The sequence below is a fragment of the Streptomyces afghaniensis genome (genome assembly GCF_044327915.1).
GTDB lineage: Bacteria > Actinomycetota > Actinomycetes > Streptomycetales > Streptomycetaceae > Streptomyces > Streptomyces afghaniensis.
The window spans coordinates 54,265-167,807 of record NZ_JBIRGJ010000011.1 but is presented as its reverse complement, the minus strand read 5'-3'; the positions used below and the strand labels follow the sequence as shown (position 1 = coordinate 167,807).

Here is a 113,543-nt window from a genome sequence, read left to right as displayed (position 1 = left end):
GCCGGGCTCGGGGGCGGCGGCGCGGACTGGCTGACGGCGTACGCGGTGGTCCGGGAGATCGCCGCGGCCGACGGCGCGATAGGCCAGCTGCTCGGCTGTCACTACTTCATGTCGTGGAGCACCCGGTTCTTCACCGAGCCCGCCCTGGCCGCCCGGCTGGAGCAGCGATCCGCGGCTCAGGAGTGGTGCTGGGGCGGTGGTCTGGCACGTCAGGAACCGGCGCTGACGCTGGTCAGGGACGGGCAGGGGTATGTGCTGACCGGTCGGCAGAGCTTCGTCGCCGGCGTCCTGGTCGCCGACCGCCTCGTCGTGCGGGCGGTGCGGGCCGACACCGGCGAGCCGCTCGCCGTCGTGGTCGATCCCGCTCTGCCGGGAGTGGTGATCGACGGCGACGCCGACCCCTTCGGGCAACGGCTCGCGGCCGGCGGAAGCGTGGAGTTCGACGCCGTGCCGGTCGCCGCCGACGACGTCCTGGGCTCGCTGGCCGCGGACGAGGACGTGCTGTCGCCCATGACGGCTCTGGCGTCCCCGGTCGGGCGGCTCCTTTCGGTGCAACTGCGTCTCGGCATGGCGGAGGGAGTGCTCGCCGAGGCCCGTGAGTACAGCAGGACGGGCCGGTCCCTCTGGCACCCGGACTGGCCGGTCGGCTCACCTCAGGACCCGCAGGTGCTGACCGTGTACGGGGAACTCACCGTGCTCACCCGCTCCGCGTCCGCCCTCGCCGACCAGGCGCGGGAAGCAGTGCACGACGGGCTGGTCCGTGGTGAGGACCTCGGCTACGACGAGTATGCGGAGATCTCCGTCCTCGTCTCCATGGCCGAAGCCGCCGCGTCCAGGGCCGCGCAGGAGTCCACCGCCCGTGCCCTCGACATCATCGGTGCCCGCTCCGCGTCCTCACGGCTGGGCTTCGACCGCTTCTGGCGCAATGCCCGGACCCACACCCTGTTCGAACCCGTGGCCCACCGGCTCCGCGATGTCGGGGACTACTTCCTCAACGGTGCGCACCCTCCGTTCGTGCTTCCCGTCTGAACGGACCCCGCATGACGGATCCGCAGGAAAGGACCCCGCACATGACCACCAGCACCGGCTTCGACGTCCGCAGGATCGGCGGCCGTATCGGCGCCGAGATCCTCGGCGTGGATCTCTCCGGCGACCTCGAACCGACCCTCGTCTCCGAGATCGGCTCCGCGCTCCTGGAGCACAAGGCACTCCTCTTCCGCGATCAGCACCTCGACGACGCGGGCCAGCTGCGCTTCGCCTCCCTCTTCGGCGAGCTCACCACCGCCCACCCCACCGTGCCCTCCGTCGAAGGACAGCCCCGGATCCTGCCCGTCGACGCCGACGAGGGCATCCGCTCCAACGTGTGGCACACCGACGTCACGTTCGTCCGTACGCCCCCGAAGGCGTCCACGCTGCGCAGCATCGTCGTCCCGCCCTACGGCGGCCACACCCTCATCGCCGACTCGGCCGCCGCGTACCGGGATCTGCCCGAGCCGCTGCGCGAGCTGGCGGACCGGCTGTGGGCCGTGCACACCAACGCCTATGACTACGCGGCCCCGAAGAGCGAGAAGGCGGCCGAGTACCGCAGGCGGTTCGTCTCGCGCGCGTACCGCACCGTCCATCCGGTCGTCCGGGTCCACCCCGAGACCGGGGAGCGGGGCCTGTTCATCGGCGGTTTCGCCCAGAGCATCGTGGGTCTCGGCCCGTCCGACTCCCGTGACCTGCTGCGCATCTTCCAGTCGTACGTCACCCGCCCGGAGAACATCGTGCGGGTGGCCTGGACGCCGGGCGACGTCGTCCTGTTCGACAACCGCATCACCCAGCACTACGCCCCCGACGACTACGGCGACCTGCCGCGCCTGCTGCACCGGGTGACAATCGCGGGCGACGTCCCCGCCGGCGTCGACGGCACCCTCAGCCACGTCCTCGAAGGCGACGACGCCTCCCACTACACCCCTGCGGTGGCCTGAGCCGCCGGCAGAGGACACGTACCCCTGCCGGCGGCTCCCGGTGCTCCGTCAGGCGTCGGCGCCGAGGCGCGGGAGCCGGCCGCCCGCGGCGGTCTTGCCGGCCTCCGCCGACTCCTCGGAGAGCCGCTCCATGCCGCTGGTGTTCTTCAGCGGCTTCTCCTTGATGAACAGCACGGCGATCAGTGCGAGCGCCGCGAAGGGGGTGGCGACGAGGAAGAGTTCGGCCGTGGCGACGCCGTAGGCGTGTTCCACGATCTCCCGCATCGGCGCCGGCAGGGCGGTCATGTCGGGCACTCCTCCGTGCCCGGCCTGGCCTCCGCCCTCGACGGCACCGCCCGCGTCCTTCAGGCTCTTGGTCATCTCGGAGGCGACCCGGTTGGCCAGGACCGCGCCGAGCACACTGGTCCCGATGGTGCCGCCCATGCTGCGGAAGAAGGACAACACCGAGGTCGCGGCGCCCAGTTCGGCGGCCGGGACGTCGTTCTGCGCGGCGAGCACCAGGTTCTGCATCAGCATGCCGACCCCGATGCCCATGACCGCCATGTAGAAGCTGAGGAGACCGAAGTGGGTGTCCGGCCCGATCGTGGACAGCAGTCCGAGACCGACGGTCATGGTGACGGCGCCCACGACGAGGTACACCTTCCACCGGCCGGTCGCACTGATGATCTGTCCCGCGACAGTGGAGGAGACCAGCAGGCCGAGGATCATGGGCAGGCTCATCAGACCCGCGATCGTCGGGGACTTGCCCAGGGAGACCTGGAAGTACTGCGACAGGAAGACGGTGCCGCCGAACATGGCGACACCGACGAAGAGGCTGGCGACCGTGGTCAGCGCCACGGTCCGGTTACGGAAGATGCCGAGTGGAATGACCGGCTCGGCGACCTTCGCCTCGACGAGTACCGCGAGGACCAGCAGCACCACTCCCCCGCCGGTCAGCGCGGCGGTCTGCCACGAGGCCCAGTCGAACTCGTTCCCGGCGAGCGTGACCCAGATCAGCAGCGCGCAGACACCCGCGACGATGAGGAAGGCGCCCAGGTAGTCGATCTTCGCCTCGCGGCGGACGGTGGGCAGGTGCAGCGTGCGCTGGAGCAGGGCGATGGCGAGCAGGGCGAAGGGCACACCGATGAAGAAGCACCAGCGCCAGCCGAGCCACGAGGTGTCCACCAGGACGCCGCCGATCAGCGGACCGGCGACGGTGCCCACGGCGAACACGGCGCCGAAGATGCCCGCGTACTTGCCCAGCCTGCGCGGCGGGATGATCGCCGCCATGACGACCTGCGCGAGCGCCGTGAGACCGCCGGCGCCGATGCCCTGGGCCACCCGGCTGAAGATGAGCAGCCCCACGTCGTGGGAGAAACCCGCCAGCAAGGAGCCGACGACGAACAGACCCAGGGAGAGCTGCAGCAGCAGTTTCTTGTTGTAGAGGTCCGACAGCTTGCCCCACAGGGGCACGGTCGCCGTCATGGCCAGCAGTTCGGCGGTGACGACCCAGGTGTAGGAGGACTGGCCGGCTCCGAGGTCGGCGATGATCCGGGGCAGCGCGTTGGACACCACGGTGCCGGCCAGGATGGCGACGAACATGCCCGCCATCAGTCCCGACATGGCCTGGAGTATCTGCCGGTTGGACATGGCGGACGGTGACGCCTCCACGGGCGCCGCTGAAGAATTCACATCATCTCTTTCACGAAAAGGGACCGGGACGGAAACGGGTCCCGGAGCGATGAGCCGGCTGCCTACCGGTCCGCCGGACCGGCCGGTCCCGCCGGTGACGGAGCCGGAAGCCCCGCTGCGAGGTGCTCGAACGTCTCCCGGAAGACGTCCACGAAGGCGAGTTCGTCCTGCCGGACGCACCAGTGCTCGACGGCGACCCGGACCGCCGCGATGCCGACAGCGGCGAGCAGACGGGGGTAGAGACCCAGCGCCCGCCTCCGGCGTTCGTCGTCCGGCGACCCGAGCGCCGCGCGGTCCTCCGAGAAGAGCGGCGAGCCGGCGCCGATGCGCTCGGCGAGCGTCTCGGCCAGGGCGAGTTCATCGGCCATGTGGGCGCCGAGACTGCGCGCGAGCAGATGCGGTGAGCGGCGCAGCACCTCGGAGTGCAGGCGCCACAGTTCCTGCTGCTGCTCGATTTCCGCCAGTTCGGACGCCATGGCGTCGCGCAGCGCCTGAAGCGGGGACAGCTCGGCGGGCGCGGCCAGTACGGCTTGCCGGACCCTCGCGCTGGCGTCCGCGCCGATCATGACGAAGACGTCGTCACGGGCGTCGAAGTAGTTGAAGAACGTCCGCGCGGACACCCCGGCTGCCTCGCTGATCGCGTCGACGGTGACGTGCTCCGCCCCGTGCTCCGCCGCGAGCCGCACCGCCGCCGCCACCAGGGCGGCGCGGGTCGCCCGCTTCTTGCGCTCACGCAGCCCGACGCCCGCCGGGTTCCCCTCCGTCATATTTGCATGGTACGCAAAGATGCAGGCTCTGCAAAAAGTGCTCCCGGTCGATACCGACGGCAGACGGAGCCCGGATGGTTACGGCCGGGCAGGCCGGGAACGCGGTGCGCTGAACGAACCCGAAGCGAGGCCGGTGCCGCGATGACCGAGTACGAACGTTCACGCACGATGCCCGCACAGCCCGAGCAGGTCTTCGACCAGGTCGCGAACGTCGGCCAGTTGGATACCTGGCTGCCGACGGCCCTGCACGTCGAGGCCGAGGAGCTGCCCGCGGTCACCGTGCACGAGGACCGCACCGACGAGGACACCTCCGCCCTGCTGCGTGCCCAGCGCGACCAGATGCGGCTCGAATGGGGCACCCGCGACCAGGGCAGCTACACCGGCTGGCTCCAGGTCGCCGGCATCGGCGGCGGAGCCAGTGAGGTGACGGTGCACCTGTCGTTCTTCGACGAGAGCCACGACCCCGGCGAGGCGATGGTCCGCGACGCCCTGGAGACCAGCCTTCAGCGCCTGGAGGAGCAGGTGCGGCTGCGCGTCGACCACGCGGCCGGCTGATCCGGGACCGTACGCCATGGCTCGCGTCAAGCAGTACGCCGTCGCAGCGTCCGGACAGTGGACCGACGAGGAGGAAGGCCGGCGCCGCCTGCCGTCCGGCGAGGTGCACGCCTGGGAGCCGGGGCTGAACCAGACCGTCTGCGGCCTGTCCCTCAGCCGCTCCCGGCTGGTCCGCTTCCCGCACATCAGCTGGGCGGACACCTTCCCGGAGTCCGGCGGTGCGGCGGACCGGGTACAGCGTCTGTGCCCGCGCTGCGCCTCGGTCGCCGGGCGCCGCGGCCAGGACGCCCGCCCCCGGTGGCAGCGCACGAACCCTCGGCCGTGACGCCGTACAGACACAGACGGATCAGAGTCGGAGGCGTGCCCGACCAGGACCTGCGGATCCCGCTGACCCGCGTTCCGGCACGCGTGCGCAGCGGGTTCGTCATGGAAAACGTCCGTGCTCCGGCGACTGCGCACGGGGCCCGGGCAGGCGGCATGGCGAGGACGACGTCCTGAGAACGACCGGGGCCCGCCCGGGACGAGACGGCTGAGCGCAGGCGGTCCGGCGGGACCACGCGGCCACGACGGGCGCGTGGACCCCGGCGGCCCGTACTGGTCCGTACACCGCCCGCGCACTGCCCCACGGGCGGTCCCGGCGTCCCCGGCAACGACCGGCGGTTCGCGGGGTGAGTGCGCGGCCCGACACGCTGCGGGGTGCCGCTGCGCCCGCCCTTGCCGCCCTGGGGGTACTCCCAGGCCCTTGAGGCACTGGGTGAGGCACGACTTCCCGCAGCTCCGGGCGGAGAACGCCCGGGCTGTAGCAAGGCGCGCGGGCCCGCCCCCACACGGTGCCCGCGCGCTGCCCCTCAGGCGCCCGACGGGCCGTGAGCCGCCCGCCGCCCGGCGGCCACGGCCGCTCCCGCCAGCGCTGCGGCGACGGCCGTCCTGCGTAGTGCCGTGCGCCATCGGCAGCCACAGCCGCCGTGCACCCGTCCTCGTCGTGGGCGCCTCCTCGCGTCGCGCTGCCAGCACCACGGCGCAGCCCCTGCGCGCGAACGCCTCGGCCGTGGCCCGTCCGATCCCGCTGGATGCTCCGGTCACCACCACCACGTGATTGCGCAGTCCCACCCCGTACCTCCTGCACGCCTGGCGGCGGAACGAGTACCCGGTACCGCCGCGCCACCGCAGCATCCCACTTTGTCAGGGTTTGCCGTTCCGTGGCCGCGGCACTCGGGGCACGCGTGAGCGTCGAGCCGACAGCACGTCGCGCCGACGCCGCGACATCCGGCCCCGGTGACGGGGCAGAACAGAGGGTGACCGATGACGACGATCGGTGTGGAAGAGGAGTACCTGCTCCTCGACCCGGTTACCGGGCTACCGGTACCCCTGGCCGACAAGGTGCGTGCCGCGGCGGGTCTGGCGCATCTCGTGGCCGACCAGGAGGTGCAGTGCGAGCTGCTGCAGGCGCAGGTCGAGGTGGCCACGCCGGTGTGCGGCACGCTGGAGGAGGCGGGGGGACATCTGCTGCGGCTGCGGCATGCCATCGGGGCGGCGGCCGAATCGCACGGCTGCCGGATCGCGGCCTGCGGAACGCCACCGCTGCGCCATCGTCACCCGGTGGCCGTCACCGACCAGGCCCGCTACCGGGCCATGCTCACGCAGGCGCCCCAGCTGGTGGCGGAGCAGCTGGTCAACGGCATGCACGTGCACGTGGCCGTACCCAGCCGGGAGACCGGCGTGCAGGTCCTGAACCGGATCCGGGTCTGGCTGCCGACCCTGACGGCCATGTCGGCGAACTCCCCGCTCTGGGACGGCCACGACACCGGTTTCGCCAGCTGGCGCACCGTGATCTTCGGCCGCTGGCCGGTCAGCGGCGTGCCCCCGTTCTTCCGTGACGTGGCCGACCACGACCGGCGCGTGACCCAACTGCTGGAGACCGGTGTGATCTCGGACAGCGGGCAGTTGTACTGGCAGGCCCGCCTGTCGGCCCGGTACCCCACCGTCGAGGTGCGCTGCCTGGACGTTCAACTGCGCGCGGACGACGCCGTCATGCTCGCGGGCATGACGCACGCCCTCGTGGACACGGCCATCAGGGAAACGGTCGCCGGGGCGCCGGTGCCCGACTGCCCGCCGGAGCTTCTCCAGATCGCTCTGTGGCATGCCGCCCGGCACGGTCTGAGCGACACCTTGATCTGCCCGGGCGGCCGGCCTCGCCGCGCCGGGGACGTGCTGTACCAGCTCCTGCGGCACGTCGCTCCGGCACTCGACGCGTCCGGCGCTACCCGGCAGGTGACGGCCTTGGTCCACCGGCTTCTCCAGAACGGAACCGGAGCGGACAGACAACGCGCCGCTCTCGCCGAAGGCGGCATACGGGCCGTCACCGACCTGATCGGCACGGAGAGCAGCATGTCCTGACTCGCCGAACTCCCCGAACGCCCCGAACGCCCCGAACGCGCGGCAGAGCCCGGCTCGGGACGAGAGCCCGGCGGCCAGCCGCGCCGGCCCCGCGCCACGCCCCGCCCGCTGTCAGCCAGGAGGCCGGGACGGGAGGGACTCGGGGGCGGTGCGATCGGCCTTGGCCGCGTCGGCGAGGGCCGCGGCAGCGGCCTGTGCTGCCTGCGCCGTGTCGTCGGCGGCCTGGGCGGCCATGTCGTCCGTGGGTTTCTCGCGGGTGGCCGGCGACGGGGGCAGCACCTCGCTGAAAGCGCGGGACACACCCTGGAGTGCCGAGGTGACCTCACTGGGGATCACCCAGAACGTGCTGCCCGCTCCCTGCGCCAGTTGGGGCAGCGTCTGGAGGTACTGCCAGGCGAGCAGCTTCGGGTCGGGGTCGTTGCGGTGCACGGCCTGGAACACCTCGTCGATGGCCCGGGACTGGCCCTCGGCCTGGAGGATCGCGGCGGTGCGGTTTCCCTCCGCGCGCAGGACGGCGGCCTGCTTGTCGCCTTCGGCGGTGAGGATCTGTGACTGGCGTTGCCCTTCGGCCCCGAGGATCGCGGCTCGCTTGTCCCGCTCCGCTCGCATCTGCTTCTGCATCGCGTCCTTGATGGACTGCGGGGGATCGATGGCCTTGATCTCCACCCGGTTGACCCTCAGCCCCCACTTGCCGGTGGCCTCGTCCAGGACGCCGCGGAGCTGGCTGTTGATGGTGTCGCGCGAGGTGAGCGTCTTCTCCAGATCCATGGATCCCACGACGTTGCGCAACGTGGTGACGGTGAGCTGCTCGACCGCCTGAAGGAAATTCGCGATCTCGTAGAAGGCCGCCCGCGGATCGGTGACCTGGAAATAGAGGACGGTGTCGATCTCGACGACCAGGTTGTCCTCGGTGATGACCGGCTGCGGCTTGAAGGAGACGACCTGTTCCCGCAGGTCGATCACCGGATGCACCCGGTCGATGTACGGGATGACGAGACTGAGGCCGGGATTCAGGGTGCGGTGGTAGCGGCCGAGTCGCTCGACGTTGCGAGCACGCGCCTGGGGAACGATTCGGACCGCCCGCACCACGGTGAAAACCGCGAACAGCGCGACGATCAGGCCGGCGATCAAGAACGCGGAAGTTTCCATGATTCTCAGTCCCGTGGGTAGACGATCGCGGTTGCACCACTGATCTCTATGACGTCGACGGTCTTGCCGGCGGGAATCACCAGCGTCTCGTCGAGGGAGCGGGCCGTCCACTCCTCACCGTCGATACGGACCCTGCCGCCCAGGCCCGTCACCTCGGACACGACATAAGCGCCCCTGCCGACCAAGGCGTCCACGCCGAACCGTGCCGCCTGGGGCTGGACCACGTGGCGCAGTGCGACGGGGCGCAGGAACAGCAGGGTGACGGTGGCCACTGCCGTGAAGACCAAGAACTGGAAAGGCAGCGGCAGTCCGACCGCGGCGGAACCCGCCGTGACCAACGAGGCCGCGCTCAGCATCCCGAGCGCAGCGGTCAGGGTGAGGATCTCGGCCACAGCCAGCACGGCCGCGATGATCAACCAGATCAGCCATGGATCCATTGCGCGCCCCCCTCTCACCGGTACGGGCACGGAAGGGTCTTTTGCATCCGTTTTACCCCCATCGCGAAGATCGCTACCCCAGGGACGGGTCACAGACTTGGCTCCTACGTCCGACGGTCGCTGAGCGGCTACGACCACTGACCTTGGAATCAATCAGTTAGGCGCCTCGCCCGGGGCGATCAGCCCCGTCTCGTAGGCGAAGACGACGGCCTGGACGCGGTCGCGCAGGTCCAGCTTCGACAGGATGCGGCCGACGTGGCTCTTGACCGTGGTCGGGCTGAGGAACAGCCGGGAGGCGAGTTCGGCATTACTGAGGCCCGTCGCGAGCAGGCGGAGTACCTCGAGCTCACGCGGGGTCAGGCCGGACAGATCGCGGTGCGGGGCGATGGTCTGCGGTTCGTCGTGCTGGGCGAAGCGCTCGATCAGCCTACGAGTGATCGTGGGCGCGAGGAGAGCGTCGCCCGTCTGCACCAGGCGTAAGGCGGAGACCAGATGTTCGGGGGTGACGTCCTTGAGCAGGAAGCCGCTGGCGCCGGCCGTGAGCGCGGCGTAGACGTAGTGGTCGAGGTCGTACGTGGTGAGGATGACGACCCGCGTTCCGGCCGGGCCGGCGTCGCCGATGATGCGCCTGGTGGCCTCGATGCCATCCATCTCCGGCATCCGGATGTCCATGAGGACGACGTCGGGCCGCGTACGGCGAACCGCTGCGACAGCCTCGGCCCCGTCGGCGGCCTCGGCCGTCACTTCGATGCCGTCCGCGGCCAGGATCATCTTGAAACCGGTGCGCACGAGCGCTTGATCATCGGCGATGACGGCGCGCAGAGGTGGCCGGTCCGCTGTCATACCGCGCTCCGTGGGATGCGGGCCGTCACCCGGTAGCCGTCGGTCGGCATCGGTCCGGCCGTCAACTCGCCCTTGTAGACGGCCAACCGCTCGCGCAGCCCCATGTGGCCACGGCCGTTGCTCTGCAGCGGCGGGGAATCCTTGGCGCCACCGGTGTCCGTGATCTCGATCTCCAGACAGGCGTCGGTGTAGCCGATGGCGACGGACGCCTGCGCGCCGCGCGCATGTTTGATCGTGTTGGTCAGTGCCTCCTGTACGACGCGGTACGCCGCGAGGTCCACCCCCGGTGGCAGAGGATCCGGCGGCAACGACACCCCGACGCTCACGGGCGTACCGGCGGCGCGTACCCGTGCGACGAGCGCGTCGAGCTGTGCGAGCCCCGGCTGGGGCTCCAGGCCGTCGGGCTTCTCGTGGTCCGCGGCGGCCAGCAGGCCCATCACGTGGCGGAGTTCGGCCATGGCGGCCCGACCGCCCGCCTCGACGGCCAGCAGTGCCTCCTTCGACTGCTCGGGCGCCATGTCCATCACTTTGCGGGCCGCGCCGGCCTGGATCACCATCACGCTCACATTGTGGGTCACGACGTCGTGCAGTTCGGCGGCGATGCGGGCACGCTCCTCCTCGACGGCCCGGCGCGTGGCCTCCTCCTGAGCGGCCTGCAGTTCTGTCACCCGGTCCCGGCTGGACGCCAGCCGCAGTTGCAGAAAGCGGACGAGGCTGGCCAGCATCCCTGCCACCAGGAGCACGAATCCCGGGCTGGACCATCCCGGGAGCACGGGTTCCGCGTTGCGGAAAGCGAAACCGGACAGCGCGGCGGCGATCACCAGGACGCCGATCGCCGTTATCCGGTAACGGCTGTGTACGACGGCGCTGTATGCGCCGATGACACAGGCCAGGACGGTGATCCAGGAGGCAGAGCTGCCGATGGCCAGTGCTGCGCCCAGCACCACCACGAACAAGGTCAGCGGATACCGGCGCCGGGCTGCCAACGGCAGCGTCGACAGGACGACCAGGGCCCAGGGCGCGGAGGAGGGTTCTTCCTCTATGGGCACCTGACCAGGGTCGGGCGGCGGGGGCGGGGCCGGGACCCCGGTCCCGACGTCCACCGCAGGGGGGTTGATGTTCACCGGCCCGTCGCCGGGATAGCGCACCGCCACGAACAGGGCGGTGACGGTCAGTACGACCGCCAGCACCACATCGACGCGCACCGCTCGCCGGGACAGCGGAGCGGCCTTCGCCTCCGGGCGCAGCGCGTCGATGAGTTGCCGATGCCGGCTACGCCGGTCTTCCGTCTCCATCCGTGCATTGTGCTGCGCTCTCTGCCCGGCCCGCGTCCGCCTGTCCGGCCAGGGCACTGCCCTGGGGGCCTACTTCTCAGGGATGACTCCGCGGCCGAATCCTCCGCGGGAAGGACCTGATGTTGGTTCAGCGGCCGACGCGCCCCATACGCGGCACCTCTAGGTTCGCAGGACCGGCAACGGCATGTGCCTCTCGCGACCGCAAGGACGGACAACTGATATGCATCAAGTGATCGAACTGGAGGGTGTGGCGAAGCGCTACGACAGCGCCGGCGCGCCGGCGCTCGGACCGCTCACGCTCAGCGTCGCCAAGGGTGAGGTCCTTTCCGTTACGGGCCCTTCCGGCAGCGGCAAGTCCACGCTGCTGAACCTTGTCGCCGGCCTGGACAAGCCGACCGATGGCGCCGTGATCGTGGCCGGGCGACGGATCGACCAGTTGAGCGAGCATGCCCTCGCCGAGTTCCGTCGCGAGCACATCGGCATGGTTTTTCAGTTCTTCAATCTTCTCGACGACCTCACCGTTACCGACAACATTCAGCTCCCGGCCCAGCTGACCGGGACCAGTCGGCGCAAGGCCGCGGCCCGCGCGGGTGAGCTCATGGAGATGTTGGGCATCCTGAAGCATGCCCGTGCCTACCCGGGCCGGTTGTCCGGAGGTGAACGCCAACGGGTCGCAGTAGCCCGGGCGTTGGTCAACCGGCCCGCGCTGCTGCTCGCCGACGAGCCCACTGGTGCGCTCGACACGGCCTCGGGCCACGACGTCCGCGATCTGCTGATGGATCTGCACCGCGCCGGACAGACCATCGTGCTGGTGACACATGACCTGACGCTGGCGGAGGCGTGCGCGAGCCGCACTGTTCACCTGGTCGACGGTCACGTCGCCCTCGACTCTCACGCGCAGGCCGTCCGATGAGCCTGTTCGGTACCGGCGCGCTGGGCCGGGTCGTACGTTCCGGCGTCGGCCGACGGCGGGTGCAGACCGTGGTGATCGCCGTGGCCACGATGATGGCCGTGGCCTCGGCCGTGGTCGCCGGGTCGCTGATGGTCGCCGCGGCCGCGCCCTTCGACAAGGCCTTCAGGAAGCAGCATGGCTCGCACATCACCGCGCAGTTCGATCCGGCCAGGGCGAGTGCGGCGCAGCTGGCGAAGACCGGGAAGCTGCCCGGCGTCGCCGCGAGCGCGGGACCGTACCCGTCCACGGCGGTCCGCCCGGTGGACCGGTCGGGCTTCCAGCTGCCGACGCTGACCCTGGTGGGGCGGTCCGGTCCTGACGGCGCCGTGGACCGGGTGGATCTGAAGGCGGGCCGGTGGGCGCAGAAGCCCGGCGAGATTGTGCTCGACGCGTCGTTCGAGGGGCCCGCCATCGGGATCGGCACCCCCGTGAAGACGTCGAACGCCAAGGACGCCCCGGCCCTTTCGATCGTCGGCTTCGCCGTGTCGGCCAGCAGGACCGCCGACGCCTGGGCGGCCCCCGCGCAGGTCGACGCGCTGGGATCGAAGGGCAACCCGGTCTCGAGTCAGATGCTCTACCGCTTCGACTCCGCGAGCACGAAGCAGCAGATCCTCGCCGACCGGAAGAAGCTCGCCGCCTCGGTGGGGTCCGGAGCGCTCCTCGGGACCCAGTCCTGGCTGGACACCAAGCGCGCCGCTGATCAGGGTGCGGCGGCGACCGTCCCGTTCGTGATGGCTTTCGGCGCGCTCGGCATCGTGATGTCGGTGATCACCGTCAGCAGCGTCATCAGTGGCGCGGTCGGCACCAGCCTGCGCAGGATCGGCATCCTCAAGGCCATCGGCTTCACTCCGCGCGAGGTCGTACGCGCCTATTTGGCCCAGGCGCTGATCCCGGCCGTCGTCGGCATCACCCTGGGTGTCGTCCTGGGCAACCTCCTGGCCGTGCCGCTGTTGTCCGACACCGAGTCGGTGTACGGCGGCGTCTCGCTCTCGGTGGCCTGGTGGGTGGACGTTGCCGTGCCGGCCGCCGCCCTGGTCGTCGTAGGGCTCGCGGCGCTGATTCCCGCGTTGCGGGCCGGCAGGCTGCGCACGGTCGAGGCCATCGCGGTCGGCCGGGCGCCGCGCACGGGGCGCGGCCAGTGGGCGCACCGGGCGATGGGGATGCTGCCGCTGCCGCGGCCGGTGACCTACGGTCTCGCCACCCCCTTCACACATCCGGTACGTACCCTCGCGATGCTGCTCGCGGTGGCGTTCGGCACCGTCGCGGCGACGTTCGCCGTGGGGCTGACCTCGTCACTGAACGCGATCGGCACCTCGCAGGACCCCGAGAACCGTGCCGCGGTCACGGTCACGACGACCAAGGCGACCGAAGTCGCTCCCCCGCCGCCGCCAGCTGTGGGGGGCGACGCGGGAGATCCGCCTCCCGAGGAGAACAGCGCCTCGGGCACGTCCACGAAGCCCAAGGCCGCCGACCCGGCGAAGGTGCGGTCCGCCATCACGTCGCAGCCGGGCACGGAGTCGTACTACGGCAAGGCCCGGACCGAGGTCTCCGTGGCCGGGGTCTCAGGATCGATCCAGGCCAGCCTCTACGAGGGCGATTCGCACCGCGGCAGCTACGAGATGCTCTCCGGGCACTGGATCACCGGCAGGGGACAGGTCGTGGTGCCCTCACGCTTCCTGGAAAGGACCAGCACCGAGCTCGGTGACACGGTGCGGGTGACCCACGAGAAGGAGACCGCGAACCTGCGGATCGTGGGCGAGTCCTTCGACACGTCGGGCAGCCGGCTGGAGATCCACGCGGACATGGCCGACTTCACGAGGGCCGAGCCCAGCACCTTCCTCGTCGAGACGAAGTCCGGCGTCTCCGCCGACGAGTACGCCCAGCAGGTCGCCGCGGTCGTACAGCCGCTGGGGGGCGACGCCACGACCGGCTCCGAGTCGGGGCAGGACGGCGTCATCCTCATCATGGCCGCGATGGCGGTGCTGCTCACCCTCATGCTGATCATTGTGGCCGGTCTCGGCGTACTCAACTCCGTGGTCCTCGACACCCGGGAACGCATCCACGACCTGGGCGTCTGCAAGGCGATCGGTATGTCGCCGCGGCAGACCCTGAGCCTCGTGCTCGCCTCGGTGGCCGTGATCGGCGTGATCGGCGGGCTGCTCGGCGTCCCTGCGGGGTACGCGCTGCACCACGTCGTCATGCCGGTGATGGGGCGTGCCGTGGGCACCAGCCTGCCGTCGCTTGTCCTCGATGTGTACGGGCCTTTCCAACTGCTCCTGCTGGGACTCGGCGGCGTCGTGATCGCGATGCTGGGCGCGCTGATCCCGGCAGGCTGGGCCGCCAAGGCACGTACGGCCACGGCACTGCGCACCGAGTAGCGTCCGGCGGAGCGCGAGCTGCAACGCCGCACCACGGCTCACGAGGGGTAACTGGAACGGCTCCGAGGCAAGTAGGCCGATCATCAACAGCCGGGCACGCCCGAGGGCACGGCGACCGTGACGTCCGCTGCCGCTAGGTTGATACTTTCCGGCAGTAGCGCTCGGACCGACCGCCACCGACCACGACAGGGAACTGACGGCCCGTCAACAAAGTCAGCATTAAGTCAGCTTCCGTACCGCCACAGCCCGCCCCGGACCGCTCCGAACCGCCTAGAAGAAAACTGGCCCGACACATCCTGACCTGCAAAAATGAAGGTCAGAGGTACATCTGCTAGCCTCACCAGGAGGTACCCGTGAAGATGCTGATCAACGTCCCGGAGACCGTGGTCGCGGACGCGCTGCGTGGTCTGGCGGCTGCCCACCCGGAGCTGACCGTGGACGTGGAGAACCGGGTGATCGTGCGGCGGGACGCTCCCGTGGCCGGAAAAGTGGGGCTGGTCTCGGGCGGTGGCTCGGGGCACGAGCCGCTGCACGGGGGTTTCGTAGGGCCCGGCATGCTGTCGGCCGCCTGTCCGGGCGAGGTGTTCACCTCTCCGGTGCCCGACCAGATGTTGCGCGCGGCCGCCGCCGTGGACAGCGGGGCCGGGGTCCTGTTCATCGTGAAGAACTACACCGGTGACGTGCTCAACTTCGACATGGCCGCCGAGCTGGCCGAGGACGAGGGCATTCAGGTCGCGAAGGTGCTGGTCAACGACGACGTGGCGGTGACCGACAGCCTCTACACCGCCGGGCGGCGCGGTACCGGCGCGACCCTGTTCGTGGAGAAGATCGCGGGCGCCGCCGCCGACGAGGGCATGCCACTGGAGCGGGTGGAGGCGATCGCCCGGCAGGTCAACGAGAACTCCCGCAGTTTCGGTGTCGCGCTGAGCGCGTGCAGCACGCCGGCCAAGGGCAGCCCCACCTTCGATCTCCCGCCCGGTGAACTGGAGTTGGGCATCGGCATCCACGGCGAGCCCGGCCGGGAGCGGCGGGCGATGATGACGTCCGGCGAGATCGCCGAGGCCGCCGTCGAGGCGGTGGTGGAGGACCTGAGGCCGCGCAATCCCGTGCTGGTCCTGGTCAACGGCATGGGGGCGACGCCGCTGCTCGAGCTGTACGGCTTCAACGCCGAGGTGCACCGCGTGCTCGCCGCCCGGGGTGTCCCCGTCGCCCGCGTTCTCGTGGGCAACTACGTCACCTCCCTGGACATGGCGGGCGCCTCCCTCACCCTGTGCCAGGTCGACGAGGAGATGCTGCGACTGTGGGACGCGCCGGTGAAGACGCCGGGTCTGCGCTGGGGCATGTGACGCGGGACGGGTAGAGGATCACCACGTACCTACCAGGCAAGGAGACCCAGTGCTCGACGCCGATTTCTTCCGCCGTTGGATGACGGCGACCGCCGCGTCCGTCGACCGTGAGGCGGAACGGCTCACCGCCCTCGACTCCCCCATCGGGGACGCCGACCACGGCAGCAACCTCCAGCGCGGCTTCACGGCCGTGACGGCGGCCCTGGAGAAGGAGGCTCCCGGCACGCCCGGCGGCGTCCTGACGCTGGCCGGGCGCCAGCTGATCTCGACGGTCGGCGGCGCCTCGGGGCCGCTGTACGGGACGCTGTTGCGCCGTACCGGCAAGGCGCTCGGGGACGCCGCAGAGGTCAGCCCGGAGCAGCTGGCCGAGGCGTTGCGGGCCGGGGTGGACGCGGTCAGGACGCTGGGCGGTGCCGCACCGGGCGACAAGACCATGATCGACGCGCTGGTGCCCGCGGTGGACGCGCTGGGCGACTCGTTCACGGCGGCCCGGGCCGCCGCGGAGGAGGGCGCCGTGGCGACGACGCCCTTGCAGGCGCGCAAGGGCCGGGCGAGCTATCTGGGCGAGCGCAGCATCGGGCACCAGGATCCGGGTGCCACCTCGGCGGCGCTGCTCGTCGCCGGACTCGCGGAGGCCGCCGGTGAGTGACGAGCGGCTCGTGGGAATCGTGCTGGTGTCGCACAGCGCCGAGGTGGCCGCGTCGGTCGCCGAGCTGGCGAAGGGGCTCGCGGGCGGTGGCCCGGCGGTGCCCGTCGCCCCGGCCGGCGGTACCGAGGGCGGTGGGCTCGGCACCAGCGCCGAACTGATCGCCGCGGCGGCCGCGTCCGTCGATCAGGGTGCCGGTGTCGCCGTGCTGACCGACCTGGGCAGCGCGGTGCTGACCGTGAAGGCGCTGCTCGCGGAGGGGGACGAACTCCCGGAGCAGACGAGGCTGGTGGACGCTCCGTTCGTGGAGGGAGCCGTCGCCGCGGTCGTCACGGCGGCGGCCGGGGCCGACCTGGCGGCAGTGGAGTCGGCCGCCGCGGAGGCGTACACGTACCGGAAGGTGTGAGACCGGGCCGGGCGCGCCGGAGGGCGGCGTGCCCGGCGACCACCGGCCGCCGGGCGGCCGAGGCGCCCTTGACGCTCCGTCAAGTACTCGGTGTCGGCGGCCGGCACCGGGCGGAACTCGGGCAATGACTCCGCGACTCTCCGTCAAGCACTTGGCGTCGCTGGGTCAATGACCCCACGGCTCTCCGCCGAGCGCCGGGCTCTCGCCCACGAATCGCCTCGCCAGCCGCTCCCCCTTCGTCACGGCCGCCGCGTGGTCCTCGATGGGTGACACGCGGACGTCCTTGAAGACGATGTAGGTGACGCCGGACGGTGTGCCGCCGCCGTGCGGGTCGGCGCGGACACCGAGGGCCTTGGCGGTCGCGTAGGACGCCTCTCCGATGATGTCCTGCGGACCCGTGTCGCCGACGACCGCGTACTGCACACGGTCGCGGTGGACGACCGCCACGACGGAACCGCCGCCCACACCGTGCTCGCGGTAGTCCCAGATGCGGCTCGGGGCGGGCACGACGATGAAGGGGAGGCGTTCGGCGCTCAGGGGGCGGCCGTCCGACTGCGCGTAGGCGGTGCTGCCGGAGTAGTGGGGGTCCGTGCGGCGGTTGCAGCGGGGTCCCGGGCGGCCGTCGCAGTCGATGTCCATGTCGGCCTTCCAGAACACGGCGTCTTTGGTGCCGCAGACCGGGATCTTCGCGGGTCGGCCGCTGTCGCTGCGGTACCGGCCGCGGGAGACCGGAGCGCAGTCCCGTACCTTCGCCAGCAGGTCGGCGGCGCGGACGGGGGCCTCGCGCCACACCACCGGCCGGGGCGGAGCGGCGGAGGGCGTCGTCGGGGCGAGCAGGGCGGCGCTGGCCGCTGCCAGTGTGAGCGACTGGACACGCACGATAGTGGAGCCTCTCGTGGGGAATCTGACGGGCACTCAGCCCAATCTGTCCCCGGTGCGATCACCCGGCCACCGCTGGAGGGCCGGACGGTGCACGGCCCCAACCTCCTACAGGGGCCGGGGGCCTGAGTCCGTGTGAGAACTCAGGCCGGCCCGGCCACCCGCGCCGGCGCGGGATCTGCGACGACAGCGGTCCGCGCGACAGGCCCGAACTCCCTGGTGTCCGCCAGGAATTCGGCCGTGAGGACTTCAGCATACGTAACTCTTCCGGGTGGTCACGAACGACGGGGGTGTCGCCTCACCGCCGCGTCCGCCGACACCACCCCCTCACCCCCCCCTCACCCCCTCTTGATGTGGTCGCGTCAGCTGCGCCATATTGGTCCGGACCATTCCCGAGTGTCGGCCCCGGGAGGCAGTGCCGTGCCAGGCGTTTCCCTTTCCGTCCCGGCTCGTCTGCTCTGCCGCCTCGCGCTCTGCGGGGCCCTCGCGCTGGTCGCCTCCTGTGGTGCGGCCGGCTCGGGCGAAGAGGACGGCGGCGCTCTGCCCGGAGCACCGACCGGAGTCACGGCAGCGGCGGGCAGCGCGTCGAGCGTGCATGTCATGTGGAACGCGGCCGCACGGGCCGAGGCCTACGAGGTGTATCGCGGCACCAGGAAGGTCAGGGAAGTGCCGGGTACAAAGCACATGGTGGATGTCACCAGGCTCCGGCCCGCAACGGTGTATGTCTTCACCGTGCGGGCCCGGGGCGCCGACGGGCGGCTCGGGCCGCCCAGCCGTGAGGTCCGGGCGAGGACGCCGGCGGCCGTCGCGGACGACCACCGCGCACCTACCCGCCCGTCGGCGCCCCGCGGCCGCGCGGCCGGGAGCCGGGCGGTCCGGCTGTCCTGGTCCGCCTCGACGGATGACCGGGACGTGGTGTCGTACGACGTCCACCAGGGAGGCACGAAGATCCACAGCGTGGGCGGGGGCCGGACGGCGACCGTGGTCACCGGGCTGCGGCCCGGCACGTCCTATTCGTTCACCGTCCGGGCCAGGGACGCGGCCGGCAACGTCTCCCCCGCCAGTCCCGCCGTCCGCCTCACCACCCCGGGCACGGACGACGGCCGCGCCACAGCCCCGACCGCCTTCCGGGCGACCGGCCACCGCGCAGACGGGGCCTACTACGTGGACCTGAGCTGGGTGCCGCCCCGTGTGGACGGCGAGATCGCCGAGTACGAGATCCACCTGGACGGCCGTCGGGCCACGTCCCTCGTGTTCGGCGGGAGCGCGCCGCGCGACCGGGCGACGTACAGCTTCTACGTGGGACGGGCCGCCGGTGTCACCCATCGGGTCCGTGTCCGGGCGATGCTGCCGGACGGCACGTGGGGAGGCTTCTCGGCGGAGCGGACGGTGACGACGGGTCCGGGGCGCTGACGCGCTCCGGGCATGGTCCGGCCGTGGGAAGCCGTCACCTGCACGGGCGCACCCGGCGTGCGGCCGGGGCCGGGGGCGCCTTGGCTGACCCTGAGGCAGCACGGGCGTTCCCCGACCCTCGGCGGCGCAAGGGATGTACCGCCAACCGTGCCGCCGGAGGGCAGTTGACATGCGTAGCTCATCGCCAGTTCTCCGCTCCGGCCTGACCGTGGCAGCCGCCCTGCCCCTCGCCCTGGCCGCGGTGCCCGCTGCCGCCGGCCCGGGCATCTCCGTGAGCACCACGGGTTCCACGGTGTCGGTCACGACCAGCGCGTGCACCCAGATCAACGGCAGCTGGGGCACCGCCTCGCTTCTCACCAGCAGTCAGGGCAGCTTCGCCCAAGGGCGTCAGGTGACCCTGTCGGGGACGTCGACCAGTCAGTCCGCGGCCTGGTCGAACGTCACCGCGGGGACGTACACCGTCATCGTCATCTGCTCGGACGGCACCACCGCGGGGACCCAGTCGGTCGTCGTCTCCCCCGCTCCCTCCCCCACGAGGTCGCCGTCCCCCTCGGTCTCGCCGTCCCGCGGTGTCATGGGCGGGGCCGGCGGGAGCGCCACCGACTACGGCACCGTCACGCTCGTCGCGGGCGGCACGCTCGTCGGGATCGGCCTCCTCGGGACGGCCTGGTACCTGCGCCGGCGCAACAGGCCGTACCGGCTCTGATCCGGTACGTACGGCGGCCCGCCCTTCCGAAGCGCTCCGGTCGGGCGGGCCGCCGTGACACCCCGTCAGGCCGGGCGGGTCGACTCGCCGTCCGGCAGTTCGGCGAAGTCCGCCAGGGCGCGCCTGAGCCACTGGGTCCAGAACGTCTCCAGGTCGATGCCGGCCTGGAGCACCAGATGCCGCAGCCGGTCCTCGGTGCCGTCCCGGCCGGGCGGGAAGTCGCGCTTCTCGATCTCCTGGTACTCAGCCAGCTGCCGCTCGTGCAGCTCCAGGTGGCGTCGCAGATCGGCCTCCAGGCCCGCGGTGCCGACCACGGCCGCCGCCCTCAGCCGCAGCAGCAGCGCGTCGCGGTGCGGCTTGGGATCCTGGGAGGCGGCCGTCCAGCGGGCCAGTTCGGCGCGGCCCGCCGGCAGGACCTCGTAGTTCTTCTTCTGCCCACGCGTCGGCTGCTCGGCGGGCAGGGCCCGGATCAGGCCGTCGGTCTCCAGCTTTCCCAGCTCGCGATAGATCTGCTGGTGCGTCGCGGACCAGAAGTACCCGATCGACCGGTCGAACCGGCGGGTCAGCTCCAGCCCGGACGACGGCCTCTCGAGCAGGGCGGTGAGGATCGCGTGCGGGAGTGACATGGCCTCATCCTAGGGACGTGTTCCCGCCCTACAGGGCGGCCGCCAGCTCGGTGCCCTGCTTGATGGCGCGCTTGGCGTCCAGTTCCGCGGCCACGTCGGCACCGCCGATGAGGTGGGCGCTGCGCCCGGCCGCGATCAGTTCCTCGTACAGGCCGCGGCGCGGCTCCTGGCCGGTGCACAGCACGATCGTGTCGACCTCCAGGACCGTGCTCTCCTCGCCGACGGTGATGTGCAGTCCGGCGTCGTCGATCCGGTCGTAGCTCACGCCCGGGACCATGGTGACGCCGCGGTGCTTGAGCTCGGTGCGGTGGATCCAGCCGGTGGTCTTGCCGAGCCCCGCGCCGACCTTGGAGGTCTTGCGCTGGAGCAGGTGGACGGTGCGCGGCGGGGCGGGCCGCTCGGGCGCGGCGAGGCCGCCGGCGGCGCGGTAGTCGAGGTCGACGCCCCACTGGCGGAAGTACGTCTGCGGGTTCTCGTGCGCCTTGTCGCCGCTGTCCGTGAGGTACTCGGCGACGTCGAAGCCGATGCCGCCCGCGCCGAGGATCGCGACCCGGTCGCCGACGGGGGCGCCGTCGCGCAGGACGTCGAGGTAGCCGAGGACGCTGGGGTGGTCGACGCCGGGGATGTCGGGGGTGCGCGGGGTGACGCCGGTGGCGACGACGACCTCGTCGTAGCCGTCGAGGTCCGTGGCCGTGACGGGGGTGTTCAGCCGTACGTCGACGCCGTGCCAGTCGAGCTGGGTGCGGAAGTAGCGCAGCGTCTCGTCGAACTCCTGCTTGCCGGGGACCTTGCGGGCGACGTTGAGCTGCCCGCCGATCTCGCTCGCCGCGTCGAACAGGGTCACCTCGTGCCCGCGCTCGGCTACGGAGACCGCGCAGGCGAGCCCGGCCGGACCGGCGCCGACGACCGCGACGCGCTTGCGCAGCCGGGTCGGGGAGAGCACCAGCTCGGTCTCGTGGCAGGCGCGCGGGTTGACCAGGCAGGAGGTGATCAGGCCGCTGAAGGTGTGGTCGAGGCAGGCCTGGTTGCAGCCGATGCAGGTGTTGATCGCCTCGGGCCGGCCGGCGGCGGCCTTGCTGACGAAGTCCGGGTCGGCGAGCATCGGGCGGGCCATCGACACCATGTCGGCCGCGCCCTCGGCGAGCAACTCCTCGGCGAGTTCCGGGGTGTTGATGCGGTTGGTGGTGACGAGCGGGACGGACACCTCGCCCATCAGCCGCTTGGTCACCCAGGTGTAGGCGCCGCGCGGCACGGAGGTCGCGATGGTGGGGATGCGGGCCTCGTGCCAGCCGATGCCCGTGTTGATGATGGTGGCGCCGGCGGCCTCGACGGCCTTGGCGAGGGTGATCACCTCGTCGAGCGTGGAGCCGCCCGGGACGAGGTCGAGCATGGAGAGGCGGTAGATGACTATGAAGTCCTCGCCGACCGCCTCGCGCACCCGGCGCACGATCTCCAGCGGGAAGCGCATGCGGTTCTCGTACGAGCCGCCCCAGCGGTCGGTGCGCTGGTTGGTCTGCCGCGCGATGAACTCGTTGATGAGGTAGCCCTCGGAGCCCATGATCTCGACGCCGTCGTAGCCCGCGTGCCGGGCCAGGCGGGCGGCGCGGGCGTAGTCGTCGATGGTGCGCTCGACGTCGGCGTCGGTGAGCTCGCGGGGCGGGTAGGGGCTGATCGGCGCCTGGAGCGGGCTGGGCGCGACCAGATCCCGGTGGTAGGCGTACCGGCCGAAGTGCAGGATCTGCATGGCGATCCGGCCGCCCTCGCGGTGCACCGCGTCGGTGATGACCCGGTGCTGCTCGGCCTCCGCCTCGGTGGTGAGCTTGGCGCCGCCCTCGTAGGGGCGCCCCTCGTCGTTGGGTGCGATGCCGCCGGTGACGATCAGACCCACTCCGCCGCGGGCTCGGGCCGCGTAGAAGGCGGCCATGCGGTCGAACCCGCCCTCGGCCTCCTCCAGACCTACGTGCATGGAGCCCATGAGGACCCGGTTGGGCAGGGTCGTGAAGCCCAGGTCGAGGGGGGTCAGCAGGTGCGGGTAACGGCTCATCGGGCCCTCCGTGCGCGGTGTCGTGTCTGTAGTTGTAGAGGACCACCGACGGTTTATGCAACTAGTTGCACAAGGGGTGATGGAGGGCACAGTGGGTCCATGACCAGGGATCTCGGGCAGTGGCACGCTCCTGGCCGCCGCCGCGGGCGAAGGCCGCGGGTCCGGGCGAAGACGGCGCGCCCGTCGAACATCGGCAATCCGCCGGCGGCCGAGGGCATCCCGGCCACGGGCCGCTTCGGTCTGCCGTACGAGGGGCTCCACGACGTGGAGGAACGCGTGCACCTCGCGGACCCGCCCGCGGGCACACGCCGACTACCGGCGGGCCGTCCTCGGCCTGCTGGACACGCGAGGGGCGGTCACCAGCTCGTGAGGGCGGTCACCGGCTTTCGAGGCGCACGTGCAGTTCCGTCTCCTGGTCGCCGGAGACCGTGCTGAGGTCCCGCACGTCGAACAGCGAGTCCAGCCTCATGCGGAACTGCTCGATCGCCCAGTACCCGCCGTGCAGGTCGGCGTCGACGGAGGACGACAGCCGGGCCGGCCGCGCCCCCTCGTGCTCGTCGGCGACATCGAACGTGCCGAGCCACACGGTCGGGCGAGTCTCGTGCAGATCCTCGGGTACGTCGTCGGCGCACCGGTCGGACTCGAAGCAGGAGCACAGCGTGTCGAACACGATCCGGGCGTCCTGCTTGCTGCACCCGCTGATCTCCACCGAGACGGAGTGGGGGTGCGGTCGCTCCTCGTCCATCGTGATCGCTCCTCTCGCGGCGTATCCGCCCCTACCCCAGCAAAGCACCACCTTCTGCCGAGCACTACCGGCGGTGCCCCAGCCGCGCTGACGGGTTTACGGAGCGGGCGACTCCGTGTTGGGAGATGGTGGAAGGTGACGGAAGGGGCCTCGGTTCGACGGCTCCGGCGGTAGAACATGGGGTGTCGGCACCGTGACGGCGGGCCGCGAGATCGGCGAAGGCGGGGCGTGGGATGAGTGCAGCCGGGTCTCCCATGGCCGAGGGCGACGAGCCGGTGCGCGCGCCGGTGCGGCCGAGCGGGCTCCTCGATGTCCTGAGTCTGGCCTCGGTGGTCCTGGACGCCGAGGGCCGCATCGTGCTGTGGAGCCCGCAGGCCGAGGAGCTGTTCGGATACGAGGCGCGGGAGGCGCTGGGGCAGTACGCCGCCCGGATCATGGTCCACGAGCAGCACCTCGATCTCGTGGTCAAGCTGTTCGCGGACGTCATGGGCACCGGGCAGAGCTGGGCCGGGGCCTTCCCCGTCCGCCGCAAGGACGGCACCACGCGGCTCGTGGAGTTCCGCAACATGCGGCTGCTGGACGACCAGGGGGACGTCTACGCGCTCGGTCTGTGCGCCGACCAGTCGACCGTGCACCGGCTGGAGCGCGAGGTGGCGCTGTCGACGCGGATGATCGCCCAGTCCCCGATCGGACTGGCCGTGCTGGACACCGACCTGCGGTACGTCTCGGTCAACCCGGCGCTGGAGGAGCTCAACGGCGTGCCGGCCGATGAGCACCTGGGCCGGACGGTCCGCGAGGTGGTGCCGCGGATGGACGTCGACGCCCTGGAGTCCGCGGCGCGCCGGGTGCTGGACACCGGGCAGCCGGTCGTCGACCAGTCCACGATCGGCCGCACCCCGGCGGACCCGGACCAGGACCACGCCTGGTCGATCTCGCTGTACCGGCTGGAGAACGCCTTCGGGACCGTGCTGGGCGTGGCCGTCTCGATCGTCGACGTCACCGAGCAGTACCGCGCGGGCATCGAGGCCGAGGCCGCACGGCGTCGCCTGGCCATGATCGCCGACGCCTCCGGCCGCATCGGCACCACGCTCGACCTGGACCGCACGGCCCGTGAGCTCGCCGACGTGGCCGTGCCGGAACTCGCCGACATCGCGGCCGTCGACCTGCTGGACGCGGTGGTGCAGGGCCGGCGTACCAGCCTCGACCCGGCCGAGGCGGCGGTGATCCGCGCGCTGGCGGTCCAGGGCTACGACTCCGCCGAGGCTCTGGAGGCGGCCGACCCGCCGGGGCAGGTAGCCCGGTACGCGCCCGACCGGCTCGTCACCCAGTGCGTGCGCACGGCCAGTCCGGTGATGCTGCCGCACGTCGAGGACGGCGACCTGGCCCGCATCGCCCGGTCCCCGGAGGCGGCCGCGCTGCTGGGCCGGGCCGGGGTCCACTCATATCTGGCGGTGCCGCTGATCGCACGCGGCGAGGTGCTGGGCGCCCTGGACCTCAAGCGCACCCGCAATCCGCTGCCGTTCGACGAGGACGACCTGCTGCTGGCCCGCGAGCTGGCCGCGCGGGCCGCCGTGCAGATCGACAACGCCCGCTGGTACCAGAGCGCCCGCGACACCGCGCTCACCCTCCAGCGCAGCCTGCTGCCCAGCCATCCGCCGGTGACGGGCGGGCTGGAGGTCGCCTCCCGCTACCAGCCGGCCGGGGCCACGAGCGAGGTGGGCGGCGACTGGTTCGACGTGATCGGCCTGGAGGGCTGCAAGACCGCGCTCGTCGTGGGCGATGTGATGGGCAGCGGCATCCCCGCGGCGGCGGCCATGGGGCGGCTGCGCACGGCGACCAACACGCTGGCCTCCCTCGACCTCGATCCCGCCCTGCTCCTGGAACACCTCGACAAGATCACCGCTGGGCTGGAACAGGCCATCGCCACCTGCGTCTACGCCGTCCACGACCCGCGTCTGCGGCAGTGCCGGATCGCCAACGCCGGGCATCTGCCGCCGGTGCGCGTCCGGGCCGGGCGGCCTCCCGAGCTGCTCGACCTGCCGACCGGGGTGCCGCTCGGCGTGGGCGGTGTCGCCTTCTCCACGACGACCGTCGACCTGGAGCCGGGCGACCGGCTGGTGTTCTACACCGACGGTCTCGTCGAGACCCGGCGCGACTCGCTCGACGACCGGCTCGACACGCTGCTGTCCCTCCTCGAAGGACCCGACCGCCCGCTGGAGGAGGTCTGCGACCTGCTGCTGCGCACCCTGCACGAGCCGGACAACTTCGACGACGTGGCACTGCTCATCGCGCGGGCGACGCCGCCGGACTGACGCCGGCGGCGTTCGGCTGCGCGCTCGGCCGTTACGGTGCGACGCCGATCACCACATGGGCGTACAGCTCCTCCGAGACGGCCAGGTGTGCCGTCAGGCCGTTGCGCTCGAAGGCGTCGAGGGCGGTCGGTGCCTGGTGGCGGCTCGTCTCCACCAGGACACAGCCGCCGGGCGCGAGCCAGCGGGGCGCCTCGGCCGCGACCCGGCGCAGGACGTCGAGTCCGTCCGCGCCGCCGTCGAGGGCGACCAGCGGCTCGTGGGCGCGGGCCTCCGGCGGCAGCAGCCCGATCTCGTCGCTCGGTACGTACGGCACGTTGGCCGCGAGGATGCCGACGCGGCCCCGCAGGTCGCCGGGCAGCGCCTCGAAAAGGTCCCCCTGGTGGACGTGACCGCCGGCGGCGGCGACGTTGCCACGGGCGCAGCGCACCGCGACGGGATCGATGTCGGCGGCGTGCAGTTCGACGCTGCCGAGTCCGGCGGCCAGCGCCGCGCCGACGGCGCCCGAGCCGCAGCACAGGTCCACGACGACACCGGCGCCGGGCGCCCGGGCCAGGGCCTGTTCGACCAGGAACTCGGTGCGGCGGCGCGGCACGAAGACACCCGGGCCGACGGTGATGCGCAGGCCCATGAACTCGGCCCAGCCGACTACGAGTTCGAGGGGCAGGCCCGCGACGCGGCGTTCGACCATGGCGGCGGCCTCGGCCGGGGTGCGGGCGGTGGCGAGGATCAACTCGGCCTCGTCCTCGGCGAATACGCAGCCCGCGGTGCGCAGGGCGACGACGAAGGAGTCACGGGAAGACGGTGGAACGGGAGAGACGGAGGGCATGGAAGCCAGGAGCCTTTCGAGATTCGAAGGGCGCTCCGGCGGTCGCCTACGGCCGGCGATCCGCGCGACGTCGAGGAGAGAGCACCCGGGCTGACACAGCGGTAATGGGTCTCACCTCCTCGGTTTTACGGCTGGGTCCGTCCCGAGCCGGACGGCAACAGTACCCGACGGCCCGGCCGGCCGGTACGGCACCTGGTCCGCCACTCCCGCCGACAGGCGACCGGGCAGGTGGTTGGGTTATGCAACCATGGAAGAACGGAGGGCGACCGGTGAGGGAGGTCCGATGAAGCCTGCCGATGACGTGGAGACGATCCAGCGGGAGATGACGGTCTTCGCCCGCCGTGCCCGTGCCGCGGCGGGGCGGATGCACCCGGAGCTGTCGCTGGTGTCGTACACACTGCTCGGGCACCTGGAGGAGAGCGGCGGGTGCCGTGCCACGGACCTGGCCGCCCACTACGCCCTGGACAAGTCCACCGTCAGCCGCCAGGTGGCCGCGCTGGAACGCGCCGGTCTGATCGAACGCCGCCCCGACGCGGAGGACCAGCGCGTCCTGGTGCTGCATCTGACGGAGGCCGGGCGGCGCATCCTGGCCCAGGTCACCGAGAGCCGCCGGGCGGCCTTCCGTGAGCGGCTGGCGGACTGGCCGGCCGAGGACCTGGCGCGATTCGCCGACTACCTCGTGCGTTACAACGCGGGCCCTGGTCCAGGCCACGACCAGGAGCCCGCCACCCGCACGCCCGGCTAGGTGGGCGCCGCACGTACGGTTGAATACGCAATCACTGAGCACGCCGGTTCGGCGGGGCACCGTCGGCCCGGCCCGGAGGCACACCGCATGCACATCACCCGAGGCTTCACCGGGCGCCCACGCGTGGCCGACCCCGGTCTGCCGCCCGGCCAGTACGACGCGGGCGACGACTGGCCCGTGCTGTCCGCGGAGGTCACTCCCGACCTCGCACCAGCCGACTGGACGTTCCGTATCGACGGTCTGGTGGCCGAGCCCCGCACCTGGGACTGGGAGGAGGCGCACCGGCTGCCGCCGTCGGCGTACGAGGGCGCCATCCACTGTGTGACGAGCTGGTCGAAGTTCGGAGTGCGGTTCGCGGGGGTGTCCCTGGACGCGTTCTGGGATGTGGTCCGGCCCCATGGGTCGGCGACCCATGCCGTCGCCTACTCGCACACCGGCTACACCACGAACCTCCCGCTCGCCGACCTGACCGGCGGACGCGCCTGGATCGCGTGGGAGTACGACGGCAGGCCGCTCGCCCCGGAGCACGGCGGCCCGGCGCGGCTGCTGGTGCCGCACCTGTACTTCTGGAAGAGCGCCAAGTGGATAGCGGGTCTGCGGATCCTCGACCACGACGAGCCGGGTTTCTGGGAGGGGAACGGCTATCACGAACGGGGCAACCCCTGGGAGGAGCAGAGGTACTCCGGTGACTGAGACGTTCGTGCCTCCCACGGGCTTCGCCGTGCCCGGGCGCATCGCCGTCAGCGAGCAGGCCGCCTCCGTGTGGCAGACCGCCACACTGACCGGGATCCGCCGCGAGACCGCTCGTGCCGCCACCTTCCGGTTCGCCGTGCCCGGCTGGCCGGGGCACCTGCCCGGCCAGCACCTGATGGTGCGGCTGACCGCCGAGGACGGATATGTGGCCCAGCGCCACTACTCGATCGCGTCCGCGCCGGACGACCCCGGGCACGTCGAGCTGACCCTGGATCACGTCGAGGGCGGCGAGGTCTCGGGCTGGTTCCACACCGTCGCCCGGCCGGGCGACCAGGTCGAGGTGCGCGGCCCGGTCAGCGGTTTCTTCGCCTGGCCGGGCGACCGGCCCGCGCTGCTGATCGGCGCCGGCTCCGGCGTCGTACCGCTGATGTCGATGGTCCGGCACCACCGGGCGCGCAACCTGACCGTGCCGCTGCGGCTGCTGGTGTCCGCGCGCAGTCCCGAGGAGCTCATCTACGCCCGCGAGTTCGGCGCCGAGACGACGCCCGTGTTCACGCGGAGCGCGCCGGAGGGTGTGGCGGTGGGACGTATGGCTGCCGCACATGTGGCGCCACTCCTGACCGAGCAGCCTTCCGGTGGGTGGGAGGCCTATGTGTGCGGCTCCAACTCCTTCGCTGAGCACGCCTCCCGGCTGCTCGTGACGGCGGGTCAGCCGGTGGACCGCATCCGGATCGAGCGGTTCGGCTGATCTGGACGGCGGCACCTCCCCCGGCGTCAGCTCTGCCCCTCCCCTGGCGGCGTCACAGGAGTGGCGTGCGGCTCACCACAGGCGGGCGCCCCGGTGTTTCACCGCGACCGGCCCGGGCACTCCGGCCGAAGGGCTCCGGCACGCGGCGACCCGGGCCGCGCCGGGCGAGCGATGTGTGTCGGAGGGGGTACCCGACCCGTGTGGGCACTCGCACGCGTGACGTGACGTGGAGGGAGCGGCGGCGCCGCCACCGCACGGCCGGTCCGGCCCTCCGGCCGCGGTGACGGCGAGGAGGTCGACATGCGAACCCGGGTGCTCGGCTGGCGTTGGCGGCGCAGTCCGCTGCGGCGCCGGTCGGACGTCGTCGAGGCGTGGACGGTGCTGGTGGTCGCCGTCCTGATACTGGTGGGCGCGCCACTGGCGGGGGCGGCCGCCGCCTGGTGGGCCCATGGCGAGGCTCGGTCGGTCTCGGCGGAGCAACAGGCCGAGCGTCACCGCGTCCGTGCCGAGGTCGTCGGCAGGCGGAGCGACTCGCTGCCGTCGGTGCAGGCCGACGGGCAGCGCGCGTACCGGGCCACCGTGCGCTGGACGGAGCCGGGCGAGGGCGCCCGCACCGCGACGGCGCGGGTCCCCGGGGACGCCCGGCCGGGTGAGGTCGTGGACGTGTGGCTCGACTCCCGGGGGCGGAGTGTGGCCCCGCCGGTGGACGGCACGGCGGTCTGGCAGCACACCCTCACCATGGGCACGTGCGCCGCGGGCGGAGTGGTGCTCGTGGTGCTCCTCGGCCACTCCGTCGTACGCCGGGTCGCGCTGCGCCGCCGGCTGGCCGAGTGGGAGCGGGAGTGGGCCCGCACGGAACCGGAGTGGACGCATCGCGACGCGTGACGCGGCCGCCGCACGGCAGGTGAAGCCGACGCACGGCAGGTGAACGGGGCACGGCAAAAGCCCTGGCGGGTCCTCCGATCACACACGTAGTGTGATCATCCGCACTGTCTCCGCAGCCGTTCCTCACCCAAGGCGGTCCTACATGGCCCTGTTCGACCTTCCTCTCGACGAACTCCGCGAGTACCGCAGCGCGTCCACCGAGCCCGAGGACTTCGACGCCTTCTGGTCCAAGACGCTCCAGGAGGCGCGCGAGCACGACCTGGACGCCCGCTTCGAACCGGTCGACACGGGGCTGTCCACTGTGCAGGTGTTCGACGTGACGTTCGCCGGGTTCGGCGGCCATCCGGTCAAGGGCTGGCTGACGCTGCCGGCGGGGGCCGACGGCCCGCTGCCGCTGGTCGTGGAGTTCATCGGCTACGGCGGAGGACGCGGGCTGCCGCACGAGCATCTGCTGTGGGCGTCCACGGGCCGGGCGCACTTCGTGATGGACACCCGCGGGCAGGGCAGCGCCTGGGGAGGGGGCGGCGGCACGGCGGACCCGGTGGGCGGCGCGCCCGCGTTCCCGGGTTTCATGACGCGCGGTATCGACGCGCCGGAGAACTACTACTACCGCCGGGTGTTCACGGACGCCGTGCGTGCCGTGGAGGCGGCCCGCTCGCACCCGCTCACCGACCCGGCGCGCACGGTCGCCGTCGGCGGCAGCCAGGGCGGCGGCATCACGATCGCGGTGGGCGGCCTGGTCCCGGACCTGGCGGGCATAGCGCCGGACGTGCCGTTCCTGTGCGACTACCCGCGTGCGGCGACGATCACGGACCGCCACCCGTACCGGGAGATCGGCCTGTACCTCAAGACGCACCGCGGCCGTACCGAGGAGGCCCTGCACACGCTCTCCTACTTCGACGGCGTCCACTTCGCCGCCCGCGGCCGGGCCCCCGCGCTCTTCTCGGCCGCCCTGGAGGACCAGACCTGCCCGCCGTCGACCGTCTTCGCGGCCTTCAACGCCTGGAGCCACGAGGACAAGACGATCGAGGTGTACGACTTCAACGACCACGAGGGCGGCGGCCCCTTCCAGGAGCAGGCCAAGCTGCGCTGGATGCGCTCGTACATCTGATCCCGCCGCCGACGGGCGACTGTTCCGGCCGTTTCGGCGGCGGCAGGCTTCCACCAAGTCCGACCAGTCGGTACGTTCTTCGCGCCCGGGCCGCACCTCGGCGGCCCGGGTCCGGCGAGGTGGTGGAGGGGCCCATGCCCGAGAACGAGGCACAGGTGCGCGGTCATTGCGACGCGCGTTTCGCGGCGGTGCGCAGGGCGTTCGAGGAGAACTTCCGGGAGCGGGGCGAGCTGGGTGCCGCGGTGTCCGTCACCGTCGGCGGCGAGGCGGTGGTGGACCTGTGGGGCGGCTGGGCCGACGCGGCACACACCCGGCCGTGGGAACGGGACACGCTGGTCAACGTGTGGTCCACGACCAAGGGACCGGTGGCACTGTGCGCGCACATCCTGGCCGACCGGGGGCTGCTGGACCTCGACGCGCCGGTGGCCGCGTACTGGCCGGAGTTCGCCGCGGCCGGCAAGGAGAAGGTCCTCGTACGGCACCTGCTGTCCCACCGCGCCGGACTGGCCGGGCTGCGCGAACCGCACTCGCTGGAGCAGCTCTGCGACTGGGAGCTGACCACCCAGCGGCTCGCGGCGACGCAGCCCTGGTGGGAACCGGGAACCACGTCCGGCTATCACGCCCTGACCTACGGCCATCTGGTCGGCGAGGTCGTCCGGCGGGTGTCGGGGCTGATGCCCGGGGCTTTCCTGGAGCGGGAGGTGACCGGGCCGCTCGGCATCGACTTCCGCATCGGCCTGCCGGAGGAGCACTACGGACGGGTGGCGGAGCTGGACCAGCCACCGGTCGCGGCGAGCAGTGAACAGGCCGCCGTGTTCGCCCAGTTGGCGCCCGCGGCGATCGCGGCGGTGACCAACCCCGCGGTGTCCGCCGCCGGGGCCCTCACGCCCGGCTGGCGGGCCGCCGAGATACCGGCGGCGAACGGTCACGGCACCGCACGTGCGGTCGCCGAGCTGTACGGCGTCTTCGCGGGGCGCGGTTCGTACGGGGGCAAGCGCATCCTGTCCCCCGAGGCCGCCGAGCGGGTGCGCGAGGGACAGGGCAGCTGCCGGGACCTGGTGCTCGGCGCCGGGCTGGGCGAGACGGAGGCGGGGCTCGGGCTGTGGCTCAGCGGCCCCAAGGGCTCCTACGGACCCAACCCGCGCGCTTTCGGTCATGACGGTTTCGGCGGCTCCTGCGGGCTCGCCGACCCGGAGGCGCAGGTGTCGATGGGGTACGTGATGAACCGTATGGGGCCCCATATCGCGGACGACCCGCGGAAGACGGCCTTGGTCGACGCTCTCTACAGCGCTCTGTGACCGCGAGTGCGGGCGGGCCGGTTTCGGCCGAACCGCACGGCCACCCTTCCCTGCTGGTTTAGACCAATGCTAGACCTGGTGGCGCACCGAGCCCGCACGGCTACCGAACGTCACCAACAGGAGGCGCGGCATGGCCCGCACCACCCCGCACGACCACCCGACGGCCGAAGGAGAGCCCCTGTACCGGCGGCTCGCCACGGAGCTGCTCGGCGAACTGCGCGACGGCACCGTGCCGCCCGGGGAACGACTGCCGGGCGAGCGGCGGCTGGCCGGGCACTTCGGGGTCAGCCGGGAAACCGTACGGCAGGCGCTGGAACTGCTGCGCCGCGACGGTCTCGTCGCAACCGACCGGCGCGGCAGCCACGCCACCCTGCCCGGCCCGCCGGTCGAGAGCCCGGCCTCGCTCACCTTCCCGGTCGGGGCCCGGGCCGCGACCCCGGGCACGGTCGCCCGCGCCACCGTGGCCTGGGAGCCGCCCCCGCCGGACCACGCCAAGGCCCTGGGTCTGGCCCCGGGCCGGCCGACCCTGATCCACCGCTACCGTTGCGCGACGGCCGACGGACGCCGGCTGCGCAATGCCGTGACGTCCTTCTCCGCCGTGGCGCTCGCGGAGGTGGAGGAACTGGCCCGCTACCGCGACCGCGCCGACGGCACCGCCACCGCCCATCTGCGGCGGGCCTACGACTGGATGCGCCGGGCCGGCCTGACGCTGCACCATCGCGACGCCATCACCCGCCTGGCGGGCACACCGTCGGTACGAGTCACGCGCCGCGTGCACGATCAGTACGCGCGCCCGCTGGAGATCACCGACCTGGTGGTGGACGACCAACAGGACGCCCTGGTCTACGAGTTCACACTGCCGGGCCGGACGCCGACGCCGAGCGGCGCGTGAAGCGGCCGGGGTCGCCCAGGACCCGGGCCGGGTACGCCCCCGCGAGGGCCCTTCTCCTACCGGTACCGGCGGCGCGAACCCCGGATCACGGAGATCATCGAGAGGAAGCTCGAGATCACACCCCACCGAAAGGATGCTTCATGAGCACGTTCACCACGTCCGACGGAACCGAGATCTACTACAAGGACTGGGGCGAGGGGCAGCCCGTGGTGTTCAGCCACGGCTGGCCCCTCAACGCGGACGCCTGGGACGGACAGGCGCGGCTGGTCGCCGAGCACGGGTTCCGGGCGATCGCGCACGACCGCCGCGGGCACGGCCGCTCGGGTCAGCCGTGGCAGGGCAACCACATGGACCGGTACGCCGACGACCTGGCCGAGCTGATCGAGGCGCTGAACCTCACCGACGTGGTCCTGGTCGGCCATTCGACCGGCGGCGGAGAGGTGGCCCGTTACATCGGGCGGCACGGGACCGCGCGGGTCGCCAAGGCAGTGCTGCTGGGCGCGGTGCCGCCGCTGATGCTGCGGACGGAGGCCAATCCGGAGGGCACCCCCAAGGACGCCTTCGACGGGATCCGCGCGGCCGTGGCGGCGGACCGCTCGCAGTTCTACTGGGAGCTGAGCGAGAGCTTCTACGGCTTCAACCGGCCCGGGGCGGCCGTGTCGGAGGGCGTGCGGCGGGCCTTCTGGATGTGGAGCATGCAGGCCGGGCTGAAGGGCGCCTACGACTGCGTCGCGCAGTTCTCGGAGACCGACTTCACGGAGGACCTGCGGCAGATCGACGTACCGACGCTGGTGGCGCACGGCGACGACGACCAGATCGTGCCGATCGGCGCCTCGGCCCAGCGGACCGCCCAGATCGTCAAGGACGCGACGCTGAAGGTGTACCCGGGCGCCCCGCACGGTCTGGTGGGCGACTTCGAGAAGGCGTTCAACGACGATCTGCTGAACTTCCTGCGCGACTGACTAGACCGGCGTCCGGGCGACGACCAGGCGGACCCGCGGGCTGCCGTCCCGTCGCCGCCCGAACTCCGGCAGCGCGTGGAGGTCCACCCGGAAGCCGGCCCGGGTGAGTTCACGCCGTACGTCCCCGAGGCGGAACGCGCGGTAGTACATGACGAACTCAGGCCGCCACAGCGCGTTGCGCACCCGCATCACCGTGTCGAAGCCGAGCAGTGTCCAGTAGCCGAGCGAGCCCGGGCGGGGTGGGGCGACCAGGGGAAACGCGAAGCAGCCGCCCGGCCGCAGGACGGAGCGGACCTGCCCGAACAGTCCGGGCAGCTCGTGGGGCAGGAAGTGCCCGAAGGCCCCGAAGCTCACCACCAGGTCGAAGGCGGGCCCGAAGGGCAGGGTGCGGGCGTCCGCACGGACGAAGGAGACCGGCGGCCCGGTCGGCCTGACCCGTTCCCGGGCCACGTCGAGCATGCCCGCACTGAAGTCGACACCGACGACCCGCTCCCGGCACACCCCCGCCAGCACACCGACACCCGCGCCGGTGCCGCAGCACAGATCGAGCCCGGCGTCGAAGGGTCCCGTCCGCCGCAAGGCCGACTCGACAGCGCCGAGGACCGCGTCGGGCGTCCGGAAGGGGGTGTGGTCGAACTTCGGCGCGAGGAGGTCGTAGCCGCGTTCGACGGACGACAGCGCCTGGACGGCGAGCTCACGCAGGCTGGGACCTTCGGGGCTGAACATCGACCCAGACTAGGCCGCGGCTCACTCGAGAGACATATGGACACCGTATCAATGCTTGATTAATCTACTCCGCATCTACTCAATTGATTGACTAAGGCGGGTTCGATGCGTGCATTCCGTGAGGCGGTCGAGGCACTCGACCTCGACGCCGCCGAGGCGCTGCTGGCGCCGGACGTCGTCTTCACCAGCCCGGTCGTGTTCAAGCCGTACACCGGCAAGCCCATCACGGCGGCGATCCTGCGCGCCGTCTCCGGTGTCTTCGAGGACTTCCGCTACGTGCGCGAGATCAACGACGTGAACGGCCGTGACCACGCCCTGGTCTTCACCGCCCGCGTGGGCGACCGGGAAATCGACGGCTGCGACTTCATCCACGTCGACGAGAACGGTCTCATCGACGAACTGACCGTGATGGTGCGTCCGTTGTCGGCGGCGCAGGCGCTCGCGGCGGCGATGGGCGCGCAGTTCGAGCGGATCGCCGAGGAGGCGCGGGCGCACTCGATGTGAGCGACACGTCCGGCGGACTGTTTCCCGCGTTCTGCCGCCGCTCGCGGACCGCCGGCGGTTGGATGTCCTCATGACGTCCGTCGATCACGACCGGCTGATGCGGGCCAACCAGGCGAACTGGGACGCCCGCACGCCCGTCCATCTCGCCAGCCGGTTCTACGGCCTCGACCAGGACCCCGACCCCGAGCGCTGGTTCGCGCCCTGGGAGTGGGAGGACCTGGGCGAGCTGGCCGGCCGTGACGTGCTGCACCTCCAGTGTCACCTCGGCACGGAGACGATCGCCTTCGCACGGCGCGGTGCCCGGGCCGTCGGCCTGGACTTCTCCGAGGCGTCCGTGGCGGCGGCGACCGGCATCGCCGCGAAGGCCGGCGCGGACGTGACGTACGTCCGGGCGAACGTGTACGACGCCGACGAGGCCCTCGGCGGGCGGCGGTTCGACGTCGTCTACACCGGCAAGGGCGCCCTGTGTTACCTGCCGGACCTGGACCGGTGGGCGGAGGTCGTCGGCCGGCTCCTGCGTCCCGGCGGCCGGTTGTACGTCGTCGAGTTCCATCCCCTGCTCAACTCGCTCGGCCCGAAACCGGCTCCGGGCGAGGGTCCCGAGCTGCTCCTGCGCCACGACTACCTGGGCGGCGGCGGTCCCGTGCACCGGGACGCGACCCACACCTACACGGACGGCCCGGCCGTCGAGGGCGCCACGGACAGTTACGAGTGGATGCATGGAATGGGCGAGGTCGTCAACGCGTTGACGGATGCGGGACTGGCCGTCCGGCGACTGCGGGAGAGCGACGAACTTCCCTGGCCGCGCTGGCCGCGGATGGTCCGTACGGAGTCCGGCTGGTGGCGGCTGCCCGAGCCGCGGATCCCCCTGCTGTACGGGCTGCTGGCCACCCGCTGACGCGTATCCCTCTCCCCCGGCGCCCCGTCGGGTGGTAACCTGCAAACAGCACTCGTGCACGCCCCTGTCTGTGGGCGCCGGTGCGGTTCTTCCTTTTCTCTCCGTCATTTCCGGCACCTCGACGTGCTCTCTCGTATCCGAGGTGTTGTTCCCCGCCGCCGGAGGCCTGCTCAGGCCCTCACCTCGCGGCTCTCTCCCCTCCCCTTCGCATGTCCCATGCCTGCCGTCCGTGAAAGGACACATCACCATGACCACCACACTCGACACCCCGCCGGTCCCGCAACAGTCCGAGTCCCGGACCGCCTTCGGCGTCCTCGACATCGATGCCGGCGGGAAGGGGCATCTGCGCGGTGAGAACTGCCTGCCCGCACCCACCGATCCCGCGGTCTCCCCCGCCCTGATCCGCCGTCACGGCCTGCGCAAGGGCGACCTCGTCGAGGGCGCCCTGGGCGACCGGCGCGGTCTCACCGACGTCGCACGGGTCGATGGCCGTACGCCCGCGGAACTGCGCGGCCGCCGGCACTTCCGGGACCTGACGCCCCTGCATCCTCATGAGCGCCTGCGTCTCGAACACCCGGCCGCCGGACTGGCCGGCCGGGTGGTCGACCTGATCGCACCGGTCGGCAAGGGCCAGCGCGGGCTTCTCGTGGCCCCGCCCAAGACCGGCAAGACGGTCCTCCTCCAGCAGCTCGCGGCCGCCGTCACCGGCAACCATCCCGAGTGCCGGCTGATGATGCTGCTGCTCGACGAGCGGCCCGAGGAGGTCACCGACATGCAGCGCGGCGTCCGGGGCGAGGTGTACGCCTCGACCTTCGACCGGAGCGCCAAGCAGCACATCGCACTCGCCGAGCTCGTGATCGAACGCGCCAAGCGGCTCGTCGAGGCCGGCGAGGACGTCGTGATCCTCCTCGACTCCCTCACCCGGCTGTGCCGGGCACACAACAACGCGGCCGCCTCCGGAGGCCGCATCCTCACCGGGGGCGTGGACGCGTCCGCGCTGACCGGCCCCAAGCGGTTCTTCGGCGCCGCCCGGTCGGCCGAGGAGGGCGGTTCCCTCACGATCCTCGCGACGGCGCTGGTGGAGACCGGTTCCCGGGCCGACGACTTCTACTTCGAGGAGCTGAAGAGCACGGGCAACATGGAGCTCCGCCTGAGCCGCGAACCGGCGTCCCGGCGCGTGTTCCCGGCCGTCGACATCATCCCCTCCGGCACCCGCCGTGAGGAACTCCTGCTGCCACCGGCCGAGTTGGCGGCCGTGCACGGCCTGCGGCGCGTGCTGCAGAACCGGGACGGGCAGGGCGCCCTGGAGACCCTCCTGGAACGCATGCGCGAGACCCCGGACAACGCGACCTTCCTTCGGCGCATCCAGCCGACACTGCCCTCGCAGTGAGCTGTCGCGTCAGCCGGGACCGCCCGTGCCCGCCCGCAGCAGGGACGCCCCCGCGGGCGTGAGCGTGTGCAGTACGGCCGGGCCGTGCCGGACGGTGGTGATGAGCCCCGCGTCGCGCAGCGCGGTGGCGTGCCGGCTGGCCTAGGACGCCGAGACGCCGGCGGCACGGGCCATCTCGGCGGTCGTGGCGCCGGTGGCGGCGGCGCGCAGCGCGCGGCAGTTGCGGATCGGCGAAGGCGACCGGCTCGCCCCAGTCGAAGTACGAGGGGACGAGCGTGAGTCCACGACCGGCCAGGTGCAGATCCCGGTCGGCGGTCTGCTTGGGACAGCTGACCTCCAGTACGCGCAGCATGCCCACGAACCCCTTGCGCGCTTCCAGCCGGGTCAGCTGCCCGGCCCATGCGGGGGCGTGGCCACGATCGCTTCCATGCCCGAAGTCCGGAAAGTACGCGGCCCTCGGATACAGGGGTAAGAGAACGCTCCGCAGGACCCGCTCCAGCTCCTTGTCCCGTAGCTGCTGCCGCGCCGTGCGGTACCACCGGGTCGGCCGCGCGTGCGGCATCCGGGTGCTCGCGCGTGGTGTCCGGCCCGGTCGTCGCGGTGCGGAGGACAACCGTTTCTACGTTGATCATATGATCAACGGATTCTCTTCCCGGGTGACCGCGTCGACCTGTGTGCTCTGTGCGGCAGGGCTGCTTGCCCTGATGCCCGCCGCGGCGGCCGGTTCCGGCAGGGCGGAACCCAGTCCGCCGGCCGGGCCCAGGGCGGCGGCCGGGCACCCCTCGCTGCTGCACCGCCCCGGCACCCAGGTCCGCCCGCGCGCCGGTGCGCCGCGCCTCCCGGAGACCTCCGCGCTGTCCTGGCTGGTGGCCGACGCCCGCACCGGCGAGGTGCTCGCCGCCCACAACGCGCACCGAAGACTGCCCCCGGCCAGCACTCTCAAGACCCTGTTCGCCCTCACGGTGCTGCCCACGCTGCCGGCCGGAATCCGGCACACGGTCCGCGGGGAGGAGCTCCGGGGCATCGGGGCCGGAAGCAGCATGGTCGGGGTCACCGAGGGGCGTACCTACCGGGTCGCCGACCTGTGGCGGGGCGTCTTCCTCAACTCCGGCAACGACGCCGTGCACGTCCTGGCCGAACTCAACGGCGGCTGGCGGGCCACGGCTCAGCGCATGCAGGCCAAGGCCCGGGCCCTGGGCGCCCACGACACGCGCGTGGTCTCCCCCGACGGCTACGACGCGCCGGGCCAGGTGTCGTCGGCGTTCGATCTGGCGGTCTTCGGCCGGGTCGGCCTGCGCAACCCCGACTTCGCGCGGTACTGCGCCACCGTCGAGGCCAGGTTCCCGGGCGGCGGAAGCTGGTCGTACCCGATCCGCAACACCAACCGGCTGCTGAGCGGCGCTCCCGGTGTGAAGCCGTACCGGGGACTGATCGGCATCAAGAACGGCTACACCAGCAAGGCGGGCAGCACGCTCGTCGCGGCGGCGCGGCGCGGCGGGCGCACCCTCGTCGTGACGGTGATGAACCCTCAGGAAGGCGGCGGCTCCGCGGTGTACGAGGAGGCCCGCTCACTGCTCGACTGGGGCTTCGAGGCGGGCAGCCGGGTCGAACCGGTGGGTTCCCTCGACGTTTCGAGGGCCGCCGCCCGACCGGACGCAGCGACCGCGCCCGCCGTCGCGTCCGCCGTGCCGAGGGAGACCGGCTCCGGCTGGACGGAAGCGGGGCTGATCGCGGGTGCCGCCGGGCTGGGCGCGGCTGCGGTCGTGCTGGTGCTGCGGCTGCCGGTCCGCCGGTCCGGAGGCTGCTGACCGACCGGCAGCCACAGCAGCAGGCCGAGGGTGATCCAGGCGTAGGTGTTGCTGCCCAGGAACCCGTCGACGCCGGACGCGTCGTCGAACCACAGCCACACCACGCTGGTGCACAGCACCGCGTACAGGGCGCCCGCGATCCGGACGCGGCCGGTACGGATCAGCACGGCGAAGGACGGCAGCAGCCACACGAGGTGGTGCACCCAGGTGATCGGGCTGACGAGACAGGCGGCCAGGCCGGTCAGGGCGAAGGCCGCAGTCCAGTCCCCCGCGGCGACCGCCCGGCGGGCCCGCAGCGCCCACACGCCCAGGAGCAGCACAACCGCCGCCGCCCACACCGCCCGGTCCGCCTCGCCCAGCCGGGCCAGGATGCCCTGCACCGACTGGTTCGAGACGTAGCCGAGGCGCCCGACCCGGTTGGTGTCCCACAGTGCCTGGGTCCAGTAGAAGCGTGAGGCGTCGGGGTCCACCGACGCCGCGAGGGCCGTGGCACCGAGGGCGACGGCCGTGGCGACCGCCGCCGCGCGCCACCGCCTGGCCACCAGCAGCAGACCGATGAACAACGCCGGCGTGAGCTTGATCGCGGCCGCCAGTCCGATGCCGATGCCCGCCCAGCGTGTGCGTCCGGTGGCGAGCAGCGCCGCGTCGGTGAGCACGAGAGCCAGCAGCAGCAGGTTCACCTGGCCGAAGCTGAAGGTGTCGCGGAGTGGTTCGAACAAGGCGAGGGCGCAGGCGGCCAGGGCCCAGCCGTACCAGCCGGGGCGCCGCCATGCCGGGCCGGCGAGCAGCCGCAGGATCAGGGCCAGGGCCGCCAGGTTGAGCAGCAGGGCGGCGGCGATCGCGGTGTGGAGGTCCAGCAGGGCCATCGGCAGCATGACGACGGCGGCGAACGGCGGGTAGGTGAACCCGTACACCGTGCCGGGGACCCGGTAATCGTAGATCCGGCCGCCGTGGTGGACCCAGCTGTCGATGCTCCCGTAGTAGACGCGCAGGTCGAACCAGTCGCGCAGCAGGGGCACGGTCGCGGTGAAGACCGTCACCACCGTGGCGAGGGCGAGCACGAGCAGCAGTCGTCCGCGGTCGGTGCGCGGCGGGGCCGGAGTCATGCCGTGCGTCCCAGCGCCGGTGCCAGCTCGGCCTGGTGGGCCTGCCACAGTACGACGACCGCGAGCGCGCCGCCGGAGACGGCCAGCACGAGTTGCCCGGTGTCGGCCGGGCCGCCGCCGGGCAGGACGCAGAGCGCCAGCACACCGGTCACGGCCGCCATGCGGTGGCGTACGGAGGTGCTGGGCGCGGCGGCGGCGATGAGGAACAGACCCCACAGGGCGTACCAGGGGCGGATCGCCGGGCCGAGCGCGGCCACCGCCGCCAGGCTCAGCCCCAGCGCGTACAGCGGTCGCGGGCGCAGCCGGAGCCATATCAGGACGATCGCCACCCCGGCCGTCACGACGCCCAGGGTGTGCCAGGCGGGGATCGCCAGGGGCGCGAGATCGCTGCCGAGGTGTTCCAGCAGGGCGCGGGTGGCGCGGCCGAGCAGGGTGGTCAGGGCCCAGTTCTGGGGCGAGACGGGGGTGTTCAGGGCGCCGATCCAGCCGTATCCGGTGCCCGCCGCGGCCGTGGCCGCGACGGTCGTCCCCGCGGCCGCCGCGGCGGTCGTGACGACGGCCTTCGCCGTGCTGCGGCCCGCACGGACCTGGAGGACGACAACGGCGGCGAGACCGAGCGCGGCGGGCGCCTTGACCAGCGCGGCGAGCGTGACGAGGACCGCGCCGAGAACCGGCCACCGGCCGAGCGCCGCCACCAGGCCGACGCCGAGCAGACCCAGCATGACGGCGTCGTTGTGCGCGCCCGCGACCAGGTGCAGCAGGACCAGCGGGTTGAGGGCGCCGAGCCACAGCGCGGCGGACGGGTCGGCGCCGCTGTGGCGTGCGAGGCGGGGCAGCGCGGCGGCCATGAGGGCCACGCCGGCGAGTGCGACGAGCCGCATCCCGAACAGTCCGGCGGGCAGTTCACCGCGCGTCAGCGCCGACAGGGCCGCCGCCACGGCGAGGAACACCGGGCCGTACGGGGCGCCGGTGTGCCGCCAGAGCGGGGCGACCTCGCCGGCGAGCGGGCCGCCGAGCTGCGAGGGCCCGTGCGCGTAGACGTCCATGTGCGCGTCGACCATCGCCCCTTGGGCGAGGTAGCTGTACACGTCCCGGCTGAACAGCGGCGGGGCGAGCAGCAGCGGGGTGGCCCAGACGGCGAGGACGAGCAGCAGGGCGCGGGGCGCGGGGGGTCTCGGTCCTCGGACCAGCCGGCCCAGCATCGCCCAGGCCGCGATCAGCAGGACGAGTCCGAAGTACACCGCGACCAGGCCGAGGGCGGCGCGCGCGGAGGCCGGGTGGAGGAGGTCCCGTACGGGCAGGGCTCCGGCCGTCTCACCGCCTGCCGCGAGGAATGCGGTACCGGCCAGACCGAGTATCTGGCAGCGGCGGAGATCGACGGGGAAAGCCATGGCCAACACTCGGGCAGCGTGTCAACGCGGGGTGGCTCGAAAGCAACGGGGAGTGCTCCGGTGGGAAGCCGAAGGGTGACCGGCCGGTGATCAGGTGCGGGCCGGTAGGTTCTGTCAGAACACCGACAGCCCCGTCAGCGTCGTGAATCTGTCCAGGGCCGCCACGCCCGCCACCGAGTTGCCCCGTTCGTCCAGGCCCGGGCTCCACACGCACAGCGTGCAGCGGCCCGGGACGACCGCGACGATGCCGCCGCCCACGCCGCTCTTGCCGGGCAGGCCCACGCGGTAGGCGAAGTCGCCCGCCGCGTCGTACGTGCCGCAGGTCAGCATGATCGCGTTGATCTGCTTGGCCTGGCTGCGGGTGAGCAGGCGGGTGCCGTCGGCGCGTATGCCGTGCCGGGCGAGGAAGGTGGTGGCGAGGGCGAGGTCGGCGCAGGACGCCGCGATCGAGCACTGCCGGAAATACTGGTCGAGCAGGACCGGCACCGGGTTGTCGATGTTGCCGTAGGACGCCATGAAGTGGCCGAGGGCGGCGTTGCGGTCGCCGTGGGCTCTCTCGGAGGCCGCGACCTCCTCGTCGAAGGTCAGGTCCGTGTTGCCGCTCTCCGCCCGCAGGAACGCCAGCAGTTCGCCCGACGCGTCGCCGGTACGGGTGTGCAGCCGGTCGGTGACGACGAGGGCACCCGCGTTGATGAACGGGTTGCGCGGGATGCCGTTCTCGTACTCCAGCTGGACCAGGGAGTTGAAGGGGTTGCCGGAGGGCTCGCGGCCCACGTGTTCCCACAGGGCGTCGCCCTCGCGGGCCAGGACGAGGGCCAGGGTGAAGAGCTTGGTGATGGACTGCGCGGAGAAGGGCTGCCGCCAGTCCCCCACGCCGTACACCGTGCCGTCCGGCTCGGCGACGGCCATGCCGAAGCTGCGCGGGTCGCGGGCGGCGAGCACCGGGATGTAGTCGGCGGGCCGGCCACGGCCGGGCGTCCGCTCGACCTCTTCGGCGATGCGCTCCAGGACCGGCTGGAAGGTGGTCGACGACGTCATGATCCGATTGTCCCTCCGTGCCGGTCCCGGTGTGCTCGTGTCCGTCAGGCCGCCGGAGCCGGGCCGCTGCCGGCCAGGACCTCCGGGCGCAGCAGGCCGGCGAGTGTCTCGGCGGGCAGCAGGCCCTTCTCCAGGACGAGTTCCGCCACGCCCCGGCCGGTGGCGAGGGCCTCCTTGGCGATGTCGGTGGCGGCCGTGTAGCCGATGTGGGGGTTGAGCGCGGTGACGAGGCCGATGGAGTTCTCGACAGTCGCGCGCAGCGCCTCGGTGTTGGCGGTGATGCCGGCCACGCAGCGCTCAGCGAGGGTGAGGCAGGCCGCGCGCAGGTGCGTGATGCTCTCCGAGAGGGAGTGCAGGATGATCGGCTCGAAGGCGTTGAGCTGGAGCTGTCCGGCCTCGGCGGCCATGGTGATGGTGACGTCGTTGCCGATCACCTCGAAGGCGACCTGGTTGACGACCTCGGGGATCACCGGGTTGACCTTGCCGGGCATGATGGACGAACCGGCCTGCACCGGCGGCAGGTTGATCTCGCCGAGCCCGGCGCGCGGGCCGGAGGACAGCAGCCTGAGGTCGTTGCAGCTCTTGGAGAGCTTGACGGCGATGCGCTTGAGCACGCCGGACATCTGGACGAAGGCGCCGCAGTCCTGGGTCGCCTCGACCAGGTTGGCCGCCGTCACCAGGGGCAGGCCGGTGATGGCCGCGAGGTGGCGGCGAGCCGACTCGGCGTATCCGGCGGGGGCGTTGAGGCCGGTGCCGATCGCCGTGGCGCCGAGGTTGATCTCATGGATCAGCTCGACGGCCTCGGCAAGACGGGACCGGTCCTCGTCCATCATGACGGCGTACGCCGAGAACTCCTGACCCAGCGTCATCGGCACCGCGTCCTGCAACTGTGTACGGCCCATCTTGAGCACGTCGCGGAACTCGACGGCCTTGCGGGCGAACGCGTCCTGGAGGACGGACATCGCGTCGAGCAGCCCGCGCACGGCGAACACCGTGGCGATCTTGACGGCGGTGGGGTAGACGTCGTTGGTGGACTGGCCGAGGTTGACGTCCTCGTTGGGGTGCAGGTACCGGTACTCGCCCTTGGCGTGGCCCAGCAGTTCCAGCGCCCGGTTCGCCACGACCTCGTTGGCGTTCATGTTGGTGGAGGTGCCGGCGCCGCCCTGGACGACGTCGACGACGAACTGGTCGTGCAGCTTGCCGTCACGGATCTCCCGGCAGGCCTCGACGATGGCGGCGGCCTTCTCCGGCTCCAGCAGGCCGAGTTCCTCGTTGGCGAGGGCGGCGGCCTCCTTGACGGCGGCCAGCGCGTCGATCAGGTGCGGGTAGGCGGAGATGGTCATGCCCGTGATGGGAAAGTTCTCCGTGGCGCGCAGGGTGTGCACACCCCAGTAGGCCTCGGCGGGAACGTCCCGGTCGCCGAGCAGGTCGTGTTCGGAGCGGGTGACGGCGTTCATGAGGGTGAGGGGTCCCTTTTCTGAGGAGTGAGGGTGGATTCACGCCCTTAAGGGGCGCGGGGAACTGCGCGACCAGCCACAGGGGGCCCGCAGTCGCCGACGGGGGGGGATCCGGCACACCCTTAGGCGTGAGCAGATCCCACAACGGGCTCCAGCGAGCGAACGGGCCGCACACACCCGACCGGCTCCCCGCCCCCGAGCAGCGGCTCACCCGCGAACTCGGCAAGCAGCTCCGGGTCGACACCCGCCCGGGCCAACGCGGCGGCAGCCACGGGCACTCGCGCCCGGTTCGCACCGTCCGCGATCTTCACCGCAACGGCCCGTCCATCGGCCAGCGCAGCGACCTGCACGCCCTCGAAGCCGTCCTTGGACAACAGCCCCGGCACGGCCCGCATCAGCGCAGCGACGTCCCGGCCGGAGCCGGAGGCCATCTCGGCGTGCTCGCGCATCGCGTCGGCGACGCGGGCCTCGGGTGTGCCCGGCGCGGCGGTGACGATCCGGGCGGTGGCCCGGGCGAGTCCGTGCAGGGAGATGGAGAACAGGGGCGCGCCGCAGCCGTCGACGGTGACCCGGGCGATGCGCTGCCCGGTGAGGTCCTCGACGATTTCGGCGATGGCCTGCTGGAGCGGGTGGCCGGGGTCGAGGTAGTTCTCCAGCGGCCAGCCGTTGAGGGTGCAGGTGTAGAGCATGGCCGCGTGCTTGCCGGAGCAGTTCTGCGCGAGCCGGGAGGGCAGCCGGCCCTCGCGCACCCAGGCGTCCCGGACGACCGGGTCGAACGGAAGGTCCGGGACGTTGCGCAGGTGGTCCTCGGTGAGCCCGGCGAGTTCGAGGATGCGCCGGGTACCGGCGAGGTGGCGTTCCTCGCCGGAGTGGCTGGCCGCGGTCAGCGACAGCAGGTCGCCGTCGAGCGGGAGCCCGGCCCGGGCCATGGCCACGGCCTGGACGGGCTTGATCGCGGAGCGGGGGTAGAAGGCGGCCTCGACGTCTCCGATCTGGAGCTGCACCTCTCCGTCGGCGCCGAGGACGACGACGGAGCCGTAGTGGATGCCCTCGACGATTCCGCCGCGTACGAGGTGGGCGACGGGGGCGTGGACGGGTTCACGGACAAGGGGTGCGTCCGCGAGGGAACTGCTGTACATCACTGCCTGCTTCTCGTGGAGCGGCGCGTCTGTCACGCGTCGGCTCCGGTGGTGGACTTGCGCGCGACACGGCCGCGGACGGCGAACCATCCGGCGACCAGTGCCCCGACGATCAGCGGCAGGCACAGCACGGTGGTGCGTCCCGCGCCGCCGTCGGCGTACATGAGGACCAGGACGGAGGCGAGGAACACCAGCGTCACGATCTCGGTCCAGGGGGATCCGGGCAGCCGGTAGCCCGGGCGGGTCAGCTCGCCCTTCTGGGTCTTCTGCCAGAAGAGGAGGTGACAGACCATGATCATGCCCCAGGTGGCGAGGATACCGATCGCCGCGAAGTTCAGCACGATCTCGAAGGCCTCGGCGGGCACGACGAAGTTGAGGCCGACGCCCAGCACGCAGATGCCGCTGGTGAGCAGGATGCCGCCGTAGGGGACCTGGCTGCGGCTCATCACGGAGGTGAACTTGGGCGCGGACCCGGCCATGGCCATGGAGCGCAGGATGCGGCCGGTGGAGTACAGGCCGGAGTTGAGGGAGGACATCGCGGCGGTGAGGACGACGAGGTTCATCACACCGCCGGCCGCCGGGACGCCGATGTTGGACAGCACCGTGACGAAGGGGCTCTCCCCCGCCGTGTACTTGTTCCACGGCAGCAGCATCGACAGCAGGACGACCGAGCCGACGTAGAACACGCCCACCCGCCACATGATCGAGTTGATCGCCTTCGGCATGATCTTCTCGGGGTTCTGGGTCTCACCGGCCGCGACGCCGACGAGCTCGACGGAGGCGTAGGCGAAGACGACGCCCTGGATGATCAGCAGCATGGGCAGCAGGCCGTGCGGGAAGACGCCGCCGTTGTCGCTGATGAGGGACGGGCCGGGGCTGTGGCCGTCGACGGGGTGCTGGGTGACCAGCAGGAAGATGCCTATGCACATGAAGACGACGAGCGCGCCGACCTTGACGATCGCGAACCAGAACTCCAGCTCGCCGAAGATCTTCACGGAGATCAGGTTCACGGTGAGCACGACCGCCAGCGCGATGAGCGCGATCACCCACTGCGGGATGTCGGAGAACATGCCCCAGTAGTGGGTGTAGGTGGCCACCGCGGTGATGTCGGCGATGCCGGTGGTCGCCCAGTTGAGGAAGTACATCCAGCCGGCGGTGTAGGCGCCCTTCTCCCCCATGAACTCGCGGGCGTACGACACGAAGGCGCCGGAGGAGGGCCGGTACAGCACGAGTTCGCCGAGGGCGCGCACGACGAGGAAGGCGAACAGGCCGCAGACCGCGTAGGCGATGAAGAGGGAGGGACCGGCGTCGGCGAGGCGGCCGCCGGCGCCGAGGAAGAGGCCGGTGCCGATGGCGCCGCCGATGGCGATCATGTTGACGTGCCGGGACTTCAGGGACTTGCTGTAGCCCGCGTCTCCGGCATCGACATGGCCGATACGTTTCTGCACGCCTTCGTGCAGGGACTGCTCGCTCACGCCTCGGGTCCGCCTTCCGTGGGGGTGTCCGTGCGCGCGGGGCGCACGATGTCGGTGAGGGTGGTCTCGACGCGGTCGAGGTGGTGGGCCATGGCCTCCACCGCGTCGTTCTCGGAACCGTCGATCAGCGCCTCGACGATCGCCCGGTGCTCGCGGTTGGACTGCTCACGGCGGCCGCCCAGTTCGTTGAGGAAGGCGGACTGGCGGGCCAGCGCGTCCCGGATCTCCTCGATGACCCGGCGGAAGACCGGGTTCTGGGCGGCCTCGGCCACGGCGAGGTGGAACAGCGTGTCCATCGCGACCCAGGCGGTGGTGTCCGTCTCCCGTTCCATCCGGTCCAGGAGGTGGGCCAGGTGGTCGAGGTTCTCCGGGGTGCGGCGCCGGGCCGCGTACCCGGCGACCGGGATCTCGACGTGGCGGCGCACCTCCAGCAGGTCGCTGGCCGAGTAGTCGCCGAACGTGGGGTCCTCGACGGCGCTGGCGACGACGAAGGTGCCCTTGCCGGTCCTGGAGACGGTCAGGCCCATGGTCTGCAGGGCCCGCAGTGCCTCGCGCAGCACGGGCCGGGAGACCTCCAGGGTGCGGCACAGCTCCGCCTCGGAGGGAAGCTTGTCGCCGATCGCGTAGTCGCCGCGCTCGATCGCGCCGCGCAGATGCGCCAGCACCGCTTCCATGGCGCTGACACGCCGCACGGGCTGTCCGGCTGTCCGGCTGTCTGACAGGTTCACGGTGGCGATCCTGCGGGTCGCGGGAGGTGCCTGTCAAGGGGTCGCAACGAAACGTTCAGGGGGCCGGAAGCCCGTGTTCACACTCCCGGCCCACCGGCCCTCGCGACCGGTCAGCTGGTGAGCACACCCGTCCCGAGCAGGCCGAACAGCAGCACTCCCACCACGATCCGGTAGATCACGAAGGCGTTGAAGGAGTGCTTGGCGACGAACTTCAGCAGCCAGGCGATGGAGCCGTAGGCCACCACGAAGGACACGATCGTGCCGACGGCGAGCGGGGCCGCGCCCACGCCGGTGCCCAGGGCGTCCTTGAGTTCGTAGAGGCCGGCGCCGGTCAGGGCGGGGATGCCGAGGAAGAAGGAGAGCCGGGTGGCGGCGACCCGGTCCAGGTCGAGGATCAGCGCCGTGGACATGGTGGCGCCGGAGCGGGAGAAGCCCGGGAAGAGCAGGGCGAGGATCTGGGAGCTGCCGACGAGCATGGCGTCCTTGAAGGAGGTGTCGTCCTCGCCGCGCTTGTGCCGGCCCATCTGGTCCGCCGCCCACATCACCCCGCTGCCGACGATGAGCGAGCCGGCCACCACCCACAGCGAGGCGAGCGGGCCCTGGATGAGCGGCTTGGCGGCGAGCCCGACGGCGACGATCGGGACGGTGGCGCAGATGACCCACCAGGCGAACTTGTAGTCGTGGTGGTACCGCTCCTCACGGTCGCGCAGGCCCCTCCCCCAGGCGGAGACGATCCGCACGATGTCCTTGAAGAAGTACACCAGCACCGCGGCGATCGCGCCGACCTGGATGACGGCCGAGAACCCGATCACGGCGTGGTCGTCGACGGGGATGCCCATGAGCCCTTCGACGATCTTCAGATGGCCGGTGGAGGAGACGGGCAGGAACTCGGTCACCCCCTCGACGGCTCCGAGGACGACGGCCTGACCGACGTTGATGACGCTCATGGGATCCAGTTCTGTGCGGGAGGAATCGGGCACGGAGAGGACCGTCTTACTACACGCGGGCGAGAACGGATCTCACAGACGCGCGAGTGCCACCCCTGCAAATGCCGCTCCGAGGCCGGCCGCCAGGCTCGCCGTCACATTGAGGACGGCGTAGCCGCGGGCTCCGGTCTCCACCAGCCGCAGCGTCTCGTAGGAGAACGTCGAGTAGGTCGTCAGGGCCCCGCACAGCCCCGTGCCGAGCAGCAGTTGGACGTGTCCCGCCACGCCGGTGAGCAGGCCGAGGATGAGGCAGCCGGTGACGTTCACCGCGAAGGTGCCCCACGGGAAGACGGAGTCGTGCCGGGACTGCACCGCGCGGTCGGTGAGGTAGCGCAGGGGGGCGCCGACCATCGCGCCCCCGACGACCAGCAGCCAGTTCACAACGACCTCTTACCCTTCTCGTCCGTTTCGCCCGGGGTGCGTTCCCGGCCGGTGGCGGGGGTGTCCCCGGTCAGCCGGGTCATGGCTGCCTCCGCTTCAGGGCACGGCGGGTCGACCAGGCCGCGAGCCACACCGCCGTGAGCGCCGCGAGCGGGGTCGCGGCGAGGTAGGTCAGGCCGGTGCGGAGGTGGCCGCTGCCGGCCAGCTTCTGGATGTCGACGGCGTAGGTGGAGAAGGTCGTGAAACCCCCGAGCACGCCGGTGCCGAAGAAGGGGCGGACCAGGCGGTGGGCGGCCCGGAACTCGGTGATGACCGCCATGAACACGCCGATCACGGCACAGCCGGCGACGTTGACCCAGAAGGTCGTCCAGGGGAAGCCGCCCGTGTGCGCGGGCCACCACAGGGACGCCGCGTAGCGGGCGGCGGCCCCCGCTCCCCCGCCGAGCGCCACCACCGCGACGACCGGCGCCTGGGCGCGCCAGGCGGGCGGGTGCGGAGCAGCGGGCCGGATGCGGAGGCTTTCCGTCTCGGGGGCCGTCATGGTCGTGCGTCTCCTACTCGCCGGCGCCCGGGCTCGTGCGGGCGCGTGCCGTCGCAAGTAGGGACCGTTGGCGGCGTCCGTGCCGCGGTTCGGGTACGGCGGGCCCCACCGCCGCGCCGCGAGAGGTGTCGCGGCCGGGGTTCAGGTTAACCCCGGCGACGAACCGGCGTCACTTCGGGGCGGGCGGCTCGCAGACCGCCACACCCGGCTCCCAGAGGCTGCCCAGCACGAGGTGTCCGCCCGCTTCGCACACGCTGGTGACCATCCGGTACCCGGAGTGGCGGCGGGCGAGGTGGTGGACGAGGCGGCCCTCGTCGTCGAAGGCCAGGACGGCGATCGTGCCGGTGGGACGGAAGGGAGCGCGTACGGCCACGCGGGCGGCGGCGCGGCGGACTGCGGGCGCGCTGCGGTGGAACAGGTCGAGGGCGGGGACGCGGGGCCCGGCGAGCGCGACCCAGACCGGTCCGTCCGGGGCGCCGCGCCAGAGGTTGTCGGGCATGCCCGGGAGGTTCTCGGCGAAGGGTTCGCTCCGGCCGGCGTTGGGCCCGGTGAGCCGGTAGCGGACGAGCCGGCGGGCGCCGGTCTCGGCGACGACGAGGAACGACTCGTCGGCTCCGGTGGCGAGCCCGTTGGCGAACTGGAGGCCGTCCAGCACGACCTCGGGTGTGTCCGCGCCGGGGGCGAGGCGCAGCAGGCGTCCCGTCCCGGTGTGTTCGACGATGTCGCCGATCCAGTGGTCCAGGGGGTGGCGGCGGCTGGAGACGGTGAAGTACACGCTGCCGTCGGAGAGCGACACGACGTTGCTGGCGAACCGCAGCCGCTCCCCCGCCACCGAGTCGGCGAGGACACGGACCGTGCCGTCGGCGGTGCCGACGCGCAGCAGTCCGCGTTCGGCGTCGCACACCAGCAGGTCGCCGTCCGGGAGGAGTTCGAGCCCGAGCGGCCTGCCGCCGGTCTCGGCGATCACCTCGGTGCGGACCGTCACCGGGTCCCCCAGGCCGTCCAGGCGCAGGATGCGGCCGTCCGCCAGGCCGGTCAGCACGCGGCCGCGCGGGTCGGCGACCACGTCCTCGGGGCCGTGGCCCACGGCGACGTAGTGGCGTGGGACGAGTGCCGTGGGACGTTCCATCGCGGGTGTCCTTCACCGTCGGGGAGATTGCGCTGTGCCGGGTCGCACTGGTCGTACCGGGTCGCCTACCAGCCCTTTTCAAACATCCGGGCGACCTCGGCGATCCGCATCTCGTCGCGGTGGTAGTGCACGCGGCCCGCGGACCGGCTGGTGCGCAGCATGCCGGTGGCCTGGAGCAGCCGGAGGTGGGTGACGGCGACCGGGTGGGGTATCGAGAACGTCTCGGCGACGGCGTCCGCGGTGACGCCGTGTGCGGCGGGGCCGGGTTCCTTCAGCCAGGCCAGGATGCGCAGGCGCGTCTCGTCCTTGGGAGTCCTCAGCATGTCGTGCCCCTGCCTCGCGGCTCTGGTCCTCTTACCCCCTGTGCCCACTGTCTCGCAGTCGAAGCCGCCGCGCCCGGCACTCGGCGCCCTTGTCCGATACCGAACTGCCGTAGGGGGAAGACGAGTTCGGACCGGAACGCGGTCTGCGTGCGGGAACGGCAGAGGACCCGACCGCGCTTGTGCGGCCGGGCCCTCTCCCCTGTCGGGTCAGCGGTGGCGGAACCAGGACGTCGACGACAGTGCCCGGTCGTCGTACCCGAACAGCGCCTGGTTCTCCCAGGCGTTGCCGGAGGACGCGTCGGTCGGGTCCCAGCCGTTGCCGTTCACCGCGGTCCAGGTGGCCTCCCAGTAGAAGATGCCGAGGCCACGGCCGTTCGGGACGGCCTCCACGATGCTCGCCACGTCGTTCATCCACCGGGTCTGCCCGGCCACGCTCGCCGGGTAGCCGGGGACCAGCTCGGCACTGGTGTCGATGATGTTCTCGTGCGAGTCCTCGCTGTCCAGTCGGAACGGGTAGGCGGTCTCGGCGACGAAGACCGGCTTGCCGTAGCGGGAGGCCGCGTCGTCGAGGGTCGTCTGGAAGTCGGCCAGCGTGCCGTGCCAGTAGCCGTAGTAGGACAGGCCGATCGCATCGAACTTGACGCCGTTGGAGCGCGCGCTGTCGAACCACCAGCGGGTGCCGGCCAGGTCACCGCCCTTGGCGAGGTGCAGGGCGACGGTCGTGCTGGAGTTGACCGCCTTGACCGCGTCGTAGCCGGAGTTGAGCAGACCGGCCAGCTGTGTCCAGTTGGAGGTGGATCCCTCGTTCCACAGCATGCCGCCGTTGATCTCGTTGCCGACCTGGACCATGTCGGCGGTGGTGCCCTGCGCCTTCAAGGCGTTCAACACGTCGTACGTGTGGTTGTACACGTCGGTTTTCAGTTGACTGTACGAGTGTCCGGCCCAGGCGGCGGGCTTGTCCTGGCGGCCCGGGTCGGCCCAGAAGTCCGAGTAGTGGAAGTCGACCAGCAGCTTCATGCCCTGCGCCTTGACGCGCTTGGCCGTGGCGAGGACGCGTGCCTTGTTGTTGTAGCCGTCGGCCGGGTTCACCCAGACCTTGAGGCGCGCGTAGTTCATGCCGGACGACTTGAGGATCGCCAGGGGGTCGCCGGCCGTGCCGGAGCTGTTCCGGTAGACGCCGCCCTTGGCCTCGCTCTTGGGCAGGGACGAGATGTCGGCACCCTTGATCGACGTACCTGACGTGCCCGACGTGAAGGTCAGATCGTCGACATTGATCCAGTTGCCGGCGTTCGCGTCACTGTTGACGCTGATCGTGCACTGGTTGCTGGTCACATTGACCGGAACGACGATCCGGATCCACCCACTGGCCGAGACCGGCAGGTCGGTGCGCTGCTCGGCGCCGCCGCAGTTCTTCAGCGCTATGTACGCGGACTTCTGCCCGCCACCGGAGCGCACCCAGGCGGTGAGCTTGTAGTTGCCGTTGGTGAGTCCGGACAGGTACTGGTACGTCTCCACCTTGTAGGCGGTGGAGGCCCAGTGGCTGAGGCGGTAGCTGCCGCCGTGGCCGCCGGACTCGGTGAACGAGGCGCCGGTGTCGCCGTACTCGGACCAGCCGCCCGGTGTGGCCGCGCCCGCGCCGTCGGCTTCGAAGCCGCCGTTGGTCAGTGTGCTCGCGGCGTGGGCGGAGGTGGCGGGCAGGGCGGTGAGGGCGAGCCCCGCCGCGAGCGGGAGCAGCAGGGTTCTGAGCGTGCGTCTGGGATGGAACATCGTCGTCCGTCGTCCCTTCGACGTGGGGGTTGGGGGTGCCCTCGCCCGGAGGTGGGGCGAGAGAGCCCCTCCGCCCGCGGCTCCTGCGGCTCGCACGGGCGGAGGGGAGTCGGTTCAGCCGTCGAGCCGTACGACCCGGACGGCTCCGGCCGGGACCGGCAGCCGGCCCACGGCGCGTTCACCGGTCAGCAGCTCGGTGCCGGGAGCCTCCAGCGGCACCTTGGCGTCCGAGCCGGTGTGGTTGACGGCGAAGAGGTAGGTGCCCGACTCGCCGGTGCGGCAGACCACTTCGACGTCGCGGGGCAGGTCGGCACGCGGGGCGAGCCGGGCGTCCTCGACCGCCCAGCCGAGCAGCGCGTCCAGGCCGTCGGCGCCGAGCCGGGTGGAGACGTACCAGGCGGTGCCCTCGCCGAGGCGGTGCCGGGTGACGGCGGGCCGCCCGGCGGTCAGCCCGTCGGCGTACGTCAGGACGGTCTCGGCGCCGCGCGGCACCACGAACTCCGTCCACACGTCGGCGCCCAGCTCGGACCCGTCGGGGCCGCTGACGCGTACCCGTTCGCCGGGCAGCAGCGGCGAGAACTCCTCGACGGTGAGGCCGAGGACGTCCCGCAGCGGGCCCGGGTAGGCGCCCTCGTGGACGGCGTCGTGCTCGTCGACGATGCCGGAGAAGTACGAGACGACCAGCGTGCCGCCGTTCTCGACGTAGGCCGTGAGGTTTTTCCCGGCCGCCTGCGTCATCAGGTACAGGGCCGGTACGACGACAAGGGGATACCTCGACAAGTCGGCTTCCGGGTGGGCGAAGTCGACGGTGAGGTGGCGGTCGTAGAGGGCCTCGTAGAAGGCGTCGGCACGCTCGCGGGCGTCGTGGTCGACGCTGGGGCGCCATTCGAGGCTCTGCGCCCACCAGGAGTGCCAGTCCCACAGCACGGCCACGTCGGCCTCGGTGCGGGTGCCGCGGATCTCGCTCAACGCGTCGACGGCCGAGCCGAGTTCGACGACCTCGCGCCACACCCGGGTGTCGGTGCCGCCGTGCGGGACCATCGCCGAGTGGAACTTCTCGGCGCCACGCCGGGACTGGCGCCACTGGAAGAACATGGCGCCCTCGGAGCCGCGCGCCACGTGCGTGAGGGAGTTGCGGGCCATCTGGCCGGGGGCCTTTGCGGGGTTGCGGGGCTGCCAGTTGACGCCCGAGGTGGAGTGCTCCAGCAGCAGCCAGGGGGCGCCGCCCGCGACGGAGCGGGTGAGGTCGGCGGCCATCGCCAGGTTGACGTTGGTGCGGCGGCCGTCGGTGATCAGGTAGTGGTCGTTGGTGACGATGTCGACCTCGCGGCCCCAGGCCCAGTAGTCGACGGAGTCGCACTGGCTCAGCGCCGTCATGAAGTTGGTGGTGACCGGGACGCCCGGGGAGAGACGGTGCAGGATGTCCCGCTCCATCACGAAGTTCTCGCGCATGGTGGCGTCGGCGAACCGCTTGTAGTCCAGCGCCTGGCTGGGGTTGACGGCCGCGGGGGTGAGCCGGGGCGGGTTGATCTGGTCGAAGTCCGTGTAGCGCTGGCCCCAGAAGGCCGTGCCCCAGGCCTCGTTGACCGCGTCGACCGTGCCGTACGTCGTCGTCAGCCAGCGGCGGAAGTGCGCGGCGCACGAATCGCAGTAGCAGGCCGAGACGGGGACGCCGTACTCGTTGTGCACGTGCCACATCGCCAGGGCCGGGTGGTCGCCGTAGCGCTCGGCGAGCTTGGTGGTGATGGCCGCGGCGGCCGCGCGGTAGTCCGCGTTGCTGTGGCAGATCGCCGCGCGGGAGCCGAACTCGTAGCGCACGCCCTCGCGGGTGACCGGCAGGGCGTCGGGGTGGGCCCGGTAGAACCAGACGGGCGGGACCACGGTGGGGGTGCCGAGGTCGACGCGGATGCCGTGCTCGTGCAGCAGGTCCAGGAGCCGGTCGAGCCAGCCGAAGTCGTGAGTGCCGGGTGAGGGCTCCAGCAGCGCCCAGGAGAAGATCCCGACGCTCACCATGGTGACGCCGGCCTCCCGCATCAGCCGGACGTCCTCCTGCCATGCGCTCTCCGGCCACTGCTCGGGGTTGTAGTCCCCACCGAAGGCGAGCCTGGTGAGGCCCCTGGGGGTGGTCTCCGGCATGGATGGTCTCCCGGTTGATCGATCAATTGGGAACGTGCACACACAAGGACGCGGTGCGGAGCCCAACATAACCGCACAGCAACAACCATTGACAAGTGTCCGGGATGTTTCTCTACTGTGAACGCTCACAGAAGCATGGCAGGTTCTCGCAACAGGCGAGAACCCCAGGTCAGGGGAGAGATCCATGCCGTACACGAAGCGCCGCCGCCTCGTGACATCCGCCGTCGCCCTCGCGCTCGGCGCCACCGCCCTCGCCGCCTGCGGCTCGGAATCCGGGGACGAGACCGAGTCGGGGCCGGTCTCGCTGACGTACTGGACCTGGACGCCCGGCATGGACAAGGTCGTGGACCTGTGGAACAAGGGGCCGGGCAAGAAGGACCAGATCACCGTCACGGTGAAGAAGCAGGCGTCCGGCGACACGCTCATCACCAAGATCCTCACCGCGCACAAGGCGGGCAAGGCGCCCGACCTGGTGCAGGCGGAGTACCAGGCCCTGCCCACGCTGGTCAGCAACGACGCCCTGGCGGACATATCGAAGAACGTGGGCGACGCCAAGGACAGGTTCGCCGACGGTGTCTGGCAGCAGACGACGCTGGGAACCGACGCCGTCTACGCGGTCCCGCAGGACATCGGGCCGATGATGTTCTACTACCGCGAGGACCTGTTCAAGGAGTACGGCCTGACGGTGCCGACGACCTGGGACGAGTTCGCGAAGACCGCGCGCAAGCTGAAGCAGGCCGCTCCCGACAAGGACCTCACCACCTTCTCGGCCAACGACTCCGGCCTCTTCGCGGGCCTCGCCCAGCAGGCGGGCGCCAAGTGGTGGACGACCTCCGGTGACCAGTGGAAGGTCGCCATCAACGACGCGGCGACGCAGAAGGTCGCGAAGTTCTGGGGCGGCCTGGTCAAGGAGGGCGCCATCGACAACCAGCCGATGTACACCCCGTCCTGGAACAAGGCGCTCAACACCGGCAAGCAGATCGCCTGGGTCAGCGCCGTGTGGGCACCGGGCACGCTGACCACGGCCGCCCCCGAGACCAAGGGCAAGTGGGCCATGGCCCCGCTCCCCCAGTGGTCCGCGAACGAGAACCGCACCGGCAGCTGGGGCGGCTCCTCCACCGCCGTCACCACGGATTCCAAGCACCAGGAGGCCGCCGCGAAGTTCGCCGCCTGGCTGAACACCGACGGCGACGCCCTGAACGCGCTGGCCAAGGAGAGCGGCATCTACCCGGCCGCCAAGAACGCCCAGACCAGCGGCGCCTTCCTCAAGCCGCCGGCCTACTTCTCCCACCAGGCCGACTTCTACACCAAGGCCGCCGACATCGCGGAGACGACGGCGCCGTCCGCCTGGGGCCCCAACGTGAACGTCGCCTACACCACCTTCAAGGACGCCTTCGGCGCCGCCGCGAAGAACAAGTCGGACTTCGGCGCCGCGCTGAACGAGATGCAGGCCGACACCATCGCCGACATGAAGAAGCAGGGCTTCGAGGTCGCTCAGTGAAAAGCACGGCACGCCGGCAGTCGTACGGGGTCAAGGGGGCCCCGTACGCCTTCCTTGTTCCGGCGACGATCCTGTTCGCGCTGTTCTTCGCACTGCCGATCGGCTACGCGATCTGGCTCAGCCTCCACAAGGTGAAGGTCTCCGGCCTCGGCCTGGGCTCCGGCGCCCGCAGGGAGGTCTGGGCCGGGCTGGAGAACTACACCGACGCCCTCACCGACAGCGAGCTGGTGAACGGCGCGCTGCGCGTGCTGGGCTACGGCTGCATCGTCGTCCCCGTGATGCTCGGTCTCGCGCTGCTGTTCGCGCTGATGCTGGACTCCGAGAAGGTGCGGCTGGCCCCCTTCACCCGGCTCGCGATCTTCCTGCCGTACGCCATCCCCGGGGTGGTGGCGGCGCTGCTGTGGGGCTTCCTCTACCTGCCGGACGTCAGCCCCTTCTACTTCGTGCTCGACAAGCTGGGGCTGCCGCAGCCCGACCTGCTGGACGGCGGGCCGCTGTACCTGGCCCTGTCGAACATCGCGGTCTGGGGCGGCACCGGCTTCAACATGATCGTCATCTATACCTCGCTCCAGTCGATCCCGGCGGAGGTGTACGAGGCGGCGAAGCTGGACGGCGCCACCCCGGCGCAGATCGCGCTGCGGATCAAGATCCCGATGGTGGCGCCCTCGCTGGTGCTGACCTTCTTCTTCTCGATCATCGCGACGCTCCAGGTGTTCAACGAGCCGACCACCCTCAAGCCGCTCACCAACTCCGTGTCCACGACGTGGAGTCCGCTGATGAACGTGCACCGGGACGCGTTCGGCGAGGGTGACGTCTACGGCGCCGCGGCGCAGGCCGTGATCATCGCGTCCGCCACGCTCCTGCTGTCCTTCGGCTTCCTGCGGGCCGCGAACCGTCGTCAGAAGCAGGAGGCAGCTCGATGAGTTCCCTTGCCGTCCCCCAGACCGAGCCGGTGGCGGGCAGCACGCCCGGTACCGTCCAGGGCCGCCCGCCGCTGCGTCGCCGGATCGCCCTGATCCCGACGGTCACACTGTTCCTGGGGGCGATCTACTGCCTGCTGCCGGTGGCCTGGGTGGTCATCGCGGCCACGAAGTCGGGCCGTGAGCTGTTCTCCACGTTCACGTTCCTGCCGGGCACCGGCTTCGCCGACAACTTCCGGGATCTGAGCGCCTACCGCGACGGCGTCTACTGGGAGTGGATGGGCAACTCCGCCCTCCACGCCGGGCTCGGCGCCCTGCTGTCGGCGTGCGTGTCCGCGTTCAGCGGCTACGCGCTGGCGATCTACCGGTTCCGGGGCCGCGAGACGATCTTCAACGTGCTGCTCGCGGGCGTGCTGATGCCGCCGGTGATCCTCGCCGTCCCGCAGTACCTGCTGCTGGCGAAGGCCGACCTCACGGACTCCTTCCTGTCCGTCCTGCTGCCTCAGATCCTCTCGCCGTACGGCGTCTACCTCGCGCGGATCTACGCCGCCGCCGCGGTGCCCGCCGACGTGGTCGAGGCCGGCCGGATGGACGGGGCGAGCGAGTGGCGGATCTTCACGCGGATCGCGCTGCCGATGATGATCCCCGGCATGGTGACGGTGTTCCTCTTCCAGTTCGTGGCGATCTGGAACAACTTCCTGCTGCCGTACATCATGCTCAGCGACGACGAGAAGTTCCCGATCACCCTCGGCCTGTTCACGTTGCTGGAGCAGGGCGCCAACACCCCGGCGCTGTACACCCTGGTGATCACGGGCGCGTTCCTGGCGGTGCTCCTGCTGGTCGCTCTCTTCCTGGTCATCCAGCGGTTCTGGAGTCTGGACCTGCTCTCCGGAGCCGTAAAGTCATGACCATGAACGCTTCGGGGGGCAGGCGCAGGCCGCCCACGATCCACGACGTGGCGCGCGAGGCGGGGGTCTCGCGCGGCACGGTCTCGCGCGTGCTCAACGGCGGCCACTACGTCAGCCCGGCCGCCCAGGAAGCGGTCAACGCGGCCATCCGCAGGACGGGTTACGTCGTCAACCGGCACGCCCGTTCCCTGATCACCGGGCGGTCCGACTCGATCGGCTTCCTGCTCACCGAACCGCAGGAGCGGTTCTTCGAGGACCCCAACTTCAACGTCCTGCTGCGCGGCTGCACCCAGGCGCTCGCCGCCCACGACATCCCGCTGCTGCTGATGCTGGCGGGCACCGAGGACGAACGGCGCCGCCTCACCCGGTACATCACCGCCGGGCATGTCGACGGCGTGCTGCTGGTCTCCAGCCACTCCGGTGACCCCGTCGCCGAGCAGCTGCGTGAGGCCGGTGTGCCGCTGGTGGCGTGCGGGAAGCCGATCGGGCTGGGCTCGAAGGTGAGTTACGTGGCCGCCGACGACCGCGACGGCGCCCGCGACATGGTGCGCCATCTGCTGTCGCTCGGGCGGCGCCGGGTGGGCATGGTGACAGGCCCGCTGGACACGCCCGGCGGTGTCGAGCGTCTCGCCGGCTACAAGGAGGTGCTCGCCGAGGCGGGCCTGGAGTTCGACGAGCGCCTCGTCGTCTCCGGCGACTACACCCGGGCCAGCGGCGAGGCGGGTGCCGAGCGGCTGCTGGCGCAGGCCCCGGACCTGGACGCGGTCTTCGTCGCCTCGGACCTCATGGCGCAGGGCGTGCTGGCGGCCCTCCAGCGGGCGGGGCGGCACGTGCCGCAGGACGTCGCGGTCGGCGGCTTCGACGACTCCCCGGCCGCCCTGGCCTCCAGTCCGGAGCTCACGACCATCCGGCAGCCGTGGGACCGCATCAGCTCCGAGATGGTACGGGTGCTGCTCGCGCAGATCGGGGGCGAGGATCCGGCGGCGGTGATCCTGCCGACGGAGCTGGTCAAACGGGAGTCGACGTAGGCTCCCCGGCGTCCGGCGAGGGGCCGCGCCGCGTGCACTGCATGCACGGTCATTGAACCCCGCGCCGGTGTTACCGTTCACATATGGCGTCGAGAACGGCTGGTGCGCGCCTCGAGGAAGGTCCGCGGCTCGAGGAACGGTGGCGGGACATCCTGTCGGCGCACGCGCGCACGATGTGCGAGATCGACCGTGTGCTGCATCCGCACGGCCTGGGCGCGTCCGACTTCGAGGTCCTGGACATCCTCGCCACGGCGGCGCCCGGGGAGGGCGAGCAGTGCCGGGTGCAGAACCTGGTCGGGCGGGTCCACCTCAGCCAGAGCGCGCTGTCCCGGCTCATCGCCCGGCTGGAGAAGGACGGGCTGGTGACGCGTTCGGTGTGCGTGGAGGACCGGCGCGGCGTGTGGGTGGCCCTGACCTCCAAGGGCCGTGACCTGCACACGGAGGTACTGCCGCTGCAGCGGGCCGCGCTGGCCCGGACACTGGGCGCGTAGACCGCCCGGCCCGGGCCCGGCCCGGTTACGTCCTACGGACGTGCCAGCAGGGTGCGTACTCCCTCCGAGGTGAGGGTCAGGCGGTGCTCCGAGCTGCCGTCTATGGTGAGCGACAGGTCGTCGGCCGGCCACTGGGCGGCCAGGGCGCCGAGCGGCACCAGGCGGTAGCGGGAGACGAACGGCAGCAGCCCGGCCATCTCCACCTCGGAGGTGAACACGGGCACCACCGGCTCGCCGCCCGGCTGCTCCAGCACCGGCAGCGCCACCGCCGAGGGGTTGGCGGCGTCGGCGTCGTTCGCGTCGTCGGGCACGGGGATGAGCACGTCGCTGTTGGCGAGCGCGTCCAGAGCCGCCGCGTCCTCAGTGTTCTCGGTGAGGACGTCCAGAGCCCGCTGGGCGGGCGTGGGCGTGGGGTCGTTTGCGGGTGTCTCCATGGCAGATTCCCTGGTAGCGGCGGTCGTGCGGCCCGCCCGGGGCAAGATCCGCCCCGGACGCGGTGCTGCTCGCGTACCCGATCGCGCCCGGGGCAATCCTGCTCGATCTCCGAGGTTCGGGGGATGTGTGGGACGAGGTTCAGGAGAACAGGTGCAGGACGGAGGGTCATCACTGCGGACACGTCAAGACGGCAGCGTCCGCTCGCCGAGCGACGCCCGTTGCCAGTTGGGAGCGCGGTCCTTGTCGACCAGGGCCGCACGGACGCCCTCCAGGAAGTCCGGCGTGCGGATGGTCGTGCGCGTGAGGGCGAGTTCGGCGCTGAGGCACTCGCGCAAGGTGCGCTGCCTGCCCCGGGCCAGCAGGGCGTGGGTGATCTCCAGGCTCTGCGGCGAGGCCGACTCCAGGGCGACCAGGGCGGCTGCCGCCCAGGGGGTGTCGAGGTGGCGCAGGCGTTTCTCGATCTCGCCGACGGTAGCCGCGCCGAACGCCCGGTCCAGGTCCCCGCGCACCTCCGCCAGCCTGCTCTCCGCCACCGGGGAGCGGCCGGCCAGGCGGTTGAGGACGACGTCCACCGGGTCGCCGGCGTTGTCGGCCAGGGCGTCGGCGACCGCGTCGAGCCCGCCCCTGGGGACGAAGTGCGTGGCCAGCCCCGTGTACAGGGCGTCGGCCGCGTCGAGCCGGTGCCCGGTCAGCCCCAGGTACATGCCGATCGCGCCGGGCAGCCTCGGCAGAAAGTAGCTGGCACCGACGTCCGGGAAGAACCCGATCCCGGTCTCGGGCATCGCCAGCACCGCCCCCTCGGTGACGACGCGGAAGCCGCCGTGGACGGACAGACCGAGACCGCCGCCCATGCACACGCCGTCGATGAGCGACACGACCGGCACGGGATATTCGGCGATCCGGGCGTTGAGCCGGTATTCGGAGGCGAAGAACCGCTCACTGGCCTCGGCGTCCCCGGCGAGGCTGTGCTCGCGGATCGTGCGGATGTCTCCACCGGCACAGAACGCCTTCGTGCTGGTACTCGCGAGCACCACAGCGGACAGCGGAGTGTGCTCCCACTCGGCGAGCGCTCGGTCGATGGCGGCCACCATGTCCGTCGTCAGGGCGTTGAGCGCCTCGGGCCGGTTCAGCAGGATGCGGCCGACGCCGCGGTGGACGTCGGCGAGAACCTCGACGGCAGCGGTATCAGTCATCGGTCGTCATCTCTCGTCCTTGTGGATGCCGTGGGCTCTGAGGGGGGACTTCAAGATCCTGACACAGGGCTCGGAGGCGAACCGCACCTGACGGATCATGCCGGCCGACATACGGTACTTGTGTCGACACCGTTCCGCACACAGCCCCACCACCGTCCCCCGATGCCACGAAGGAGTGCGCGATGGGAGCGTACGAGGATGTCTTCCGCGCCAGTACCGAGGACCCGGAGAGCTTCTGGCTGAAGGCGGCGGAGGGCATCGACTGGGATGTCACTCCGCGACGCGCCCTGGACTCCTCCGGCGCACCGTTCTACCGCTGGTTTCCCGACGGGCGGCTCAACGTCTGTTTCAACGCGCTCGACCGGCACGTGGAGGCAGGCCGGGGCGATCAGCCGGCGCTCGTCCACGACTCCCCCGTGACCGGCACCCGCCGCACGTACACCTACGCGCAGCTGAGGGACGAGGTGGCGGCCTTCGCCGGAGTGCTCGCGCAGCTGGGTGTGGGGCACGGCGATCGCGTGGTGATCTACATGCCGATGGTCCCCGAGGCCGCCATCGCGATGCTCGCCTGTGCGCGCATCGGCGCGGTCCACTCGGTGGTCTTCGGCGGGTTCGCCCCGCACGAACTCGCCCTCCGCATCGACGACGCCGCCCCCAAGGTGGTCGTCTCCGCCTCCTGCGGCATCGAGGGCAAACGGGTCATCGCCTACAAGCCCCTGCTCGATCAGGCGATCGAACTCGCCGGCCACAAGCCGGAGAAGAGGGTGATCCTGCAACGCCCGCAGGAGCCGGCCGCGCTGGGACCGGATGATCTCGACTGGGCCGACCTGGTCGCCGCCGCGCCGTCGGCCGACTGCCTTCCCGTCGCCGCCACGGATCCCCTGTACATCCTCTACACGTCCGGAACGACCGGAAAGCCCAAGGGAGTCGTGCGGGACTGCGGCGGCTACGCGGTCGCCCTGCACTGGTCGATGGGCGCCGTCTACGACGTGGGCCCGGGCGAGACGATGTTCACCGGTTCCGACGTCGGCTGGGTCGTCGGGCACTCGTACATCGTCTACGGACCCTTGCTGGCGGGCGCCACGACGGTCCTCTACGAAGGCAAGCCGGTCGGCACGCCGGACGCGGGCCAGTTCTGGCGCGTCGCCGCCGAGTACCGGGTCAAGACCATGTTCACGGCGCCCACCGCCTTCCGGGCGATCAGGAAGGAAGACCCGAAGGGTGCACTCACCGCGGGCCATGACCTCTCCCACCTGCGCTATCTCTTCCTGGCCGGCGAGCGCCTCGACCCCGGGACGTATCACTGGGCGAGCGACCTGCTGGGCGTGCCGGTGATCGACCACTGGTGGCAGACCGAGACCGGCTGGCCCATCGTCGCCAACCCGGTCGGCATCGAAGCCGCTCCCGTCAAACCCGGTTCCCCCACCCGCCCGTTGCCGGGCTGGGACGTCCGTGTCCTCAACCCCTCGGGCGAGCCGGTGCCGGCGGGCGTCGACGGCGCGATCGTCGTGAAGCTCCCCCTGCCGCCCGGCGCGCTTCCCACCCTCTGGAACGACGACGAACGCTACGTCGCCTCCTACCTCTCCGCCTTCGACGGGTACTACCTCACCGGCGACAGCGGACACATCGACGACGACGGCTACGTCTTCGTCATGGGCCGTACCGACGACGTCATCAACGTCGCCGGACACCGGCTGTCCACCGGCAGCATGGAAGAGGCCCTGGCCGCCCATCCCGATGTCGCCGAATGCGCCGTCATCGGCGTCGCCGACGAACTCAAGGGACAGATCCCGCGCGGCTTCGTCGTCCTGAAAGCCGGCAGCAACCGCGAACCGCGTGAGGTCGAGGCCGAACTCGTCCAGCTCGTGCGCGACCGCATCGGCGCCGTCGCCTCCCTCAAGGACGTCGCGGTCGTGGCCGCCCTGCCCAAGACCCGCTCGGGCAAGATCCTGCGCAAGACCATGCGCGGCATCGCCGACGGCCACGACGAACCCATCCCGTCCACGGTGGACGACCCAGGCGTCATCGAAACCCTGCGCCCGGTACTCCGCCGCGCCGATCACACACCGTGAACGGCTGACAGCGCCCTGGCCGACAGGCATCGGCATGGAGTTCCTCGAGAGTCTCGCCCTCACGCGACATCGGCAGGACCATGCGGGCGAGCAGGACCATGCGGGCGAGCAGGACCCGCCCCGATGCGGATGGTGGGCGGGCCCTGCTCGTGCGGACCATTGTCGGGACCGGATGCCGGTGGGGCCACGAGTGTGATCCGCCGGTGTGCGCGCGGCGCGCACACCCCGTGCGCGCCGCGTGCCTCCGCGCACCCGGCACTGCCTCCTGGCGCTGCGGGGCGCCGCCGGGCGCTGCCCCGTGTGTGACCCCGGGTTATGCCCGTCGGCCTGCGGCGACGATACTGGCAGGCGCACCTGCCCCCGTTCACAGTTGGACCCATGCCGACCTCCCCCACCGCCCGTCCCATGACTCCGGCCACGGTGTGGCTGGCTCGCGGCCGCCATGCCGAAGGCGCCGCGGAAGACGCGCTCCGGCGTTCGCTGGAGCAGCGCAAGCGAAGTCGGGCCATCGACGACTTTCTCGAGTTGCCCGAGGCCGGAACCGAAGCCGGAATCGAAGCCGGGACCGGTGCCGGGACCGAGGCCGCCCCGGCGGAGCGGGTCTTCGAGGCCCGCTGGCGGGTGGAGGAGACGGTGACCGTGCGGGCCCGGATCGGCGTGACGCCCGGGCCGGACGGCGGGCAGGAGTGGATTCTGGTCGCGGAGGCCGAGCGGCAGTGGAACAACGACTGGCCGTCGCCGGCCGCGCTGTTCTGGCCGGAGGAGCCGGACGTCGCCTGGGACCGGGACGGCGCCGTGGAGCTGTCCCTGCGGGAGATCAATCCGCTCCCCCAGGACGACAAGGACACGCGGCGCCTGTTCAGGAACGCGGTGCCCGGCGGGTGGCACATCCATGTGGTCGTCCACGAGGCGATGTCCACGGACGAGCGAGGCCGGTTGCCGGTGGCACGTTGGCTGCCGGCGGGGCTGCGGCACCGGGTGGTGGAGCACCGGGCCACGCCGCAGCAGCTGCGGGGGGTCAACTGGGCCCTGCGGGATTCGGGTGTGCAGGTGCCGCGCGGCGGTGCCGTGGTGCTGCCCGGCACCCCGGCGCCGGACGGCTACGACGCCGAGGACTTCTCCGTCCGCGCGGTCTTCCTCGACGGCTCGGAGCCGGCCGATCTCGTCGACGCGGTGACGCGGTACGCCGCGCTGCCGAGGCCGCTGCCCGAAGGAGCCGAGGACGCCCTCACCGCGTTGCGGGAGGACTGGCACCTGCTGACCCTGGAGGAGGAGCTGGAGCGCCAGCGCGGTCTGGTGGCCATGTACGCGGAGGCGCTGGAGGCCATGACGAAGTCCCGTGACCTGTACCGGGAGGCGGCCGAACGCGCCCATGAGGCCCTGGCCGCCTACCAGGAGTCCGCCGAGGCCGCTCCCGTGCGGCCGCAGTCCTCCGACGCCCCCACGGCGTCGCCGCTGCAACAGCTCACCCGCACGTTCGAACGCCTGAAGAGCAGGTCCCAGCGTCCGGTGGCCCCCTCCAGGGACGAGGGCTAGAAGGTCGATGAAGATCTTCTAGGAGCCGTCCTCACGGGGCGCACGTGTCAGTCGTGGTCTGGTGGATACGCGGTCCGTACGGCAGTACGGCCCGTCCGGGAAGGTCCTCCACACCATGGGCAACGACCAGCACCACTCGGAGACGACGCTCCGCGTCAACGGCAAACCCCACACCCTCACCGTCGACCACCGGCGGGTCCTGCTGGACCTCCTGCGGGAGGATCTGGACCTCACGGGCGCCAAGAAGGGCTGCGACCACGGCCAGTGCGGCGCCTGCACGGTCCTGGTGGACGGGCGGCGCGTCAACAGCTGTCTGCTGTTCGCGGTCGCCCTGGACGGCTGTGAGATCACCACGATCGAGGGGCTGTCCGGCGACGGCGAGGAACCCCACCCCCTGCAACAGGCCTTCCTGGAGCGCGACGCCTTCCAGTGCGGCTACTGCACCCCGGGCCAGATCTGCTCCGCGGTCGGCATGCTCGCCGAGGCGGCGGCCGGCCATCCCTCGCACGTCACCGACGCGGCGACGCCCTCGGGCCGGCCGGTACCACTGGACCGGGAGGAGATCCGGGAGCGGCTGAGCGGCAACCTGTGCCGGTGCGGTGCGTATCCGCGGATCGCCGAGGCCGTGGAGGACGTGATCCCGTGAAGGAGTTCGCCTACGTCCGCGCCGGGAGCGTCGAGGAGGCGACCTCCGCGTACGCCTCCCACGCCGGCGCCCGTTATCTCGGCGGCGGCACCAACCTCGTCGATCTGATGAAGCTCGGTGTCGAGCGGCCCGCCGCCCTCGTCGACGTCACCCGTCTGCCGCTGGACGCGGTGGAGGAGCTGCCGGACGGAGCCCTGCGGGTCGGGGCGATGGTCCGCAACAGCGACCTCGCGGCCCACCCCCTCGTGCGTGACCGGTACCCGGCCCTGTCGCAGGCGGTGCTCGCGGGGGCGTCGGGGCAGCTGCGCAACGCGGCGACGACCGGCGGCAATCTGCTCCAGCGCACCCGGTGCCCGTACTTCCAGGACCTCTCGAAGCCGTGCAACAAGCGCGAGCCGGGCAGCGGCTGCGGCGCGCGGGACGGCGTCCACCGTGATCACGCGGTGCTGGGGCACTCCGAGCACTGCATCGCCACCCATCCGTCGGACATGGCGGTGGCGCTGGCCGCTCTCGACGCGCGTGTCGAGCTGTACGGCCCCGAGGGCGCCCGGAGTGTCGCGGCGGCGGACTTCCACCGGCTGCCGGGGGACCGTCCGGAGCAGGACACCGAGATCCGGCCCGGCGAGCTCGTCACGGGCGTGGTGCTGCCGGCCTCGACGGCCGGGCTGCCGTCGGCGTACCGCAAGGCCCGCGACCGGGCTTCGTACGCCTTCGCGCTCGCGTCCGTCGCGGCCGTGCTGCGGGTGTCGGACGGTGTGGTCGGCGGCGTGGGGCTCGCGTTCGGGGCGCTGGCGCACCGGCCGTGGCGGGCACGGCGGGCGGAGGAGGCGCTGCTGGGTGCGGCTCCGACCGCCGCCGCGTTCGAGCACGCCGTAGACCTGGAACTGTCCGCGGCGCGGCCGCTGCGGGACAACGCCTACAAGGTGCCGCTGGCCCGGGGGATCGCCCTGGACGTGCTGTCCCGGCTCGCCGGCGCGGCGCTGACGAGGAGGACTTCATGACCGGCAGTGTGGGAGCCCCTGCCGAGCGCCGGGAGGGCCGGGAGAAGGTCAGCGGCAGCGCCCGCTACGCCGCCGAGTACCACTACCCCGGCCGGGCCCAGGCCTGGCCCGTGCCGGCGGCCGTCGCCCGGGGCCGGGTGACCGGCGTCGACACGGCGGCCGCGCTGGCGGTGCCCGGCGTGCTCGCCGTCCTCACCCACGAGAACGCCCCGCGGCTCGCCGAGCCGGACGATCCCACGCTCGCCGTGCTCCAGGACCCCCGGATTCCGCACCGCGGCTGGTTCGTGGCCCTGGTGGTGGCCGAGACCCTGGAGGCGGCGCGGGCCGGTGCCGCCGCGGTCCGTGTCGACTACGCCGCCGAAGAGCACGACGTGGCCCTCACCGCCTCGCACCCGGGGGTGTACGTACCCGAGGAGGCCAACGGCGGGTATCCGGCCGTCCGCGAACAGGGCGACCCGGACGGGACGTTCGGTTCCTCGGCCGCCCGCGTCGATGTCGCCTACCGGGTGCCGCCGTTGCACAACCACCCGATGGAGCCGCACGCCAGCACCGCCCGCTGGGACGACGGCCGGCTCACCGTGCACACCTCCAGCCAGGGCTCCGGTGCCGTACAGGGCGTCCTCGCCGGGCTGTTCGGCGTTCCTGAGGAGCGGATCGTCGTCACGGCCGAGCACGTCGGCGGCGGCTTCGGATCCAAGGGCACGCCACGGCCCGACGTGGTGCTCGCCGCGATGGCGGCGCGGCAGACCGGGCGGGCGGTCACCGTGACGCTGCCCCGCCGGTACCTGCCCGCCGTCGTCGGGCATCGTGCGCCCACCCTGCACCGGCTGCGGCTCGGCGCCGACGCGGACGGACGCCTCACCTCCCTCGTGCACGAGGTCACCACGCATACCTCCCGGATCAAGGAGTTCGTGGAGCAGGCGGCAGTGCCGGCGCGGGTGATGTACGCGGCGCCCCACAGTCGTACGGAGCACCGGGTCGTGGCGCTGGACGTGCCCTCGCCGTCGTGGATGCGGGCGCCGGGCGAGGCGCCGGGCATGTACGCGCTGGAGTCCGCCATGGACGAGCTCGCCGCCGAGCTGGGCATGGACCCGGTCGAGCTGCGCGTCCGCAACGAGCCGGACGTGGAACCCGACAGCGGCAGGCCGTTCAGCAGCAGGCACCTGGTGGAATGTCTGCGCGAGGGCGCCCGCCGCTTCGGGTGGGCCGGGCGCGATCCCCGCCCGGGCTCCCGCCGGGAAGGGCCCCTGCTGCTGGGGACGGGTGTGGCGGCGGCGACGTATCCCGTCATGGTGTGGCCCGCCACGTCATCGGCCCGCGCGCTGCCCGACGGGACGTTCCTGGTGCGGGTCAACGCCACGGACATCGGTACGGGGGCCCGGACCGTGCTCGCGCAGGTCGGCGCCGACGCCCTCGGCGCGCCGCTGGAGCGGGTGCGGATCGAGGTCGGCAGCACCGAACTCCCGTCGGCGCCACTGGCCGGCGGCTCGTCCGGCACCGCCTCCTGGGGCTGGGCCGTCCACGAGGCCTGCACCCGGCTGGCGCGGCGGCTCGCCGAACACGCCGGGCCGCTGCCCGAGCAGGGCCTCGACGCCCGCGCCGACACCCGGGGCGCGGCGGACGCCGAGAGCGACTGGGCGCGGCACGCCTTCGGGGCGCACTTCGCCGAGGTCGCCGTGGACTCGGTCACCGGCGAGGTACGGGTCGGCCGGCTGCTCGGGGTGTACGCCGCTGGGCGCATCCTCAACGCCCGTACGGCACGCTCCCAGTTCGTCGGCGGCATGACGATGGGCCTGGGCATGGCGCTGACCGAGGGCAGCACGATGGACGCCGCGTTCGGTGACTTCACGGAGTCGGATCTGGCGTCGTACCACGTGCCGGTGCACGCCGACGTCGACGAGATCGAGGCGCACTGGCTGGACGAGGACGATCCCCGTCTCAACCCCATGGGCAGCAAGGGGATCGGGGAGATCGGCATCGTCGGGACGGCCGCAGCGATCGGCAACGCGGTCCACCACGCCACCGGCGTCCGCTTCCGCGAACTCCCGCTGACGCCCGACCGGGTGCTGGCCGGGCTGCTCGACCACCGGGCGGCGAACGACGCCCGGACCGGCTCCGCAGTAGGCGGATCCGGTCCGGTGCGGGGCCTGTAGGCGTCACTCCGCCATCTGGCGTACCTCGGGCGCCGGTGCGGGCGCCCACTGTCTGGCCGCGAGAGGCGCCACCATACGGAAGACCAGCGCGACGAGGGCCAGCAGTGCCGCGCACACGGCGGCCGTGGCGGCGAGCCATGACGGGGCGAGTGCGAGGTCCGCGGCCCGGGACAGGGACCCCGACGGGAAGGAGCTCCTGTACGCCTGGGCCGCGGCCAGGACCGTGGGCACCACCACCGCCCCGGCCAGCACCACCGCGACGGGGCGCAGCGCCAGCAGCAGGGCCAGAACCGTGCACAGCACCGACAGTCCGAGGGCCAACGCGTGCAGGTGCAGGGACGCTCCGCCGCGTTGCAGCGGGAAGTGGGCCACCGCGCACAGGACCAGCGCCAGGGCCGCGAGCCAGCCCGACCACGACACGGACCTGGCCAGCCGGTCCGTGGCACGGGCCCGGTCCGCAGGCGGGTCGTCGCGCGTCCGGCGGGTCTCACCGTCCGGAGCCGGGCGTGCCGCACGGCGCTTGCCCGGCCGGCCGGGCTTCTCGGGGTGCCCGGTCGCCTCGTCCGGACGTGACGTCCCGGCCGGCAGGCGCCCGTTGCGGTCCAGACGTTCCAGGCCCAGGCGGTCGATCAGCTCGACCAGCTCCCCGACGGACCGGCGGGTGGCGGCTGCTCGGAGTGCCTCCTCGCGGACGTGGGGCATCTGCGGCTCCTTGTGCAGGAGGGTCACCAGCCGGGTCACCTCCTCCACCGGGCGGTGGGCGGCCGCGGCCCGGATCGCCTCGTCCGCGCTGTCGGCGGCGCGCGGGGGCTTCGTCAGCAGAGCGATCAGCCGGGAGACGTCCTCGACGGGACGGGCCACTCCGGCCGTGCGCAGCGCGTCGACCCTCGCCTCCGCGTGGTCGGGCGACTCCTCCAGCGAGGTGATGAGGGCGACGACCTCCTCCAGGGGCCGGTCCGCCACGGCGGCGTGCACCAGGTCGCTGACGGCGTCGCCGTACGGCACCGCGGGGCCCTGCGCGGTGCCGGGCCGGAGCTCCACCGGGTTGTCGTCGAGGGAGCGGATGACGAACGGCCGCGCGCTCGGCTGGTCCGTCTCGTCCTGGCCGGGCGCGGCGGGCTGAGCGGGGTCGCCCGGCTCGGGCTCGGGAGGCCGCGCGGCCTCGTCCGGGCCGGAGGCGGCGGGCCGGGCGGGCTCGGCCGGTGCCTGGTCCGTACGGTCCGGGGCGGGAGCAACAGGCCGTGCCTCAGCGGGATCCAGCCATTCCTGTGCGGGCGGGGCCGGGCGCGACTCCGCGGGGTCCGTCCAGTCCTGGGCCGGCGCCGCGGACCGCTCGACCGCCGGGTTCGATCCGGAGGGAGCGGACAGCGTGCTCTCATCGACCGGGGCGGGGGTGGCAAACCAGCCGGTCGCCGTGCGCGAGCCGGGGGCGGCGGGCATGGTCGCCGGGTCCGCCTGGTCCGAGCCAGGGGCGGCAGCCTGCGCCGGACCCTGCGCGGTCTCGTGCACCCGTTCCGACCGGTCCAAGCCGGTCGCGGCGGGCCCGGCGGAGCTCATGTCCGCCCCGGCCGAGACCGGCGTGGCGGGCTGGTCCGGGCCCGGGGCGGCGGGCTGGGCGCCCGCATCGGCCGCCGGGTGAGCGCCGAGGGCACCGGGCTCGTCGCCCCGCCGGTCGGAAGCGCCGTAGGTCTCGCGCGAACCGGCGGCGGGCTGCGTGCTCGTCTGCTCCACCTGGTGCGTGCCGGTGGCGGCGGTCGTCTCGGCGGACGGCTGGGCGGACCCGTTCGGCTCGTCGGTTATGGCAGATTCGTTCGAGCGGGGTGATGAAGAGCAGGTGGTCATACTCGCCTCCATGGGGAAGAGTGCGGCCGCTCCTGCGCCCCCCGTCGTCTGACGAGCGACGTTACGCTGACCATTACTAGGCGCCCCCGTCACACCGTGCCACTCGGGTGAGCCACCGGGATGACCGCCCGCACCGCGGCGGCACGGAAAATCCGCCGACGCGCCGATATGTCGGGCCTCGGCCGCAATACAGCCGCCGGAAACGGGAATCCAGGAAGGGACACCCCGTGTCGCGGCACGCCATGAGGAGGGCAGCCCGTGGATACGACCACAACGGTGATCACGATGGCCGCGGTTCTCGCGGCCATCGTCCTCGCCTTCGCCGTCGGCATCCTCGTGCGACTGGTCAGGACCCGGCGCGAGCTGCGTCGCGCGGGACTGCCCACGGGCCCGCGCTGGGTCTTCTGGGGCGCGGTTCTCTATTTCGTGCTGCCCGCCGACGTGCTGCCCGATCCGGTGTACCTGGACGACATCGGGGTCCTGCTGCTCGCTCTGCGCACCGTGCGCGGCTCCCTCGGCGAGCGGGAGCGCGGTACGGCACACCGGCCGGACCGCCAACCGGCCCGATGACTACGGAAAGTAAGGAAACCAACCACCCGTTCGATTCGTATAAGTCTCTGGGAGCCGAAACGAGTCGGCGGACCGGGTGGCCGTGCCCCTGGATCCGGCTCGATCGGCGCAGCACCGACGAGGGAGAGACGATGCAACCGTTCGCGCTCAACTACGCGCGCCCGGCAGTGGAGTTGGAAGCTGCCATTCCGTACGTGTACGACGCCGGACTCCAGTTGAACGTGCTCCACGACGGCCGGGTGGCCGCCTGCGACTTCGCCCTGTTGAGGGAGGTCGGCACCACGACGTCCACCGCCGGCTCCAAGACGCACTTCGACGACTGACCGCGGGCCGCCGAAGATGACGGTACTGATCCTCACCTGCGAGGAGGACGTGACCGCGGACATGGTGGTCGTGCACCTGAACGCGGCCGGGATTCCGGTGGTCCGTGTCGACCCCGCCGATCTGACCGGCGGTGTTGCGCTGTCCGGGGAGTACGTCCACGGCCGTTTCCGCGGCCACCTGTCCGCCGGGGGGCGACTGGTGAGCATCGGCGGGCTGCGGTCGGTCTGGGTGCGCAGGCCGGGCACCCCGGCGGGGCGGGCGGCGCAGCCGTCCGCGTGGCTGACCGAGGAGGCCGCCCAGGCGCTCTACGGCATGCTGCGGGGCTCGGACGCGCGCTGGATGAACCACCCCGACGCGGCCCGCCGGGCCCGGCACAAGCCCTGGCAGCTGCGGCTGGCCCAGCGGTGCGGCCTGCCCGTGCCGGCGACGCTGATCACGACCTTCCCGCGCGCCGCCCGCGAGTTCTCGGAGCGCTACCCGGACCTGGTGGTCAAACCGGTGTCGGGCGCGCATCCGCAGGACCCGCCCCGGGCCGTGCCGACCAGCCGGGTCGCGCCGGACACGGACTTCTCCGCCGTCGCCTTCGGGCCGACGCTGTTCCAGCGGCGGATCTCCAAGCGCGCCGACATCCGTCTCACCGTGGTGGGTGACCGGATGCTGGCGGCCCGCAAGGCGGCCGCCGCGGACGCGGACCCCGACGAGGTGGACGTGCGGTTCGCCGCGCCCGGCGCGCCGTGGCGGCCCACCGATGTGCCGTCGCGCATCGCGCCGGGCGTCCGGGCCTATCTGCGGGAGGCGGAACTGGCGTACGGGGCCTTCGACTTCGTCGAGGACGCCGACGGGACCTGGTGGTTCCTGGAGTGCAATCAGTCGGGGCAGTTCGGGTTCGTCGAGGTGGAGACGGGCCAGCCGATCGCCCGCACCATCGCCGAGTGGCTGGCCCGCCCCGTCCCCGCGGAGCCGTCGCACGTCAACGGCGCGGACCGGACGGCCTGTTGAGTACCGGGACCGGCCGTCCACCGGTCCTGGTTCACTGCTGCCGCGGCCCGGGCAGCATGGCCGTACGCTGCCATCCGGTGCCCTGGGAGTGCGGGCGGTCGTAGCCGGGGGACTGTGCGGGCCGCATGACCAGCTCCAGTTCCCTGCTCACGCGTTCGGCCTCGCGGCGAACCTGTGTGGGCACATCGCCGCACTCCGCGATGAGTCGGTCGTAGATGGGGGAATCCTGGAACACCCGTCAACGCGCCTTTCTGCTCGTCGGCCCCGTGCGGGGGCGAGAGAGCCGAGTGTAGGCGGACCGGTGACCCGGAGTGTGAATTACCGGGGTGGACTTGACGCAGGCCGGACATCCGTGACATGCGGGCGGCCGGGGCTCAGGCTCCTGTCGTGGAGCCCGGCCGGACGATCATCAGGACGGTGACCGTCGCCCACAGGAGGTTGAAGATGCCGGTGAACATGGCGAGTTGCACCGTGTTCCGGTGCTCGACGGCCTGTTCGCCCTTCAGTTGGCCAAGGAGCTCTTCCTGGCGCGGCAGGACGAAGGCGACCAGGATGCCCGCGGCGGCGGCGGTCAGCGCGATGGACGTGACGAGCCATCCACTGCCCAGGACGCCCATCGCGGCACCGGTGGCGAACCCGAAGAGCGGGACGGTCAGTCCGATGCCGGCGTAGACGCGGCAGATGCGGTGCAGCAGCGCGACCGTGCTCACCGCGGACGCGTCGGGGGCATGGCCGCCCGCGGGGACGGCGCGGCGCGCCGCGGGCGGGAACATGCTGGCCGCGACGGTCACGGGACCGATGGCGACGATGGCTGCGAGCACGTGCAGGGACAGCAGGATCTTGGTCACCGGGACTCTTTCCAGGATGCGATCGACGGTGGCGGGCCCACGTTAGGGAGCCCGGACGTGATCGCCCATGGGCTGGAACGACAGCTTCCAACGGATTCCCGCCAACTTGTCTGACCTGCTCTCTTGTACCGCGGGCCGATGCTTCGCCCGGTTCGTGCGCCTGGCGGGAATGCGCCTAGGGTGGCGGTCATGCACTCCGTGGCGATCCTGGTTCTCGACCGAGTGGTGCCGTTCGACATGGCGGCGCCCCAGCAGACGTTCGCCTGGACCCATATGCCGGACGGGCGGCCGGCCTACCGGGTCCGGTTGTGTGCCGAGACGCCGGAGGTGCGCGCGGACGGCGGTTTCACCCTGCGCATCGACCGGGGCCTCGACGCGCTGGCGGAGGCCGACACGATCATCGTGCCGGGCTGTTCCCCCGAGGCGCCGCCGCCGTCGGCCCGAGTGCTGGCGGCGCTGCGGCAGGCCGCCGAGGCCGGTACCCGGATCGCGTCCGTGTGCGTGGGGGCCTTCGTGCTGGCGGAGGCCGGGCTGCTGGACGGGCTGCGCGCCACCACGCACTGGGTGGCAGCGGATGACCTGGCCCGCCGGTTCCCGCGCGTCGAGGTGCAACCGGACGTGCTGTACGTCGACAACGGACAGATCCTCACCTCGGCCGGTGCGGCGGCCGCGCTGGACCTGTGTCTGCACATGATCCGGCGGGATCTGGGGTCGGCCGTCGCGGCGAACATCGCCCGGATGTCGGTCATGCCGCTGGAACGGGAGGGCGGGCAGGCCCAGTTCATCGTGCACGAGCACCCGCCGGTGCCGCGGGGGTCGGCGCTGGAGCCGCTGCTGGAGTGGATCGAGGACAACCTCGCGCACGAGGTGACGCTGAGCGCGCTGGCGGAGCGTGCCGGGATGAGCGAGCGGACGTTCAGCCGCCGTTTCCGGGAGCAGACCGGCACGACGCCGTTGCAGTGGCTGCTGCGGGCGCGGGTGCGGCGCGCCCAGTACCTGCTGGAGAACACCGACCACTCCGTGGAACGGATCGCGCGGCAGGCGGGGTTCGGCTCGCCGACGGCGTTCCGGGAGCGGTTCCGCAAGGTGGTGGGAACGACGCCGTACGCCTATCGCACGGCGTTCCACGGGAAGACGAACGCCCCGGCGGCCCGTTCGCAGGCCGCCGGGGCGGTACCCGGTCAGGCCGGGCTTCACGTGATGTGACGAGGTTTCAGCCGACCAGTGTCAGCCCGTTCTCCCCGTCCGCGTCAGCTTTCTCGGACCGCTCCTTGGTGAGCAGCAGGGTGTCGGCCTTGGCGATGGCGTCGGTGATGTCGGACGTTCCCATCATCACGCACAGCGTGTAGCTGACGTCCTCAAGCTCGCGTGCCGCCGTCGGCACGTGCCTCTCCGCCTGAGCGATCCTCAGCGACGCATACCGCGTCAGCAACTCCCTGACGGCCTTCCGGTCCGGTACGAGCACGTAGCGCCCCTCTCTCTGTTTTCGCTGCGTATGCCCGAACCACGCGGAAACATTCACACCTTTTTCTCACCAGGGGTGGATTTGACGAGAAACTGATCGTCTCTGACTGCCCGTCAAGGGAGTTGGGCCCGTGGTCTGCTCAGGCCGCGTCCAGCTCCGCCAGCTCCTGCGGCGTCAGGGTGAGGTCGGTCGCGGCGAGCGAGTCACGGATGGTCTCGGGGCGGCTGGCGCCCGGGATCGGGACGACCACGGGCGACTTGGCGAGCATCCACGCCAGGCACACCCGCTGCGGGCTCACGCCGCGCGCCTCGGCGACACGGGCGAACGCCGCGTGCCCCGAGCCGAGTTCGCCGGCCTTCGAGATTCCGCCGAGAGGGCTCCAGGGCAGGAAGGCGATGCCGAGTTCGTCGCACAGGTCCAGCTCCGGCTCGCTGGAGCGGAAGGCCGGGGAGAACTGGTTCTGCACGGAGACCAGACGGCCGCCGAGGATCTCCTGGGCCTGCCGGATCTGCTCCGGGTTCGCGTTGGAGATGCCGGCCATGCGGATCTTGCCCTCGTCGAGCAGGTCCCGGATCGCGCCGACGGACTCGGCATAGGGGACGCGCGGGTCGGGGCGGTGGAACTGGTAGAGCCCGATGGCCTCGACGCCCAGCCGGCGCAGGGACGCCTCGCAGGCCTCCTTGAGGTGGCGGGGGCTGCCGTCCAGCGTCCAGCTGCCGTCACCGGGGCGCAGGTGGCCGCCCTTGGTGGCGACCAGGACGTCGCCGCCGCGACCGTGGGAGGCGAGGGCCTTGGCTATCAGGGTCTCGTTGTGACCGACCTCGTCGGCGCCGCGGTGGTAGGCGTCCGCGGTGTCGATCAGGGTCACTCCGGCGTCGAGCGCGGCGTGGACGGTGGCGAGGGAGCGTTCCTCGTCGGGTCGTCCCTCGATGGACATGGGCATCGCGCCCAGGCCGATCGCGCTGACGTCGACATCACCGATGCGGCGGGTGTGCATGTGCTCGTGACCTCTTCCGGCTGTCGCTGAGGCTGTTCGTGCGATGGTCCACTCCAGCCTGGACGCCGGTTGGCCAGAGGTCCAATAGGAGAACGAGAACGCATTCAGCACTCGTGCAGCTGAATCCCGCCGCGGCCGGGCGGGCGGTCCCTCCGCCGGGCAGACCGGCGGTCGCTTGTCACGCGGGGATGAAAGCCCGCGCCGATGGACTCACGTCCCCCACACAGAACGGCGATCCGCCCGGCACTCCCCCACCTCACTGCCATATTCGAGAACCGCTTCGGAGGTGGTTGTGAGCACAGAGGTGACAGCATCCGGTCCGGGGGAAACGGCGGCACACGTGCCCGGGAGCACAGCGGAGCGCGTCGCCGGCCTGGAACGCCGCCGCGAGCAGGCGGTGGCCCCGGGCGGGCCGCGCAGACGCGGGGAGTTCTCGGCCCGGGAGCGGATCGAACGGCTCGTGGACAAGGACTCCTTCACGGAGACCGGCCTGTTCGTCCGTGCCCGGCCCGCCGCGCAGGGCGGCGCCCGCCGCCCCTGCGGTGACGGCGTGGTCACCGGGTACGGCACGGTGGACGGCCGCCCGGTGTGCGTGTTCGCCCAGGACTCCACGGTGTTCGGCGGCAGCATGGGCGAGGCCTTCGGCGAGAAGACCGTGGCGCTGATGGACCTGGCCCTGAAGACCGGCTGCCCGGTGATCGGCCTCAACGACTCCGGCGGGGCCCGCATCCAGGAGGGCGTCGCCTCGCTCGCCCTCTACGCCGAGCTGGTGCGCCGCAACGTCAAGGCGTCCGGGGTGATCCCGCAGATCTCGGTCGTCCTGGGGCCGTGCGCGGGCGGCGCCGCGTACTCACCGGCGATCACCGACTTCACGGTGATGGTGGACGGCGCCTCGCACATGTTCGTCACCGGCCCGGACGTCATCGAAACCGTCACCGGCGAGCGCACCACGGCCGAGGAACTGGGCGGCGCCCGCACCAGCAACTCCGTCAACGGCAACGCGCACTTCCTGGCCGCCGACGAGGAGGACGCCCTCGACACCGTGCGCGACCTGCTGTCGTACCTCCCGGCCAACAACCTGGAACGACCCCCGGAGTACGCTCCCGGGCATCCGCCGCCCGGCGCCGATCTCGACGAGGTCGTCCCGGACCGGCTGGGCGAGGCGTACGACATGCGGGCGATCCTGCACGCGGTCGTCGACGACGGTGAACTGCTCCAGGTGCAGGAGCTGTTCGCGCCGAACATCATCTGCGCCCTGGCCCGGGTCGAGGGCCGCTCGGTGGGTGTCGTCGCCAACCAGCCGCTGCACGCCGCCGGGGTCCTCGACATCGACGCCTCCGAGAAGGCGGCCCGGTTCGTACGGTTCTGCGACGCGTTCGGCATCCCGCTGCTGACCTTCGCCGACGTGCCCGGGTATCTGTCCGGGGTACGGCAGGAGCAGGCCGGCATCATCCGGCGCGGCGCGAAGCTGCTGTACGCCTACGCCGAGGCGACCGTCCCCAAGGTCACGGTCGTGGTGCGCAAGGCGTACGGCGGCGGATACGCGGTGATGGGCTCCAAGCATCTGGGCGCCGACGTGAACCTCGCCTGGCCCACCGCCCGGATCGCCGTCATGGGCGCCGAGGGGGCCGTGGGCGTGCTGCACCGGCGGGAACTCGCCGCGGCCGACGATCCCGAGGCGCTGCGCGCCCGCCTGCTCACCGCGTACGAGCGCACCCACGGCACGCCCTATCTCGCCGCCGAACGCGGCTACGTCGACGCCGTCATCGCGCCGCGCGAGACCCGGGAGCAGGTCTGCCGCGCGCTGCGCGCCCTGCGCGGCAAACGCGCGCCGATGCCGGAACGCCGGCACGGCAACATCCCCCTCTAGCCGCCCCCCTCCCGCCCTTCGCGACCCCTAGGCCGATCCGCGCCGTGAGGAGCCCCGCCTGATGGACAGCCGCCGCCCCCCGCTCGCGCCCGTGTGCCCGACGTTGCCGGAGTACGTCCGGCACTGGGCCGAAAACACCCCGGACCGCCGGGCCTTCACCTTCGTCGAGCACCCGGCACCGCACTCGCGCGGCGTCCACCGCACCCTGACCTGGCGCCGTCTGGACGTACGGGTGCGGGCACTGGCCGCGCGCCTCGCCGGTCAGGCCGGTCCGGGCGACCGGGTCGCGCTGCTGTGCCCGCAGGGCACGGAGTACGTGACCGCCTTCCTCGCGGCCCTGGCCGCCGGGCTGGTCGCCGTGCCGCTGTATCCGCCGGGCCTGCCCGGGCACGCGGACCGGCTCGCGGGCGTCCTGGCCGACGCGCGTTGCTCGGTCGTCGTGACCACGAGCCGCTGCCGGGACGAGGTGTGCGACTTCCTCGGCCCCGACGGACCGCGGATCGTCGTGGCCGACCAGGTGCCCGACGACCACGCCCGGGACTGGCGGCCGGTCCCGCCGGACGCCGGGGCGACCGCCTATCTGCAGTACACCTCCGGTTCGACCCGCGCCCCGGCCGGTGTGGAGATCAGCCACGGCAACGTCGTCGCCAACGCCCGCCAGGCACTGACCGCCTACGGCGCCGACGCCCGCCCGGTGACCTGTGTGGGCTGGCTGCCGCTCTACCACGACATGGGGCTGGTGCTCAGCGTCGCGGCCCCCGTGACACGAGGGGCGCTGTCGGTGCTGATGGACCCGGCCGCGTTCCTGCACGAGCCGGTGCGCTGGCTGCGGCTGCTCTCCGCGCATCCGAACGCGGTGAGCGCCGCGCCCAACTTCGCCTACGACTACTGCGCCGCGACCGTCTCCGACGACCAGAAGGAGGGGCTGCGGCTGGACCGGGTGACGGCGCTGATCAACGGCAGTGAGCCGGTCCGCCCGGGCACGGCCGACCGTTTCCACGCCGCGTTCGCCGGGCAGGGCCTGGCGCCCGGGACGCACTGCCCGTCGTACGGGCTGGCCGAGGCCACCGTGTTCGTCTGCGCGGCCCGGCCGGGTGAGCCGATCGGCCGGTTCGCGCTCGACCGTGACGCCCTGGCCGCCGGGAAGGCCCTGCCGGCGCGGGCGGACGACCCCCGGGCCGTGCTGCTGGCGGGCTGTGGCACCCCCGCGGGCCAGCGGGTCCGTATCGCCGACCCGGTGAGCCGGGCCCTGCTGTCGGAGGGCGAGGTCGGCGAGATCTGGGTGCAGGGGCCGAACGTCGGCCGGGGCTACTGGAACCGGGGACCGGGGGACGTGTTCGGCGCCGGGTTCGCGGACGCCGAAGCCGCTCCGGGCGGCTGGCTGCGGACGGGCGATCTGGGGACGGTCCTGGAAGGGCAGCTGGTCGTCACGGGACGCTTGAAGGACCTGATCATCGTCGACGGCCGCAACCACTATCCGCAGGACGTCGAGGCGACGGCCCAGGAAGCGGACCCGGCGGTGCGCCGGGACCGGCTCGCGGCGTTCGCCGTGCCGGGCAACGGGGTCGAGCGCGTGGTGATCGTGGCGGAGCACGCGCGGACCGCGCGCCTCGCCGAGCTCGACGTGCCGGCCGTGGTGCGGGCCGTGCGCGGCGCCGTCTCCGCCCGGCACGGGCTGCGGCTCGCCGACGTCGTCCTGGTGCCGCCGGGCACGGTGCCGCGTACCTCCAGCGGGAAGGTGTCGCGGGCGCTGACCCGGGTCCGCTATCTGGAGGGCGCGTACGGCGGGCAGGCCGCCGCGGCGGCGGGTGCCGCGGGATGAGGCCCCTCGACGAGGGCGCGCTGCGCCGGCTGATCGCCGAACGGGTGGCCGTCTGGTACGGCGCCTCGCCCGAGAACGTCCCGATGGACCGGCCGCTCGCCGACCTAGGCATGTCCTCGCGGGACGCCGTCGCCCTGGCCGGCGAACTGTCCCGGGCCACGGGGCGGGAACTGCCGACGACACTGCTGTGGGAGACGCCCACCGGTCGGGCCCTGGTGGCGCGGCTGTGCGGCACGCAGGCCGCAGAAGCCTCGGAGGCCTCTGCGGCCCTGGACGCTTCCGGAGCCTCGGGGGCCCCGGAAGCCGGGGCGGCGCCCGGGCCCCGAGCCGGGCTGCCGGGCGTGACGGCCGAGCCGGTCGCCGTCGTCGGGGTCGGCTGCCGGCTGCCCGGCGGGGTGCACGGCCCGGACGGCTACTGGCGGCTGCTGAGCGAGGGCGTCGACGCGATCCGGCGCGTCCCGGAGGACCGCTGGCGCGACTTCACCGCTTTCCCGCCCGCCGACGCGCATCCGTACGGCGGCTATCTCGACGACATCGCCGGGTTCGACGCGGACTTCTTCCGCATCACCCCGCGCGAGGCGGCGGTGATGGACCCCCAGCAGCGGATCCTGCTGGAGGTCGTCCACGAGGCGCTCGACCACGCCGCCGTGCCGGCCGGGTCCCTGGCGGGCACCGCCACCGGGGTGTTCGTCGGGGTGTCGGCCCCCGAGTACGGGCAGCTCACGGGTGCCGATCCGGCCGCCGTCGATCCCTGGGCGCCGGCCGGGGGCGCCCTGAGCGTGACCGCCGGACGGCTCGCCTACGTCCTGGACACGCGGGGGCCGAGCCTGGCCGTCGACACGGCCTGCTCGTCCTCGCTGGTCGCCGTGCACCACGCGTGCGTCAGCCTGCGCACGGGAGAGAGCGACCTCGCGATCGCCGCCGGGGTCAACCTGCTGCTGTCGCCGGCCGTCACCGTCGCCTTCCGCAGAGCGGGCGCGCTCGCCCCGGACGGGCGGTGCAAACCGTTCTCGGCGGCGGCCGACGGCATCGGACGCGGTGAGGGCTGCGCCGCCGTGATCCTGAAGCGGCTGTCCGACGCGGAACGGGACGGCGACCGTGTCCTGGCCGTCGTCCGCGCCACGGCCGTCAACTCCGACGGCCGCTCGAACGGTCTGATGGCGCCCAACCCGGCCGCGCAGCAGGCGCTGCTGGAGAGCGCGTACACGCGGGCAGGGCTCGCCACGGCCCAGGTCGACTACGTGGAGGCGCACGGCACCGGCACCCCGCTGGGCGACCCGATCGAGGCGGGCGCGCTCGCCACCGTGCTGGGCACGGGCCGGGACCCGGACCAGCCGCTGCTGCTGGGTTCCGTCAAGGGCAACCTGGGGCACCTGGAGTCCGCCGCGGGCATCGCGGGCCTGGTGAAGACCGTGCTGGCCCTGCACCACGACAGCATCCCGCCGTCCCTGCACTGCGCGCAGGGCATGTCCCTCCCCGACGAGCGGCTGAGGGTGGTGACCGAGCCGGAGCCCTGGCCCCGCTACGGCGGAACCGCCCTCGCCGGCGTCTCCGGGTTCGGCTTCGGCGGCACCAACGCGCATGTGGTGCTGGAGGAGGGGCCGCCCGGGCTGGTCCCCGTGCGGCCGGCCGAGGAGCCCGTGGCACGCCTGCATGTGCTGTCCGACCTCGACGCGGGGCGCGTCCGCGACACGGCGGGCCGGCTCGCCGACTGGCTGCGCGAGAGCACCGCGCACCCAGCGGACGTGGCCCGGACACTGGCCGGGCGCACCGGGCGCGGTCCCGTACGCGCCGCCGTGGTCGCCCGCGATCGCGCCGAACTCTCCGATGCCCTGGGCGCATTGGCGGCGGGACACCCGGACGCGCGGGTGGTGACCGGTGACCGCGACCGGGTGGGGCGCGGCACGGTGTGGGTCTTCTCCGGCTACGGCTGCCAGTGGCCGGGCATGGGCCGCAGGCTGCTGGCCGAGGAACCCGCGTTCGCCGCCGCCGTGGAGAAACTCGACCCGCAACTCGCCCCGGAGTGCGGCCTGTCCCTGTACGACCACCTGTCCTCCGGGGCCGGCCTGGACCGCCTGGACGTCGCCCAGCCCGTGCTGTTCGGCCTTCAGCTGGCACTCGCCGAGCTGTGGCGTTCGTACGGGGTCGAGCCCGCCGCGGTGGTCGGCCACTCCATGGGCGAGGTCGCGGCGGCGGTGTGCGCGGGCGCGCTGGACGTGACGGACGGGGCCCGTGTCATCGCCGTACGGGCCCGGCTGCTGAGCGGGCTGAGCGGCGGCGCGATGGCCGTGGTGGATCTGGACGACGCCGAACTTGAGTCCCTGGAGCGGGACTTCCCGGGTGTGCATGTCGCCGTGCATTCCTCCCCGCGGCAGAAGGTCGTCACGGGCGAGGAGACCGCGGTGGCCGGGCTCGTGCGCAGGCTGGAGGGGCAGGGCCGGGCGGCCCGGGCCATGCGGGTCGTCGGCGCCGGGCACTCGCCCCAGGTCGACGCGCTGCTGCCGGAACTCGCCGAGGCCCTGTCCGGCGTGCGGGGCCGGCGGCCGCGTGTCCCGGTGTACTCGACCGTCCTGGACGACCCGCGCGGCGACTGCGTGTTCGACGCGGCCCACTGGGCGGCCAACCTCAGGCGGCCCGTCCGTCTGGACCGGGCGCTCGCAGTGGCCGCGGCCGACGGGCACACGGCGTTCGTCGAGATCTCGCCGCACCCGGTGCTGACCGGGGCCGTCGCCGACACCGTGCCCGATGCCCTCGCCCTGGCCACCCTGCGCCGGGACGCCGACGGGGCGGCGGCGTTCGCCGGGCAGCTGGGCGCCCTGTACGTGGCCGGCCAGCGGCTGCCCGTGCCGCCCGGCCGGGTCGTCGACCTGCCGGTGCCCCGGTGGAGGCACGTACGGCACTGGTGGACGGACGGCCGGGCCCGCACCGAGCCGGTGCCAAAACCGGCGGAGCCTCCCGCCGGGGTGGCGGAGCCGTCGTCGGTCCTGGCGCGGCTGACCCGCCATATCACCGTTGTCACCGGGCATCCGCCCACCCGTGTCGCCCCGGGCACCGCCCTGGCCGATCTCGGCCTGGACTCGCTGATGGCCGTCCGGGTCCGCACGGCGGTGGAGCGCGAGTTCGGCGTCGAAGTGCCCCTGCGCGACCTGTTCGCCGCCGCCACGGTCGAGGACGTCGCCGCCCGGATCCGGCACGCCCTCCCCCGCGAGGACACCCCGCTGCGCCCGCTGCGCGCCACCGGTTCCCGGCCCCCGCTGTTCCTGGTCCACGCCGCGGGCGGCCCGGTCACCGTCTACCGGGCGCTCGCCGAGCGGCTCGGGCAGGACCGGCCGGTGTACGGGCTGGAGCGGATCGAGGAGGCCCGGACCGTGCCGGAGAAGGCGCGGCGCTACGCCGAGGCGATCGACGCCGCCCACCCCGAAGGGCCCTGCCCGCTGGGCGGTTGGTCCTTCGGCGGGTTCGTCGCCCAGGAGACCGCGCGGCAACTGACCGCCGCCGGACGGGACGTGCCGCTGGTCGTGCTCCTCGACTCCGTACGCCCCCTCCCCCGGCCCGGCATGACGCGCGCCGACCGGATCCGGGCCCATTTCGAGGGCTTCGCCGGCCACGTCGCCGACGCCTACGGGGTGCGGCTGGAGCTGCCGTACGACGCGCTCGTGGCCATGGACGACGACCGGGACCGCATCGACACCGTGCTGCGGGCGCTGCGCGAGGCCGCCGATGTGCCGCCCGCCGCGCTGGAGCACCAGCGCGCCTCCTACCTGGACATGGGCATCGGGGAGTCGCACCGGCCCGGCGGTTACGAGGGGCCGGTGGTCCTCTACCGCGCCACCGAGCCCGCGCCCCACACGGTGCGCGACCCGGCGTACGAACGGGACGACGAGGCGCTGGGCTGGGACGAGGTGTGCCCGCGCCTGGAGGTCGTGCCGGTGGCCGGTCACCATCTGTCGCTGCTCGATCCGCCGCACGTCGACGAGATCGCCGCCCACCTGAGCCGGGTGCTCGCCGAACGGGCCCCCTGAATCACCGACCGAGGAGCCGCCATGCCCGACCTGCCGCCGAAGTCCGCTGCCGGGGTGTCCCGGCGCACAGTCGCCAGAGCGACGGCCGCCGCCGGCCTCGCCGCCTTGTTGGGGGCCGCGGGCGGCACGGCCCGTGCCGCGGCCGCCACCCGGCTCGGGCCGCGCACGCTGGACGTGTCCGTGCCCTCCGCCGCGCTCGGCCGCAGCGCGCCGGTCCGGCTGATCCTGCCGTCGGACTTCGGTGCGCGGCCGGAGCGGACGTATCCGGTGCTGTATCTGCTGCACGGCGCCCACGACGACTACACGTCCTGGACCCGGGAGACCGACATCGAGGCCTTCACCGAGGGCCGCGATCTGATCGTGGCGATGCCGGACGCGGGCCCCACCGGCATCCCCAGTGTCTGGCGCGGCGGCCCCGACTACGAGACGTTCCAGGTCGAGGAGGTGCCGGCGCTGCTCGCCCGGGACTACCGGGCCTCCGGCGTACGGGCGGTCGCCGGTGTCTCCACCGGAGGCTACGGCGCGATGGCCCACGCGGCCCGGCACCCCGGGGCGTTCACGGCCGCGGCCTCCTACAGCGGCATCCTCGACACCACCGCACCCGGCGTGCCCGCCATCATGGACGCCATCGTCGCCCGCGAGAACCTGCCGGCCGCGTCCCTGTGGGGCCATCCGCTGCTGAACCTTTTGACCTGGCGGGACTTCAATCCTCGGGCCCGCGCGTCCGGGCTGCGCGGCACCGCCCTGTACGTCTCGCAGGGCAGCGGAGTGGGCGGCGGCAGCGGCGGCGACCCGCTGCCCGGGGTGCTGGAGAGCGCCCTGTGGCCCTCGGCGCAGGGCTTCGCCGGCACGCTCGCCCGCCTCGGCATCCGGGCCACCACGCACCTCTACTCGGGAGGAGGACACGACTGGCCTTACTGGAAGCGGGAGTTCACCGCCTCGTGGCCGATGCTCGCCCATGCGCTGGGCGTGCCGGAGTGACGGGGGTGCCGTCGGGGCACGGAACGGAGCGCAGGGGCCGTCCGTCCAACACAGGACTTCCCTCTCGTCTCGGCGGTTACAGTCCGCGGACGAGCCGCTTCCGGTCGAAAGGAGTGTCCGTGATGGCTGTGCCTGCCCAGCACGGCGTGCCGGACCGCCCCGGTATGCCACCGATGCCCCCCGAGCTGGCGGAGCTGCTGCGCGCCCAGCTGGCGGCCGTCGCCGACCAGGTGGAGGAGGAGGTCCGCCGGCAGGTTCCCGAGTACGCGCGGCCCGCCGAGGGGCTGTACGGCAGGAACCTGCGGGCCGGAGTGGTGCAGGCGCTGACCCTGTTCGTCGACCACATCGCCGATCCGCGCGACGACGGGGGCGCGATCGCGGCGACGTACTACGAACTGGGGCGCGGCGAGGCCCTGGAGGGCCGCAGCCTGGACGCCTTGCAGTCCGCGCTGCGGGTCGGGGGGCTGCACGCCTGGCGGTTGATGGGTCGGACGGCGGAGGAACTCGGCCTGGACTCCACGGTCGTGGCGGCGCTCGGCGAGCTGGCGTTCCGGACCGTGCACGAGGTCGCCCAGGCGGCCGCGGCCGGCTACGCGGAGGCCCAGCTGCGCAGCTCGGACGAGCTGGAGCGGCGCCGCAGACGGCTGCTCGACCTGCTGCTGGAGGACGGGCCGGTGGCGCTCGAGGCGGTGCAGGAGCTGGCGCACGGCGCGCGCTGGCCGGTGCCCCGGACGGTCGCCGTCGTGGCGCTCGCGGCGGCGCCGGACCGGCGGGACGAGGACCGGCCGCTGGCCGCGGCGGGCGCGCTGGTGGACATGGAGTCCCGGCCGCCGCGCATGCTGGTGCCCGATCCGGACGGCTCCGGCGGCTTCGGCGGCCGGGCGTTCACGCTCGCGCTGCGCGGCCGGCCCGCCGCGATCGGCCCGACGGTCGCGGTCACCGGCGCCGCGCAGTCGCTGCACCTCGCCAGCCGGGCGCTCGGGCTGATGGGACGCGGGATCCTGCCCCGCCAGGGCGTGGTGCGGTGCGCCGACCATCTGTCGACGCTGCTCCTGTACGGCGACGAGCCGCTGCTGGAACGGCTCCAGGCGCGGGTTCTCGCGCCGCTCGACACGGTCTCGGCCGGGCAGCGCGACCGGCTGGCCGAGACGCTGCTGGCGTGGCTGCTCAGCGGCAGCAACGTGCCGGACGTCGCCGCCCGGCTGCACATCCACCCGCAGACGGTCCGTTACCGCCTGCGCCAGCTGGAGAAGCTCTTCGGCGACGCCCTGCACGATCCGGAAACCCGCCTCGACCTGATTCTCGCGTTGCGCGCGCAGTCACTGCGCACACCACAGAACTGAATTCCGGTACTCGATCGACGACGTACTCATTCGGTGACAAAAAACTGCGGCGATTCCATAATCCCGTCCATAACACTCCGGCAGACACAGCGAATACGTTCGGGCCGTCCTTTTTCGCAGGCGCTCCACGCGCCTCACCCGCGGAGGATTCCCCATGCGTATCCGTTTGTGTCTCGCCGCGCTCTCGCTGGCCGGCGGGGCCGGTCTGGCCACCCTCTCGGCTCCCTCGGCCACGGCCGCTGCCTGCTCCGACGTGGAAGTCGTCTCGGCACGCGGCACCTTCGAGCCGGGCACGCTCGGTTTCATCGTCGGCGACCCGGTGTATTCCGCGCTGCAGAAGAAAGCGACGGGTAAAAGCCTGTCGAGCTATGCGGTGAATTACCCGGCGGACCTTTCCCTGACGTCTGCCGCGCAGGGCAACAGGGACCTGGTGGACCATGTGAAGAGCCAGGCCGCCGCCTGCCCGAATCAGCGGTTCGTGCTCGTCGGCTATTCACAGGGCGCGAACGTCGTCGACAACTCGATCGGCATCAGCAGCGCGGGCGCGGTGGTCGGCAGCCCCATCGTGTCCACGCTGCCGGCGGCGGTCGAGCCGAAGGTCGCCGCGGTGCTGCTGTTCGGCAACCCGATCCGGGCTCTCGGCAAGAGCGTCACGGGCACGTACCAGAGCCGCACCCTGGACATCTGCGCCAAGGGCGACCCGGTCTGCGAGAGCGGCGGCGGCGACGTCGGGGCGCACCTCGGCTACCGCGACAACGCCGACCAGGCGGCCACGTTCGCCGCGGGCAGGCTCTGACCTCGGCAGCGCACCGAAGGGCCCGGGAGGTTCTCCTCCCGGGCCCCTTGTGTGCCGTACGCGAAGGGTCAGCGGCGACCGCGCGAACCCGGCGAGACTGCTCGAGACGATCTCGGGCCGGCCGTTGTTCTGTACGGGCGCGGCGGTCAGGACGTCGAGGTGCTGATAGCCGTCGGCGACCACGGGGTGGAGCTCGGCCGGGACCCGGCCGGCCAGGAGTCCCTCACCGGCGAGGACGGTGAGCACCGGGTTGGCGGTGAGGCCGCCGGGATGCACGACGAGCTTCTTGACCTGAGGCGAGCCGGCCAGCTGGATGTCCGTCACCAGCTTGGTGGGGAAGTACTGCTCGGTGAAGTCCAGCGGCTGCTCGGCCAGGCTGCGGGCCAGTTGCCGCAGGTCGGTGACCTCCTCGCCGGCGGCGGTGAACGGGGTGCCGTCGGCCGACCGGTGGCCGGGGTCGTCGGGGTCGCCGACACGGTCGTAGTTGCGCCAGGTGTACAGCGGTCCCTGCGGCCGGTCCGGGATGGCCTTGTACGCGGTGCCGTACAGCCCGGGCTGCTGGTCACCGCCGTTGGCCACGGGGAAGCTCTTGTCGGCGATCGGCCCGCCGTCGAAGAAGCCGACGCTGGTCTGGAGGAACGCCAGCGGTACGGAATTGTCGTCCAGCAGCGCTCCGAGCACCGCCCCGTTGGTGAGCCGGAAGTCCTTCACGGCGGGCTTGCCTGTGAGGAAGGCGGCGGTGTCCTTGGAGAACAGGAAGCGGTGGGTCGCCTCGATGTTGAGGTTGGAGGGCAGGTACCGGGGCAGGCCGGCCTCGGCGTCCGGGTCCTTGAGGGCGCCCATCCCGGCGATCCCGAGCAGGGTCATGGTCTCGGGGTTGAGCAGCACCGGCGCGGACAGCGTGCGGGGCAGCACCCCGGTGTCGAGCCCGGCCTGCACCACGCCGTAACCGAGGCCGATGTCGGGCAGGTTGGTGTCGTCCGGCAGGCTGCCGCTGAGGTCGGCGAGCGAGGTGGAGACGGTGGTGTCGAGGGCGAAGTAGCCGGCGCACTGGTTGTGGCCGGCGTCCGCCGTGGTGGTGCGGTCGCCGTCGAAGTCGGCGGCGGCGAAGTACCCGGTGATCACACCGCCCAGCGAGTGCCCGCCGCACAGCACCTTCCGCTTGCGCTGCGCCTGGGAGGGCAACTCCGCGGTGAGCAGGTCGTACTGGTCGCGTACGGTCTGCTCGATCCCGAGCTTCGCCATCCACCCCAGTTCCGCGTTGCGGGCGTAGCCGCCGAAGGTCCGGCCGTCGACCTGCTTGCCGCGGTAGTAGTAGTCGACGGCGGTGTGCTGGTCGCCGGAGGCGATGCCGGTGCGGTCCTCCAGGCAGTTGGAGCGCCGGTCCAGCGCCCAGAACTCGATGTGCAGGCCTTGCTCGGCGGCTCGCGCCACGGTGTTGCGGGCGACGCTGTCGAACGCCCCGGCTCCTTCCAGGATGCCGGGCTGGGCGACGAGGACGCGGTCCGCGTCGGCCGAGGCGGCCGGGCCGTCGGCGGAGCGGTAGCGCAGGTACGACAGCCAGTCGCAGGGGGCCGGACGCGGCCCGGCCGACTCCGGCAGCGGCACCTTCACCCGCACCACCGACTCCGTCACCCCGGTCACCGGCGACGTCGACGCGACCGGCGTCTCGGTCCGCGCGCCGTCGGCCCGGGCGCCCGGAACGGCGGCCGTGAGCGTCCCGGCGGTGAGCAGCACCGCCAGTGCGGCGCCGCGCCACTTCCCTCTTCTCGCAAGATTCATGTCCATGCCACGGACGCTAGGGCCACGGCGCGGGGTCCCTCAGGGGGTGCTGATGAGAACTCAGTTTCCGGATCGTGCCTTGTCACCGGCGCACAGGGCCCCGGCGCCCGCACGAGGACCCCTGATGGGCCAGTCGAGCTGCGAACCGGCGGTTTCGGGAGCATGGTGGGGCTATGGACGGTCAACCCCCTGTGGTCGTGCAGCCGCCCGCGTCGGACGGCGGACGGCTGGTGACCATCCACGGCGAGCGCATGGGCGTCGCCTACAGCCTCTTCGACGTGCTGGACCTGCTGCACCGCGAGGGTCTGCCCACCACCGACACGGCCGTCGACGACACCGAGCTGATCGAGTGGCGCGGCGGTGGCCCGTACGACTGGAACAACGGGTCGTCCGACGAGGCGTGAGCCTTCAGCGCCGTCCACATGACAACGGCCCCGTCCCGGAGGTTTTCATGGTCTCGCGTCTCAACCCGTACCTGTCCTTCAACGGCGACGCCCGGCGGGCGTTGGAGTTCTACAAGGAAGTGTTCGGCGGCACCCTGTCCCTCAACACCTACGGCGACTTCGGCCAGGCGGAAGCCCCGAACGCCGACAAGATCATGCACGGCATGCTGGAGACCCCCACCGGCTTCACCCTGATGGGCGCCGACAACCCGCCGGGCATGGAGTCCGCGCCGGGCCAGCCCTTCTCGGTGAGCCTGAGCGGCGACGACGACGCCGAGCTGCGCGGCTACTGGGCGAAGCTCTCCGAGGGCGGCTCGGTGTCGGTGCCGCTGGAGAAGCAGATGTGGGGCGACGTGTTCGGCATGTGCACGGACCGCTTCGGCGTCCCATGGATGGTCAACATCAGCGGATCGGAGAGCTGAGCAGGACCGACCGGACGGTCAGGGACCAGTCCGCCGCGCGGGGCCGCCCGCACACGCCGTGTACTGCCGGTGTGTGCGGGCGGCCCCGTTCTGCCGGAACGTCCTGTTCGCCGGAGTGCCACGTTTGTTGGTACGTCCTGACAAAGCTGTTGACATCACCCGGGGGCGCCCGCATAGTACCTGCCACTAGAGCGCGCTAGTGACGCGCTCCAGTTGCCTCCCCGGAGCGGGCACGGCCCGCTCTCCCCAGCACACCGAGGTGCACCCGACATGCGCAGACACCACAGATCCGCCGCCCTGACCACCGCCGTCCTCATGGGCGCCCTGCTCGCCGCCGGCTGCTCCAGCGGCACCGGCGGGAAGAAGTCCGAGTCCGGCGGCACCGACGCCGCCGCGGGCAAGGCCACCACCCCGCGGATGACCGTCGCCATGGTCACCCACGCGGCGCCCGGCGACACCTTCTGGGACCTGATCCGCAAGGGTGCCCAGGCGGCTGCCGCGAAGGACAACATCAAGCTCGTCTACTCCAGCGACCCCGTCGCCGGAAACCAGGCCAACCTGGTGCAGAACGCCATCGACCAGAAGGTCGACGGCATCGCGCTCACCGCCGCCAAGCCCGACGCCATGAAGGCCGTCGTGGCCAAGGCCAAGGCGGCCGGCATCCCGGTCGTCGGCTTCAACTCCGGCCTGGACAACTGGAAGGAACTCGGCATGCTCGAGTACTTCGGCCAGGACGAGAACATCGCCGGCCAGGCCTTCGGCGAGCGCCTCAACCAGCAGGGCGCCAAGCACGCCGTCTGCGTGATCCAGGAGCAGGGCCAGGTCGCGCTGGAGGCGCGCTGCGCCGGCCTGAAGAAGGGCTTCAAGGGCACGACGGAGAACCTCTACGTCAACGGCACCGACATGCCCTCCGTGAAGTCGACCCTGACGGCCAAGCTCCAGAAGGACTCCAGCATCGACCAGGTGGTCACGCTGGGCGCCCCGATCGCCATGACGGCGGTACAGTCGGTCAAGGACGCCGGCAGCAAGGCCAAGGTCGCCACCTTCGACCTCAACAAGGACCTCGTCGCCGCCATCCAGGGCGGGGACATCCAGTTCGCCGTCGACCAGCAGCCCTACCTCCAGGGCTACCTCGCCGTCGACGGGCTGTGGCTGTACAGGACGAACGGCAACTTCAGCGGCGGCAGCACCGCTCCCGTCCTCACCGGACCGGCCTTCGTCACGAAGGACAACGTCGACAGCGTCGCCGAGTTCGCCAAGAAGGGCACGCGCTAGGCGGACACGCCCTGGGAACCCTCCGCCGGGGCAGGCCCGCTCGTCCCCCGCACCACCAGCTTGGGGTCCAGCACCGCCTCCCTCGGCGGCAATTCCCCGTTCTCCAGCCGTTCGACGGCGAAGCGGACCGCGTGCTCGGCCATGAGGACGGCGTCCTGGCGGACGGTGGTCAGGCCGATCGGCATCAGGTGGGAGAGGTGGCTGTCGTCGTAGCCGACGACGGAGAGGTCGCGCGGGATTTCGACGCCCGCCCGGGTCAGGGCCATCAGCAGCCCCATCGCGCAGCGGTCGTTGCCGGCGAGGACCGCCGTCGGCAGCGGCTGCCCGCCGTCACGTTCGGCCAGCAGCAGCCGGCCGGTCTCGATGCCGGACTCCTCGGTGTGCTCGCCGGGGATCACCCGCGCCCGGTCCTCCAGTCCGTGGCGGCGCATCGCGGCGCGGTAGGCACGCCGCCGCTCGGCCGAACCGGGACCGCGTCCGCCGTCGATGTGCACGATCCGGCGGTGCCCCAGCTCCACCAGGTGGTCCATGGCCTGCCGGACGCCCTTGCCCTCGGCGGAGTGCACGAAGTCGACATGGGCCTGGGGCACCCGGCGGCTGATCGAGACGGCGACCGTCCGGTGTCCGAGCTCGGCGAGGTAGGCGGGGTCGGCGTCCGGGCCGAGCAGGATCACCGCCTCGCAGCGGTGGCTGAGCAGCGCCTCGACCGCCTTGGCCTCGCTGCGGCCGTGGGTGGCGCCGGAGAGCAGGACGTCGTAGCCGAGCCGTTCGGCCTCGGGGTAGATGCCGGTGATGAGGTCCGTGTGGAAGGTCTGGTGCACCGTGAACATCACGCCGAGCGTGCGGCTGCGCCCCCGGGCCAGCAGCCGGGCCGCGCTGTCGGGCCGGTAGCCGATCTCGTCGGCGACGCGCAGGACCCGCTCCCGGGTCTCCTGGCTGGCCCCCGCCTGGTTGCGGAAGATGATCGAGACGAGAGCGCGGGACACGCCCGCCTTCTCGGCGACGTCCGCCATCGTGGGCCGCTGCCTGCCCGATGCATCCACGTGTGAACCCACCCTCCGACGCCGACCACCTTACGGGTGTCCCGCACGGGGCCCGTACCAGGACTCGGCAATCTCCCGGCAACAACCTATTGACATGACATTTGGACAGGGGTCATCGTACTCGAACTAGAGCGCGCTAGTAGAGCGCGTCAGCCTCCCGCCCGCACCCTTCCTCTCCCCGAAGGACTCTCACCATGGCAACGGTGCCAGCCCCGCTGCGTACGACCGTCGGCAACCTGTGCCTCGGCTCCGCCCCCGACTCCTGGGGCGTCTGGTTCCCCGACGACGAGCACCAGGTGTCGTACACCCGCTTCCTCGACGAGCTGGTCCAGGCCGGGTACGAGTGGCTGGAGCTCGGCCCGTACGGCTACCTCCCCACCGACCCGCAGCGGCTCAAGGCCGAACTGGACGCCCGGGGTCTGAAGGTCTCCGGCGGTACCGCGTTCGGCGCTCTGCACCGGCCCGAGGCGTGGGACGAGATGCTCGCCCACGTCCGGCAGGTCGCCGCGCTGACCGCCGCCGCGGGGGCGCACCATCTCGTCTTCATCCCGCCGATGTACCGGGACGAGAAGACGGGTGCGTTCACCGAGTCGCCCGAGCTGACCGCCGAGCAGTGGGCCAGTTTCGGCCGGGCCGCCGACCGGCTGGGCAGGCTGCTGCTGGAGGAATACGACGTACGGCTGGTCGTCCATCCGCACGCCGACAGCCACATCCAGACGCAAGCCGAGATCGAACGGCTGCTCAACGAGTCCGACAGCCGTTACACCAGCCTCTGCCTGGACACGGGACATGTCGCCTACGGCGGCGGGGACAACCTCGATCTGATCCGCCGCTTCGGTGAGCGGGTCGGCTACGTGCACATCAAGCAGATGGACCCGGAGATCCTGGCGCAGGTCGCGGCCGAGGACCTGTCCTTCGGCGAGGCGGTGAAGCGCGGGGTGTGCGTGTCGCCGCCGGCCGGGGTGCCCAAGCCGGCCGACGTGGTGGCCGAACTCGCCAAACTCGACGCCGAGTTGTTCGTGATCGTCGAGCAGGACCTGTACCCGTGTGCTCCCGGGGTGCCGCTGCCGATCGCGGTCAGCACCCGTGAACACCTGGCCGGCTGCGGCCTGTCGGGTACCCGGCGCCCGAACATCGACAGGTAAGGAGCGGCCCATGGACGTCACGGACGACACGACACCGGCCCCCGTCCCGCCCCCCGCCACCGCCGTCGCGGACGACGCTCCCCCGGCGGTCGGGCGGCGACTGCGGCTGATCACGATCATCGCCACGTTCGGCGGTCTGCTCTTCGGCTACGACACCGGTGTCATCAACGGCGCCCTGCCCTACATGACCGAGGACCTCGGCCTGACCCCGGTCACCGAGGGCATGGTCACCAGCTCGCTGCTGCTGGGTGCCGCACTGGGCGCGGTGACCGGCGGCCGGTTGTCGGACGCGCGCGGCAGGCGGCGCAACATCCTGCTGCTGGCCGTGCTGTTCTTCGTCGGCGCGCTCGGCTGCACGCTCGCCCCCACGACCGAGGTGATGATCGTGGCGCGGTTCGTGCTGGGTCTCGCGGTCGGCGGCGCGTCGGTGACCGTGCCGGTGTATCTCGCGGAGGTGTCGCCCGCCGAGCGGCGCGGTGCCCTCGTGACCCGCAACGAGCTGATGATCGTCAGCGGTCAGCTGCTGGCCTTCACGTCCAACGCGATCATCGCCCAGGTCGGCGGCGAGTCCGGTGGCGTGTGGCGCTGGATGCTGGTCATCGCGACGCTGCCGGCGGTGGTGCTCTGGTTCGGCATGCTGGTGATGCCGGAGAGCCCCCGTTGGCTGGCCTCCCAGAGCCGCTTCGGGGAGGCCCTCGAAGTCCTCAGGCAGGTGCGCTCCCAGGCCCGGGCCGAGGCCGAGCTGAAGGAGGTGTCCGCGCTCGCCGTCAAGGACGAGCAGGCCAAGCTCGGCGGCTGGCAGGACATGAAGAGCACGCCGTGGCTGCGCAAGCTGATGTTCGTCGGGTTCGGCATCGCGATCGTGCAGCAGATCACCGGCGTCAACACGATCATGTACTACGGCACGCAGATCCTGACCGACGCCGGTTTCGCCGCCGACAGCGCGCTGACGGCGAACATCGCCAACGGCGTGATCTCGGTGCTGGCCACCTTCGTCGGGATCTGGCTGCTGGGCCGGGTACCGCGCCGCCCGATGCTGATGACCGGCCAGATCGGCACGACCGCCGCCCTGTTGCTGATCGGCGTCTTCTCCCTGGTGCTGCCGTCGGGTGACGCGCGGGCGTTCGCGGTGCTCGCCATGACGGTCACGTTCCTCGCCTTCCAGCAGGGCGCGATCTCCCCAGTGACCTGGCTGATGCTGTCGGAGATCTTCCCGATGCGGATGCGCGGCTTCGGCATGGGCATCGCGGCCGTGGTGCTGTGGCTGACCAACTTCGTGATCGGGCTGGTCTTCCCGTCCCTGGTCTCCGGGATCGGGATCTCCAACACCTTCTTCCTCTTCGTGGCGGCGGGCCTGCTGTCGCTCGCCTTCGTCCAGCGCTACGTCCCCGAGACCAAGGGCCGCACGCTCGAAACCCTCGAAGCCGAACTCCGCACCCGCTTCTCCTGACCCTCCCTCCGAAGGAACGACCATGACCGTACGTGTAGGCGTCATCGGCGCCGGAATGATCGGCCAGGACCACATCCGGCGGCTCACCGAGGTCGTCACCGGGGCCGCCGTCACGGCCGTGACCGACATCGACGCCGGGCGCGCCGCCGAGGTGGCGGCCCGGGTGGGGGCCACCGCGCTGCCCACCGGCGCGGAGCTGATCGCCTCCCCCGACGTGGACGCCGTCCTGGTCACCTCCTGGGGCCCCACCCACGCCGAGCACGTCCTGGGCGCGATCGCGGCCGGCAAGCCGGTGTTCTGCGAGAAGCCGCTGGCCACGACCGCCGAGGACTGTCTGCGGATCGTGGAGGCCGAGCGGGCGCACGGCCGCCGCCTGGTGCAGGTGGGCTTCATGCGCCGCTTCGACGCCGGATACCGCCAGATGAAGGAGGTGCTGTCGACCGGCTCGCTCGGGGCCCCGCTGATCGTGCACTGCGCCCACCGCAACCCGACCGTGCCGGAGTCGTACCACTCCGCCATGGCCGCCCAGGACACGGCCGTGCACGAGATCGACGTGCTGCGCTGGCTGCTCGACGACGAGATCGTCTCCGCGCAGGTGGTCACCCCACGCGCCACGAGCAAGCGCTTCCCGCATCTCAAGGACCCGCAGATCATGGTGTTCGAGACGTCCGAGGGCGTCCGGATCGACCTGGAGGTCTTCGTCAACTGCCAGTACGGCTACGACATCCAGTGCGAGGTCGTAGGCGAGGACGGCCTGGTCCGGCTGCCCGACCCGGCGGCCGTCGGGATCCGCACCGCCGCCCGGCACGGCACGGGTGTGCTCCAGGACTGGAAGGACCGGTTCGCGGAGGCCTTCGACACCGAGTTCCGCGAGTGGGTCGCCGCCGTGGCCGCCGGCACCGAGCCCACCGGCCCGTCCGCCTGGGACGGTTACGCCGCCACCGTCATCACCGACGCCGCAGTCCGGTCCCTGGAGACCGGTGGCGAGACCGTCACCGTCGACATGAAGCCCCGCCCCGCGTTCTACGGAGGGACCGCGTGAAGATCGCCCTCGACCCCTACATGTTCCGCGCCCTGCCGATCGACGACATGGTGCGCACGGTGGCCGAACTCGGCTACGAGTACATCGAGTTGTCGCCCCGCGCCGACTTCATGCCGTTCTTCCTGCACCCGCGTGCGGACGACGCCCGGGTGGCCGAGCTGAAGCAGTCGCTGCGCCGGCACGGTGTGCGGCTGTCCTCGGTGCTGCCGCTGTACAAGTGGTCCTCGCCGGACGAGACCGAGCGGCAGGCCGCCGTCCGCTACTGGAAGCGGATGATCGAGATCACCGTCGAGCTCGAATGCCCGCTGATGAACTCGGAGTTCAACGGCCGCCCGGAGCGCGCCGCCGAGAGCGAGGCCGCCTTCTGGCGCTCGCTGGAGGAGCTGCTGCCGGTGTTCGAGCGCGAAGGCATCGCTCTGAACCTGGAGGCGCACCCGGACGACTTCTGCGAGGAGAACACGCCCGCCGTCGATCTCGTCCGCGCGATCAACAAGCCGTGGGTGAACTACCTGTACTGCGCCCCGCACTCCTTCCACCTCTCCGGGGCCTCGGAAGTCGGCGCCGACATCGCGGCGATGATGCGCTACGCCGGTGACAAGCTCCAGCACGTGCACATCGCGGACTCCTTCAACCACAAGGGCTCGTCCGGGCTGCGCTACATCCTCAACCCGCCGGGTACGGCGGCCCGGATCCACCAGCACCTCGACATCGGCCAGGGCGAGGTCGACTGGGACGCCTTCTTCGGCACGCTGCGCGAGCTGGGCTTCGACGGTGTCGCCACGTCCTGTGTCTTCGCCTGGGAGGAGCGGGCCCGGGAGTCGTCGGCGTTCATGCTGGACCGCATCCGCAAGGAGCTCGCCGCCTGAGGGGCGTCCTGGAACCTCCGGCCGGGGCCCCCACTGCGGGAGGGTCCCGGCCGGAGCCCGTCTCAGGAGCTCGTGAGGACGACGAGCTGCTGGGTCGCCCGGGTCATCGCGACATAGTGGTCGACCGCTCCCTCGATGCCGGTGCCGAAATCCTGCGGGTCGACGAGGACGACCAGGTCGAACTCCAGCCCCTTCGACAGCTCCGGGGTCAGCGAACGCACCCGGGGCGAAGCCGGGCGGAACCCGGGATCGCCGATCACACAGGCGACCCCGTCCGCGTGGGCGGCGAGCCAGGTGTCGAGGACCGAGTGCAACTCCGCCGTGGATCCGTGCACGACGGGAACGCCGCCGCTGCGGATCGACGTCGGCACATTGGCGTCCGGCAGCGCGGCCCGGATGACCGGCTCGGCCTCCGCCATGATCTCCTCCGGCGTCCGGTAGTTGATGCTCAGCGAGGCCAGGTCGACCCGGTCGAGCCCGACCCGCTCCAGCCGTTCCCGCCACGACTCCGTGAACCCGTGCCTGGCCTGGGCGCGGTCCCCGACGATGGTGAAACTGCGGGACGGGCAGCGCTGCAGCAGCATCTGCCACTCCGCGTCGGTCAGTTCCTGGGCCTCGTCCACGACGATGTGGACGAACGGTCCGGCGAGCCGGTCCGGGTCGGCGGTGGGCAGGGCGCTCTCGTCGACCAGGGAGTTGCGCATGTCCTGCCCGTGCAGCATGACCAGCACGCCTTCGCCGTCGTCGTAGCTGTGGGCCTCCAGCAGGTCGTCGATGACGTCGGCCATGCGCTCGCGCTGGGCGGCGACGGCGGCCTCCCTCCGGCGCGCGCGCCGGGACGCCTCCGGGTCGCCGAGCCGCTGCCGGGCCGCGTCCAGCAGCGGCAGGTCGGACACCGTCCAGGCCTGGGGCTGCGCGCGTTGCAGCGTGCGCACCTCGTCGCGGCTGAGCCAGGGAGCGCACATCCGCAGATAGGCCGGCACCGACCAGAGGTCCCCGACGAGGTCGGTTGCCTCCAGGATCGGCCAGGCCCGGTTGAAGGCCGTGAGCAACTCCCGGTCCTGTGACAGCGACTTGCGCAGCAGAGCCTCGGAGACCTCGCCCTCGTGCTTGTCCACGAGGATCGTGAGCAGTTCCTCCCAGACCTGGTCGCGGGCCTCGTTGTGCGGTGTGCCGGGTTCCGCGGCCTCGAACGCCACGGCCCAGTCGGCGGCGCTCAGGCGGATGTCGGACCAGTGGGTCGTGACCGTCATGGCCTCGGTGGGCGGCTCCTCGTAGAACCGGACGGCGATCTCGATCGCGCGCACCATGTCCGCGGACGACTTCAGGCGGGCCACCTCCGGGTCGGCCTCCTCCCCGGCCGTCGCTCCCTCGTCGACGAGGTCCCGCAGGATGCAGGTCTGCACGCCCTCCTCGCCGAGGCTGGGCAGGACGTCGGCGACGTAGGACAGGTACGGCCGGTGCGGTCCGACGAACAGCACGCCGCCCCGGCGGTGCTGCCCGAGGCGCGGGTCGGAGTAGAGGAGGTAGGCGGAGCGGTGCAGGGCGACGACGGTCTTTCCGGTGCCCGGGCCGCCGTCGACGACGAGGGCGCCGCGCGAACCGGCGCGGATGATGGCGTCCTGGTCGGCCTGGATGGTGCCGAGGACGTCCCGCATCCGGGGCGAGCGGTTGGTGCCGAGGCTGGCGATGAAGGCGGACTGGTCGTCGAGCGCGGCGTGCCCGTCGAAGGCGTCGGCGGTGAACACCTCGTCCCAGTAGTCGCTGACCCGGCCGCCGGTCCAGCGGTACCGGCGGCGGCTCGCGAGCCCCATCGGGTTGGCGTGGGTGGCCCCGAAGAACGGCTCGGCCGCCGGGGATCGCCAGTCGACCAGCAGGCGGCGCCCCTCGCGGTCCGTGAGGCCGAGCCGCCCCACGTACACGGGCTCGGAGCCGTCGGTGGCGACCATGTGCCCGAGGCACAGGTCGAGTCCGAAGCGGCGCAGTGCGCGCAGGCGGGCGGTCAGCCGGTAGATCTCGGCGTCCCGGTCCATCGCCTGCCGTCCCTTGCCGCCGGGGGCCTTGCGCTCGGCTTCGAGACGGTCGGACAGTTCGGCGATCGACTGCTCCAGGCAGTCGGCGACGGCGGCGAAGTGCCGCTCGTCCGCGGCGATCAGCGCCGGATCGGCTTTGTGTGAGAGGCGGTCGGGAAGGTCGAACGCGCTCGTGGTCAGGGGGGTCACGTCATGCTCCCGTTTCCGCAGGTCCTGGGCCTAGGCCGGACAGTTTGCGGGAGACATGGGGCCTTGCCGCAAGACCCCCTGCGTGTTATAAGTTGAGAGTGGCAAGGAGAGGACTCCTTGCCTTTCTTCGTCTGGGCCGCCGTCCGTGCGATGTCACGCCGGTCCGGGTGCCGTCATCCAGCGCCACTGGGTGAACTCCTCCAGACTCGCTGTGCCGCCGATGCGGGAGCCGTTGCCGGAGATGCCCATGCCTCCGAAGGGGGCGTTCGCGGCGTCCTTGGCCGAGACGTCGTTGATATGGACCATGCCGGTGCGCAGTCGCTCGGCGACAGCGGTCGCCCTCGGTACGGAGCCGGAGTGCACGGCGGCCGTCAGGCCGTACGCGGTGTCGTTGGCGATCTCGACGGCCTCCGCCTCGCTGTGAAAGGCGATCACAGGGGCGACGGGACCGAAGATCTCCTCGGTGAACGCGGGCATGGCCTTCTCGACGCGGTCCAGGACGGTGGGTGGGTAGAAGAGTCCGTCGCGTCGGCCGCCGGTGAGCACCCGCGCCCCGCCGGCCACGCTCTCGTCGACGATGCGCTCGATCCTGGTGGCCAGCCGCTCGCTGATGATCGGGCCGAGACTGACGCCCTCCACTCGGGGGTCACCGACGCGCAGGGCCCGCGCGTGCCCGATCAGCGCGTCGGTGTACGCCTCGACCAGGTCGGCATGGACCAGGTGGCGGCCGGCGGCGACGCACGCCTGTCCCTGGTACCCGAAGGTGCTCACGGCTCCGGCCAAGGCGGCCGCGTCCACATCTGCGTCCTCGAGCACGACGAGCGAGTTCTTGCCGCCGAGCTCCAGAACGACCCGCTTCAGCCCCTCGCCCGCCACCCGGGCCACGACGCGTCCGGCCTCGGCGGAACCGGTGAACGCGACCATGGCGACATGAGGATCCGCCGCGACCGCCTGCCCGGTCTCCGCGCCGCCCGGCAGGACGTGCAGCACCCCCTCGGGCAGTCCGGCGTCCTCGAAGAGCCGCGCCACGAGGACGCCCCCGGACACCGGAGTGAGGGGGTCGGGCTTGAGCAGCACGGTGTTGCCCAGCGCCAGTGCGGGCGCCAGCACCCGCACCGCGAACAGCAGCGGCGCGTTCCACGGGTTGATGACGCCGACGACACCGAGGGGCACCCGCCACGCCAGACTCGTTCCACCGGGCGTCTGCGGGGCCAGCACCTCGCCCCTGGGCAGGGACGCGAGTCCCACGGCGTGCGTCAGTTGGGCGAGGGCGGCAGTGATCTCGTAGTCGCCCTTGGCGGGGACGCCGGCTGACTCGCGGACGATCCAGTCGCGGATCGCAGCGCTGTGTTCACGCAGCGCGGAGGATGCGCGCAGCAGGACCTCGATACGGTCGGAAGGAGCTGCCTCGGCCCAGTCTCCGGCGGCCCGGGCGGCCCGTGCGCCGGCGCGGGCGACGTCTGCGGAGGAGGCGACGCCGATCTCGGCCAGTGCGTGTCCCGTGGCCGGTTCGATCACCTGGCGTGTGCCGCCCTCGGATGCGCGCCAGCCCGAGCTGTAGATCTTCCCGGCCCACTCGGCCCGGTCCGGCCACCGTTCGCCGTCGCCCGTCATGGGTGCCGCCCTCCGTCCGGGGTCGGTGCCGCCGTCCTGACATGAGGACCGATACACGCCTGTCTGTCACTCTTGTTGTCTAGTGTCGTAATGGTGAAGGTGCGGCGCACCTCGGGTTCAGGGCGATGCTGGACAGCGGGCCCAGGGCGGGAGCGAGGGCAGATGACGTGATGACCGGATCCGCGTCCGCCTGGGGCGACGGCCCGAGCGCCTGGTCGCGAGACCGTGTCGACGGTGCGGCGACGGCCAGGGTCGTCGTCGATGGCCTCGGTGTCGTGACCGAGTGGAACGAGGGGGCGCGGCGGCTGCTCGGTTACCGGGCCCCCGAGGTGGTCGGTCAGAAGGCCGCCGCGCTTCTCGCGGACGGCGCTCCGACTCACGCGCTGCACTCGCTGACCGGCCTGCGGAGGTGGAGCGGGACGGTCACGCTGCTGCACCGGGACGGCCACCGCCTCACCGTCGGGCTGCTGGCCCATCACCGGGAGGCCGACGGGAACGACTGGCTGCTGGTGTCACCGGTGGTCAGACCGGCACCGACGCCGGAGGACGATGCGTTCGTGCGGCGCAGTTTCGCCCAGGCTCCCTACACGATGGCTCTGTACGACACCGGACTGCGGTTGCGGTGGGCGAACGCGGACATGGAACGGGTGACGGGCCTGTCCGAGCAGGAGATGCGCGGCCTGCGGGTGACGGAGATCGTCCTCCACCCGGAGAGCGAACGGACCGAGGAAGGCATGCGAACCGCGCTGGAGACCGGTCGCCTCCAGGAGCTCGGAGCCGCGCTGCACCTCGCCGGCCACGAGCGGGAGAGCGTGTGGTCGGTGTCCCTCGTCCCGGTACGGGACTCCGACGGCCGGCTCGAAGGTGTCCTGCTGTCGGCCCACGACGTGACGGAGCAGCACCTCGCGCGGCAGCGACTGGCCCTGGTCAACGACGCCAGCCTGCGGATCGGCAGCACCCTCGACCTGCCCCGGACCGCGCAGGAACTCGCCGACGTCGCCGTCCCACGGTTCGCGGACTTCGTCACGGTCGATCTCCTGCCCGCGATCGAGGGGGGCGAGGATCCGCCGCAGGGTTCTCCGCAGGGTCCGGTGATGCTGCGCCGGGTCGCCTGTCAGTCGGTGCTGGAGGGCTGCCCGGAAGCCGTGGTGACGCTCGGGACGGTGGCGGCCTACCCCGAGGGCTCCACCGCGGCGGAGTGCCTGGCCGCGGAACGGCCACTCATCGAGCACATCACGCCCGCCGCCCTGGAGGATCTGGACCGGACGGCCCCACAGCGGGCCGAACGCATGCGGCAGTTCGGGTTCCACTCGGTGCTGGCGGTACCCATGCGTGCGCGTGGCCTCACCCTGGGAGTGGCCACGTTCTCCCGCCATCGCCGGCCCCAGCGCTTCGAGCAGGACGACCTGCTGCTGGGCCAGGAGATCACCGCTCGGGCCGCCGTGTGCATCGACAACGCCCGGCGGTACACCCGCGAGCGCGACACCTCCCTCACATTGCAGAGCAGCCTGCTGCCGCAACGTCTCCCCGAGCAGGCGGCTCTCGATGTCGCCTTCCGCTATCTGCCCGCCAGCGCCCGGGCCGGTGTCGGCGGCGACTGGTTCGACGTCATTCCGCTCTCCGGCGCCAGGGTCGCCCTGGTCGTCGGTGACGTCGTGGGTCACGGCATCCAGGCCTCGGCGACCATGGGGCGGCTGCGCACCGCCGTACGCACGCTGGCCGATGTCGACCTTCCCCCCGACGAGTTGCTGACCCACCTCGACGACCTGGTCAACCATGCCTCCGGCGGCGGCACCACGGCCCCGCTCGACGGCGACATCGGCGCCACCTGTCTGTACGCCGTCTACGACCCCGTCTCGCGCCACTGCACGATCGCCCGCGCGGGCCACCCCGGGCCGGCCCTCGTGGCACCTGACGGCACTGTCGAGTTCCTCGACGTTCCGGCAGGCCCTCCCCTCGGCCTGGGCGGCCTGCCCTTCGAGTCGGCCGAGCTGGAACTGGCCGAGGGCAGCCTCCTCGTCCTCTTCACGGACGGGCTCGTCGAAGTTCGCGGACGTGACATCGACGAAGGGATCGCCGCCATGCGCGAGGTGCTGCGGCGACCGGCTCAGGACCTGGAGGCCGTGTGCGATGCCCTGTTGCGCACCCTGCTCCCGGATCGCCCCTCCGATGACGTGGCGCTCCTCGTGGCCCGCACCCGGGCCCTCGACGCCTCGCACGTGGCGACCTGGCAGGTGACGCCGGACCCCGCCGCAGTCGCCGAGGTGCGCAAGGCCGCTTGCCGGCAACTGTCCGTGTGGGGCCTGGGCGATGCCGTGTTCGTCACCGAGTTGGTCGTCAGCGAACTGGTCACCAACGCCATCCGGTACGGCCGGCCTCCCATCGAGCTCAGACTGATCTACGACCGCACCCTCATCTGCGAAGTGTCCGACGGCAGCAGTACCGCGCCCCACCTGCGTCGGGCCCACACCTTCGACGAAGGTGGACGCGGGTTGCTCCTGGTCGCTCAGCTCACCCAGGGCTGGGGATGCCGTCAGATGACCAACGGCAAGACCATTTGGGCTGAGCAGTCGCTTCCCGGCGACTGAGGTGCGCAGGGGCCCGGCCTCCCCTGCGGCCGGTTCCGTATGACACGCTCTTCGGCGAGCGGGCGGCCGAGGAACGGCCGCCGGCTGTTCATGGCACCGTGGAGAGGCGGCGGCATGCGGATAGGACTGCTCGGCACCGGCCCATGGGCGCAGATGGCCCACGCACCCGCCCTGAGCGGGCACCGCGAACTCGACTTCGCCGGGGTGTGGGGACGCCGTCCCGAGGCGGCGAAGGAGCTGGCGGAGCGGCACGGTGTCCGGGCGTACGACGACGCGGACGCGCTGTTCGCGGACGTGGACGCGGTCGCCCTGGCGCTGCCTCCCGAGGTGCAGGCCGGGCTCGCCGCGCGGGCGGCACGGGCCGGGTGTCACCTGCTCCTCGACAAGCCCCTGGCGGCGACGGTGGAGCAGGGGCGGGCGGTGGTCGAGGCCGTCGAGGAGGCCTCAGTCGCCTCCGTCGTGTTCTTCACGACGCGCTTCCAGCCCGTGCCGGAGGCGTGGATCACCGAGCAGGCGGCGGTGCCGGGCTGGTTCACGGGGCGGGCGCAGTGGCTCGGGGCGGTGTTCAGCAGCGAGAGCCCGTTCGCCACGCCGTGGCGGCGGGAGAAGGGCGCCCTGTGGGACGTCGGGCCGCACGCCCTGTCCGTCCTGCTGCCGGTGCTCGGTGACGTGCGACGCGTGACGGCGGCCGCGTACGGCCCCGGGGACACGGCCCATGTCGTCCTCGACCACACCGGCGGCGCGTCGAGCACCCTCACCCTGAGTCTGACGGCACCGCCCGCCGCGTCCGGTGCCACCGTGGAGCTTCTCGGGGAGGCCGGGGTCGCGGTCCTGCCGGAGGGCTCCGACGGAGCGGTCCCCGCGCTGATGCGCGCCGCGGACGCCCTGCTCGCCACCGCCCGGACGGGCCGTCCGCACGCGTGCGACGCGGCGTTCGGCCTGCGGGTCACGGAGATCCTGGCGGCGGCCGACGACCTGCTGAACGGCGGCGCGCGTTAGTCCACAGCGCCGGGCGGGCCGCTGGAACACGGCCGGGTTCCTATGCCGGTTCGAAGTTGAGGCGTTCCCTGACCACCGGGAAACCGGCCTTGGTGAAGTTCGCGGCCATGGGGAAGTTGCCCCGGTCCGTGGCGGCCGCGACGAACTCGGCGCCCCGCTCCGCCAGGAAGTGGGTGCACTCGGCCAGCAGGTCGTAGGCGTAGCCGCGGCCCCGCTGTTCGGGCAGGACTCCGATGAAGCCGATGCACGGGCCCGACGGGTTGTGGGCCGGGATGTGGATGCCGACCGGTTCGCCCTGCGGTGTGGCGGCGACCTGCCACCACTCGCGGGGCGACGGGCACCAGCGGAAGAAGTCGAGTTCCTCCTGGGCCGCCTGGTCGAGGCCGCCCTGCTCGACGGCTTTCAGCGCGTGGGCGTCCAGCGTGGCGGAGTGGATGCGGCGCAGCGCGTCGAAGAACACGGCGTCGTCCGGTTCGGCGCGGAACACCAGGCGCCCGGGCCGCTCGGGCAGGCCGCGGTCGGGCGTCCACCGGTACAGCAGGCGTTCCACCAGGAGGTCGTAGCCGGCCTTCCGCGCGGCGGTGACCCGGGTCTCGGCGGCGGCGTGCAGGGCCGGGTCGTCGCGCCAGCCCGCGGGCAGATTCAGTTCCAGTTCCACCTGCCAGGGGGCGGAGCGCAGGAGTGCCGCGCCCGCTTCCTCCTCGCCCTCCGCCACGTCGAACCAGTTGAGGTTGACGGGCTCGGTGTCGTCGGGGCCGCCCCACCAGGCACCGCGGGCCACGACCCTGCCGTCGCGCAGGGCCACCCGCTTCCAGTCGGGGCGGTGCCGGGTCTGCCGGTGGCCCTCACGGGCGCCCAGCGGATCGGGCAGGGTGTCGAAGAGATCGGCGTCGCTCGCGTCGAGCGCTCGGATGACCACATCGGTCACGGAAATTCCTCCAGGAAGAGCCGGTCAAGCGATCAACGATGTCCTCAAGTGGCGGTTTCAGCAAGGGATTTCCGCCCTGACGGACGGGCTGTTCCGCGACGGTGCCGTCGCCGCTCCCGACGACCGCACGACGGGACCGGTCGCCGCGATCCCCGACCCGGAGTGCGGCGCCCGGTGGGGCGTAGCAGCGTGGTGGTGTGAGCAGTGTGCGCGCCCGGCTGCCGCGTCGTGACAGGGGCCGGGACCGGGGCCGGCGGGGCTGGCTGCGCGGCGCACCGCCGCCGGTGTGGGCGCGGGTGCTGCCGTCCGTGCTCCTGGCGGGCGTCTGCACGGCTGAGCTGATCAGTCCGGAGCCGCTCGACATCGGCTTCCTGCTGGGTGCGATCCCGCCGCTGGCCGTGCTGGCACACGGGCCGGTCGTGACGGCGGTGCTCGGTGCGCTGGCGGTGGTCGTGCTGACGGTCCCGGTCTTCCGTCTGAACGATCCCGGCAGCACCGATGTGCTGACCGTGTGCTTCGTCGCGGTGCTGAGCGTGCTGCTGTCGTACGTGCGCAGCAGGCGCGACGCGCAGCTGGTCACCGAGCGGGCCGTCGCCGAGGCCGCGCAGCGGGCCGTGGTGCCGCCGCTGCCGGAGCGGGTCGGGCCGGTGCGGTGCGCGGGGCTGTACCGGGCGGCCCAGAGCGGGACGCTGGTCGGGGGCGACTTCTTCGACGTACGCGCGGGACCCTACGGCGTACGGGCGGTCATGGGCGATGTGCAGGGGCACGGGCTGTCGGCGGTGGCGACGGTCGCGTCGCTGCTGGGGGCGTTCCGGGAGGCGGTGCTGGACCAGCCGGATCCGGAGGCGGTGGCGGCCCGGCTCGACCGGAGGCTGGCGGTGGACTCCGCGGGTGAGCCGCATGCCGAGCTGTTCGCGACGGCCGTGCTGCTGGACTTCTCCCCCGACGCGGGTGTGGTGCGGATCGTGGCGTGCGGGCAGTCCGGGCCCTTGCTGTTGCGGGACGGGCAGGTCGTCGAGCTGGACGTCGAGCCGTGCACGCCGCTGGGGCTGGGTCTCGCCGAGACCGCTGCGCCGAAGGTCGTCTCGGTACCCCTGCGGGCCGGTGACCGGCTGTTCCTCGCGTCCGACGGTGTCACCGAGGCCAGGGACGCGGGCGGGGTCTTCTATCCCCTGGCCGACCGGCTGCCGGGCCTCGCCGACGAGGATCCGGCCGAGCTGGCCGAGCGGGTGTGGACCGACCTCGTCCGGTACTGCCCAGATGTGCGGGACGACGTCACGATGCTCGTGCTGGCGCCGCGTCCGCGGGGCGGGTCCTGACGACGGCCGGCGGCGGGGCCGGGCTCCGGTTCCGGTGCCTGGTGCGGGGCTCTCCGGATGCACTCCGGGCTCTCACGTTGAATGGTGGTCTCGGACCCGTTTTTCAGCACCGGGGCCGCACCAGCGATCCGGACCCTAGGAGCAGAGAACATGTCGACTTCACAGCCCGCCGCGTCCCGGCCGCCCGAGGACCGCGCCACCCCGGACCGCCTGCTCCACGCCCGCACCGGCACCGACGTGTCGCCGGAGGACCTCGTCCTCGCCTCGGGCAAGGACCTCACCCCGCACACCCTGGAATGGGCCAGGCGCAAGCTGGCCGCGGAGGGCCCGGCCGCGCTGGAGAAGCTGCTGCCGTAGCCCCCCCCCGGCCGGGGGTCACACCCTGTCGTCGTCCTCCGGCAGGGCGCTGTCGTCCTCGACCACGTGCACCGCCGCCTCCTCGGCACCGGCCGCGCCCCCGTCGATGCCGATGTCCGTCGCGACGGTCTCCTTCGTCGTGTCGGGGTGGGCGCCCTCGTCCGGGGCGACCAGGCGGCCCGCACGGTTGGTGCCGGCCTCGGGGTCGACCGGCTCGCCGTCGCTGTCGGGGGTGTCGCCCACGCCGTCGCCGACGGGCTCGGCGGACACGTCGGGGACCTCCTGGGAGAGCCGGTCGTCGAGGGTCTCGCCCTCGTGCTGCTCGGCGGCGGTCGTGCCGCGCTTGGTGACGCCGAGCGGCTTCTCCGGCGGGGAGTAGCCCTCGTCGAGGGTGTCGTCGTAGGTCCGTTCGTCGACGGCGTCCTGGAGGTCCAGAGGCGCGGCGTCCTCCTGCTCCTCGTTGCTCCCGGTGGGCTGGTACGCGTCGTCCGCCATCGGCTCGGGGCGCATCGGTTCCGTGCCCATCACTTCTGCCTCCCTGTCGCGCTGCGTCGACTCGTTCGTCTCATGTGCCCGTTCCGCGTTTCCCGTTACGCGGGCTCTAACCTTCCCGCCCCGTCCGGGCCAGGCCCCCCGTCCACTTCTCCTCGATGCGCCCGAGCCTCCACACCAGCAGCGCGACGACCCAGGTGGCGACGAACAGCGCTACGACGACGTACCCCAGGACGTTGAGGTCGAGGCCGGAGATCCATTTCCAGAAGGGGCCGTGCAGGCCGAGCCGCGCCACGAGCAGACCGAGGAGTTCGACGGTCCCGATGAGCAGGGCCACGGCGACGGACAGGCCGGTGATCGTGAGGTTGTAGTAGACCTTGCGGACCGGCTTGGAGAAGGCCCAGCCGTAGGCGAAGTTCATGAACGAGCCGTCGATGGTGTCGAGGAGGCACATCCCGGCGGCGAACAGGACGGGCAGGCACAGGATCGCGTACCAGGGCAGGCCGGACGCGGCGCCGGAGCCGGCCAGCACGAGCAGGGCGATCTCGGTGGCGGTGTCGAAGCCGAGGCCGAAGAGGAGGCCCAGCGGGTACATGTGCCCGGGCTTGGAGACCGACTTCATGACACGGCCCAGGAGCCGGTTCAGCAAGCCGCGGTTGTCGAGCTGCTCCTCCAGGGCGGCCTCGTCGTAGTGGCCCGAGCGCATGCCGCGGAACACCTTCCAGATGCCGGCGAGGATGACGAGGTTGACGCCTGCGATGAGGTAGAGGAACGTCCCGGAGACGGTCGTGCCGATCAGGCCGGTGACGTCGTGCAGCGAGGAGCCGTCGTCGCGGACCGGCCCGGCCAGGGTCTTCACGCCGAGGGTGAGCAGGAAGGCCAGGGCGAAGACGACGCTGGAGTGGCCGAGGGAGAACCAGAAGCCGACCGACAGCGGCCGCTGCCCCTCGCCCATCAGCTTGCGGGTGGTGTTGTCGATGGCGGCGATGTGGTCGGCGTCGAAGGCGTGCCGCATGCCGAGCGTGTACGCGGTGACGCCGATGCCGACGCCGAAGGTCTGCGTGCCGATGGCGCGGTGCTCGGGGGCGACGATCGCGACGAGGGTGAACCAGCCGATCACGTGCAGGGCCACGATGACCGCGGCCATCCCCCCGGCCCTGGTCCACTCCCGCCGCGTCATGGAGGTACGGACGCGGTGCCGGACCGTGCGCTGGGCACCAGCCGGGGCGGGGAGGGACGGAGTGGACTCAGGGGCGGCCGTCATCGGGGGGAAGGTCTTTCTGTCGGACGGACGGCTGCGGTGAACAGCCTCGCGCCATCCTCCGGTACCTGCAACACATGTGCAGTAAAGCCCGCGACAGGTCTTGCCCATGGAACCGAAAATTCCGCGGGACCGAAGACCGCGTCGAGCCCGGCCCCCCGCAGCCGGGCGTCAGACCGCGGCGTTCGGTCCGTCCGGCCGACCGCGGCGCTGTTCGACCATCTCGCGGCTGAGCTCCGCCGTCTCCGCCTCCGGCAGCCGTTCGAAGCCGTCCTCGGTGATGACGGACACGACGGGATAGATACGGCGGGTGAGGTCCGGGCCGCCGGTCGCGGAGTCGTCGTCGGCCGCGTCGTACAGCGCCTGGAGCGCGGCCAGGGCCGCCTCGCGCCGGGACATGCCGGGGCGGAACAGTTTCTTCAGCGCGCCCCGGGCGTACGGCGAGCCGGAGCCCTCGGCGTGGAAGCCGAACTTCTCGTAGCGGCCGCCGGCGACGTCGAAGCCGAAGATGCGGCCGCGGCCGCCCTCGGGAGCCGCGGGGTCGTAGCCGGCGAGCAGCGGGACGACGGCGAGGCCCTGCATGGCCTGGCCCAGGTTGCCCCGGATCATCGTGGCCAGCCGGGTCGCCTTCGCGGCGAGGGTCATGGGGATGCCCTCGACCTTCTCGAAGTGCGTCAGCTCGACCTGGTAGAGCTTCACCAGGTCGAGCGCGAGCCCGACGGAGCCGGCGAAGGCCACGGCCGTGTGGTCGTCGGCGGGGTGCACCTTCTCCAGGTCCCGCTGGGCGATCAGATTGCCCATCGTCGCCCGCCGGTCGCCCGCGATCAGCACGCCGTCGCCGTAGGTGAGGGCCAGCACGGTCGTGCCGTGCGGAGCGCCCTCGGCACGGACGCCGTCCGGGAGGATCCGGCGGGTGCCCAGCAGTTCGGGGCGGTGGGCCGCCAGGAACTCGGTGAAGGACGAGGAGCCCGGCGTGAAGAACTCCTCCCCCAGCCGGCCCTCGTGGTCGATCCCCGCCATGGCGTTCCCCCCTCGTCCGTGACCGTCGTCCACCGACTCCTACCTGGACCAGGCGTGCGGGAAACGCGAGTTGACGCCTCAGCGGCCGCTGCCGCGCTGTGCGGGCGGTGCGACGCGGATGTCCAGGTCCGAGATCCGGTGGACGGGCCAGGATCGGGCGTAGCGGGGCGGGGTGCCGCCGGCCGGTGTGATGTGGGCGACCGGGAGGCGGTCCGCGGTGCGCAGGATGTCCGCCACCGTGGTGTTCTCGTTGTGGCCCGAGGTCGCGCCCGAGGAGCAGCCGGTGTAGTAGCCGATCGGGATGGCCTCGTGGCCGGTGAGCAGGCAGGGCGGGCGGACGCCGAGGCGGTGCAGCGCTCCGGCGGTGCGGTCCCAGTCGCGGCGGCTCTCGGTGTTGCGGGAGACGACACCGTCCAGGACGGCGATCTGCGCCGCCAGATGCCCGGCCAGGCCGAGCGCGACCAGTGTTGCGGCCACTGGCCGCCACTTCCGGCCCGGCGTCCTGACCAGGTGCCACAGCGCGTCGGCGACCGGGATGGCGAGCAGCGCGTAGGCCGGCTGGAGGAAGCGGGGCGCCGCGTAGCCGATCATGAACAGGTACGGCAGTGCGGCCGTGGCGGCGCAGGCCAGCGGGATCAGGGTCCGTCCCAGACGCCGGGCCCGGGCCGCGACGAGCAGGCCGAGGCCGGCGAGGACGGGCAGGGTGAACCACCAGAGGGTGACCAGGGGGTTGGGCATCGGCACGGTGCACGGCCGGCACAGGGCCCGCCCGCCCAGGCTGCGCAGCTGGTCGTCGACCGCGATCTGCCAGCCCAGTCCGCCCTGGATGCGGGAGGCGTCCGAGAGCCGCTGCCCGACACCGCCGTGGCCGACGTAGGCCTCGATCACCCATTCGACGGCGCCGGCCGCGAGGCCTGCCACGAGCACGAGGAGGAGCCGCCAGTGGCGGCGCACCAGGGTGAGGACGAGCAGTGGCACGGTCACCCAGACCGCGTCGGTGGGCCGCATCCACGCCATGAGGGCGGCGCCCGCGGCGACGCCCCACAGGGCCGCCCGGGCGGAGGGGTTGGCCCGGGCCCGCAGGAAGCAGCCCACGCTGATCAGGGCGCCGATCGCGACCCAGTAGTTGGGCATGGCCTGCGGACCGTAGAAGAGGGTCACCCACAGGGAGGCGAAGAGGGCGCCGCCCACGACCAGGACCCGGGTCGGGAACAGGCCGCGCCAGGCGCGCAGGGCCAGGTAGAGGGCGAGGCCGGACAGCAGGGCGAGGTAGACGCGCAGCAGCGGCGTGGACGACGACCAGGACGCGATCGGCGCCACGAGCAGGGAGACGCCCCGGGAGCGCGGGGCGCTGAAGAAGGCCGCCGGGGTGTGGGAGGTGACCTGGCTGACGTAGACGATCTCGTCCCAGCCGAGGCCGAGGACGGGCCGGACGAGGACGAGTTGCGCGACGGCGAAGACAGCGGCCACCGCGGCGAGCGGTCCGTCGACGCGGCTTGTACGGCGGGCACCCGACGCGGCCGTCTGCGTGCGTCTTCGTCTGCGAACGAGAATGGCGTTCGCGCCGTCGGACATCGTCCACCCCTTACCCCTACTACGCGCGTAGGGCCGCTGATGACCGCCTCCGGCCCGCGGGCCGGAGGCGGAGGTTCGATGATCGGAAAACATGGTCAAGCTAACCCGCGGGGTGGGGACGTGCAGACCGGAATTCGGCCAAGTGCCTGACTCGATCTGGAGGTCAGCGGGTGTTCGGGGCGCGGTGCGGTGGCTGATTCGGGGCCGGACGCCGGGGCGCCGGGGGGACCGGGCGAGTGACGGGGACGTCCTCACGCACCGTCACCTCGGCGCCGTGATGGCGGATCGTCAGGGGCGGGCCCGAGCGCAGGGTGTACGTGACCTGGCCGGCGGTCAGCTCCACCCGCAGGCACCGGCCGAGGAACCCGACCGAGAAGGCCAGCCGGCTGTACCTCTCGGGCAGGCGCGGCGCGAACCGCAGGCCACCGTCGGCGCACCGCATACCGCCGAACCCGGCGACCAGCGCCATCCAGGTACCGGCCAGCGAGGCGATGTGCAGTCCGTCGCGGGTGTTGTGCTCCAGGTCCCCGAGGTCCATCAGCGCGGCCTCGGCCGTGTAGGCGCAGGCCAGGTCCAGATGGCCGGTCCGGGCGGCCATGACGGCCTGGACGGAGGCCGACAGCGAGGAGTCCCGTACGGTCAGCGGCTCGTAGTACGCGAAGTTGCGGGCGATCTGCTCCTCGGCCTGGTTGTCGAAGGCCTCCTCGAAGAAGCTGCCGCAGGTGTACATCGCCAGGACCAGGTCCGCCTGCTTGATCACCTGCTTGCGGTACAGGTCGAAGTACGGGAAGTGCAGCATCAGCGGGTACTGGTCCGGGCCCGTGCGGTCGAAATCCCAGCGCTGGTAGCGGGTGAAGCCGGCGTGCTGTTCGTGCACCCGGAGTTCGTCGTTGTAGGGGACGTGCACGGCCTCGGCGGCGTCCCGCCAGGCGGCCCGCTCCTCCTCGTCGGCGCCGAGCCGGGCCGCCTCGTCGGGGTGGCGTTTGCAGGCGTCGGCGGCGGCCAGCAGGTTCGCCCGGGCCATGAGGTTGGTGTACGTGTTGTCGTCGGCGATCGCGCTGTACTCGTCCGGCCCGGTGACGCCGTCGATGTGGAAGACGCCCCGGTCGTCGTGGTGGCCGAGGGAGCGCCACAGGCGGGCGGTCTCCACCAGCAGCTCCACGCCGGTCTCGCGCTCGAACTCCTCGTCGCCGGTGGCCGCCACGTACCGCACCACGGCGTCCGCGATGTCGGCGCCGACGTGGAAGGCGGCCGTGCCGGCCGGCCAGTACGCGGAGCCCTCCGAGCCCTCGATGGTGCGCCAGGGGAACGCGGCGCCGCGCAGGCCGAGCTGGGCCGCGCGCTCCCGGGCGGCGGGCAGGGTGTCGAGGCGCCAGCGCAGGGCCTCGGCGGCCGCGGCCGGCGCGGTGTAGGTCAGCAGCGGCAGCACGAACGCCTCGGTGTCCCAGAAGGCGTGGCCGTCGTAGCCGGAGCCGGTGAGCCCCTTGGCGGGGATGGCGCGCTGTTCGGCGCGGGCGCCGGCCTGGAGGACGTGGAAGAGGGCGAAGCGGACGGCCTGCTGGATCTCCTCGTCGCCGTCGACCTCGACGTCGGCGCGCGCCCAGAAGTCGTCGAGGTAGGCCCGCTGGTCCTTCAGGAGCCCCCACCAGCCGCTCTGCGCGGCCGCCGCGAGGGCCGCCTCGACCTGGTCGCTCATCGCGGGCCGGGAGCGCGCGCTGGACCAGCCGTGCGCCACGAGTTTCTCCACCCGCAGCCGCTCCCCCGGCTCCAGGACCGAGGTGATGGTCAGCCGGGCCACGTCCACGTTGCTCTCGCTGCTGGTGGTGGTCCGTTCCGGGCCGGTGACGAGGTGGTCGGCGGCCACGGCGACCCTGAGGCCGCTGCGCCGGGTGCGGTGGACCAGGCGCAGCCTGCTGCCCGAGGCGAGGTCCTCCTCCGGTTCCAGCGGCGACTTCAGCGCCCGTGCGGCGCGCGGGTCGCCGTCCGGCTCGGGCAGGCTCTCGTTGGCGACGAGCTCCGACTGGACGACCACGCGGGTACGGCTGTCGACGGGCTCCACCTCGTACGCCACGGCGGCGATCGCCCGCTGGGTCAGGGACACCAGCCGCGTGGAGCGCACCCGGACCGTCGAGCCGGCCGGGGAGGTCCACTCGCAGACCCGTTCCAGCACGCCGCGCCGCAGGTCCAGGGTCCGCTCGTGGGTGACGAGCCGCCCGTAGCGCAGGTCGAACGGCTCGTCGTCGACCAGGAGGCGCAGCACCTTGCCGTTGGTGACGTTGATGGACGTCTGGCCGGACTCGGGGTAGCCGTAGCCGGCCTCGGCGTAGGGCAGCGGGTGCAGTTCGTGGACGCCGTTGAGGTAGGAGCCGGGCAGGCCGTGCGGTTCGCCCTCGTCGAGGTTGCCGCGCCAGCCGACGTGGCCGTTGGACAGGGCGAACACGGACTCGCTCTGTGCCAGGACGTCGAGGTTGAGCTCCGTCTCGCGCACCGTCCAGGGTTCTACGTTGTACGCCCGCTGTGCGATCACTCCGTGCCCCCCAGTTCGGCGAGGTCCTGCACCACGACGTCGGCGCCGTGCGCGTACAGCGCGTCGGTCTGTCCCACCCGGTCGACGCCGACGACGTACCCGAACCGGCCCGCGCGGCCCGCGTCCATGCCGGCCAGGGCGTCCTCGAAGACGGCGGCCTCGGCCGGTGCGATGCCGAGGTCCTCGGCGGCGGCCAGGAACGTGTCGGGGTGCGGCTTGCCGGGCAGCTTGCGCTCGGCGGCGACCACGCCGTCGATGCGTACGTCGAAGAAGTGCTCGGCGCCGATCGAGCGCAGCACGTCCCGGCAGTTGGCGCTGGAGGAGACGATCGCGGTGCTCAGTCCGTGGGCGCTGACCGCCTCCAGGTAGCGCAGGGTGCCGTCGTAGGCCTCGACGCCGTCGGTGCGGATCTTCTCCAGGACCAGCTCGTTCTTGCGGTTGCCGAGCCCGTGCACGGTCTGCGCGCCGGGTGGGTCGTCGGGGTCGCCGTCGGGCAGGTCGATGCCGCGGGACGCGAGGAAGGTGCGCACGCCGTAGGCGCGTGGCCGGCCGTCGACGTACTCGTCGTAGTCGGACCCCGCGTCGAACGGCCGGAAGTCCGCGCCGTCGCGCTCGCGCAGGAAGGCGTCGAACATCTCCTTCCAGGCGGCCGCGTGCACGACGGCCGTCTTGGTGACGACGCCGTCGAGGTCGAAGAGGCAGGCGTGGATGTCTTCGGGGAGACCGAGCTGCGTCATACAGGTCCGGTTCCCCGGCCGGCGATGTCCAGTGAGTGGCGCACGCCACACTC

Annotated in this window: 98 protein-coding genes and 3 pseudogenes (1 of these 101 running past the window's edge); 56 read left to right on the top strand and 45 right to left on the bottom strand. The window is 72.1% G+C overall.

Features of this window, described 5'->3' with window-relative positions:
• Together ACH4G3_RS37260 and ACH4G3_RS37255 are read left to right on the top strand one after the other, a co-directional pair.
• On the top strand, window positions 1-1,029 hold the 3' portion of the coding sequence (locus ACH4G3_RS37260; protein WP_397628617.1) for an acyl-CoA dehydrogenase family protein. Its footprint begins 201 nt before the window's first position; only the last 1,029 of its 1,230 coding nucleotides appear in the window; its start codon lies off the left edge, out of view; the stop codon is at window positions 1,027-1,029.
• A gap of 41 nt (window positions 1,030-1,070) precedes the next feature.
• Window positions 1,071-1,970, top strand: a complete 900-nt coding sequence (locus tag ACH4G3_RS37255) for a TauD/TfdA dioxygenase family protein (RefSeq protein WP_397628616.1) — start codon at window positions 1,071-1,073, stop codon at window positions 1,968-1,970.
• Between the two features lie 48 nt (window positions 1,971-2,018).
• On the opposite strand, the gene ACH4G3_RS37250 is transcribed toward ACH4G3_RS37255, so the two are convergent.
• The gene (locus ACH4G3_RS37250) at window positions 2,019-3,599 is read right to left on the bottom strand and encodes an MDR family MFS transporter (protein WP_397628819.1); all 1,581 of its coding nucleotides are present in this window, start codon (window positions 3,597-3,599) and stop codon (window positions 2,019-2,021) included.
• Between the two features lie 104 nt (window positions 3,600-3,703).
• Entirely contained in the window at window positions 3,704-4,408 is a 705-nt protein-coding gene (locus ACH4G3_RS37245) for a TetR/AcrR family transcriptional regulator (RefSeq protein WP_397628615.1), read from the bottom strand.
• 141 nt (window positions 4,409-4,549) lie between these two features.
• Here ACH4G3_RS37245 and ACH4G3_RS37240 point away from each other — a divergent pair, with 141 nt between their 5' ends.
• The gene (locus tag ACH4G3_RS37240) at window positions 4,550-4,963 is read left to right on the top strand and encodes an SRPBCC family protein (protein ID WP_397628614.1); all 414 of its coding nucleotides are present in this window, start codon (window positions 4,550-4,552) and stop codon (window positions 4,961-4,963) included.
• Window positions 4,964-4,979: 16 nt separating this feature from the next.
• Entirely contained in the window at window positions 4,980-5,288 is a 309-nt protein-coding gene (locus ACH4G3_RS37235) for a hypothetical protein (RefSeq protein WP_397628613.1), read from the top strand.
• Window positions 5,289-5,959: 671 nt separating this feature from the next.
• Here ACH4G3_RS37235 and ACH4G3_RS37230 read toward each other — a convergent pair.
• Window positions 5,960-6,136: pseudogene (locus ACH4G3_RS37230) on the bottom strand (SDR family NAD(P)-dependent oxidoreductase); the annotation flags it as partial.
• 129 nt (window positions 6,137-6,265) lie between these two features.
• Here ACH4G3_RS37230 and ACH4G3_RS37225 point away from each other — a divergent pair.
• A complete protein-coding gene (locus ACH4G3_RS37225) occupies window positions 6,266-7,360 on the top strand; it encodes a carboxylate-amine ligase (RefSeq protein ID WP_397628612.1) in 1,095 nt (364 codons plus the stop codon).
• A 111-nt stretch (window positions 7,361-7,471) separates the two neighbouring features.
• On the opposite strand, the gene ACH4G3_RS37220 is transcribed toward ACH4G3_RS37225, so the two are convergent.
• The 4 genes from ACH4G3_RS37220 to ACH4G3_RS37205 form a co-directional block, all read right to left on the bottom strand.
• A complete protein-coding gene (locus ACH4G3_RS37220; protein ID WP_397628611.1) occupies window positions 7,472-8,509 on the bottom strand; it encodes an SPFH domain-containing protein in 1,038 nt (345 codons plus the stop codon).
• A 5-nt stretch (window positions 8,510-8,514) separates the two neighbouring features.
• Window positions 8,515-8,946: an NfeD family protein gene (locus tag ACH4G3_RS37215; RefSeq protein WP_397628610.1), complete on the bottom strand. Its 432-nt coding sequence runs from the start codon at window positions 8,944-8,946 to the stop codon at window positions 8,515-8,517.
• 153 nt (window positions 8,947-9,099) lie between these two features.
• Window positions 9,100-9,789 carry a response regulator gene (locus ACH4G3_RS37210; RefSeq protein ID WP_397628609.1) on the bottom strand — a complete coding sequence of 230 codons (690 nt, stop codon included), beginning with the start codon at window positions 9,787-9,789 and terminating at the stop codon, window positions 9,100-9,102.
• Window positions 9,786-11,084 (bottom strand): sensor histidine kinase, encoded by a 1,299-nt coding sequence (locus ACH4G3_RS37205; RefSeq protein WP_397628608.1) that lies wholly within the window; start codon window positions 11,082-11,084, stop codon window positions 9,786-9,788. Before ACH4G3_RS37205 ends, ACH4G3_RS37210 begins: the two co-directional genes overlap by 4 nt.
• A 220-nt stretch (window positions 11,085-11,304) precedes the next feature.
• Here ACH4G3_RS37205 and ACH4G3_RS37200 point away from each other — a divergent pair, with 220 nt between their 5' ends.
• The 5 genes from ACH4G3_RS37200 to ACH4G3_RS37180 all read left to right on the top strand — a co-directional run bounded on the left by ACH4G3_RS37200 (window position 11,305) and on the right by ACH4G3_RS37180 (window position 16,812).
• The gene (locus ACH4G3_RS37200) at window positions 11,305-11,997 is read left to right on the top strand and encodes an ABC transporter ATP-binding protein (RefSeq protein WP_397628607.1); all 693 of its coding nucleotides are present in this window, start codon (window positions 11,305-11,307) and stop codon (window positions 11,995-11,997) included.
• Window positions 11,994-14,414 carry an ABC transporter permease gene (locus ACH4G3_RS37195; protein ID WP_397628606.1) on the top strand — a complete coding sequence of 807 codons (2,421 nt, stop codon included), beginning with the start codon at window positions 11,994-11,996 and terminating at the stop codon, window positions 14,412-14,414. The genes ACH4G3_RS37200 and ACH4G3_RS37195 overlap by 4 nt, the downstream gene beginning before the upstream one ends.
• Window positions 14,415-14,767: 353 nt before the next feature.
• Window positions 14,768-15,760 carry a dihydroxyacetone kinase subunit DhaK gene (dhaK, locus tag ACH4G3_RS37190; protein WP_354743710.1) on the top strand — a complete coding sequence of 331 codons (993 nt, stop codon included), beginning with the start codon at window positions 14,768-14,770 and terminating at the stop codon, window positions 15,758-15,760.
• A gap of 49 nt (window positions 15,761-15,809) precedes the next feature.
• Window positions 15,810-16,409, top strand: coding sequence for a dihydroxyacetone kinase subunit DhaL (gene dhaL / locus ACH4G3_RS37185; RefSeq protein WP_354743712.1), 600 nt, complete (start codon window positions 15,810-15,812; stop codon window positions 16,407-16,409).
• Window positions 16,402-16,812, top strand: a complete 411-nt coding sequence (locus ACH4G3_RS37180; RefSeq protein ID WP_397628605.1) for a PTS-dependent dihydroxyacetone kinase phosphotransferase subunit DhaM — start codon at window positions 16,402-16,404, stop codon at window positions 16,810-16,812. Before dhaL ends, ACH4G3_RS37180 begins: the two co-directional genes overlap by 8 nt.
• Before the next feature lie 165 nt (window positions 16,813-16,977).
• On the opposite strand, the gene ACH4G3_RS37175 is transcribed toward ACH4G3_RS37180, so the two are convergent.
• Window positions 16,978-17,691 carry a glycoside hydrolase family 75 protein gene (locus ACH4G3_RS37175; protein ID WP_397628604.1) on the bottom strand — a complete coding sequence of 238 codons (714 nt, stop codon included), beginning with the start codon at window positions 17,689-17,691 and terminating at the stop codon, window positions 16,978-16,980.
• 420 nt (window positions 17,692-18,111) lie between these two features.
• Here ACH4G3_RS37175 and ACH4G3_RS37170 point away from each other — a divergent pair, with 420 nt between their 5' ends.
• Both ACH4G3_RS37170 and ACH4G3_RS37165 read left to right on the top strand, forming a co-directional pair.
• Complete coding sequence (locus ACH4G3_RS37170; protein ID WP_397628603.1) at window positions 18,112-19,104, top strand: fibronectin type III domain-containing protein; 993 nt, start codon at window positions 18,112-18,114, stop codon at window positions 19,102-19,104.
• Window positions 19,105-19,273: 169 nt separating this feature from the next.
• Window positions 19,274-19,810 (top strand): hypothetical protein, encoded by a 537-nt coding sequence (locus tag ACH4G3_RS37165; protein ID WP_354743718.1) that lies wholly within the window; start codon window positions 19,274-19,276, stop codon window positions 19,808-19,810.
• Between the two features lie 65 nt (window positions 19,811-19,875).
• Here the strand turns inward: ACH4G3_RS37165 and ACH4G3_RS37160 are convergent, their stop codons facing one another.
• From ACH4G3_RS37160 to ACH4G3_RS37150, 3 genes are all read right to left on the bottom strand, one after another.
• Window positions 19,876-20,436 (bottom strand): PadR family transcriptional regulator, encoded by a 561-nt coding sequence (locus tag ACH4G3_RS37160; protein ID WP_397628602.1) that lies wholly within the window; start codon window positions 20,434-20,436, stop codon window positions 19,876-19,878.
• A 28-nt stretch (window positions 20,437-20,464) separates the two neighbouring features.
• Window positions 20,465-22,480 (bottom strand): oxidoreductase, encoded by a 2,016-nt coding sequence (locus tag ACH4G3_RS37155; protein WP_397628601.1) that lies wholly within the window; start codon window positions 22,478-22,480, stop codon window positions 20,465-20,467.
• A 376-nt stretch (window positions 22,481-22,856) separates the two neighbouring features.
• Window positions 22,857-23,225 (bottom strand): hypothetical protein, encoded by a 369-nt coding sequence (locus ACH4G3_RS37150; protein WP_397628600.1) that lies wholly within the window; start codon window positions 23,223-23,225, stop codon window positions 22,857-22,859.
• A 233-nt stretch (window positions 23,226-23,458) separates the two neighbouring features.
• Here ACH4G3_RS37150 and ACH4G3_RS37145 point away from each other — a divergent pair, with 233 nt between their 5' ends.
• A complete protein-coding gene (locus ACH4G3_RS37145) occupies window positions 23,459-25,537 on the top strand; it encodes a SpoIIE family protein phosphatase (protein ID WP_397628599.1) in 2,079 nt (692 codons plus the stop codon).
• A 31-nt stretch (window positions 25,538-25,568) separates the two neighbouring features.
• On the opposite strand, the gene ACH4G3_RS37140 is transcribed toward ACH4G3_RS37145, so the two are convergent.
• Window positions 25,569-26,363 (bottom strand): putative protein N(5)-glutamine methyltransferase, encoded by a 795-nt coding sequence (locus ACH4G3_RS37140; protein ID WP_397628598.1) that lies wholly within the window; start codon window positions 26,361-26,363, stop codon window positions 25,569-25,571.
• 283 nt (window positions 26,364-26,646) lie between these two features.
• Here ACH4G3_RS37140 and ACH4G3_RS37135 point away from each other — a divergent pair, with 283 nt between their 5' ends.
• The 8 genes from ACH4G3_RS37135 to ACH4G3_RS37100 all read left to right on the top strand — a co-directional run bounded on the left by ACH4G3_RS37135 (window position 26,647) and on the right by ACH4G3_RS37100 (window position 33,697).
• On the top strand, window positions 26,647-27,108 hold the full coding sequence (locus tag ACH4G3_RS37135; RefSeq protein ID WP_397628597.1) for a MarR family winged helix-turn-helix transcriptional regulator: 462 nt from the start codon (window positions 26,647-26,649) through the stop codon (window positions 27,106-27,108).
• Window positions 27,109-27,195: 87 nt separating this feature from the next.
• Complete coding sequence (locus tag ACH4G3_RS37130) at window positions 27,196-27,801, top strand: sulfite oxidase-like oxidoreductase (RefSeq protein ID WP_397628596.1); 606 nt, start codon at window positions 27,196-27,198, stop codon at window positions 27,799-27,801.
• The gene (locus tag ACH4G3_RS37125) at window positions 27,794-28,549 is read left to right on the top strand and encodes a ferredoxin reductase (RefSeq protein ID WP_397628595.1); all 756 of its coding nucleotides are present in this window, start codon (window positions 27,794-27,796) and stop codon (window positions 28,547-28,549) included. Before ACH4G3_RS37130 ends, ACH4G3_RS37125 begins: the two co-directional genes overlap by 8 nt.
• Before the next feature lie 300 nt (window positions 28,550-28,849).
• On the top strand, window positions 28,850-29,434 hold the full coding sequence (locus ACH4G3_RS37120) for an Rv1733c family protein (RefSeq protein ID WP_397628594.1): 585 nt from the start codon (window positions 28,850-28,852) through the stop codon (window positions 29,432-29,434).
• A gap of 142 nt (window positions 29,435-29,576) precedes the next feature.
• Complete coding sequence (locus tag ACH4G3_RS37115; RefSeq protein ID WP_397628593.1) at window positions 29,577-30,545, top strand: acetylxylan esterase; 969 nt, start codon at window positions 29,577-29,579, stop codon at window positions 30,543-30,545.
• A 134-nt stretch (window positions 30,546-30,679) separates the two neighbouring features.
• Entirely contained in the window at window positions 30,680-31,843 is a 1,164-nt protein-coding gene (locus ACH4G3_RS37110) for a serine hydrolase domain-containing protein (RefSeq protein WP_397628592.1), read from the top strand.
• Between the two features lie 130 nt (window positions 31,844-31,973).
• Window positions 31,974-32,735 carry a GntR family transcriptional regulator gene (locus ACH4G3_RS37105; protein ID WP_397628591.1) on the top strand — a complete coding sequence of 254 codons (762 nt, stop codon included), beginning with the start codon at window positions 31,974-31,976 and terminating at the stop codon, window positions 32,733-32,735.
• 140 nt (window positions 32,736-32,875) lie between these two features.
• The gene (locus tag ACH4G3_RS37100; protein ID WP_397628590.1) at window positions 32,876-33,697 is read left to right on the top strand and encodes an alpha/beta fold hydrolase; all 822 of its coding nucleotides are present in this window, start codon (window positions 32,876-32,878) and stop codon (window positions 33,695-33,697) included.
• Here ACH4G3_RS37100 and ACH4G3_RS37095 read toward each other — a convergent pair whose 3' ends face one another.
• A complete protein-coding gene (locus ACH4G3_RS37095) occupies window positions 33,698-34,423 on the bottom strand; it encodes a class I SAM-dependent methyltransferase (protein WP_397628589.1) in 726 nt (241 codons plus the stop codon).
• 105 nt (window positions 34,424-34,528) lie between these two features.
• Here ACH4G3_RS37095 and ACH4G3_RS37090 point away from each other — a divergent pair, with 105 nt between their 5' ends.
• The 4 genes and pseudogenes from ACH4G3_RS37090 to ACH4G3_RS37075 all read left to right on the top strand — a co-directional run.
• Window positions 34,529-34,927, top strand: coding sequence for a nuclear transport factor 2 family protein (locus ACH4G3_RS37090; RefSeq protein ID WP_397628588.1), 399 nt, complete (start codon window positions 34,529-34,531; stop codon window positions 34,925-34,927).
• A 70-nt stretch (window positions 34,928-34,997) separates the two neighbouring features.
• Window positions 34,998-35,825 carry a methyltransferase gene (locus tag ACH4G3_RS37085; RefSeq protein ID WP_397628587.1) on the top strand — a complete coding sequence of 276 codons (828 nt, stop codon included), beginning with the start codon at window positions 34,998-35,000 and terminating at the stop codon, window positions 35,823-35,825.
• 247 nt (window positions 35,826-36,072) lie between these two features.
• Window positions 36,073-37,215 (top strand): transcription termination factor Rho, encoded by a 1,143-nt coding sequence (gene rho / locus ACH4G3_RS37080; protein WP_397628586.1) that lies wholly within the window; start codon window positions 36,073-36,075, stop codon window positions 37,213-37,215.
• A gap of 350 nt (window positions 37,216-37,565) precedes the next feature.
• Window positions 37,566-38,732: pseudogene (locus ACH4G3_RS37075) on the top strand (D-alanyl-D-alanine carboxypeptidase family protein); the annotation flags it as partial.
• Window positions 38,733-38,743: 11 nt separating this feature from the next.
• Here the strand turns inward: ACH4G3_RS37075 and ACH4G3_RS37070 are convergent.
• From ACH4G3_RS37070 to ACH4G3_RS37005, 14 genes are all read right to left on the bottom strand, one after another.
• Entirely contained in the window at window positions 38,744-40,129 is a 1,386-nt protein-coding gene (locus ACH4G3_RS37070) for a glycosyltransferase 87 family protein (protein ID WP_397628585.1), read from the bottom strand.
• Window positions 40,126-41,520, bottom strand: a complete 1,395-nt coding sequence (gene mptB / locus ACH4G3_RS37065) for a polyprenol phosphomannose-dependent alpha 1,6 mannosyltransferase MptB (protein ID WP_397628584.1) — start codon at window positions 41,518-41,520, stop codon at window positions 40,126-40,128. Before mptB ends, ACH4G3_RS37070 begins: the two co-directional genes overlap by 4 nt.
• Window positions 41,521-41,634: 114 nt before the next feature.
• Complete coding sequence (locus tag ACH4G3_RS37060) at window positions 41,635-42,558, bottom strand: glutaminase (protein ID WP_397628583.1); 924 nt, start codon at window positions 42,556-42,558, stop codon at window positions 41,635-41,637.
• 44 nt (window positions 42,559-42,602) lie between these two features.
• Window positions 42,603-44,015, bottom strand: coding sequence for an aspartate ammonia-lyase (gene aspA / locus ACH4G3_RS37055; protein WP_397628582.1), 1,413 nt, complete (start codon window positions 44,013-44,015; stop codon window positions 42,603-42,605).
• 122 nt (window positions 44,016-44,137) lie between these two features.
• Window positions 44,138-45,154 carry an asparaginase gene (locus ACH4G3_RS37050; RefSeq protein WP_397628818.1) on the bottom strand — a complete coding sequence of 339 codons (1,017 nt, stop codon included), beginning with the start codon at window positions 45,152-45,154 and terminating at the stop codon, window positions 44,138-44,140.
• Between the two features lie 32 nt (window positions 45,155-45,186).
• Window positions 45,187-46,629 carry an amino acid permease gene (locus ACH4G3_RS37045; RefSeq protein ID WP_397628581.1) on the bottom strand — a complete coding sequence of 481 codons (1,443 nt, stop codon included), beginning with the start codon at window positions 46,627-46,629 and terminating at the stop codon, window positions 45,187-45,189.
• A complete protein-coding gene (locus tag ACH4G3_RS37040; RefSeq protein WP_037671233.1) occupies window positions 46,626-47,303 on the bottom strand; it encodes a FadR/GntR family transcriptional regulator in 678 nt (225 codons plus the stop codon). Before ACH4G3_RS37040 ends, ACH4G3_RS37045 begins: the two co-directional genes overlap by 4 nt.
• A 164-nt stretch (window positions 47,304-47,467) precedes the next feature.
• A complete protein-coding gene (locus ACH4G3_RS37035; protein ID WP_397628580.1) occupies window positions 47,468-48,304 on the bottom strand; it encodes an undecaprenyl-diphosphate phosphatase in 837 nt (278 codons plus the stop codon).
• A 72-nt stretch (window positions 48,305-48,376) separates the two neighbouring features.
• Complete coding sequence (gene crcB, locus ACH4G3_RS37030) at window positions 48,377-48,724, bottom strand: fluoride efflux transporter CrcB (protein WP_020274816.1); 348 nt, start codon at window positions 48,722-48,724, stop codon at window positions 48,377-48,379.
• A gap of 79 nt (window positions 48,725-48,803) precedes the next feature.
• Window positions 48,804-49,265 (bottom strand): fluoride efflux transporter CrcB, encoded by a 462-nt coding sequence (gene crcB, locus ACH4G3_RS37025; RefSeq protein WP_397628579.1) that lies wholly within the window; start codon window positions 49,263-49,265, stop codon window positions 48,804-48,806.
• A 169-nt stretch (window positions 49,266-49,434) separates the two neighbouring features.
• Entirely contained in the window at window positions 49,435-50,394 is a 960-nt protein-coding gene (locus tag ACH4G3_RS37020) for an SMP-30/gluconolactonase/LRE family protein (RefSeq protein ID WP_397628578.1), read from the bottom strand.
• A gap of 65 nt (window positions 50,395-50,459) precedes the next feature.
• Window positions 50,460-50,717 carry an ArsR/SmtB family transcription factor gene (locus ACH4G3_RS37015; protein ID WP_397628577.1) on the bottom strand — a complete coding sequence of 86 codons (258 nt, stop codon included), beginning with the start codon at window positions 50,715-50,717 and terminating at the stop codon, window positions 50,460-50,462.
• A 207-nt stretch (window positions 50,718-50,924) separates the two neighbouring features.
• The gene (locus ACH4G3_RS37010; protein WP_397628576.1) at window positions 50,925-52,484 is read right to left on the bottom strand and encodes a glycoside hydrolase family 53 protein; all 1,560 of its coding nucleotides are present in this window, start codon (window positions 52,482-52,484) and stop codon (window positions 50,925-50,927) included.
• A gap of 114 nt (window positions 52,485-52,598) precedes the next feature.
• The gene (locus ACH4G3_RS37005; protein ID WP_397628575.1) at window positions 52,599-54,620 is read right to left on the bottom strand and encodes a beta-galactosidase; all 2,022 of its coding nucleotides are present in this window, start codon (window positions 54,618-54,620) and stop codon (window positions 52,599-52,601) included.
• A 184-nt stretch (window positions 54,621-54,804) separates the two neighbouring features.
• Between ACH4G3_RS37005 and ACH4G3_RS37000 the strand changes: the two genes are divergently transcribed.
• From ACH4G3_RS37000 to ACH4G3_RS36980, 5 genes are all read left to right on the top strand, one after another.
• Window positions 54,805-56,121 carry an ABC transporter substrate-binding protein gene (locus ACH4G3_RS37000; RefSeq protein ID WP_397628574.1) on the top strand — a complete coding sequence of 439 codons (1,317 nt, stop codon included), beginning with the start codon at window positions 54,805-54,807 and terminating at the stop codon, window positions 56,119-56,121.
• Window positions 56,118-57,044 carry a carbohydrate ABC transporter permease gene (locus tag ACH4G3_RS36995; protein ID WP_397628573.1) on the top strand — a complete coding sequence of 309 codons (927 nt, stop codon included), beginning with the start codon at window positions 56,118-56,120 and terminating at the stop codon, window positions 57,042-57,044. The genes ACH4G3_RS37000 and ACH4G3_RS36995 overlap by 4 nt, the downstream gene beginning before the upstream one ends.
• Complete coding sequence (locus ACH4G3_RS36990) at window positions 57,041-57,949, top strand: carbohydrate ABC transporter permease (RefSeq protein ID WP_397628572.1); 909 nt, start codon at window positions 57,041-57,043, stop codon at window positions 57,947-57,949. Before ACH4G3_RS36995 ends, ACH4G3_RS36990 begins: the two co-directional genes overlap by 4 nt.
• Window positions 57,946-58,977 (top strand): LacI family DNA-binding transcriptional regulator, encoded by a 1,032-nt coding sequence (locus ACH4G3_RS36985; protein WP_397628571.1) that lies wholly within the window; start codon window positions 57,946-57,948, stop codon window positions 58,975-58,977. Before ACH4G3_RS36990 ends, ACH4G3_RS36985 begins: the two co-directional genes overlap by 4 nt.
• A gap of 83 nt (window positions 58,978-59,060) precedes the next feature.
• Complete coding sequence (locus ACH4G3_RS36980) at window positions 59,061-59,468, top strand: MarR family winged helix-turn-helix transcriptional regulator (RefSeq protein WP_397628570.1); 408 nt, start codon at window positions 59,061-59,063, stop codon at window positions 59,466-59,468.
• A gap of 32 nt (window positions 59,469-59,500) precedes the next feature.
• Here ACH4G3_RS36980 and ACH4G3_RS36975 read toward each other — a convergent pair whose 3' ends face one another.
• Window positions 59,501-59,902 carry an SseB family protein gene (locus ACH4G3_RS36975; protein WP_010043978.1) on the bottom strand — a complete coding sequence of 134 codons (402 nt, stop codon included), beginning with the start codon at window positions 59,900-59,902 and terminating at the stop codon, window positions 59,501-59,503.
• A 183-nt stretch (window positions 59,903-60,085) separates the two neighbouring features.
• Window positions 60,086-61,096: an enoyl-CoA hydratase/isomerase family protein gene (locus tag ACH4G3_RS36970; RefSeq protein ID WP_397628569.1), complete on the bottom strand. Its 1,011-nt coding sequence runs from the start codon at window positions 61,094-61,096 to the stop codon at window positions 60,086-60,088.
• Window positions 61,097-61,278: 182 nt separating this feature from the next.
• On the opposite strand from ACH4G3_RS36970, the gene ACH4G3_RS36965 reads away from it, so the two are divergent.
• From ACH4G3_RS36965 to ACH4G3_RS36945, 5 genes are all read left to right on the top strand, one after another.
• Complete coding sequence (locus ACH4G3_RS36965; protein WP_397628568.1) at window positions 61,279-63,168, top strand: propionyl-CoA synthetase; 1,890 nt, start codon at window positions 61,279-61,281, stop codon at window positions 63,166-63,168.
• 378 nt (window positions 63,169-63,546) lie between these two features.
• Complete coding sequence (locus ACH4G3_RS36960) at window positions 63,547-64,704, top strand: hypothetical protein (protein WP_397628567.1); 1,158 nt, start codon at window positions 63,547-63,549, stop codon at window positions 64,702-64,704.
• Window positions 64,705-64,819: 115 nt separating this feature from the next.
• Window positions 64,820-65,350, top strand: coding sequence for a (2Fe-2S)-binding protein (locus ACH4G3_RS36955; protein ID WP_397628817.1), 531 nt, complete (start codon window positions 64,820-64,822; stop codon window positions 65,348-65,350).
• Entirely contained in the window at window positions 65,347-66,351 is a 1,005-nt protein-coding gene (locus tag ACH4G3_RS36950; RefSeq protein WP_397628566.1) for an FAD binding domain-containing protein, read from the top strand. Before ACH4G3_RS36955 ends, ACH4G3_RS36950 begins: the two co-directional genes overlap by 4 nt.
• On the top strand, window positions 66,348-68,504 hold the full coding sequence (locus ACH4G3_RS36945; RefSeq protein ID WP_397628565.1) for a xanthine dehydrogenase family protein molybdopterin-binding subunit: 2,157 nt from the start codon (window positions 66,348-66,350) through the stop codon (window positions 68,502-68,504). Before ACH4G3_RS36950 ends, ACH4G3_RS36945 begins: the two co-directional genes overlap by 4 nt.
• 3 nt (window positions 68,505-68,507) lie before the next feature.
• Here the strand turns inward: ACH4G3_RS36945 and ACH4G3_RS36940 are convergent, their stop codons facing one another.
• On the bottom strand, window positions 68,508-70,346 hold the full coding sequence (locus tag ACH4G3_RS36940) for a hypothetical protein (RefSeq protein WP_397628564.1): 1,839 nt from the start codon (window positions 70,344-70,346) through the stop codon (window positions 68,508-68,510).
• Window positions 70,347-70,604: 258 nt separating this feature from the next.
• Between ACH4G3_RS36940 and ACH4G3_RS36935 the strand changes: the two genes are divergently transcribed.
• The 3 genes from ACH4G3_RS36935 to tgmB all read left to right on the top strand — a co-directional run bounded on the left by ACH4G3_RS36935 (window position 70,605) and on the right by tgmB (window position 72,239).
• A complete protein-coding gene (locus tag ACH4G3_RS36935; RefSeq protein ID WP_037669519.1) occupies window positions 70,605-70,916 on the top strand; it encodes a YkvA family protein in 312 nt (103 codons plus the stop codon).
• A gap of 131 nt (window positions 70,917-71,047) precedes the next feature.
• A complete protein-coding gene (gene tgmA, locus ACH4G3_RS36930; protein WP_354742624.1) occupies window positions 71,048-71,239 on the top strand; it encodes a putative ATP-grasp-modified RiPP in 192 nt (63 codons plus the stop codon).
• A 16-nt stretch (window positions 71,240-71,255) separates the two neighbouring features.
• Window positions 71,256-72,239 carry an ATP-grasp ribosomal peptide maturase gene (gene tgmB / locus ACH4G3_RS36925; RefSeq protein ID WP_397628563.1) on the top strand — a complete coding sequence of 328 codons (984 nt, stop codon included), beginning with the start codon at window positions 71,256-71,258 and terminating at the stop codon, window positions 72,237-72,239.
• 31 nt (window positions 72,240-72,270) lie between these two features.
• On the opposite strand, the gene ACH4G3_RS36920 is transcribed toward tgmB, so the two are convergent.
• Both ACH4G3_RS36920 and ACH4G3_RS36915 read right to left on the bottom strand, forming a co-directional pair.
• Entirely contained in the window at window positions 72,271-72,474 is a 204-nt protein-coding gene (locus ACH4G3_RS36920) for a hypothetical protein (protein WP_397628562.1), read from the bottom strand.
• A 139-nt stretch (window positions 72,475-72,613) separates the two neighbouring features.
• Window positions 72,614-73,087 (bottom strand): hypothetical protein, encoded by a 474-nt coding sequence (locus ACH4G3_RS36915; protein WP_397628561.1) that lies wholly within the window; start codon window positions 73,085-73,087, stop codon window positions 72,614-72,616.
• Between the two features lie 189 nt (window positions 73,088-73,276).
• On the opposite strand from ACH4G3_RS36915, the gene ACH4G3_RS36910 reads away from it, so the two are divergent.
• On the top strand, window positions 73,277-74,293 hold the full coding sequence (locus ACH4G3_RS36910; protein WP_397628560.1) for a GlxA family transcriptional regulator: 1,017 nt from the start codon (window positions 73,277-73,279) through the stop codon (window positions 74,291-74,293).
• A gap of 7 nt (window positions 74,294-74,300) precedes the next feature.
• Here the strand turns inward: ACH4G3_RS36910 and ACH4G3_RS36905 are convergent, their stop codons facing one another.
• Window positions 74,301-74,552 (bottom strand): DUF5133 domain-containing protein, encoded by a 252-nt coding sequence (locus ACH4G3_RS36905; RefSeq protein WP_020272612.1) that lies wholly within the window; start codon window positions 74,550-74,552, stop codon window positions 74,301-74,303.
• Window positions 74,553-74,691: 139 nt separating this feature from the next.
• Window positions 74,692-75,549, bottom strand: coding sequence for an aldo/keto reductase (locus tag ACH4G3_RS36900; protein ID WP_397628559.1), 858 nt, complete (start codon window positions 75,547-75,549; stop codon window positions 74,692-74,694).
• A gap of 292 nt (window positions 75,550-75,841) precedes the next feature.
• Here ACH4G3_RS36900 and ACH4G3_RS36895 point away from each other — a divergent pair, with 292 nt between their 5' ends.
• From ACH4G3_RS36895 to ACH4G3_RS36870, 6 genes are all read left to right on the top strand, one after another.
• Window positions 75,842-77,419: an acyl-CoA carboxylase subunit beta gene (locus ACH4G3_RS36895; protein ID WP_397628558.1), complete on the top strand. Its 1,578-nt coding sequence runs from the start codon at window positions 75,842-75,844 to the stop codon at window positions 77,417-77,419.
• A 61-nt stretch (window positions 77,420-77,480) separates the two neighbouring features.
• Window positions 77,481-79,241 carry a fatty acyl-AMP ligase gene (locus ACH4G3_RS36890; protein WP_397628557.1) on the top strand — a complete coding sequence of 587 codons (1,761 nt, stop codon included), beginning with the start codon at window positions 77,481-77,483 and terminating at the stop codon, window positions 79,239-79,241.
• Window positions 79,238-83,263, top strand: coding sequence for a beta-ketoacyl synthase N-terminal-like domain-containing protein (locus tag ACH4G3_RS36885; RefSeq protein ID WP_397628556.1), 4,026 nt, complete (start codon window positions 79,238-79,240; stop codon window positions 83,261-83,263). The genes ACH4G3_RS36890 and ACH4G3_RS36885 overlap by 4 nt, the downstream gene beginning before the upstream one ends.
• A 21-nt stretch (window positions 83,264-83,284) precedes the next feature.
• Window positions 83,285-84,244 (top strand): alpha/beta hydrolase, encoded by a 960-nt coding sequence (locus ACH4G3_RS36880; protein ID WP_397628555.1) that lies wholly within the window; start codon window positions 83,285-83,287, stop codon window positions 84,242-84,244.
• Window positions 84,245-84,366: 122 nt separating this feature from the next.
• Window positions 84,367-85,587 carry a PucR family transcriptional regulator gene (locus ACH4G3_RS36875; RefSeq protein WP_397628816.1) on the top strand — a complete coding sequence of 407 codons (1,221 nt, stop codon included), beginning with the start codon at window positions 84,367-84,369 and terminating at the stop codon, window positions 85,585-85,587.
• A gap of 154 nt (window positions 85,588-85,741) precedes the next feature.
• Entirely contained in the window at window positions 85,742-86,383 is a 642-nt protein-coding gene (locus ACH4G3_RS36870) for a cutinase family protein (protein WP_397628554.1), read from the top strand.
• A gap of 72 nt (window positions 86,384-86,455) precedes the next feature.
• On the opposite strand, the pseudogene ACH4G3_RS36865 reads toward ACH4G3_RS36870, so the two are convergent.
• Window positions 86,456-88,165, bottom strand: a pseudogene (locus ACH4G3_RS36865) (hypothetical protein); the annotation flags it as partial.
• 173 nt (window positions 88,166-88,338) lie between these two features.
• On the opposite strand from ACH4G3_RS36865, the gene ACH4G3_RS36860 reads away from it, so the two are divergent.
• The 3 genes from ACH4G3_RS36860 (at window position 88,339) to ACH4G3_RS36850 (ending at window position 90,305) form a co-directional block, all read left to right on the top strand.
• A complete protein-coding gene (locus ACH4G3_RS36860; protein ID WP_029181052.1) occupies window positions 88,339-88,569 on the top strand; it encodes a hypothetical protein in 231 nt (76 codons plus the stop codon).
• Between the two features lie 47 nt (window positions 88,570-88,616).
• On the top strand, window positions 88,617-89,030 hold the full coding sequence (locus ACH4G3_RS36855; protein ID WP_397628553.1) for a VOC family protein: 414 nt from the start codon (window positions 88,617-88,619) through the stop codon (window positions 89,028-89,030).
• 270 nt (window positions 89,031-89,300) lie between these two features.
• The gene (locus ACH4G3_RS36850) at window positions 89,301-90,305 is read left to right on the top strand and encodes a substrate-binding domain-containing protein (RefSeq protein ID WP_397628552.1); all 1,005 of its coding nucleotides are present in this window, start codon (window positions 89,301-89,303) and stop codon (window positions 90,303-90,305) included.
• On the opposite strand, the gene ACH4G3_RS36845 is transcribed toward ACH4G3_RS36850, so the two are convergent.
• Window positions 90,302-91,318 carry a LacI family DNA-binding transcriptional regulator gene (locus ACH4G3_RS36845; RefSeq protein ID WP_397628815.1) on the bottom strand — a complete coding sequence of 339 codons (1,017 nt, stop codon included), beginning with the start codon at window positions 91,316-91,318 and terminating at the stop codon, window positions 90,302-90,304. The two genes, ACH4G3_RS36850 and ACH4G3_RS36845, sit on opposite strands and share 4 nt — an antisense overlap.
• Window positions 91,319-91,542: 224 nt before the next feature.
• Here ACH4G3_RS36845 and ACH4G3_RS36840 point away from each other — a divergent pair, with 224 nt between their 5' ends.
• The 4 genes from ACH4G3_RS36840 to ACH4G3_RS36825 are packed head-to-tail and all read left to right on the top strand — an operon-like array spanning window position 91,543 to window position 95,851.
• A complete protein-coding gene (locus tag ACH4G3_RS36840; protein WP_397628551.1) occupies window positions 91,543-92,493 on the top strand; it encodes a TIM barrel protein in 951 nt (316 codons plus the stop codon).
• 10 nt (window positions 92,494-92,503) lie between these two features.
• Window positions 92,504-93,943 (top strand): sugar porter family MFS transporter, encoded by a 1,440-nt coding sequence (locus ACH4G3_RS36835; RefSeq protein WP_397628550.1) that lies wholly within the window; start codon window positions 92,504-92,506, stop codon window positions 93,941-93,943.
• Between the two features lie 22 nt (window positions 93,944-93,965).
• Window positions 93,966-94,985, top strand: coding sequence for a Gfo/Idh/MocA family protein (locus tag ACH4G3_RS36830; RefSeq protein ID WP_397628549.1), 1,020 nt, complete (start codon window positions 93,966-93,968; stop codon window positions 94,983-94,985).
• Window positions 94,982-95,851 carry a sugar phosphate isomerase/epimerase family protein gene (locus ACH4G3_RS36825; RefSeq protein WP_397628548.1) on the top strand — a complete coding sequence of 290 codons (870 nt, stop codon included), beginning with the start codon at window positions 94,982-94,984 and terminating at the stop codon, window positions 95,849-95,851. Before ACH4G3_RS36830 ends, ACH4G3_RS36825 begins: the two co-directional genes overlap by 4 nt.
• Before the next feature lie 62 nt (window positions 95,852-95,913).
• Here the strand turns inward: ACH4G3_RS36825 and helR are convergent, their stop codons facing one another.
• Entirely contained in the window at window positions 95,914-98,073 is a 2,160-nt protein-coding gene (gene helR / locus ACH4G3_RS36820; protein WP_397628547.1) for an RNA polymerase recycling motor ATPase HelR, read from the bottom strand.
• Window positions 98,074-98,226: 153 nt separating this feature from the next.
• The gene (locus tag ACH4G3_RS36815) at window positions 98,227-99,687 is read right to left on the bottom strand and encodes an aldehyde dehydrogenase family protein (protein ID WP_397628546.1); all 1,461 of its coding nucleotides are present in this window, start codon (window positions 99,685-99,687) and stop codon (window positions 98,227-98,229) included.
• A gap of 170 nt (window positions 99,688-99,857) precedes the next feature.
• Between ACH4G3_RS36815 and ACH4G3_RS36810 the strand changes: the two genes are divergently transcribed.
• Window positions 99,858-102,275 carry a SpoIIE family protein phosphatase gene (locus ACH4G3_RS36810; protein ID WP_397628545.1) on the top strand — a complete coding sequence of 806 codons (2,418 nt, stop codon included), beginning with the start codon at window positions 99,858-99,860 and terminating at the stop codon, window positions 102,273-102,275.
• A gap of 114 nt (window positions 102,276-102,389) precedes the next feature.
• Window positions 102,390-103,274, top strand: coding sequence for a Gfo/Idh/MocA family protein (locus ACH4G3_RS36805; RefSeq protein ID WP_397628544.1), 885 nt, complete (start codon window positions 102,390-102,392; stop codon window positions 103,272-103,274).
• Window positions 103,275-103,314: 40 nt separating this feature from the next.
• Here ACH4G3_RS36805 and ACH4G3_RS36800 read toward each other — a convergent pair whose 3' ends face one another.
• Window positions 103,315-104,202: a GNAT family N-acetyltransferase gene (locus ACH4G3_RS36800; protein ID WP_397628543.1), complete on the bottom strand. Its 888-nt coding sequence runs from the start codon at window positions 104,200-104,202 to the stop codon at window positions 103,315-103,317.
• 197 nt (window positions 104,203-104,399) lie between these two features.
• Here ACH4G3_RS36800 and ACH4G3_RS36795 point away from each other — a divergent pair, with 197 nt between their 5' ends.
• The gene (locus tag ACH4G3_RS36795) at window positions 104,400-105,521 is read left to right on the top strand and encodes a PP2C family protein-serine/threonine phosphatase (protein WP_397628542.1); all 1,122 of its coding nucleotides are present in this window, start codon (window positions 104,400-104,402) and stop codon (window positions 105,519-105,521) included.
• 150 nt (window positions 105,522-105,671) lie between these two features.
• Complete coding sequence (locus ACH4G3_RS36790; RefSeq protein ID WP_397628541.1) at window positions 105,672-105,878, top strand: hypothetical protein; 207 nt, start codon at window positions 105,672-105,674, stop codon at window positions 105,876-105,878.
• An 18-nt stretch (window positions 105,879-105,896) separates the two neighbouring features.
• Here ACH4G3_RS36790 and ACH4G3_RS36785 read toward each other — a convergent pair whose 3' ends face one another.
• The 6 genes from ACH4G3_RS36785 to ACH4G3_RS36760 form a co-directional block, all read right to left on the bottom strand.
• A complete protein-coding gene (locus ACH4G3_RS36785; RefSeq protein ID WP_397628814.1) occupies window positions 105,897-106,388 on the bottom strand; it encodes a DUF5709 domain-containing protein in 492 nt (163 codons plus the stop codon).
• Window positions 106,389-106,479: 91 nt separating this feature from the next.
• The gene (locus ACH4G3_RS36780) at window positions 106,480-107,634 is read right to left on the bottom strand and encodes a Nickel transporter NicT (RefSeq protein WP_397628540.1); all 1,155 of its coding nucleotides are present in this window, start codon (window positions 107,632-107,634) and stop codon (window positions 106,480-106,482) included.
• A gap of 168 nt (window positions 107,635-107,802) precedes the next feature.
• Complete coding sequence (prcB, locus tag ACH4G3_RS36775) at window positions 107,803-108,651, bottom strand: proteasome subunit beta (RefSeq protein WP_397628539.1); 849 nt, start codon at window positions 108,649-108,651, stop codon at window positions 107,803-107,805.
• 78 nt (window positions 108,652-108,729) lie between these two features.
• Window positions 108,730-110,226 carry a hypothetical protein gene (locus tag ACH4G3_RS36770; protein WP_397628538.1) on the bottom strand — a complete coding sequence of 499 codons (1,497 nt, stop codon included), beginning with the start codon at window positions 110,224-110,226 and terminating at the stop codon, window positions 108,730-108,732.
• 163 nt (window positions 110,227-110,389) lie between these two features.
• On the bottom strand, window positions 110,390-112,753 hold the full coding sequence (locus ACH4G3_RS36765) for a glycoside hydrolase family 65 protein (protein ID WP_397628537.1): 2,364 nt from the start codon (window positions 112,751-112,753) through the stop codon (window positions 110,390-110,392).
• Entirely contained in the window at window positions 112,750-113,490 is a 741-nt protein-coding gene (locus ACH4G3_RS36760) for an HAD family hydrolase (RefSeq protein WP_397628536.1), read from the bottom strand. The genes ACH4G3_RS36765 and ACH4G3_RS36760 overlap by 4 nt, the downstream gene beginning before the upstream one ends.
• Window positions 113,491-113,543 lie beyond the last annotated feature (53 nt).

Coding starts and splice junctions, on each gene's coding strand:
- ACH4G3_RS37250 (WP_397628819.1), bottom strand. CDS start 3,599: ATGTCCAACCGGCAGATACTCCAGGCCATGTCGGGACTGATGGCGGGC.
- ACH4G3_RS37140 (WP_397628598.1), bottom strand. CDS start 26,363: ATGCCCTCCGTCTCTCCCGTTCCACCGTCTTCCCGTGACTCCTTCGTC.
- ACH4G3_RS36970 (WP_397628569.1), bottom strand. CDS start 61,096: ATGACTGATACCGCTGCCGTCGAGGTTCTCGCCGACGTCCACCGCGGC.
- mptB (WP_397628584.1), bottom strand. CDS start 41,520: ATGGCTTTCCCCGTCGATCTCCGCCGCTGCCAGATACTCGGTCTGGCC.
- ACH4G3_RS37070 (WP_397628585.1), bottom strand. CDS start 40,129: ATGACTCCGGCCCCGCCGCGCACCGACCGCGGACGACTGCTGCTCGTG.
- ACH4G3_RS37135 (WP_397628597.1), top strand. CDS start 26,647: ATGAAGCCTGCCGATGACGTGGAGACGATCCAGCGGGAGATGACGGTC.
- ACH4G3_RS37155 (WP_397628601.1), bottom strand. CDS start 22,480: ATGAGCCGTTACCCGCACCTGCTGACCCCCCTCGACCTGGGCTTCACG.
- ACH4G3_RS37050 (WP_397628818.1), bottom strand. CDS start 45,154: ATGTACAGCAGTTCCCTCGCGGACGCACCCCTTGTCCGTGAACCCGTC.
- ACH4G3_RS36770 (WP_397628538.1), bottom strand. CDS start 110,226: ATGTCCGACGGCGCGAACGCCATTCTCGTTCGCAGACGAAGACGCACG.
- ACH4G3_RS36900 (WP_397628559.1), bottom strand. CDS start 75,549: ATGCACACCCGCCGCATCGGTGATGTCGACGTCAGCGCGATCGGCCTG.
- ACH4G3_RS36990 (WP_397628572.1), top strand. CDS start 57,041: ATGAGTTCCCTTGCCGTCCCCCAGACCGAGCCGGTGGCGGGCAGCACG.
- ACH4G3_RS37015 (WP_397628577.1), bottom strand. CDS start 50,717: ATGCTGAGGACTCCCAAGGACGAGACGCGCCTGCGCATCCTGGCCTGG.
- ACH4G3_RS36890 (WP_397628557.1), top strand. CDS start 77,481: ATGGACAGCCGCCGCCCCCCGCTCGCGCCCGTGTGCCCGACGTTGCCG.
- ACH4G3_RS37000 (WP_397628574.1), top strand. CDS start 54,805: ATGCCGTACACGAAGCGCCGCCGCCTCGTGACATCCGCCGTCGCCCTC.
- ACH4G3_RS37130 (WP_397628596.1), top strand. CDS start 27,196: ATGCACATCACCCGAGGCTTCACCGGGCGCCCACGCGTGGCCGACCCC.
- ACH4G3_RS36880 (WP_397628555.1), top strand. CDS start 83,285: ATGCCCGACCTGCCGCCGAAGTCCGCTGCCGGGGTGTCCCGGCGCACA.
- ACH4G3_RS36985 (WP_397628571.1), top strand. CDS start 57,946: ATGACCATGAACGCTTCGGGGGGCAGGCGCAGGCCGCCCACGATCCAC.
- ACH4G3_RS36785 (WP_397628814.1), bottom strand. CDS start 106,388: ATGCGCCCCGAGCCGATGGCGGACGACGCGTACCAGCCCACCGGGAGC.
- ACH4G3_RS37100 (WP_397628590.1), top strand. CDS start 32,876: ATGAGCACGTTCACCACGTCCGACGGAACCGAGATCTACTACAAGGAC.
- ACH4G3_RS36910 (WP_397628560.1), top strand. CDS start 73,277: ATGCACTCCGTGGCGATCCTGGTTCTCGACCGAGTGGTGCCGTTCGAC.
- ACH4G3_RS37110 (WP_397628592.1), top strand. CDS start 30,680: ATGCCCGAGAACGAGGCACAGGTGCGCGGTCATTGCGACGCGCGTTTC.
- ACH4G3_RS37205 (WP_397628608.1), bottom strand. CDS start 11,084: ATGGAGACGGAAGACCGGCGTAGCCGGCATCGGCAACTCATCGACGCG.
- ACH4G3_RS37245 (WP_397628615.1), bottom strand. CDS start 4,408: ATGACGGAGGGGAACCCGGCGGGCGTCGGGCTGCGTGAGCGCAAGAAG.
- ACH4G3_RS37085 (WP_397628587.1), top strand. CDS start 34,998: ATGACGTCCGTCGATCACGACCGGCTGATGCGGGCCAACCAGGCGAAC.
- ACH4G3_RS37240 (WP_397628614.1), top strand. CDS start 4,550: ATGACCGAGTACGAACGTTCACGCACGATGCCCGCACAGCCCGAGCAG.
- ACH4G3_RS36940 (WP_397628564.1), bottom strand. CDS start 70,346: ATGACCACCTGCTCTTCATCACCCCGCTCGAACGAATCTGCCATAACC.
- ACH4G3_RS37010 (WP_397628576.1), bottom strand. CDS start 52,484: ATGTTCCATCCCAGACGCACGCTCAGAACCCTGCTGCTCCCGCTCGCG.
- ACH4G3_RS37235 (WP_397628613.1), top strand. CDS start 4,980: ATGGCTCGCGTCAAGCAGTACGCCGTCGCAGCGTCCGGACAGTGGACC.
- ACH4G3_RS37145 (WP_397628599.1), top strand. CDS start 23,459: ATGAGTGCAGCCGGGTCTCCCATGGCCGAGGGCGACGAGCCGGTGCGC.
- ACH4G3_RS36840 (WP_397628551.1), top strand. CDS start 91,543: ATGGCAACGGTGCCAGCCCCGCTGCGTACGACCGTCGGCAACCTGTGC.
- ACH4G3_RS36980 (WP_397628570.1), top strand. CDS start 59,061: ATGGCGTCGAGAACGGCTGGTGCGCGCCTCGAGGAAGGTCCGCGGCTC.
- ACH4G3_RS37005 (WP_397628575.1), bottom strand. CDS start 54,620: ATGCCGGAGACCACCCCCAGGGGCCTCACCAGGCTCGCCTTCGGTGGG.
- ACH4G3_RS37195 (WP_397628606.1), top strand. CDS start 11,994: ATGAGCCTGTTCGGTACCGGCGCGCTGGGCCGGGTCGTACGTTCCGGC.
- ACH4G3_RS36860 (WP_029181052.1), top strand. CDS start 88,339: ATGGACGGTCAACCCCCTGTGGTCGTGCAGCCGCCCGCGTCGGACGGC.
- ACH4G3_RS37060 (WP_397628583.1), bottom strand. CDS start 42,558: ATGACGTCGTCGACCACCTTCCAGCCGGTCCTGGAGCGCATCGCCGAA.
- ACH4G3_RS36850 (WP_397628552.1), top strand. CDS start 89,301: ATGCGCAGACACCACAGATCCGCCGCCCTGACCACCGCCGTCCTCATG.
- ACH4G3_RS37035 (WP_397628580.1), bottom strand. CDS start 48,304: ATGAGCGTCATCAACGTCGGTCAGGCCGTCGTCCTCGGAGCCGTCGAG.
- ACH4G3_RS36810 (WP_397628545.1), top strand. CDS start 99,858: ATGACCGGATCCGCGTCCGCCTGGGGCGACGGCCCGAGCGCCTGGTCG.
- ACH4G3_RS37255 (WP_397628616.1), top strand. CDS start 1,071: ATGACCACCAGCACCGGCTTCGACGTCCGCAGGATCGGCGGCCGTATC.
- ACH4G3_RS36805 (WP_397628544.1), top strand. CDS start 102,390: ATGCGGATAGGACTGCTCGGCACCGGCCCATGGGCGCAGATGGCCCAC.
- ACH4G3_RS37200 (WP_397628607.1), top strand. CDS start 11,305: ATGCATCAAGTGATCGAACTGGAGGGTGTGGCGAAGCGCTACGACAGC.
- tgmB (WP_397628563.1), top strand. CDS start 71,256: ATGACGGTACTGATCCTCACCTGCGAGGAGGACGTGACCGCGGACATG.
- ACH4G3_RS37210 (WP_397628609.1), bottom strand. CDS start 9,789: ATGACAGCGGACCGGCCACCTCTGCGCGCCGTCATCGCCGATGATCAA.
- ACH4G3_RS37165 (WP_354743718.1), top strand. CDS start 19,274: ATGCGTAGCTCATCGCCAGTTCTCCGCTCCGGCCTGACCGTGGCAGCC.
- ACH4G3_RS36855 (WP_397628553.1), top strand. CDS start 88,617: ATGGTCTCGCGTCTCAACCCGTACCTGTCCTTCAACGGCGACGCCCGG.
- ACH4G3_RS37040 (WP_037671233.1), bottom strand. CDS start 47,303: ATGGAAGCGGTGCTGGCGCATCTGCGCGGCGCGATCGAGCGCGGCGAC.
- ACH4G3_RS36875 (WP_397628816.1), top strand. CDS start 84,367: ATGGCTGTGCCTGCCCAGCACGGCGTGCCGGACCGCCCCGGTATGCCA.
- aspA (WP_397628582.1), bottom strand. CDS start 44,015: ATGAACGCCGTCACCCGCTCCGAACACGACCTGCTCGGCGACCGGGAC.
- rho (WP_397628586.1), top strand. CDS start 36,073: ATGACCACCACACTCGACACCCCGCCGGTCCCGCAACAGTCCGAGTCC.
- ACH4G3_RS36960 (WP_397628567.1), top strand. CDS start 63,547: ATGCCGACCTCCCCCACCGCCCGTCCCATGACTCCGGCCACGGTGTGG.
- ACH4G3_RS37220 (WP_397628611.1), bottom strand. CDS start 8,509: ATGGAAACTTCCGCGTTCTTGATCGCCGGCCTGATCGTCGCGCTGTTC.
- ACH4G3_RS36780 (WP_397628540.1), bottom strand. CDS start 107,634: ATGACGGCCGCCCCTGAGTCCACTCCGTCCCTCCCCGCCCCGGCTGGT.
- ACH4G3_RS37095 (WP_397628589.1), bottom strand. CDS start 34,423: ATGTTCAGCCCCGAAGGTCCCAGCCTGCGTGAGCTCGCCGTCCAGGCG.
- ACH4G3_RS36835 (WP_397628550.1), top strand. CDS start 92,504: ATGGACGTCACGGACGACACGACACCGGCCCCCGTCCCGCCCCCCGCC.
- ACH4G3_RS37215 (WP_397628610.1), bottom strand. CDS start 8,946: ATGGATCCATGGCTGATCTGGTTGATCATCGCGGCCGTGCTGGCTGTG.
- prcB (WP_397628539.1), bottom strand. CDS start 108,651: ATGGCGGGGATCGACCACGAGGGCCGGCTGGGGGAGGAGTTCTTCACG.
- ACH4G3_RS36870 (WP_397628554.1), top strand. CDS start 85,742: ATGCGTATCCGTTTGTGTCTCGCCGCGCTCTCGCTGGCCGGCGGGGCC.
- ACH4G3_RS36760 (WP_397628536.1), bottom strand. CDS start 113,490: ATGACGCAGCTCGGTCTCCCCGAAGACATCCACGCCTGCCTCTTCGAC.
- ACH4G3_RS37090 (WP_397628588.1), top strand. CDS start 34,529: ATGCGTGCATTCCGTGAGGCGGTCGAGGCACTCGACCTCGACGCCGCC.
- crcB (WP_397628579.1), bottom strand. CDS start 49,265: ATGACGGCCCCCGAGACGGAAAGCCTCCGCATCCGGCCCGCTGCTCCG.
- ACH4G3_RS37150 (WP_397628600.1), bottom strand. CDS start 23,225: ATGGACGAGGAGCGACCGCACCCCCACTCCGTCTCGGTGGAGATCAGC.
- ACH4G3_RS36945 (WP_397628565.1), top strand. CDS start 66,348: ATGACCGGCAGTGTGGGAGCCCCTGCCGAGCGCCGGGAGGGCCGGGAG.
- ACH4G3_RS36885 (WP_397628556.1), top strand. CDS start 79,238: ATGAGGCCCCTCGACGAGGGCGCGCTGCGCCGGCTGATCGCCGAACGG.
- ACH4G3_RS37020 (WP_397628578.1), bottom strand. CDS start 50,394: ATGGAACGTCCCACGGCACTCGTCCCACGCCACTACGTCGCCGTGGGC.
- ACH4G3_RS37115 (WP_397628593.1), top strand. CDS start 29,577: ATGGCCCTGTTCGACCTTCCTCTCGACGAACTCCGCGAGTACCGCAGC.
- ACH4G3_RS37105 (WP_397628591.1), top strand. CDS start 31,974: ATGGCCCGCACCACCCCGCACGACCACCCGACGGCCGAAGGAGAGCCC.
- ACH4G3_RS37225 (WP_397628612.1), top strand. CDS start 6,266: ATGACGACGATCGGTGTGGAAGAGGAGTACCTGCTCCTCGACCCGGTT.
- ACH4G3_RS36965 (WP_397628568.1), top strand. CDS start 61,279: ATGGGAGCGTACGAGGATGTCTTCCGCGCCAGTACCGAGGACCCGGAG.
- ACH4G3_RS36975 (WP_010043978.1), bottom strand. CDS start 59,902: ATGGAGACACCCGCAAACGACCCCACGCCCACGCCCGCCCAGCGGGCT.
- ACH4G3_RS36845 (WP_397628815.1), bottom strand. CDS start 91,318: ATGGCGGACGTCGCCGAGAAGGCGGGCGTGTCCCGCGCTCTCGTCTCG.
- ACH4G3_RS37120 (WP_397628594.1), top strand. CDS start 28,850: ATGCGAACCCGGGTGCTCGGCTGGCGTTGGCGGCGCAGTCCGCTGCGG.
- ACH4G3_RS36955 (WP_397628817.1), top strand. CDS start 64,820: ATGGGCAACGACCAGCACCACTCGGAGACGACGCTCCGCGTCAACGGC.
- ACH4G3_RS36790 (WP_397628541.1), top strand. CDS start 105,672: ATGTCGACTTCACAGCCCGCCGCGTCCCGGCCGCCCGAGGACCGCGCC.
- ACH4G3_RS36830 (WP_397628549.1), top strand. CDS start 93,966: ATGACCGTACGTGTAGGCGTCATCGGCGCCGGAATGATCGGCCAGGAC.
- ACH4G3_RS36815 (WP_397628546.1), bottom strand. CDS start 99,687: ATGACGGGCGACGGCGAACGGTGGCCGGACCGGGCCGAGTGGGCCGGG.
- tgmA (WP_354742624.1), top strand. CDS start 71,048: ATGCAACCGTTCGCGCTCAACTACGCGCGCCCGGCAGTGGAGTTGGAA.
- ACH4G3_RS37160 (WP_397628602.1), bottom strand. CDS start 20,436: ATGTCACTCCCGCACGCGATCCTCACCGCCCTGCTCGAGAGGCCGTCG.